The sequence below is a fragment of the Arthrobacter sp. RT-1 genome (assembly GCF_003367205.1).
Taxonomy (GTDB): domain Bacteria; phylum Actinomycetota; class Actinomycetes; order Actinomycetales; family Micrococcaceae; genus Arthrobacter.
Map to the genome: position 1 here is coordinate 1 of NZ_QRGQ01000024.1, position 113,362 is coordinate 113,362.

The window sequence follows — 113,362 nt, forward strand, 5'->3', positions numbered from 1 at the left end:
CCGGTGCTGGCCCTGTACGTCATTGTGGCCAGGGGCGCCGGCGGCTCCTTCGCGCTGTCCGGAGCGGTGAGGGGCTAGTCGATGTCCTCGACCACCACGCCGAAGGGAATGCTGTCGTCGAGGTGTGCCTGGTGGCCGGTGGAGCCGGGGGTGTAAACAACCCGGACTCCGTGAAGCCGGTCTGCCGCGGACTGCTGCAGGACAGGCTTGACGGTGCTGATGAACATCTCGCTTTTGTCGGCGAGAAACTCCTTGTAGCTGGCTGGAAGCTCACTCATGGCAAAAGGATAGACCTGCATTCCCCGGATGGGGAGGGGTCCCCATTGCCGGACCCGGGGGCGGGGACTTGGATAGGATGGCGGGCGGAGTGCAGCCGTCCGGCCGGCACAGCCATCAACAGTTCACCAGGGGGAATGACAGTGCTCCAGACCAGCGCGTCCGCGAGAATCGAACCGGCGGAGCTGGCCCGGGCACAACAGGTGGTGGCCAGCATCTCCAGGAGTTTCGAGGCCAAAGTGGTGGGCCAGGCCCGGCTTCGGGAATCGCTGCTGGTGGGACTGCTGACCGGGGGTCACATCCTGCTGGAAAGCGTTCCGGGCCTGGCCAAAACCACGGCGGCGCAGACCGTGGCTGAAGCGGTCAGCGCGGAGTTCCGCCGGATCCAGTGCACCCCGGACCTGTTGCCGAGCGACATCGTGGGCACCCAAATCTATGACGCTGCCAAGGGAACCTTCGTCACGCAGCTGGGCCCGGTCCACGCCAACATCGTGCTGCTGGACGAGATCAACCGCTCCAGCGCCAAGACCCAGAGCGCCATGCTGGAGGCGATGCAGGAGCGGCAGACGTCCATCGGCGGCCAGGACTACCGGCTCCCCTCACCGTTCCTGGTGCTGGCCACCCAGAACCCCATCGAGCAGGAGGGCACCTACCAGCTCCCGGAAGCCCAGATGGACCGCTTTATGCTCAAGGACGTGCTGGACTACCCGTCGCCGGCCGAGGAAGCAGAAATCATCCGCCGCATCGACGCGGGGGTCTTCACCGCTGAACAGACGCCCCCGGCAGCGGCCTCGCTGGATGCCGTCACCGGGGTCCAGGAACTGGTCCGCCGCATCTACATTGACCCGTCCATCATCAACTACATCGTGGGACTGGTCTTCGTCACCCGCAACGCCCACCAATACATCGATCAACGGCTGGCCGGCTTCATCGAATTCGGTGCCAGCCCGCGCGCCAGCATCGCCTTCAGCCAGGCCGCCCGCGCGGTGGCTCTGCTGAACGGCCGGGACCATGTCCTCCCCGAGGACGTCAAGGCACTGGCCCACCGGGTCCTGCGCCACCGGCTGATCCTCAACTTTGATGCGGTGGCCGAACAGGTGCCGGTGGAATCGGTGATTGACGCCGTCGTCGCCGCCGTCCAGACCCCCTGAGGCCGGCGTGCCCAGCCTCCTCCTGCGTGTGAAGTCGAAGATGACCATCTTCGCGCACCGCAAAGCCCGCGGCATGCTCGACGGTGAGTACGGTTCCGTCTTCCGCGGCCGCAGCCTGGACTTCGACGACCTCCGCGCGTACGTCCCCGGAGATGAAGTGCGGGACATTGACTGGAAGGCCTCGGCACGTCACGGATCCCCGCTGATCAGGCGGTATGTGGCGGTCCGCCGGCAGACGCTGTTCCTCCTCACGGACACCGGGCGGAACATGTCGGCCCTGTCCAGGGCGGGGGAGACCAAGAAGGACATCGCCGTCATGGCACTGGGGGTGATGGGGTACCTGGCCCACCGGCACGGCGACGTTGTGGGACTGGTCAGCGGCGACTCCGCCGGCACCAGGACAATCCCCGCCAAGGCGGGGGAAGCGCATCTGGAACGGCTCCTGCGGCATGTCAGTGAGCATGCCACGCTGAACGCAGCCGCCAGCAGGATCGAGGACCAGCTGGACCATGTGGCACGGACGGTCAAGGGACGCAATCTCCTCTTTGTCGTCGCTGACGAGGTGCAGGCGAGCCCGGCACTGGGCCAGCTGCTTCGCCGGCTCCGGGCGCAGCACGAAATCCTGTGGCTCACCGTCCGCGACGCCGAGCTGGTACCAGGTCCTGGCAGTGCGGGCGGCCACTCCGCTGACTTCTACAGCGTGACCGATTCCGCGGTCCTTCCAGGACACCTGGCACAGTCCGTCCCGATAGCGGCCGCCTACGCGAAGGCTGCTGCTGAACGGGATAACGCGCGCACCTCAATGCTCCGCCAGGCAGGCATCACCCACGGCGAGGTGGACGGCAGCCAGGACGTGGTCACCGCCCTGTTCGCCCTCCTGGAAAGGCACCGCCGTGCCGGCTGATCCAGGTTTTTACGGTCCGCTCCAGTACAGCCCGGTATGGATGTGGGCAGGCGTTGCACTCGTCGCCCTGGTGGCCGGCTGGTACGTCGTCGTCTTTGCTTCCACCCGCCGCCCGCGGATGGCGGAAGGGGTCCGGCGTTCCGCTGCCCTGACTGATCTGTCAGTGCTCAAGGCGGCCTACCTGCAGCGCATTGACGACGTCGAACGGGATGCCGCTGCCGGGAACCTCAGTCTCCGTGCCGCACACCACGAGATCAGCCACCTGCTCCGCAGCTTTGTCCGTGACGCCACGGGTGTGGACGCGCTCCGGATGACCCGCCAGGACCTGGAACGCCACCCGCTTCCTGCACCCGCCGCCGTCGTGAGGATTCTGTACCCGGCACAGTTCGGCATGGAGCCGCTGCCGTCTGTCGCCGTGTCCGCCGCCAGCGCCCGGAACGCGGTGAGCACATGGAGCTGATGTTCTGGTGGGTTGTTCCGCTGGCTCTCCTGGCCGCGGCGGCCTTCGGGTGGGCCGTTGTCCGGTCCGGTCGAAAGGACAAAGCACGACGACGGCCGGCGGCGCACGTTGACCGGCTCACCACCCTGCCGGAATACCAGGCGGCACTGCGGCGGCACCGCCGGTGGCTGGCAGTTGCCGCGCTCGCCTGCGCGTCGCTGCTGGTGTCTACCGCGGTGGCGGCGGCGCGGCCGGTGGAGCTCACCACCACCCGCCCCGAGCAGCATAACCGGGACATCATGCTGTGCCTGGACGCCTCGGGGTCCATGAGCAGTGCCGACGCGTCGGTCGTGGACGTTTTTGCGGGCCTCGCCAAGGGGTTTGATGGCGAACGGATCGGCCTGACCATTTTTGACAGCACGGCCATCCAGGTCTTTCCACTCACGGACGACTACGGCTATGCCCAGGAGCAGCTGAACTTGGCACGGGACGCCTTCGACGGGAAACCCGGCAGTTCCGGATTCCTGGACGGGACCTGGAGCGGCCGCGGCTCATCCCTGATCGGTGACGGCCTGGCCTCCTGCCTGAACAGCTTCGCGCGGGTGCGCACTGAAGCAGGCAGCGCCCCGGACGCGGATGCGGCACAGCGCTCGCGGTCCGTGGTGCTGGCCACCGACAATTTCCTTTCGGGTGAACCCATCATGACCCTTGCCGAGGCGGCGGCCTTGGCGAAGGACAGGGCAGTCCGCGTTTACGCCCTCAACCCGGGCGACTTTGACTACGGCTCCGGTGCCGACCAGCCAGGGGCGCAGCTGAAGGCTGCTGCAGAATTGTCCGGCGGCGCTTACTACGCGCTGGACAACCCGGACGCCATCCCGGGCATCGTTGCGGCGGTGGAGGAAACCGAAACAGCAGCGCTGAAGGGTGCGCCGCGCGCCGTCGTCTCGGACGAACCCCGGCTTCCGTTGACCGCTGCCCTCCTGTCCGGCCTTGCCCTCTGCACGGCGTTGTGGCGGTTGCGGCTATGACCGGGCGCAGGTCTGTACTCCGAATCGCCAAAAGCCCCTGGCTACGCCGTGGCCTGCTGGTGACGCTGCTGTGCGGTGCCATCCTGCGCCCGGGACTGCCGGGAGGCTCGGCGGAGGCGGCCACCGCGGACCTCAACGTCTTCTTCGTCGTGGATACAACCACCAGCATGGTGGCGGAGGACCATGGAAACGGGGCGCCCCGGATGGACGGCGTGCGGCAGGACATCATGGCCATCGCCGAAGGGTTGCCGGGAGCACGGTTTTCCGTGATCACCTTCGACACCAAGGGGCATGTCCGGATGCCGCTGACCACCGACACCCTGGCCCTGGAAACCATCACGTCCGTCCTTGAGCCGCAGGTGACCTCCTACGCCAGAGGAAGCAGCATCACAGCCGCCCGCCAGGTGCTGGGCGAGCGATTGGCAGCAGCGCGGGACAGCCATCCCGAACGTCCGCTCCTTGTTTTCTACCTTGGCGACGGCGAGCAGACCAGCGGCGACGAACCGGAACCGCTGGTGCCGGACAACGGGCCGGTGGCCGGGGGAGCCGTGCTGGGCTACGGCACTGAGGCCGGCGGGCGGATGAAGGAGAACACCGGGAGGGATTACGACGGCGCGGCGCAGGGCGTCCCGTACGTCCAGGACCGCAGCGGCGGGACTACCAGGGACGCCGTGTCCCGCATCGACGAGGGAAGGCTGCGGGAGATCGCAGGGCAGCTGGATGTGCCGTACGTCCACCGGGCGGCCGGTGACCCGCCTGCCGCCATGCTGCAGCAGGCCCGGCCCGGCGCGCTGGAGCACACTCAGGACGCCGAATCCCTTCCGGGCCGAACAGAGCTTTACTGGGTCTTCGCGGCCGGCGCCTTTGTCCTGGGCCTGTTGGAGGCGGGCACCCTCTTTCGGCGGGTCCGTGAACTGCGGCCCCTTCCTGACGCGGTAGTCACCGAACCTCGGATGGCCACTCGTTCTCCGCACCGCTCTCATATGGCGGGGGAGAAAGTTCAATGATGGCCAGACCCGGGTCAACCGAAGACAACGCGAACCGCGATTTAATGGTGCAGCGGCGGCGGCATCTCCTGCTGTGGTCGGCATTACCGGTGCTGCTCCTGCTCTGCGTGGCGGGGAAGCTGCTCAGCCTCAACCTCCTTGCGGGGCAGGCTGCCGGCGCCTTTGCTGCCCGGGACGCAGCGGCGGTTGGAACGGCAGCCCAAGCACTGGGCCTGGCGAACGTCATCGAACCCCACAAGGCGCCGTTCGCGGCAGGCGGTGGCCATGCTTTGGCCGGGGACTTCGCTGCGGCCCGGCGCATGTTTGAGGACGCTTTGGCCAGGGTGCCCCGGGGATCTTCTGACGAGTGCATTGTCCGCGTCAACCTCAGCCTGGCCATTGAACAGATCGGTGACGCCCAACTCCGGGAGGAGGGCCCGGCGTCGGCCGCTGTTTTGTACGGGGAAGCCCTGGCGGTGGCGGAGGCCGCACCTGCGGGATGCTTCGCCGCAGGCGCGGCGGGGGAGCCCGGGGAGCAGCTGGCCGAGGCGGAAGGGCGCCTGAAGGAAAAGCTCGCGGCCGGGCAGGCAGCGGAGTCACCCGAAGGAGCACAGCAGGACGGCCCGGAGGAACAGGAATCCCCCGAGGAAAGCCAGCTGGAGCAACTCGGGGACAGCGCACGGCAGGCCGAGCGCGAACGCAACAGTGCACGCGAACGGGATGAGTACCTGCGCGACAATGACTACGCCCCAGGGCCGGACCGCCCCTGGTAGTGCACGATGTGAGGTGACTACCCGGTTTTCCACATAGGAACTTGGGCTCCCGGCGATTGTCACACCCTGCTGGAAGACTTTGTCTATGGAAGCGGCTGGGGGTTTGGCAGGGTTGAGCGGGGCGGGCATTCTCGGTGTGCGGCCTGTTCCTGCGGCGCCCTCGGTGGCCACCGCCCGGAAAGCTATGGCGGATATCCCGATGGATGTCCACGCCCCGGCGGCCCATGCTGCTGTGCCCCGCGTTGCCGCCGTCCGGGGTGCCCTTGCGGGTGTCCCGTCTGTCGCCGGAGCCTTGGAGGACCATTCGGGTATCCCGTCGATCGCTGATGTCCGGGTTGCCCTGGATGCCGTTCCTTTGTGTGCTGATGGTGCGGGCATGATTGATCAGCTGCGGGAGCTTGAGGATTTGAAATCGGCTGCGGCTGCGAAGCAGGCCGATATTGCTGTTGCTTTCGACCTGTTCCAGCGCCGGGTCCAAGTCGCCGCCGGGGTCCCTGCCGTTGAACTCGGTGCCGGCGTGGGTGCCCAAATTGCGCTGGCGCGGCGGGAATCACCAGCCCGGGGCGGACGGTTGTTGGGCCTGGCCAAGGCCATGCGGGACATGCCCCGCACGTTTGAGGCGTTTCGGTCCGGTCGGCTGAATGAGTGGCGGACCACGCTGCTGGTGAAGGAAACCGTGTGCTTGTCCGTGGACGACCGGTGCGCGGTGGACGAGGAGCTCGCCGCGGACACCGGCACCCTTGACGGGTTCGGGGACCGTGCCATCGTTTCCGCGGTCCGTGCCGCGGCGTACCGGCGGGACCCGAAGTCCGTGGCGCGGCGGGCCAGCCGTGCCGTGACCGAACGCACTGTGAGCCTTCGTCCGGCGCCGGACACCATGACCTACCTGACAGCCCTGCTGCCCGTTGCCGAGGGTGTGGCCGCGTACGCGTCCTTGGCCCGGCACGCTGATGTCGCTCGATCCCGCGGTGATGAACGGTCCCGCGGCCAGGTTATGGCCGATTTCCTGGTCGAACGCGTCACCGGCACCCCGGGCGGGATCACCGGGATCGACATCCAGCTGGTCGTGACCGACCGCACCCTCTTCCAGGGCGACAGCGAACCCGCCCGGCTCACCGGCTACGGCATCGTCCCCGCACAATGGGCACGCGAAACCATCCTGAACAGGACAACCGGCACCGGTTCAGCGGGGATGGCCGCCCCGGACGTTGGTTCTGGCACTGCTGTTGGTTCTGGTTCCGGTTCTCCCGATCAGCATGAATTGTCCGTCTGGGTCCGCCGGCTCTACACAGCCCCCGGCAGCGGCGAGCTGGTCGCGATGGACTCAAAAGCCAGGTTCTTCCCGCCCGGGCTCCGCCGCTTCCTGCAAGTCCGGGACGATACCTGCCGGACTCCCTACTGCGACGCGCCCATTAGGCATGACGACCACGTCATCCCCTGGCACAACGACGGACCAACCAGCAGCACCAACGGCCAGGGGCTCTGCGAAACCTGCAACCACACCAAGGAAAACCCCGGCTGGACCGCCAAACCCATCCCCGGAACCCGCCACACCGTCGAAACCCGGACACCAACAGGCCACACCTACCACTCCACAGCACCCCCACTGCCTGGGACTTCACGGGATATGGCCCCTCTGCCCGAGGCTCGTCAACATCAGGCGCCGCTGCCCCCAGCGTCGCCCGATCGAAAAGCGGTGCCCGGCACACAGGCGAGAGTTGGAACTGAGCCGGCCATCCGCCGTCGTACCGTTCATGACCCAGGCCGGGAACCGGTTCGGCGCCAGGAAGCGATGAAGCCCGCCGTCCAGATACTGGGTCGTGCGGGGCCCGCCGGCTAATGGTCTCGACATCAGCCGGCGGGCTGGACTTCGCGCCGGCGCAGGGCAGGTAGAAAAGAGGTTGAGCCGGCGAAGATAATTCTGTCCCGTTGCGAAATAAGGCGTAAAGCTGCGTCTTAATTCGAAGGCCGACTTGAATGCTCTCCCGGCCGCTCCTAGAGTCGTATACAAGTTACCGCGGTAACGTGTCAGCGATCCTCCTTGTGGAGGGTGTGGGTGCCCCCATGTGGGCCTGACATTTGCTCACGGATAACTCCATATCAGGCGTAACAGTCGCGGCTGCGTTCCTGTGGAGTTTTTTCGTGTTCCCCAAACTCAATTCATTGCCGACCCGCCGTCACATCTGCTGACGGCTGGCCCTCAATGGCCCAAAGCCAAGGACGCAAATGTCACCACCAAGCCTTATTGACGCACACCCGAATCTTACCGACGCCGCTCCCGTGGCGCTTTCCTACGAGCTGTTCCCGCCGCGTTCAGCGGCTGCCGCTGAAACGCTCTGGACCACTATCCGGGAACTGGAGACCACCGCACCGGACTACGTCTCCGTCACGTATGGGGCCAGCGGCTCCAATCGGGACACCGCCGTGGAACTGATCCACCGGCTCCTGCTGGAAACAACCCTCCGCCCGATCGCCCACCTGACCTGCGTGGGCAACACGCCGCAGGAACTGGCGGGGATCATCGGCGAACTGCTGGACATCGGTGCGCGTGGCATCCTTGCCCTTCGCGGTGACCAGCCCAAGGACGGCGGCCAGCCGGCAGAAGGGTCACTCCGTTACGCCCAGGACCTGATCGAGCTTATTCGCCGGGTTGAACAGCGGAGGTCGGCCCTGCTGTGCGCCGGAAAAATCGCCGTGGGCGTAGCAGCCTACCCAACACGGCACCCGGAGTCGCCGAGCGAGGAACACGACATCGAAGTGCTGCTTGCCAAGCAGCGTTCCGGTGCTGACTTCGCCATCACCCAGGTCTTCTTCGACGCTGAGCAGTACGTAAGCCTTCTGACCCGGGCCCGCCGGGCCGGGGTCACCATCCCCATCATCCCGGGCGTTATGCCGTTGACCAGCCTCCGCCGGGTCACCCGGCTGGGCGAACTGGCGGGCGTGGAGCCGTCTCCGGATCTGCTGGAGCGGCTTGCTGCTGCCGATAACGACATCGAACGTCTCCGGATCGGCGTCCGCGCCACTGTCGACCTTGCTAATGCGGCACTGGATGCGGGAGCCCCCGGCATCCACCTCTACACCTTCAATGAGCACCAGAGCGCGCTCGAGGTGCTGGACAAGCTCGCCCTTCCGCGGCACCAGCGGGCAGCCAGCCGCCATAGCGTTGCGGCGCGCCCGCAGCTCGCCAGCTGATCATCCCTCAGCACAGCACAGCCTTCAGACATTACAGCTCCCACCTTTAGGAATCTGCCATGACTTCACAGAACACTCCCTTCCCCTCCGCCTCACTCCTGGGCTACCCCCGGATCGGCCGCCGCCGCGAACTCAAGAAGGCCGTCGAGGCCTACTGGGCCGGCAAGATCGACGCAGCCGCACTGGACGCAGCCGCGAAGGACATCCAGCTGACCATCGCCAAGCGCCTGCAGGAACTCGGCCTGACCGAAGCCGCAGCCGTCCCGGGCACCTTCTCCTACTATGACCAGGTTCTGGACACCACCGCCCACCTCGGCGCCGTGCCGGCCCGCTTCGGCAAGCTCCTCAACGAAGAGGGACAGCTGGACATCGACGGCTACTTCACGCTGGCCCGCGGCAACAAGGAACAGCAGCCGCTGGAGATGACCAAGTGGTTTGACACCAACTACCACTACCTGGTGCCCGAGATCGGCCCGGAAACCAGCTTCACCCTCGCCTCCACTGCCAAGGTTGACGAGTTCGCCTTCGCCCTGGCCAACGGCATCGAAACCCGCCCGTACATCGTGGGCCCGGTCACCTACCTGCTGCTCTCCAAGGCCTCCGACGACGCGCCGGCCGGTTTCGCTCCGCTGTCCCGCCTCGAGGACATCCTGCCCGTCTACGTCCAGCTGCTCGAAAAGCTGGCCGCTGCCGGTGCCAGCTGGGTCCAGCTCGACGAGCCCGCCCTCGTGGTTGACCAGGACACCCCCGCCGCCGAAATCGAAGCAGCCGTCGCCCGTGCCTACGAGGTCCTCACCGCCGCTGCCAACCGCCCGCAGATCCTCGTCTCCACCCCGTACGGCGCCCTCGACGGCCAGCTCGGCACCCTCGCCGCCACCAACATCGACGCCCTGCACATCGATGTCTTCAAGGGCGCGGTTCCGTCCGCGGCCGCCCTGGCTGGCCTGGGCAACAAGACCCTCGTTGCCGGCGTCGTTGACGGCCACAATATCTGGCGGAACGACCTCGCCCTATCAGCTGCGAAGCTGGACGCCCTGAAGGCTGCTGCCGGCAAGCTCACCGTCAGCACCTCCACGTCCACGCAGCACGTCCCGCACGATGCAGCCGAGGAAACCCAGCTCTCAGAGCAGCTCCGCAGCTGGCTGGCCTTCTCCGATCAGAAGGCCGTCGAGGTCAAAACCCTCGCGTCCTACCTGGCTGACCCCGCATCCGCCAAGGCAGCCATCGACGAAGCCTCCGCTGTGATCGCTTCCCGCGCCACCGCCGAGGGTGTCCGCCGCGAGGACGTCCGCGCCCGCACCGAAGCCCTCACCGCCGCCGACTTCAGCCGCTCCGAGTACTCGGTCCGTGAAGCCGCCCAGGAAGAAGCGCTGCACCTGCCGCCGCTGCCCACCACCACCATCGGCTCCTTCCCGCAGACCTCCGAAATCCGTTCTGCCCGTGCCCGCAACAACAAGGGTGACCTGACCGACGAGCAGTACGAAAAGCTCATGAAGGACGAGATCAAGCGCGTCGTCGACCTGCAGGAGGAGCTCGGCTACGACGTCCTGGTCCACGGCGAGCCCGAGCGCAACGACATGGTCCAGTACTTCGCCGAGAACCTGGAAGGCTTCGACGTCACGGTCCACGGCTGGGTCCAGTCCTACGGCTCCCGCTGCACCCGCCCCTCCATCCTGTGGGGCGACGTCACCCGCAGCGCCCCCATCACTGTTGCCTGGGCCGAGTACGCACAGTCGCTGACCAGCAAGCCGATGAAGGGCATGCTCACCGGTCCGGTCACCATCCTGGCCTGGTCCTTTGTCCGCGACGACCAGCCGCTGGGCGAGACCGCCAACCAGGTTGGCCTTGCGCTGCGCGACGAGATTGCCGACCTCGAGGCCGCCGGCATCAAGGTCATCCAGGTGGACGAGCCCGCCCTGCGCGAACTCCTCCCGCTGCGCAAGGCAGACCACGCGGACTACCTGAAGTGGTCCGTGGACTCCTTCCGCCTGGCAACCGCCGGTGCCGCCGACGCCACCCAGATCCACACCCATCTCTGCTACTCCGAGTTCGGCGTGATCATCGACGCCATCGACGGCCTGGACGCCGACGTGACCTCCATCGAAGCTGCACGCTCGCGCATGGAGGTTGTCCACGACCTCGAGTCCCACGGCTTCGGCCGCGGTGTTGGTCCCGGCGTTTACGACATCCACTCGCCGCGTGTTCCGGGCGAAGCCGAGGTCACTGAACTCCTGGCCACCGCCGTCAAGCACGTCCCGTCCCGCCAGCTCTGGGTCAACCCGGACTGTGGCCTGAAGACCCGCGGCTACGTCGAGACCGAAGAGTCCCTGCGAAACCTGGTCAAGGCAACCCAGGCGGTCCGCGCGGAGCTGCTGGAAGCAGCAGCGCAGTAAGACAACAGTAGGGGTTTTGACAAGCTCAACCACCAACGACGGGCGGCCGGTCACTAAGGTGACCGGCCGCCGTCGCCTTGTGCTCGGTGGTTGAGCCTGTCGAAACCCCGTCAGGTTTCGACAGGCTCAACCACCGTTTGCAAATTCAGGATTCCCAGACGATCTCGTCGTCCACCACGCCGTCTTCGTCCGCGGAGGCCACCAGGACTTCATCGGTGAAGTGCTGGCCGAGCGTAAAGTCCATCACGAAGTAACGTTCCGGCTGGCCCGGGTAGATCCCCACGTGTCCCAGCTTTAGTGCCTTGAGGAACACATCCTTGGTGAGCTGGCTGCGGTTCTCCACGCCGAAGACCTTGTGCAGGTGCTCATCCTTGAGGGCGTTGCAATGGAACTGCAGGTATTCCTGTGGGCTGGTGCCTTCCTGGTCCAGCTCCTCGGCGATCATGTCCCGGACCTCGTCCACCAGTTCGGGCAGGAACCGCAGGCGGTAGTCCACCTTGCGCAGTGCGGCTTCGTCAAAGTGGTCGTGGGCCGTGATGTTCAGGTCGAGTTCCAGTGGATGGCCGCGCAGCTCATGTTTGGCGGCGATCAGGTGATCCCTGCCGTGATTGAGCTCAATCTCGCCAAAGTGCTGGCTCGCTACCTTGTTCATATTCTCAACATAGACCCGAACAGCGGTGCATTCCAGCGTTCAGGCCTAATTTACTGAGGTGCGCATTCCCGCGAGCGTCTCTGCCAGCAGGTCGACAAACAGCTGCACCCGTGCGGTTTTCCGGTCATTGATCAGCAGCGCGAAAACGTTCCGGGCCAGCCGGATTTCGGGGACGTCCAGCACCACCACACCCGCCGGCTTGTTCCGCAGTGCCAGTTCGGGAACCAGTGCCGCGCCCAGTCCTGCGGCTGCCATCTCCAGGCTGGCGTGGAAGTCGTCGCTGTGCGCCACCACTCGTGGATGAAGGTTGCAGCCGGCGAAGAGCCGTTCAATGACCATGGCGTCGCTTGTGCCGGGGTGGTGCATGATCCAGGGCATCTCGGAGAGATGGTCTGCCGCCACCTTCGCGTCCGGACGGAAGCCCCAGCCGGCGGGCAGCACCACCCGGAAGTCGTCGTCGCCGATCCATTGCCTGTTGATGGTGGCGGGCCAGGCCACACCGGTCTGGCCCACCTGGAAGACCACGGCGAGGTCCAGTTCACCGCCGGCGCGCAGCCCCTGGATGGTCTGGCCCGGCTCGGCCACGGACACCTTGAGGTCGATGCCCAGGTTCTTCCACGCGGGTTTCTTCAGGATCCGGGGCAGGACGTACGTCGCCAGGCTGGGAAAGATTCCCAGCCGGAGTTCCTGGCTGGCGCTGTCCTGGGTTTTGGCGGCGGCAGCCATCAGCGCCTCGATGTCCGTCAGCACCTTGGCCGCGTGCCGGGTCATTACGACGGCGGCCTCCGTGGGGACCACGCTCCGCGCCGAGCGCTGGAACAGGACGACGCCGGTGTCGCGTTCCAGGGCGGACATCTGTTGGGAGACGGCAGAGGCCGTATAGCCCAACGTTGACGCGGCGGCCGCGAAGGAGCCCAGCCGCGTGACCTCCATCAGGGTCTTCAGGTGTACCGGATTTACCACCAGCCCACAGTACTGCACCCATCCGCGCCATCACCGGCTTCGAATTGCCCTCTGTATATCCAACCATTGGCAAATGTTCAGCAGAGGAGCATGAATTGTCACCAGACCCAGCAGCAGGTGGAGGCGGAAGGCGGCGCGTGGCCGTCATCGGCAGCGGCGTGGCCGGACTGACCGCCGCCTACGTCCTTAACAGGCAGGACGACGTTACGCTCTTCGAAGCGGATTCCCGGCTGGGCGGCCATGCCCACACCCATGACATGCCACAACCTGACGGCACGATCCTCGGCGTGGACACCGGGTTCATCGTGCACAACGAGCGGACCTACCCCACGCTGCTGCGGCTGTTCGCCGAGCTGGGCGTCGAAACCCAGGACTCGGAGATGAGCATGTCCATCCGGTGCGACGGCTGCGGGCTGGAATATGCCGGCGCCCGCGACGGTGCCCGCGGAATTTTCGCCCGCCCGTCGTCCCTGCTGCGGGGCCGGTACCTGCTGATGCTGCTGGAGATCACCCGCTTCTACCGCAAGGCACGCGCGCTGCTGAACACCGCGCCTGCCGCCGCCGTCAGCGGCGAAGCCAACATTCCGGAGCTGACCCTCGGCGAGTTCCTGGCCCGCGAAAACTTCAGCCCGTACTTCATCTCCCACTTCATGACCCCGGTGGTCAGCGCGGTATGGTCCTGCGACCCCACTACGGCGCTGGCCTACCCGGCACGGTATCTCTTCACGTTCCTCCGCCACCACGGAATGCTTGGCGTCAAGGGCTCTCCGCAATGGCGTACCGTCACCGGCGGTTCCGGCCGGTACGTGGAAAAACTGGCCGCCACCCTGACTGACGTCCGGCTCAACACCCCTGTCACCGCCATCCGGCGCCTGCCCGACGGCGTGGAACTCGCAACGGACCGTGGGCTGGAAGACTTCGACGCCGTCGTGGTTGCCACGCACCCGGCCCAGGCACTTGGCTTCCTGGCCGACCCCACGCCTGACGAAAAAGAGGCATTGGGCGGGATGCCCTACTCCGTCAACCACACCGTGTTCCACCAGGATCCTGCTGTGTTGCCCTCCGCCGAAAACGCGAGGGCGTCCTGGAACTACCGGCTCCCGTCCTGCGGGGCCAGGCCGGACAAGGTCCTGGTCACCTACGACCTCACCCGCCTGCAGCGGCTTGAACAGGGGGACGGCCGCCCCTACCTGGTGAGCCTGGGGGAGTCGGAACTGATTGCCGGGGACGCCGTGCTGGAACGCATGGTCTACGAGCACCCGCAGTACACCCCGGAATCACTGCAGGCGCAGCAGGCAATTACGGCGCTCAGTGACAGCCGCATTGCCTATGCCGGCGCATACCTGGGCTGGGGCTTCCACGAGGACGGTGCGCTCTCCGGCGTCCGGGCCGCCGAAAAGCTGGGCCGGCACTGGGTTCCCGTGCTGCCCGCTTCCGTTACGGCCGCCGGGCCTGCAGCGTCGGATGACGGCGGGCGGAAACTTGCTGCAGCGGGCGAACCTGCATGACCACCGGCTCAGCCATCTACCGCACCTCCATCTCCCACGTGCGGCACAGCCCGCTGAAGAATGCGTTCACCTACCGCAGCTACAGCTGGCTGGTTGACGTTGACCTGCTTCCCCGGTTGCCGTTCCTGCTCCGGCCGCTGGCCGTGTTCCGCGCGGGAGACCATCTGGGGGATCCGGACGCCACCATCCGCTCGAACGTGGAGCGGTACCTGCGGACGCAGGGGGTAGAGCCCGACGGCGGCGCCATCCACATGCTGGCCAGCGCCAGGGTGTTCGGCCACGTCTTCAACCCGCTGACCCTGTTCTGGTGCTACCGGTCCAGCGGCGAGCTGGAATGCGTGGTGGCGGAAGTCCACAACACCTACGGCGAACGCCACTGCTACCTGCTGCGGACTGATCCTGCGGGCCGGGCCTCCGTCCCCAAGGTCTTCTACGTCTCACCCTTCAATGACGTGGACGGCCAGTACCGCATGAAGCTGCCCGCTCCGGATGACCGCCTGGCTGTGTCGATTGTGCTTGAGCGGGAAGGCCACCGGCCATTCGTCGCCACCATGGACGGCCGCCGGCACCCGGCCAGCGTTCGCAACATTCTCGCCGCGGCGGTCGCCGTACCGGCCGCGCCGCTTCTCGTATCCGCACTCATCCGGGTGCAGGGCATCAAACTATGGGCACGCCGGCTGCCCGTCGTCGCCCGACCACTTCACCCCTCACAGGAGGCAGTTCAATGACACTGATAGACGATAACGGGACTGCAGCTGCGCTCGGGGACAAACCCGTGCGGCACACTCCCGCAGCGTGGACCGCTGCAGGTGTGCCGGCGTCGCCCGCCACCATCGACGGCGAGGTGTGGCCCGGTGTGGCCCAGCCGCCGTCGGGCGCCAAAGCGGCCGTGGCCGGAAAGGCCGCCGGACTCCTCTTCAAAGGCGCCGTTAAGCGCCTGTCCCTGCGCGTCGCATATCCGGATGGATCCGTCCTGGGCATCGGCGGAGAGGACGCGCCGGTGATGACCATGCGCCGTCCGGAGGCGTTCGAAGCCCGGATCGGCGCCCACGGCCTGATCGGCCTGGGTGAGTCCTTTATGGCAGGGGACTGGGAAGCCGATGACCTGGCGGGTGTCCTGGAGGTGTTCGCCGCTTCCGTTGGCACCCTGATTCCGGCGCCGCTGCAGACGCTGCGGTCCCTCTACCTGCCGCGCACGCCCCGGCAGGAGCGCAACGCGGAGCAGAACACGCGGAGCAACATCTCGCGGCACTACGACCTGTCCAACGATCTGTTCTCCAGCTTCCTGGATGAAACCATGAGCTATTCATCAGCGCTGTTCCCGCTCCAGGCGGGTCCGCTGTCCTCGGTGGGATGGGACGCGCTGGCGGGAGCACAGGCGGCCAAGATTGACAGGCTGCTGGATAAAGCGGGGGTGGGCGCCGGAACGCGGCTGCTGGAAATCGGCACCGGATGGGGTGAGCTGGCCCTGCGGGCAGCGGCCCGCGGGGCCACCGTTTACAGCGTCACCCTGTCCAGCGAGCAACAGGCGCTGGCCCAGGACCGGATTGCGGCCGCCGGTTACTCGGACCGGGTCACGGTTGCGCTGCAGGACTACCGGGCTGTGGAAGGGGAGTTCGACGCTGTCGTCTCGGTGGAAATGATCGAGGCGGTGGGCTACGAATACTGGCCCATCTACTTCCAGACCATCGACCGCGTCCTCGCGCCAGGCGGCAGGGTGGCCATCCAGGCGATCACCATGCCGCACGGCCGGATGCTCGCCACGCGCAACGCCTACACCTGGGTGCACAAATACATCTTCCCGGGCGGATTCCTGCCGTCCGTCCGCGCCATCGAAGGCGTGACGCAGCAGCACACCACGCTGAGGGTCCGGGAGCGGATGGGCATGGGGGACCACTATGCCGCCACCCTCCGGCTGTGGGAGGAACGGTTCCTGGAGGCTTCCCGCGACGTGGGCGAACTGGGCTTCGACGCCGTCTTCCAGCGGATGTGGCTGTTCTATCTCTGCTACTCCAGGGCAGGATTCCAGTCCGGTTACCTGGACGTGCAGCAGATCGTGCTGGACCGCCGGGAGGCGCAGCTCTAACTTCCGTGCGTTTGGTCACCAGGAGGGGTTCCGAAGGTCACTTCGGGGCCCCTTTGTGGTGTGTTTACGCAGGTCACCACCAGGACCGACACGCCGTCTTTTCCACGACACGCTGGGCGTTAAATGTGGCTAAGTACTCCACAGCATGTGGATTCCGTCCGCGAAATCGCCGGGATTCCGGACATTTTGGCGGCCCCTGCCTGTGGATTAAAGGTGCATTAAATGACATACTTGTAATACATCATCTTGGGGTTCCTAAGAGGCGTCTGCACTAGATGTAGTATCTAGATACAGCTTGGGCGGGAACACCGGACGAGCAAGTTTTCCAGAAAAGGGGACAGGAACCATGACCGTAACGGTTTACACGAAGCCTGCTTGTGTTCAGTGCAACGCCACCTATCGCGCGCTCGACAAGAAGGGCATCACCTACCAGAGCGTTGACATCTCCCAGGACGCCGAGGCCCTCGAGCGCCTGAAGTCGCTGGGCTACATGCAGGCGCCCGTTGTGGTCACGGACCAGGACCACTGGTCAGGCTTCCGTCCGGACAAGATCGAAGAACTGGCGCTTTCCGCCGTTTCCTCCGTGGCCTAAGGGGCACGTTTTTCCTGCCGGCAACCAGCAACCAGCTGAGGTGACTCCCATGGCAGCACCAACAGCACAGCAGAACCACACGGCTCGACAAATTCACGCGGCTCAGCGCGTGGAGGTGTCCCCGCCGGCACCGCAGCAAGATGCCGCAGGACAAGTCACCACCGGCAGCCAGCTCATCTACTTTTCCTCGGCATCCGAGAATACCAGCCGCTTCGTGTCGAAGCTTGGCCGCGATTCTGCCCGGATTCCGTTGTACTCCAAGGATGCACCCCTCCTCGCCACCCGGCCTTTTGTGCTGGTGGTGCCCACCTACGGCGGCACCGGGGGAGAGGGCTCCGTTCCCAAGCAGGTCATCCGGTTCCTGAACAACCCGCAGAACAGGCAACTGCTCCGCGGGGTCATCGGCGCCGGCAACACAAACTTCGGGGACAACTACTGCCTGGCGGGGGACATCATTGCCGCCAAGTGCGGAGTGCCGCACCTCTACCGCTTCGAATTAATGGGCACGCCAGACGACGTGTCCCGTGTAAACAATGGATTGGACACGTTTTGGACACGACTGTCGCAGACACGGAAGTAACCAGGGCCCAAAAGCCTGAGATGCCGGCCGCCTACAAGGGCCTGGGCTATCACGAGCTGAACGCAATGCTGAACCTGTACGGCCCCAACGGCGAGATCCAGTTTGAGGCTGACCGCGAGGCTGCGCACCAGTACTTCCTGCAGCACGTTAACAACAACACCGTGTTCTTCCATGACCTGGAAGAGAAGCTCGAGTACCTGGTCAAGAACGACTACTACGAGCGCGAAACGCTGGACCAGTACACGATGAACTTCATCCGTGACCTGTTCAACCGTGCGTACAAGAAGAAGTTCCGCTTCGAGACCTTCCTGGGCGCGTTCAAGTTCTACACCTCCTACACGCTGAAGACCTTCGACGGCAAGCGTTTCCTGGAGCGCTACGAGGACCGCGTCTGCATGGTTGCCCTGCACCTGGCCCGCGGCAACGAGCAGCTCGCCCTGCAGATGGTGGACGAGATCATCGAGGGCCGTTTCCAGCCGGCCACCCCCACCTTCCTGAACGCGGGCAAGAAGCAGCGCGGTGAGCTGGTCTCCTGCTTCCTGCTGCGCATCGAAGACAACATGGAGTCGATCGGCCGGTCCATCAACTCGGCGCTGCAGCTGTCCAAGCGCGGCGGCGGCGTGGCTTTCGCCCTGACCAACATCCGTGAGGTGGGCGCGCCCATCAAGCAGATCGAGAACCAGTCCTCCGGCGTCATCCCCGTGATGAAGCTCCTCGAAGACAGCTTCTCCTACGCCAACCAGCTCGGTGCCCGCCAGGGTGCCGGCGCGGTGTACCTGCACGCGCACCACCCGGACATCTACCGCTTCCTGGACACCAAGCGCGAGAACGCTGACGAGAAGATCCGCATCAAGACCCTCTCGCTGGGTGTTGTCATCCCGGACATCACGTTCGAGCTGGCCAAGAAGGACGAGGACATGTACCTGTTCTCGCCGTACGACGTTGAACGCGTCTACGGCATGCCCTTCTCGGATGTCTCGGTCACCGAGAAGTACTACGAGATGGTGGACGATTCCCGGATCAAGAAGACCAAGATCAAGGCGCGCGAGTTCTTCCAGACCCTCGCCGAGATCCAGTTCGAATCCGGCTACCCGTACATCATGTTCGAGGACACGGTGAACCGGGCCAACCCGATCGACGGCAAGATCATCATGTCCAACCTGTGCTCCGAGATCCTCCAGGTCTCCCAGCCCACCACGTACAACGATGACCTGTCCTACGACGAGACCGGCAAGGACATCTCCTGCAACCTGGGCTCGCTGAACATTGCGAAGACCATGGATTCGCCGGACTTCGGCCTGACCATCGAGACGGCCATCCGTTCCCTCTCGGCGGTGTCGGACATGTCCAACATCACCTCGGTGCCGTCCATCGCCAAGGGCAACGACCAGAGCCACGCCATCGGCCTGGGCCAGATGAACCTGCACGGCTACCTTGCCCGCGAGCGGGTCCACTACGGCTCCGAAGAGGGCCTGGACTTCACCAACATCTACTTCTACTCGGTGGTGTACCACGCCATCCGGGCCTCCAACCTGCTGTCCATCGAGACGGGCCAGACGTTCGGCGGCTTCGAGAAGTCCAAGTACGCCTCGGGTGAGTTCTTCGACAAGTACACGGAGCAGGAGTGGGTGCCGCAGACCGAGAAGGTCCGCGAGCTGTTCAAGAACGTGCACATCCCCACGCAGGAGGACTGGCGCGCGCTGAAGGCTTCCGTCATGGAGCACGGCATCTACAACCAGAACCTGCAGGCCGTACCGCCGACGGGCTCGATCTCCTACATCAACAACTCCACCTCCTCGATCCACCCGGTGGCGTCCAAGATTGAAATCCGCAAGGAAGGCAAGATCGGCCGCGTCTACTACCCGGCGCCCTATCTGACGAACGACAACCTGGAGTACTACCAGGACGCGTACGAGATCGGCTACGAGAAGGTTATCGACACCTACGCGGCTGCCACGCAGCACGTGGACCAGGGCCTGTCCCTGACGCTGTTCTTCAAGGACACCGCCACCACGCGCGACATCAACAAGGCCCAGATCTACGCCTGGAAGAAGGGCATCAAGACCATCTACTACATCCGTCTCCGCCAGCTCGCGCTGGAAGGGACCGAGGTTGAGGGCTGCGTCAGCTGCATGCTTTAGTTGCACCTTCAACTAACTTGTGAAGTACGACGGCGGGCGCCCGCCCGCCGTCGTACGCTTTAACTTAGAGAAACCCACCCAACGTTTAGGGGATGACATGACCGAGAAGGTCAAGCTGCTGAGCCACGTCGAGGCCATTAACTGGAACCGCATCCAGGACGACAAGGACGTAGAGGTCTGGAACCGGCTCGTCAACAACTTCTGGCTGCCGGAGAAGGTGCCGCTGTCCAACGACGTCCAGTCATGGAACACCCTGACGCCCGCTGAGCAGCAGCTCACCATGCGCGTATTCACCGGCCTGACCCTGCTGGACACCATCCAGGGTACCGTCGGCGCAGTTTCGCTCATCCCGGATGCGCTGACCCCGCACGAAGAGGCCGTGTACACGAACATCGCGTTTATGGAGTCGGTGCACGCAAAGAGCTACTCCTCCATCTTCTCCACGCTGGCCTCCACCAAGGAGATCGACGAGGCGTTCCGCTGGTCCACAGAGAACTCGAACCTTCAAAAGAAGGCCCAGATCGTCATGGACTACTACCAGGGCGACGACCCCCTGAAGCGGAAGGTGGCTTCCACGCTGCTGGAAAGCTTCCTGTTCTACTCGGGCTTCTACCTGCCCATGTACTGGTCTTCACGCGCCAAGCTGACGAACACCGCTGACCTGATCCGCCTGATCATCCGCGATGAGGCTGTGCACGGCTACTACATCGGCTACAAGTTCCAGAAGGGCCTGGAAGGGCTCTCCGAGGAACGCAAGCAGGAAATCAAGGACTACACGTTCGAACTGCTCTTCGAGCTGTACGAAAACGAAGTCCAGTACACGCACGATCTTTACGACGGCGTCGGCCTGGCCGAGGACGTCAAGAAGTTCCTGCATTACAACGCCAACAAGGCGCTGATGAACCTCGGCTACGAGGCAATGTTCCCGTCCTCCGTTACTGACGTGAACCCGGCGATCCTGTCGGCGCTTTCCCCGAACGCTGACGAGAACCACGACTTCTTCTCGGGCTCGGGTTCGTCCTACGTCATCGGCAAGGCAGTCAACACCGAGGACGAGGACTGGGACTTCTAAGTCACTGCTCGTCCAGAAATGTCCCGACGGGGTTCCGTCGGGACATTTCCTTTTAACGTCCGCCTGACGGCCTGCGTGTGAGATCGGAAGCTAGTTGGCGATTTGGCGACTAGCTGGCGATTCGGGACCGGAAGACTTGCGAAAACCGGTCTAGTTGGCGATAAGTCATTGGCCAACTTCTGCAGATCCTGACGCAACTGGGCCCGTCGTGTCCGGCCGATCTTCGTATGGAGCGGGCATGCAGAGAGCACTGAGTACCGGCTGATACATGTGGACGGCTTTGCTGCCTCTACCCGTAGCCGTCGTAGGCGAGCCATGGACGGACGATACTCCGACTGCCCGGCGCGCGCCTTGATCGAGCCCATGTTGGGCTGCTAGGCGAGTCGTGCGTTGACCGCACTCGAGGAGAACACTTGATTCACCAACAGCGAGGACATTCCACGGATGCCGGCATCCTCGCCCAAGCTCGCCAGGCGGACGTCCAGGTGCCGGGTGGCTCGAGGGAGAGACATGGGATAGAGCGTTTCCCGGATTCCGCCGATCAGTGATGACGACGCCAGATCGCCGGCGATGAGAAGGACGGCTGGATTAAGCAGGCAAACCACTGTGGCCATTACTTCGCCCAGGCGCCGGCCGGCCTCGTGCGTGAGCCGCATAGTGTCCATGTTTCCGGCGACGAGCTGCTCGCGGACGTCGCGGCCGGAGGAGCTGCTGATGCCTAGCTCGGTGAGTTTCCGGGCGATGGCACCGCCGCTGGCACCGGCAGCGAGGCATCCGAAGGAGCCGCACTGGCATTGTAGGTCAGCGAAGGCGGGGTGGCGGACGTGACCGATGTCGCCGGCTCCGCCGTCCACACCTTGGTAGACCTTCCCGTCAATCACCAGGCCGGTGCCGATGCCAGTAGATACCTTAACCAGGCACAGCGAGCCGATGCCCGCAAACCCCGCACTGTACTCGCCCACGGCCATGGCGTCGGCGTCGTTCTCCACCAGGACGGGCACGGGGAATACTTCCTGGATGAATTCGACGACCGGGTAGGCGTCCCAGCCGGGCATGATGGGCGGCTGGGAGGGCCGGAGCGTCTGTGGGTCGACGGGGCCGGGGATGGAAATGCCGACTCCTGAGACTCTCGCGATGGGGGTCTTCGAGAGCTTCAGTAGCCGTTGCGCCGCTTCGGTGATGGCGCGCAGCACCTTCTCGGGACCATCAGCCACAGCCATATCCAAGTGCTCGTCCACCAGGATTGTGCCCCCAAGGTCCGTGAGGGCCACGCGACTGGAAGTGGTTTCCACCGAGGCGGAGATGGTGCAGGAGTGCTGGAGATTAAAAGCCAAGTCCGTGGGCCGGCGGCCGCCCGAAGGCCTGGCAGTTCCCGCTTCCCGGATGAGATCGGCCTTGAGCAGGCTGTCCACACGCTGGGCAACGGTCATCCGGGACATGCCCGTTTCTTCCTGGATGTCACCGCGCGTCCGGGCCTGCCCGGCCCGGATCAGTTGAAGGACATCCCCGGGTCCCACATACATAAAAGGCTCCTACCGCTCAAAAGGCACTCTTGCAATCCTAGGTGCTCCAGCAGGGCATATGCCAAAGGCTGTTCCGCTCATGTCGATTGGCCCTGCAGCTAATGCTAGACAACTAGGCAACATTTGGATAGCCTTTAGGCACAAGTTCCGGCCTGTGACTGCGCTCACAGGCCGGGCGACGTTTCAGCACCTGCTCCGACGGCGCGGCCGAAGTGGTCCGCCCGGAAGAAAAGGAGCGAGCGCGCGAATCGCGGCACCACATCCGGGGCCGTCATAGACAGGAGCATCTAAGTGATGAAAACCAGAGGCCGGTCCACGATGACCGTACTGACTGCGGCGTCATTGACCATGGCAATGCTGGCAGGCTGCACGCAGAACGAAGGCACGACTGACGGTGAAAGCGCCAACGGTGAGGCCCAGGCCATCACTGTGTGGACGGCCGACACGCTCCCTGACCGGGTAGCCAAAACCGAGGCCATCATCGAAAAGTTCACTGCTGCCACAGGAGTGAAGGTTGACCTGGTAGGTGTCCCTGAAGACCAGTTCAACCAGGTCCTGACCTCCTCGGCCGCGGCCGGGGACCTTCCGGATGTCATTGGCTCCATTTCCCTGGCACAGGTCCGCACACTCGCGGCAAACGACCTTGTGGACGCCGACACCAACAAGGCGATCGTCGAGAGCTTGAACGAAAGCACGTTCTCGCCCCGGGCCCTTGAGCTGACCCGTGATGGCGATCAGCAGCTTTCAGTCCCCGATTCTTCATGGCAGCAGCTGCTCTACTACCGCAAGGACCTCTTCGAGAAGGCCGGCATCGCAGCGCCGAAAACCTACGACGACATCAAGGCAGCGGCGGAGAAGCTGGACACCCCTCAGCTGGCCGGCATCGCGGCGGCGAACAAGCCAGGCGAGGCATTCACCCAGCAGACCTTCGAGCATATTGCCCAGGGAAATGGCTGTGAAATGGTCAATGATCAGGGCGATATCACCTTCGACAGCCCGGAGTGCGTGGGAGCACTGGAGTTCTACCGTGACATGCTCCGCGATTACTCCGTTCCTGGCGCCCAAGACGTAGATACCGTCCGGGCTTCATACTTCGCGGGCCAGGCAGCAATGTCCATCTGGTCCACCTTCCTGTTGGATGAGATGGCCGGCCTGCGCAACGACGCTGCCCCCACGTGCCCTGAGTGCGCGGCAGACCCAGCCTTCCTTGCCAAGAACACCGGCGTTGTCACGGGCATCCAGGGCCCCGACGGTGACCAGCCTGCCCAGTTCGGCGAGGTCGTCTCCTGGACGGTCACCAAAGATTCCGCCTCCGATTCTGCCCGCAAGTTCGTGGAGTACTTTATGACCGAGGGCTACGTTGACTGGCTCTCCATCGCCCCTGAGGGCCGGCTCCCGGTCCGTGCCGGTACCGCAGAGAATCCCACCGAGTACGCAGACAAGTGGAAGACGATGCCTGCAGGCGTGGACAAGAAGGAGCCCTTGGGCAATTTCTACTCGCAGGACGTACTCTCCGCTTTGGAGCAGGGTCCCGATGAGCTGCGGCGCTGGGGCATCACCCAGGGCCAGGGTGACCTGGTAGGGGCAGCGCTGGGCGAATTGCCCATCGCCAAGGCCGTCAGCGATGTCACCTCCGGCGGCGTCGACCCCCAGACCGCTGCCAAACAGGCCGCGGAATCCCTTAAGTCCATCAAGGATTCATTGCAGTGAGTTCCACCAAGAAGGGCGCTTCTGCAGGTCCGGCGGCATCGGCCGCCGGCCTGCGGGGGCTCCGCAAGCTTTCACCGATGGCCCGGGAAGAACAGCGCGCCGGCATCACCCTGCTTTCCCCTACGCTGATCCTGGTTTTGGTCATGGTGGTCCTGCCGATCCTCTGGACCCTGGTCCTCGCCTTCCAGCGGGTCCGGATCCTGAATATCCGGACGGCGGGCATTTTTGGTCCCTACACCTTGGCCAATTTCGACAACGTGTTCTCAAGCAGTTTTTTCACTTCGCTCGGCACCACGCTCGCTTACTCCATTTTTGGCACCGCCGGAGCCATCATCCTCGGCCTCGTCGCGGCACTCGCCCTTCGAAAGCCCTTTAAGGGCAGGACCTTGATCCGCGCCTCCATGCTGATCCCCTATGTTTCGCCCATCGTTGCTGTGACTTTCACCTGGACCACCATGCTTGACCCCCAGTTCGGCCTCATCAACTACTGGGGCAAGCGCCTGTTCGGCTGGGAGGAATCAATTCCGTTCCTCAGCGAACGTGCCAGGGAAGTGTCAATCCTGGGCCTGAACGTAGAGGTCCCCACCGCGCTGATCGCCGTCATTGTGTTCGAGATGTGGCGGTCTTTCCCGTTTGCCTTCCTGTTTCTTACCGCCAGGCTCAACGCCGTACCGGAGAGCCTGGAAGAGGCCGCCCGGGTTGACGGTGCCACTCCCATCCAGCGGTTCTTCCACATCATCCTTCCGCAACTCCTGCCCACGATCGCCATGCTCTCCGTCCTACGCTTCATCTGGACGTTCAACAGCTTCGATGACATCTACCTGCTGACCGGCGGTGGCGCTGGAACCGAAGTAGTGGCAGTGACCGTGTTCAACTTCCTGACAGCCCGCGGCGACATCGGTGCAGCATCCGCCCAGGCCCTCATCCTGGCCCTCATCCTGGGCCTCTTCGTGGGAATCTACATCAAGTTCTTTGCCAAGAAAGAGGAGGTTTCCTGATGGCTGTTCCTGTCGAAACGCGGCGCCCGGCCTCCCCATCAAGGCCGCCCGAGGGCTCCCGATGGACCCGGGACGTCATCGAAACAAGAATCTTCGCTGTGCTCCGCTGGGTTGTGATTATCGGCCTGGTGCTGGTGACCCTGTTCCCGTTCTACTACATGTTCATCCTCTCCATCCGGCCCCTGGACTCGCTGCTCAGGGACCCGGGCTCGCTGGTCATCCCGTTCGGCGAACTCAACTGGAGCTCCTACCAAAATATCCTCACGCCTCAGGAAGACGGCGGGCAGGGCTTCCTGAAGTTCATGGGCAACAGTGCAATGGTGGCGCTGGGCACCGTGCTGATTTCGCTGATAGTCGCCATCCCGGGCTCCTACGCCATCAGCCGGCTCAACTTCTTCGGCCGCCGCCAGGTCAGTGCCCTGTTCCTCGCCGTCTACCTGTTCCCCAGCATCCTGCTGGCCATCCCGCTGTTCACCTTCTTCACCCGGCTCGGACTGCGCGGACAACTGGTAGCGCTTCTGATCGTGTACGTTGCCCAAGTCATCCCTGTGACCATTTACATGCTGCGCAACTACTTCGACACCATTCCCACCAGCCTTGAGGAAGCCGCCGCTCTGGACGGGTGCAGCAGGCTCGGCGTGCTGCGGCGGATCAGCCTGCCGCTGGCCATGCCCGCGATCATCTCCAACGGCCTGTTCGTTTTCATGATCGCCTGGAACGAATTCCTCTTCGCCTTGCTGTTCCTGGTCAACACCAGGCCCAGCTGGACCGTCTCGCTGGGCCTGTCCCAACTCGCGGGAAGCATTGAAGTTCCCACCACCGTGCTGATGGCCGGCTCAGTGATCCTCACCCTGCCCATCATCATCATCTTCTTCGCAGCCGAACGCCTCCTCACCGAGGGCCTCACCGCCGGGGCTGAGAAGGGGTGATGGGCCAGCAGGACAGCAGCGCTGGGCAACACGACGGGACCACGGCGGGACTCGCCGACGACGTGCGCCACCTGATGGAGGCGCACTGGCGCCCGGACCACGGCTACAGCGTGCCCAATCCCGGCACCTACCCGCACCTGTGGCTGTGGGACTCATGCTTCCACGCCATCATTTGGGCGAGGCTGGGCGACAGCCGGGCCTCCCTTGAGCTCGAAGCCGTCCTGGCCGGACAGCTGGCGAACGGGATGGTGCCGCACATGCGCTACGGCGGCGAGGGCCCGGATACCTGGCTTGGTCCGCTGACCGGAACGTCCTCGCTGACCCAGCCGCCGATGTTCGGGCACACACTCAGGGTCTTGGCCGGGACGGGCATCGAACTGCCCCAGGCCCTCCTGATGCAGGCCCGGGAAGGACTGGACTGGCTGTGGCATAACCGGCGCAGCCCGGAGGGGCTCATTTATGTGGTGCACCCTTGGGAGGCAGGCAACGACCATTCGCCGCGCTGGGATGACTGGGGCGCTCCGGGCCGGACCAAGGAGGGCTACAGCCGCCCCGCCCGGACGGCCTGGAACAAGGAGCGCATGCAGGACGTCTCCTTCTCCGACGACGGCGCAGCCACCTGGTCCACCAGCTTCGTGGCGTGCCCGGCAGCGTTCAACGCCTACACCGCCTTCAACTTCCGCGAACTCGCCACAGTCACGGGCGACGCGGAGCTTGAGGACAGGGCGGCGGAACTGGCTGCTGCCATGGATGAACACCTTTGGGACGGGGAGGAACGGCTCTGGTCCGACCTTTCCGTGGTGGGCGGCGGACCGTCAGCCAGGATCCCCATCAGCGACGGCGTCATGGGCGCCCTGGTCACGGCGGACGAAACCAAAGCACGGGCCGCCCTGGACCAACTGTCGGACCCGGCCAGGTTCGGCGCGGCGTTCGGCCCGGCCAACGTGGCCAGGAACCACCCTGCCTATGATCCGGACATGTACTGGCGCGGCCCGGCATGGCCGCCGCTGAACTATCTCTTCCAGCAGGCCTTCAAGCGGTTCGGCATGGAGCAGGAGGCCGCCGCGCTCACGGAGCTCACCGCGAAGGGTGCCACCGCCAGCGGCTGGGCCGAGTACTGGAATCCCGAGAACGGGCGCGGCCTCGGCGCGGTGCCCCAGACCTGGGCCGGCCTCGTCATTGCCATGCAGCAGTAACAGCCACGACGGCGGCGCGGGCCAGACACGCGTGGCCCGCGTCGTTCGGGTGGACCGTGTCCGCATCCAGCATGGAGGCAGCGTCCCAGCCGTCCGGCTCCACGACCACAACGCCCCGATGTGCGGCAGCGATGCGCCTGAGCTCCAGGTTGTAGGTGTCCACCAGTGCGTTGGAGCCGCGGTTGTGGGGCGCGTGCAGGCTGAAGTCCACCAAGTGCGGTTGGGCGAGGGCCACCACCTGGGCCTCGGGGGAGGCCTGCCGGAAAGCGCCCAAAATGGTCCGCAGCGCGTCCGCATACTGCTCGAGGGACGACGGCGAATCCCCGCCCAGACGCAAATCGTTCAAGCCCGTCATCAGCAAGTAGAGAACGGCGGGCGGGGGAGGGGCGGCCAGCGTGAGCGCCGCTGTTCCGGTGCTGCTGCTCCCACCCACGCCCCGGTTGTCCAAGTCCAGCCCGAGCCGGGCTGCCACCAGGGCTGCGAGGCACGAGGTCTTGGTGGAGGCACCGTCCCCGTCCACCCATGAATGACCGTATGAAACCATCTGCCGCACGCGGCACCTGCCCTTCACTGCCAGCGAGTCCAAGGTGGAGCAGCGCCTGCTGGTAACGTTATCAACAACAACCGCCTGATTGGAAGCCGATGAGCCACACTCCTCCCCGCAGCTACGACAAATTCCCCACCGTCACCGTTCCCGGCAACCACCGGGCCTGGTCGGGCAAGGAGGTGTGGAGCGAATTGGCCCAATCCGGCAGCAGTCCTCTCGTGGTGGACACCTACCCCGGTGTGGACCTGGACGAACTCGCGGCGACCCTCACCAAGGCACTTCCGGAACACCGGATCCTCAACGTGGAGGAGCTTGCCGCCCACCCCATCAGCCGCATCGATGAGCTGATCGCCGCCAACCTCACCGATGACAGGGTCTTTGGCGTCATGAGCCACCACACCCTGGTGGACTTTTACGACGCCGGAAGGCTGGCGGATCTCGGACGCCAGGCATCGGCGTCGGACGGTCCCGTTGTACTGGTGGGCTGGGGTGCAGCACTGGTGCCACTGGAGGACCGCACGCTGGTCCTGGCGGACATGGCCCGGTGGGAACTGCAGCAGCGGCAGCGCGCCGGTGCCCCCAATTGGCGCTGCGACAACGTCGGCGAAGACAACCTGCGCAAGTACAAGCGGAGCTTCTTTGTGGAGTGGCGCGTGGCGGACCGGCACAAACGGCAGCTGTTTTCGGCCGTCGACTACGTCCTGGACACCAACCGCGGCGTCGCAGAGGCCAAGCTGATCACCGGTAGTGCCTTCCACCAGGGGATGGCGGCCGCCGCTGCCGCCCCGTTCCGCGTCGTGCCGTTCTTCGACCCCGGGGTGTGGGGCGGGCAATGGATGAAGCAGGTGATCGGCCTGGATAGCGACGCCGAGAACTACGCCTGGTGCTTCGACTGTGTCCCGGAGGAGAACAGCATCCTCCTGGAGGTGGGCGGGGAGATCGTGGAGTTGCCGTCGGTGGACGTGGTGTTTACCCAGCCGGCCGCCCTCCTGGGACCGCAGACGTACGCCCGGTTTGGCGCCGAATTCCCCATCCGCTTCGACTTCCTGGACACTATGGAGGGCGGCAACCTTTCCCTGCAGGTGCACCCGCTTACGGACTACATCCAGGACCGCTTCGGCATGCACTACACGCAGGACGAGAGCTACTACATGCTGGACGCCGGGCCGGACGCCGTGGTGTACCTCGGACTGAAATCGGGCACCGATCCCCAGCAGATGCTCGAGGCTCTAAAGCAGGCGTCCGACGGCGGCACGCAGTTCCCGGCGGAGGATTACGTTAACGCCTTCCCGGCGAAGAAGCACGACCACTTCTCCATCCCGGCCGGCACCGTGCACTGTTCCGGTGCAAACTCGATGGTGCTGGAAATTTCCGCCACCCCATACATTTTCACGTTCAAAATGTGGGACTGGGGCCGGGTCGGCCTGGACGGTCGCCCACGACCCATCCACGTGGACCACGCGAGCCGCAACATCCAGTGGGACCGCGACACCGGGTGGGCGCGCGAACAGCTGCTGAACCAGGTGCAGGAGCTGGGCTCTGGGCCGGGGTGGACGGAGGAGCGCACGGGCCTGCACGAACTGGAGTTCATTGAGGTGCGCCGGCACTGGTTCGCGGACGTCGTGGAGCATGACACGAACGGCACGGTTAACGTGCTGAACCTGGTGGAGGGCCCGGAAGCGGTGGTGGAAAGCCCTTCCGGCAGTTTTGCTCCTTTTGTGGTGAGCTACGCCGAAACGTTCATCATTCCGGCCTCTGTTGGCGCTTACACCATCCGGCCGCATGGCGCTGGCGTCGGGCAGAAGCTCGGAACCGTGAAAGCCTACGTCCGCGGCACGGAGACCGCGCTGCCGGTGAAGGTCTCGGCCCAGTAGGCGGCGCCAATGAGGCCGGCTTCCTCGGAACGCTGCGCCCGGGTGATGGGAAACGTTGCCAGAGCCGGGACCGCCAGTGCCAGGCCTTTGCGGATGGCAGGTTCCACGATGTCCCAGGAACCTGCCATCGAACCGCCGATGATCAGGACTTCGGCGCCGAAGCTCGAAAGGTACGGGCCCACCGCTTCGCCCACAGCCGAGAAGGCCTGCTCCAGCACGGCGGCGGCCACAACGTCTCCTTCGCGGGCGGCAGCTGCGATCTCGTGAACGTCCGGAGTGCCGGCGTCAGGACTTGCTGAGGAGTACGCACGGCGGATCGCCCGGCGGGAAATTGTGTCCTCAAGCGGACGTCCCCGGTACTGCAGCAGGTAGCAGCTACCATCCGGCGGAACGTCGTTTCCGGTCTTGACCGGCACGCCGCCCTGCATGAAGCATGATCCCACGCCCGTTCCCAGCGTGATGCAGGCGGCCCGGTGACTGTTGCCCGCGGCGCCCAGCACGAACTCACCAATACCGAAGGCGTCTGCATCATTGAGGAAGGCCATGCTCTGCTGGGCCGGACCCAGCCGGCGCGCAAGTCCCGCCCCGACATCAACGCCGCGCAGCTGGTCAAACTTTCCCACGTCGGCGTAGCGGGCTATGCCATGGTGGTAGTCGAACGGCCCTGGCAGTGCCACTCCCCAAGCACCACTGTGCTCGTCACCCAGATCCCTGGCCGCCTGGGCGAGCTCGGCCAGCAGAACGTCGGCGGAGGCGCGGGCGTCCAGGTGTCGGCGAACCAGGCTGCCGGGCTGGACCTGCCAGCCACCCTCAGGCCCCCGGACCTTGGCGGCCGTCACATGGGTGCCGCCGATTTCCAGGACCGGCCTGAGCAAACTGTCATCCTTCATGCGCCCTCCCGGCACTTGGTAACGTTGACAGCGCCGGGCAGGAACCTGCCTTGTGGCACCGCCGAAAGAATCTTCTGGGTATGAACATGTCCCGCAGCAAAGCGTCCCCTGCAAAGGTCGGTGCCCCCGTCCGGGGTGCGGTCAAAGGTGCCCCCACCGTCCGGGACGTCGCCGCGCTGGCCGGAGTCAGCCCCATGACGGTCTCCAGGACCATGGCCGGTGGCCTGAACGTCCGGCCCGAGGTCCAGGACCGGGTACGTGACGCGGTGGAAAAGCTTGGCTACCGGCCCAACCAGAGTGCCCGGAATACGCGGCTCAGGAAACCCACAGGCCTGATCGGTATCGCCGTCACCAACCTGGACAACCCCTACTACGGACGCTTCGCCCTGGGTGTCCAAAAGGTCGCGTCCGCCCACGGGCGTCAGATCGTCGTGGGCAGCAGCGGGGAGGATCCGGCGCTGGAAGAGCAGCTGCTCAGGGAGTTCGCCGGCCGCCAGCTGGAAGGCCTCATCCTGGTACCCGCAGGCAACGGGCTGAACCAGGGCGCCGTGCAGCAGTTGGGCAATATTCCACTGGTTTTGGCCACCCGGACAGTGGAAGGCCTGGAGTGTGATGCAGTTTTGGTGGAGGACGTTGCCGGGGCTGCGGCCGGGACCGCGGCCCTTCTCGAGGACGGCCACCGCCGCATCGGCTTCCTGGGGGACGTGGACGGGATCTCCACCGCGCGGCGCCGCTTTGAAGGCTTTCGGCAGGCGCTCGAAAGGGCAGGAGCCGGTTTCGATCCCGCGCACCTGGCCAAGGCCCGCGACTCGGAGACCGCGGCTGAGGCCGTGGGCAGGCTCCTCGCCGGCCCGCATCCGCCCACCGCTTTCTTCTCCGCCAACAACCGCACCACAGTGGGGGCATTGCGGGCTATCTGCGAACGGCGTGACCGTGCTGCGCCGGGCTCCAGGCTGCCCGCGCCGGTTCCCGCACTGGCGAGCTTTGACGACGTCGAACTGGCCGACCTGCTGGGTGTCCCGCTGAGCGTGATGTCCCACGATCCGTGCGAACTGGGTGCCGCCGCTGCGGACCTGCTGTTCGAACGGCTGGCGGGAACGGCCGACGGCGGCCCGCGGCTGGTTCAGCTGCCGGTCACCGTGCGGCGCGTCTAGCGGGGCTGTCGCGGCACGCACCCTAGGCGGTCGTCAGGATCTCGGCCACCCGGACCAGCCGCTGCTCACGGACGGACTGAGCCGCTGCTTCCACCAGAGCCTGGACCCTGAGGGCCCGCTCCGCATCTGCGGTTACGGGCGTGCCCAGCCGGACGGCGTCGGCGAATTCCCGGCGCAGCACTGGCCAGCATTCGGCGTGATCCATGCCCGCGGTGGTGTAATCCAATGTCCCTGCGGCCGAGTAAACGCTGAGCGTGGTCCTCACCTGGGCAAGCTGCACGGACCCCGAGATGGCCGCTTGCCCCGTAGCGCCGCCGTCGTGGTGCGTGGTCAGTGCCATGTAGTCCTTGGTGCCGTCAGCACTGACGGCCTCAACAGTACCGGCGGCCAGGTCCATCAGGTCCAGCAGGTGTGGCCCCAAATCATGCAGCGGGCCGTACTCATCCCGCCAGCCCTGCCGGCCTTGCGCACTCAGGAAGCCCGAATCGAGGAACCCGCCGTGAAGGTAGCTTGCAGACACGCCCAGGATGGAGGCTTTGCTCCGAAGTTCGGCGGCGGCTGCAAGGAAGTCGCGGGTCCGCGGGTGGTAGCGCTTGGTGAGGACGACGGCAGTTGCCACGCCGTTGCGCCGCGCAGCTTCGGCGACAGCGGAGGCTTCGGCCATTGACGCCCCCAGCGGCTTTTCCAGCAGAAGGGCCAGCCCCGCATCGGCCGCCTGTGGTGCGAGTTCGGCCTGAACGGGTGGCGGGACAGCGAAGTCAACGGCTTCGCATGAGGCAAGGAGCTCCTCGAAGGAGGCGAAGGCCGGGACTTCATGCTGTCGTGCCAGCCGCGCGGCGTTGTCGGCGTGGGCAGACCAGACGCCGGTCAGTTCTGTTTCGGCGCCAGCGCTGTGCAGGGGTGCGTGCATGGTGGCCGCCCACTGTCCAGCTCCCACGAGCCCGACTTTGACAGGGGCGTAGTTGGGAGCGGAACGCCCGGAAGCGGAGTCGGAAAGCATGTGATGAAGATACTGCACATTCTGCCTAACGTCTATACACAAGTGGGCTAGCGCTTATGCTAATGTCGGTTACGTCACATCCTTTCAGGACCTCTCCGACCACCTAAGGACCGCTACAAAAGTGTCCCGCTTCCTTCGCATTGCTGCACCGCGCAGCGTCGCTGTCATTGACCAGCCGTCGGCCCCGCTGGAACCCGGCCAGGCACGTATCAGGACCATCTACTCCGGCATCTCGGCAGGCACTGAGCTGACGGCCTACCGGGGCACCAACCCCTACCTCACCTCTGTCTGGGATCCTCAGTCCCGACTGTTCCAGCCCGGGCACGAAGCGCTTGGATACCCGCTGGATGGCTGGGGCTACTCGGAAGTTGGCGAAGTCGTTGAGATTGCCCCGCCCGCACGCCAGGATGCCGGAGCCGCCGAAGCAGAACCTGCAGTGCGGGTGGGCGACGTCGTCTGGGGTATCTGGGGTCACCGCGACGAAGGGATCCTCGCTGCGGAGTCACTGCGCGGCCACGTGCTGCCGGAGGGGATAAGCCCGCTGGCCGGCGCCTTCGTCCGGGTGGGGGCCATCGCATTGAACGCCGTCCTTGCCGCAGACCTTGGCCCCGGTTCCACGGTGGCCATCTTTGGCCAGGGCGTTATCGGGTTGCTGGCAACCCGCTTCGCAGTGCTGAACGGTGCAAGCGTCATTGCAGTGGATGGCATCGAGAACCGCCGCGACCGCGCCCTGGCCTGGGGTGCCGAGGATGCCCTTAGCCCGTCGCCGGAACTGGCTGGCGAGATCCGCCGGATCACGAGCGGCGCCGGTGTGGACGTGGCCATCGAACTTAGCGGCAACTACCGGGCACTCCATGAGGCCACCCGGGCCGTGGGAGCGGACGGCACCGTCATCGCTGCCGGTTTCTACCAGGGCGAGGCTGCCGGTGTCCGCTTCGGTGAGGAGTTCCATCACAACCGCGTCCAGCTTCTGGCTTCCCAGATCGGCTCCGTTCCCAACCGCCTTCGTTCACGCTGGACGGTTCCGCGGCTGCAGCAGACGGTGGCGGACTATCTCGCCAAGGGGTTGCTGGATGCCCCGTCGCTAGTCACCCATACCTTCCCTCTCGCGGATGCCGCGAAGGCCTATGAACTGCTGGACACGGATCCCCAATCCGCGCTTCAGGTTGTATTGGAGTTCTCATGACGTTGATTACCGTGCAGGAACAGCACCTTTCCGGCAGCAGCCTGGAGGAAAAATTCGACCAGGCGTTAGCGTGGGGCTTCGGGGGGATTGAACTGCGGTCTGCAGGGAACCTGCAGTTCCAAGACCGGTTGCCCGAACTGCGGCGCGCCCGTGATGCAGGGGTGGTGATGCCCACCGCCTGTGTTGAGATGTCCCACTTTGTTGGGGCGTTCGATGACGCGCTCCGGAAGGACGCCGTCGCGCAACTGAAATCGCAGCTCAGCGTCATGGCGGAAATCGGCGGACGAGGGGTCATGACGCCGGCGTCCTACGGCATGTTCTCCAAGCGGTTGCCCCCGTTCGTGCCGCCACGGACTGACGAGGAGGATACGGCGGTCCTGGTGGAAGCCTTTACTGCTCTCGGTGAGCACGCGGCGTCAGAAGGAGTGGAGATCTACCTGGAACCACTCAACCGTTACGAGGACCATATGATCAACCGCCTCGCCGATGGCGTGCGGCTGCTAAAGCTCGTTGGCCAGGACGCGGTCCGGCTGGCACCTGACACGTATCACATGAACATCGAGGAAAGTGATCCTGCTGCAGCGCTGCAGGAGGCTGCCGCGTTCATCGGGCACATCCAGGCAAGTGACTCCAACCGATTGGAACCCGGCGCCGGCAACGTGGACTGGGCGCTGTTCGGCGCCACCCTTAAATCCATTGGGTACCAGGGGACCGTGGCCTTGGAATCCCGCCTCTCCGGCCCCGCAGAGGAAGTCCTGCCGCGCGTACCCTCCCTGCTGGGGCGCTACCTGTGAGCGCCGCAGCAGGCCCGGGTAACGGGGGCACCCCGGTGTCCGCCGGGCAAATCGCAGCCCGCTCCACTGCCGTCCTTGAATCCAACTGGCGCAAGACCCACACCGTCCCAGCCGCCGGCCTCTACCCGCACCAGTGGAGCTGGGATTCCTCCTTCATCGCCGTAGGCCTCAGCCGGGTGTCACCCCGCCGCGCCGGCCAGGAGATGGACGCCCTCTTCGCCGGGCAATGGGACGACGGCCGGCTGCCGCAGATCGTCTTCGACCCGCACCGGGACCAGGACTACTCACCCGGTGCATCCTTCTGGCAGTCCCGGCAAATCCCGGGTGCTCCGGAGTGGGTAGAAACGGCGGGTCTGGTCCAGCCGCCCAACCACGCCTGGGCGGTGTGGAAGATCCACCAGGCCGACCCCGCCGAATCCCGCCGCCGGTCCTTCCTGGAACGGAACTACCCGAAGCTGGTCCGGTGGCACGCATACCTTTCCGGCCGCCGCAACAGGGGCGGGTCCGGGCTGGCGTCCATTGTGCACCCCTGGGAATCAGGCACGGACAACTCCCCGCTCTGGGACACCGTGATGACCCGCATCCCGGCGGACTGCAAAACCGAACTCAACCGCCCCGACCTGCAGCACGCGGACCCGGGCGAGCGTCCCAGCCAGAAGGAGTACGGCAAGTACTTCTGGATGGCCGAACGCTACCGGGACCATCACTGTGACGACGCCGATGCGCACTACCCGTTTTTGATGGAGGATCCGCTCTTCAACACCCTCCTGGCCGTTTCCGAACTCGCCCTGGCGGACATCGCGGCGGAACTCGGCCTGCCAGGCACCGCCCACCGGACGCGGGCCAAGCTCATCACCGCCGCCCTGGAGGAGCTCTACGTTCCGGAACTTGGCTGCTACTCAGCCCGCGATATCACCGATGGAAGCGTTGTCCACAAAGCCACCATCAACGGCCTGATCCCTTTGCTGCTGAGCGGCCACACCCACACCGATGACCTGCTCGCCACACTGAACGGGCCACGCTTTATGGCCGGTAAAGCGCTGCTCGTACCCAGCTATGACGCCACCGCCGATGACCACAACCCAGCCCTCTACTGGCGAGGACCAGCCTGGTTCAATATGTCCTGGATGGTGGCCGAGGCGCTGGAACGGGTGGGCCGCAGGGAGCAGTCGAACTACCTCCGCGGCAACATCGGCAGGCTTGCCGCCGAGCACGACTTCCCGGAATACGTCGACCCGTGGACCGGAGCCGCCCACGGCACCCGCAGCTTCAGCTGGACTGCCGCACTGGCATTAGAAACTACATACCCCAGGAGCGCTTCATGACCGCCCTCGCCCCTCCTTCCGCAGTCTCGGTTCTGGTGGCACACGGCGCCATGATGCGCGGCGCCGCTGACGGCAGCGTCGGCAATGCCGCCGCCCCTGCGGTGGGGACCGAAGGCCTTTATGTGGCGGACACCCGCCTTTTGTCCCGCTGGATTCTGGAAATCGACGACTCCACCTTCTGGGAGGTGGGAAGCGTTCGCGAACCGGGCCGTCGCCACACTGCCCTAAGCCCAGCGGCTCGGCGGAACCAGACCCACGACCTCGTCGCCTTCCGTACACAGGAACTGAACGCCGGTGGTCTCACGGAGACCCTGTCCATCCGCAACCTCGGCCGGGAGCCCATCACAGCGCGGCTGCAGCTGCGGGCAGGAACGGATTTCGCTGACCAGTTCACTGTGCGCACCGACGGCCGAACCTTCGATCTCAGCGGCGCCACCAGCAGCCTGAAATTGCTCGACGACGGCTCCCTCACATTCGACTACACCCATACATTCGGCGGCCGGACCTTTGAAGCAGGACTGCATCTCACGGCCAGCACGAGACCTTCCGTCTCGCCTGAACCGGAAGCCGGCCGATTCGTGGGCGCCGTCTTGTCGTGGGACCTGCCACTGGCTGGCGGGGAGACGAAGACCCTGACGATAGCCGCCCTGTCCGTTGGGGATTCCCGTCCACCGGCTCCCACCCCGGCAGGAAGTGCTGCCGACGGAAGTGCTGGTGCTGTGGACCCGCTGGCACGGCAAAGCCTGAAGGACCTCGATTCGCTGCTGATGCCCTGCCCGGTGCAGCCCGCCCTGACCATTCCCGCGGCCGGGTTGCCCTGGTTCCTCACCCTGTTCGGCCGGGACTCCCTCCTGACGTCCATGCTCACCCGGGCTGAACGCCCGCAGCTGCTCGGCGATGTCGTGCGTGCCCTCGCCGCCACCCAAGGCACCGTCTACGATCCGCTGCGTGTGGAGCAGCCGGGCAAGATGGTCCACGAGGTGAGGGTCAGCGAGCTGGCACAGCTCGGCGCCGTGCCCTATGGCCGGTACTACGGCACAGTAGATTCCACGCCCCTGTTCCTGATGGCCCTAGGCTGCCTGGACGATCCCGTGCTGCTCCGTGAGCTTGAGCGCCCTGCCCGCGCCGCCGTGGAGTGGATTCTGGGTGACGGCGGCCTGTGGGACACCGGCTTCCTCCGCTACACTCCTGACCCCAACGGGCTGCTGCACCAGGGCTGGAAGGACTCCTTCGACGCTGTTGCCGACGCCGACGGCCGGGAACCGGCCGGCGCCATCGCGCTGGCTGAAGTTCAGGGCTACACCTGGCGCGGCCTGCAGGAATGTGCCCGCCTAGCGGCAGAGCAGTGGGGGGACCAGGCCTGGGCGGACACCCTGCAGCAGGTCGCGAATGAGCTCAAGGCTCGCTTCCGCCAAGAGTTCTGGATGGAACAGCACAACTTCCCCGCTTTGGCAGTGGACGGCGATGGCTGGCAGGTGAACGCACTGGCCTCCAACGCCGGGCACCTTCTCTGGACGGGAATTCTCGACCCGGAGGACGCCCGTGCGGTGACCTCACGGCTACTTCGGGAGGATTTCTTCACCGGCTGGGGTATCCGCACCCTCGCCACCGGACAGCGCTACTATCACCCGATGTCCTACCACAACGGCTCTGTCTGGCCGCACGACACGATGCTGGCAGCCGAAGGAATGGCCGCGTACGGCTTCTTGGCTGACGCAGAAAGAGTCGCGGACGGCATGCGGGAAGCAGCCATGCACTTTGGTAACAGCCTGCCGGAGTTATTCGGAGGGTTCTCCCGCGCCGATTTCCCCGTGCCCGTGCAGTACCACCATGCAGGCTCACCCCAGGCCTGGGCCGCCGCCGCCGGACTGGCTGCCGTCCGCCTGACAGGAGGGGCGAACGCGGCAGTGGGTGGATACAGCGGCGCTCCAGGCACCACAGTCCCCGCGGCCACCCCCGCAAACACCGGACCGGCAGAAACTGTCGGCTCCGCGGGTTGGTGAACGATTTGGAGAAGCAGACCGAGGGGCGCAGTGCCGGAATGGTGGAGGTCAGAGTGCAGGAAGCAGGCCAGGTCCGCGAGGCACTCGCAGGTGCCGTACTCGAGGTGCGGGAGGCAGCCGACAGGTACTCCACAGGCATCATGATCACCGATGTCGGCGAGGGCTGCTACGTGGTGCGGGCGCATCCGGCCGTGCCCCACGGATTGATACGGGAAACAACCTAGGCTTGCGACACGCTCTCAGGACGAGGCAAAGGAACTCACTAACTTATGCCTCTGCCGAACCTCTCCACGTCGGTTTAGGCACGGATACATCAGTCGGGCGGCCTAGGCGGTTTCCAACGATCTCCGCGGCCTCGCCGATTTCCCTCGCATCCGAGTGATTAGAACCCCGAGAGATCCATAACAAAGGGAAGAAGAAGCACATGACCGGTACTTGGTTCGCCGTCGAGAATAACAATGAACAGCTATTCTCGGTCGACGAAGTAAAAGTCTCCTTCAGAAAGGATCCACACATCGCGAGAGTATGGACTATGTCGTATACCCAACTGTCCGATCTCCAGAGCGCCATCGAAGCCCACCGGCCGACGGCCTGAGAACTCATCCTTGGGCGGGCGGAAAGGACTTCTCGTTCCAACGTAAATCAAATCCGGTGTTCCGATGGAGCCTTCGCTGGCCAATGGGGCATCTGCGGGTGCGGGGCCGGCGACGGCTGGGGGAGGCGTTCGTGGTCTCAGGCGAACACCCTCGTCGCCGGCTCCGATCATCACCATATGGCCGCTAACTTCGCGGGGGCTCGAGTGATTGGTAGCGTTTCGTAAGGCCCAAGTACCTGCTTAAGGTTCGGGGGGTGGGACGTGCCGCTCCCAATCAGTCGGCTGGCCCCCATGAGGGGAAATTGACTCTTTGGGGTCCGTCCACGACGACGTTGACTCGCCCGCCGCGGGAGACGGTACAGATCCGGTCGATGCTTGCCTCGACGTCGAAGCAGCCGCTGAGCATCTGGCGACCGTCTGGTGACCACACTCCCTTGAAAAATTTCAGCCGGGTTGTTGCATTCTGAAGGATACGCAGGTCGCTTCCGTCCGGACGGACGGCGAGAATTGAACCAGAACCTGGTGCTGTAGGGCTCTCTGGTGCGATGTTGAAGGTGATCAGTCGGCCGTCGGGGGACCAGTCGGGATGCTCCAAACCGGCCCGTGGCGCTAGCACTTCTCGAAGGCCCGTACCGTCGGAGTTGATCACGTAGATCGCTTCGAGTTGCCCGTCAGGGCTGTCCCCGAAGATGCGGCCGAATGCGATTCTGGTCCCATCGGGAGAGAACACCGGCTCGACATCCAAGGCACCGTCTGTGAGCTGTCGAGGATCAGATCCGTCTGCACCCATGACCCAGATGGATATGGCGAAATTCGCTTCATCAACCGGGAACGGAAATCCGTTATAAGCAATCGATTGACCGTCGGGAGACCACTTGGGACTTTCCTGCACTCCCGCTGCTGACGTAACTGCTGTCCGGTGCTGCCCATCAGGATCGATGGTCGCGATGTGCACGCCGGTGTCGTCGATGAAGTCAAAAGCAATCCGGTTGCCGTCCGGCGCCCAATCTGAGAAATTAGCCTGGTCTTCGGTCAAGCGCCGCTGTCGAGAGCCGTCGGATTCAGCCACCCACAGGCTCAGACCGGCCAACGCCGGATCGAACCGGCCAAAAGCGATGTCTCCATTTTCCGGGCCCCGACGGTCATCGCCCCTGGAGGCTGTGGCAGGAATGGGACCCGTCAAACATAGAGCCGACGCCAGTAAGGCGATGAGGGCTGGCCTGATGCTCATGCACTTCTCCTTCAATCGTCCCGGCACCGCTGTCGGGGCTTGACTACGTTGAAGGAGACCTCTTCGTGTGGGTCACACTCCTCTCAGGAAACGGCGCTGTCAAGACTTCGACGTTTCGGGGAAGTTTGCTATCTCCGCTGCATTCTCGGTCGCCCAAGCCATCCTGGACATAGTGGCCGCCGTAGCTCGTATTAGAGATGTAAAGGACTCAGCGGGCGCTGGCGCCAGTGGAGCGGGCAAGCGCGGCGGCCACGTACGCGGCGTCGCGGCCCACCCCGTAGATGGTCATGGAGCTCAACGCGAACTGAAAGGGGAGGCCCATGAAGCTGAGCCCGGCCCAGTCCTCTGACATTCCGCGTGTGTGCCGTGGCAGCCCATCCTCGTCCACCGGGAGGTCCTGGATCCAGGTGAAGTCGTGCCGGAAGCCCGTGGCCCACAGCACCGAGGAGACCGTGAGGACCCGACCGTCCTCAAGGTCGGGCTGCCCGTCCCTGGTGCCGGCAAGCCGGGCGCCGCGCGCAGCGCCGGCGGCCATGAGGTCCTCCGGGCTGATGCCGATGAGAGGTCCGCCGCCGCCGCGGATGACATCTCGCACGGACCCGCGTCCGATGGGCGTGGCCCGGGTGAAGACGTGGTGGAAGATCGCCAGCAGCAGCCCGAAGGCGTGGTCGGACACGACGCGCGGAACCCTTGGGGTGGGCTTGCCGGCCACTGTGACGTCCCGACCGGAGCGGGCAAGCTCGACGCCGAGCTGGACTCCGGAGGTGCCGCAGCCGACGACGAGGACCGGCCCCTCGGGCAGGTCGGTGGGCCGGTGGTAGGCGGAGCTGTGCAGCTGGGCTATCGACGGATCCAGATCCTGGCCGATTGTCGGGATGCGGGGGTGCGTGGCGAAGCCGGTGGCGACGACGACGCGCCGGGCAAGCCATGCGCCCTCATCCGTCTCGGCCGTGAAGCCGGCGCCTGTCGCAGTGCGTTTGAGGCCGCGAACATGCGTGTGCGGATGCAGCGGGACATTGAATCTCTCGGCATATTCGTCGAGATAGCCGCCGAACTCTGAGCCTCTCGGGAGATAGCGCCGGGGCGCCGGGAAGGGCATCCCGGGGAGCGAGGACAAATGCGCTGGTGTGAAGAGCCTCAGCGTGTCCCAGCGGTCCCGCCACACGTCTCCCGGGGCTGCGCGGCCGTCGACGACGGCATGCTCGACCCCGTGCAGCGCGAGCTCCCGGCTCACCGCTAGGCCGCATTGACCCGCGCCGATCACGAGCGTGTCTGTCTGCCTGTCACCCAGTGCCCATCACCCCTTCAGAAACCCGACCGGCCCGCACGCTCGCCCCTGAACTGACGCAATCGCGCTGCTAAAGGGGAACCTGCTCCTCTACCGTTACTCGTATATTGCGCATTACCCGCCTCGTTAGCTTCCGACCGCTGCCCAAAGTCACGGCGCTCCATGATGAACTTACTACCCATGTCCATGGCACCGGGCGTGACGCAGCGTATGGCCACAACCTCCTTTTCCCACAACGGCTGAGTCTCAAGAATTCTCGTTCCCACAACGTCGAAGACTCCAGAAGGAGGTCGGTTGACATAGATTGAATCCGTATACCGCAGCATGGTGCGCCTTCCTGAGACCGCGATCGAAACAGGGTATATGCCAAGTCAGGCGGATGTCCCGCCACCTGGCTTTCCCAGCTGTTCTCAGTCTCTGCCGCCTGACGGTCTTCCGCCAGTGCCGGATGCGGATGCCCTGAGAGGTGCGTTTTGTAGCGGAAGATATCGCCGCAGCCATGCCGTGCCAACGATCAAGAAAGAGTCGAATTCGAGGCGGCTGTCGCTGAGGCGCTTGCCTCAGTCCAGTTGGTGCTCACTCGGAAGCGAAGCCTGCATTATTTGTCTCCTCGCCGGGAGCAAGGCAAGTTAGGCCTCGGCGCTTAGCGGTCTTTGCAGCGCGAGGTGGAGCATCGGCAGAATATGACAGTAACGCAAGTGGGGAGCAGCAGTGGGTAACCGAAGCAAAGGAATGGCGCAGGACCGGGACTACGCGTCAATGATGGAAGATTCGCTTTATGCTGTCCATGCCGGGAAACATCCACCGGCGGACTTGTGGCCAAGCCGCTGGACTGTAAGGAAGCGATGATGACTCGACCAAAGGGACGTCGGGCCAGGACGGCACCTGCGCCGGTTGACCGGAGCAAATTCGTCCACATCGACCGGCCAAGTAACGCATCGCTCCGCGGTGCGGTCATTGTGGGATGGATCCTATGGATGGGCGCCGGAGCCACCATCGCCTCCTGCTCATTGCTCCCCTTCAGCCCGGATGCGGAGATCTTTATCTAATCGCGGCCATCATCGGTGCTGCCTTGGGCGGAGTCATCTACGTACGGACAAACTTGCGCGACGGCAGGCGCCGGCGGGACGACTTTGTCAGGTCGGGCGGCGACCCGACCGGCATGAGCGACATGATGTTCGGCGTTATGCGCGGAAAACGAACCGAGGAAGGCAAGTGGATAGTCCCCGAGCAAGGTTCCGGGGACTACCAAGGCATCTGACTTCTCAGGTGATGCGTCCGGTCAGTCCCCGGTCAGGCCGGGCTGACGAGCACAATGATGACGTGAAGGGGTCACACTTGACGACTCTCGCCAACCGGGCGACGGCATCCCATCAACTGCTCGTCCACAGGTGTCCCGACGGGGTCTCGTCGGGACACTTCCTTTTAATGTCCGCCTGACGGCCTGCGAAGCCGGCAGCCCTGGTGTCCTTAAAACAGCGGCCAGGGCACCGCGGGCATGTCACCGCTCGGAGCCGGAAACCGCCCCGTCAACCGTAACCGGGTGCAGCGCGCGCCGAGTGAGGCAATTTCTTCGGCGCTGAGCAACTTCGCGAGGTTTCGGCCCAGCTCACCGTGCAGTCCTTCGATGACGCGATCGACGCCGTCGCATTCCTGGTCGGTCAGAGTCTCTCCCAGCCACCCCCACAGCACCGTGCGCAGCTTGTGGTCACGGTGAAAGGTGAGTCCATGGTCCACGCCGTGCCGGTGTCGGTCTGGCATGGCAAGGATGTGATCGCCTTTGCGGTCAGCGTTGTTGACAACCACGTCGAATACCGCCATGCGCCTGAGCTCCGGTGTGTCCTCGTGGACGAGGGCGACCATCCGTCCCGTCTCATCCTGGCCCTTGAGGACATGCTTCCACCCGGTCTCCGGTACGTCGCCGGCAGCAACGAGATCCACCGCGTTCTGGTCGGGGTCGGCGTCCTGCCACAGCTGCACCATTCCCTCGCCCAAAGGACCATCGCGGAGCCAGGTGCGTGGCACGACGTTCCAGCCGAGGACCTCAGAGACCAGGTAGGCGGCGACCTCCCGGTGGGCAAGGAAGCCGTCGGGAAAATCCCACAGCGGTTTCTCCCCGGCTATCGGCTTATAGACAACCGTGGTGTCGCCGATGGTGCCCACAAAGGTGGCATTCGACGCCGTCCTGATCCGCCCCGTGAGCGTCAGCTCGGCAGTCAGCAGGTCGGGCGCGGGCATCAGACCTCGGGCAGGGTGCAGACGTGCCCGTCGGCGTCCACGGGATAACCGCAGAGCGGGCATGCGGGACGCCCGGCGCCCACCACCTCACGGGTCCGCTTAGCGAATGCGCGGGCGGCGCCAACCGGCATCCGCACCAGCAACATTTCGGGCACCTCAGCATCAAGCGGTTCGTCGTCGTCATCTACATCGATGATCGGGTATGCCTCTATGACCACCTGGGCCGTCGTGGGGTCCCAACCCAAGGTCATGGCACCGGTTCGGAACTGCTCCTCGACCGCCTCGAGCTGGTCATTGTCGACGAGTTCGATGGGAGTACCGGTGGGAACGCTGAAGGGGTTGCCCTCGAGGGTGAGGAGCTGATCGAGGATTTCGTCAATCTTCTCTGCAAGCTGGGCCGACTGCTGCTTCTCCAGCGCAATGCTCACAATTTGCTTGCCCGTGCGTACCTGCAGGTAGAACGTGCGTGACCCTGGAACGCCGACGGTACCGATGACGACGCGGTCAGGCCAGGCAAACTCGTGAACAAGTGTGGGCATGTCAGTATTTTAGGCACATAAGGTTACTGGGCCGTCTGTCCGGCACCGCCACCCACCGGCGCATCGCCGGAGTTGACGCCTTTCGACAGCCATGACAGATCCCCCGCGTCGGTGTTTGTCGCATAGACGCTCGGCCGAACAGCACCATAGTGCACGATCGATACGGAGGCCGGGCCCACGTTGATGCGCTGGAACAGGTCGAGGTGCATACCCAACGCGTCGGCAAGGATTGATTTGATGATGTCACCGTGACTCACTGCCACCCACACGGCTCCTGGCCCGTACTCTGACTCGAAGGCTGCATCGTGCCGTCGGATTGCTGCTACCGACCGGGCCTGCATCGCCGCCATGGATTCACCGCCGGGAAACACGACGGCGGACGGCTGCGACTGCACGGCCGCCCACAGGTCTTCGGTGGCGAGATCGGTGAGCATGCGGCCCTGCCACTGGCCATAATCGCACTCGGTGAGATCGGGATCGGTGGGCGCAGAAGGACTACCAGCCTGGCGATCGAGGATGAGCTGGGCGGTTTGCCGGCAACGCTCGAGGGGGCTCGATACCACCCCGGCCAAGGGCACGGCTGCGAGTCTGTCCCCGGTCAAGGCCGCCTGCTCGCGCCCGAACGGGTCCAAACTGACGCCGGCCGCCCTGCCCGCCAGCAGTCCAGCGGCGTTGGCTGTGGTGCGGCCATGCCGCACGAGAATAACTGTCGCCATCCCTACAGCCTAACCAGCGTTCTTCGCTGAAAGTGGCAGAGCACCGCAGAACTCAGTAGCGTCGTTCCCGCAAAGCATTCTCCGGCAGTTAGGTACTCCTTGGGCAAGAACAGTAAAAACCGTCGCTCCGGCAAGGGTTCGGCGGGACAACGCCGCCCGGGGCCGGTCTCCCTCAGTTCCTTCCGTGCCGCCCGCGCCCTGGACGCATTGGCGCCGGCCTATGTCCAATGGTTCGACGACGGCACGCCCGGAGCGGGCGCCGCTGCCCTGCAATACCTGAAGCTGATGGAACCCACCATCAGCCGCTATCTGGAGACCACTGCTGCGCCCGACGTGACAAGCTTCGACCCGGCTGCCCTGGCCAACGCCGTCGCGGAGGAAGTCACCACCGCCGGCCGTGCGCAGGATCCCGAAACCGCTGACCCGGAACAGGCTGCCCTGATCGTTGATTCTGTCCGCAGTTACCTCGAGTTCCTGTCTGAAACCGGCCGGTGGACCGGGCCGGCGGAGCGGTTGGCCGAAGCCCTGGACTTCTTCGACAGCCTCGCCGACGGCGACGACGGACAGGAGTCCATCGAGGTTCCGGACATTCCCCAGGAGCAGGCACTGGCAGCCTTCACCGCCCTGCCTCTGATCCAGAAAGCAACAGCCCTGCTTCGATGGATTGGCGACGGGAAGCCCGTGACCGGAACGGGCGCCCTTCGCCTGAAGGACATCGAGGAGGCCGCCGCCTGCGTCGGCGTGTCGGCCAGGGGCGGCACCAAGCGGGCAGATGAGCCCGGCGATGTCCCCACCGTGCGCAGCATGTACGAGGTGCCCCTGCTTGCCGAAATCTGGGCCACGCTTCAGACCGCCGAGCTAATAAGGGTCAAGCCGACGAAAGTGGTGCCCTTCGAGGATCCCGCGCACTTCCTGGACGGCAGCGCCGCGGAGCAGCTGGACGACTTCACCATGTTCACGTCATGTTTCCTGGAGCAGGCCGTGCTGCGGCTTGATCCCGAGGAGCCCTGGGAGCATCCACTCTCCGCAGTGCAGGTGTCCATCCTGCTGGCGGCAGCCACGGCGGAACCACCGTCAGTGGAACGCATGAAGGCAGCCCCAGATCGTGCGCAGGAAGCCGAGAAGGCTGCCGTCACCGACTTGACCAGGGTGGCCATGGCCCGGTTGGAGGAACTTTCAGAACTCGGGCTGCTGACCATTGACACCCATTTCCGGGTGCCCCCGGTGCTTATCGGCTGCGTCGCAGACACTTTCGACCATCCATCGCTACTGGCAGAGCTTGGTCTGGGAGCGGCTCCGGACGATGAAGCGGAAGCGGGCTGACAGCCGGGTTCAGCCGCCGACGACGTCGAGCGCCAGGAGTTGCGCGCCCTCACCCTCAGCGATGATCGCCAAAGCCGTGCCCGCCTCAGCAGGGAACACGAGGTCCGTGATGGTGGCCAGCCCGTCCTGGGCGAAGACCTCCACTGAGCAACGGTCAAGGTAGGCGCGAAGGCGGAGGCGGCCGTCCTGCAACGGGACGGCCACCGTCTCAATGGAGGCGAAGGTTGCGTGGAAATCCACGTGCCCTGACGCGCTCCGGTCCAGGCGCAGCATTCCTTCCGCCACGTCGTAGGTGAGCAGCGTGGCCTGGGCGCCGCCCGCGCGGAGCATCAGTCCCACCCGCGTCGCGGTGCCCGGCTCGAACTCAACATCGATGCGCGCCACTGTCCCGGTGACCGGAAGTTCCAGCGTCCCCGGCACCAAGCGCTGCGGTCCCAGGTGGAAGGTTCCAGACTCCGATCCCTCGAAGGGATCGACAGCCTCCTGCCGGAGCACCACCTTGCCGTCCACCCGGGTCAGCGTAACTTCCCGCGGCAACGACATTGCACTCCGCCAGCCGCCGGTGGGGATGGAGCCCGCGTAGTCCCAGTTGTTCATCCATCCGATCATGATGCGCCGGCCGTCGGGCACATTGCTGAAGGAGACGGCGGCGTAGTAGTCACGTCCCCAATCCAGCCAGCCGTACTCGCGCATCCGGCTGCCGTCCTTCTGGAGGCCCTCGGTGACGGTCGATTCGGACCTGAACGTCACGCCGTCGAACCCGCCCTGGAAGTACTGCCCGGCTGAGCCGCCGGCAATTCCTCCCGGGTTGATGTTCACGATGAGGACCCACTTCCTGTCCTCCGGGTTCCCGTCCACGGGCAGCTCGAACAGGTCCGGGCATTCCCACACACCGCCGGTGGCGTTCGCAGGCCCGAACGTGCTCAGGTACTCCCAGGCCTTCAGGTCCGCGGACTTGTAGAGCACCACCTGCCGCTCCACCGCCTCGACGGCGGCCATGACCCAGTAACCTCCGGCGGCGCCGTCGTACCAGAAAACCTTGGGGTCCCGGAAATCGGCCGAGGCGCGGTCCAGGACCGGGTTGCCCTGGTGCTTGGTCCAGGTCCTGCCCTCGTCCACGCTGTAGGCGAGGGACTGGGCCTGCCGGCCGGCCAACCGCGAGTCACCACCGTAGGCGCTGGTATAGACAGCCACGAGCGGCGGGTTCCAGGCAGTGCCGAATCCGCTGCTGTTGTTCCGGTCGAATACCACTGAGCCGGAGAAGATGGCCTCCTGCGCGTCGCAGGGAATGGCCACCGGCTGCTCCTCCCAGTGCAGCAGATCCCGGGAGGTGGCGTGGCCCCAGGACATGTTGCCCCAGTCCGTGCCGAAGGGGTTGTGCTGGTAGAAGAGGTGGTAGGTCTCGTTGAGGTAGACCAGCCCGTTGGGATCGTTGAGCCAGTTGCGTTCGGCGGTGTAGTGCCATGCGGGGCGGAACCGGTCCCTCGACGGAACTGTCGGGGCGGCGGCGGACGCGGGAGCCGCCGTCGTCGTCAATGGATTCATTGTGGCCTAGCCCTTCACGCCGCTGGAGGCGATGCTGTTGACGAAGGAACGCTGGAAGGCGATGAACAGCACCACCACGGGAACGGTGATGAGGGATGCGTACGCCATGACCTCGCCCCAGGAGACGTTCAGCTGGAAGAAGTACTGGATGCCGATCATCACCGGGCGCAGTTCCTCGGACTGGACCACCATGAGCGGCCAGAGGTAGGAGTTCCAGGCCGGCAGGAAGGTCAGGATCGCCACGGTGGCGGTGGCTGGGCCGGACAGCGGCATGACCACCTGGCGGTAGATCTTGAACCAGCCGGCGCCGTCGATCCGCGCGGCCTCGTCCAGTTCCTTGGGAATGGACTCGAAGTACTGGTGGAACAGGTAGATCGAGAAGGCGTTGGCGATGAAGGGGATAATCTGGACCTGGTACGTGTCCAGCCAGCCCTTGGAGAATTCGAGGCTGAAGCCGTTCAGCTCGAAGTAGGGGAGCTGGTTGACCCACCACACCAACGGCAGGGCAAGGGTCTGGAAGGGCACGATCAGCGTGGCGAGGATGGCGGTGAACACGATTTTCTTGCCGCGGACCTGCATCCGGGAGAGGGCGAAGGCGCACAGGCTGTTGACGAAGATCCCGAGGATCACGGTGACGGCGGAGACGCCCACCGAGTTCAGCAGGAAGCGGGCGGCCGGGACGCGGTCGAAGACGGCGGTGTAGTTGTCGAAGGAGATGTTGCCCACCGGCAGGAATGCGGCCAGGGAGGACATGTCGCCGAAGATCTGCTGGTCCGGCTTCAGGGAGGACACGAGCATAAAAACGATGGGGAACGCGGCGACGACGGCGAAGAGGATCCGCACCAGCATGGTGCCGGCGTTTTTCAGGAGCAGTTGGTTTTTCATGTCAGTCTTTCTCCCGCGTAAGGTAGCGCTGCACCGCGGAGACGATCAGCACGAGGACGAAGAACACCAGCGAGATGGCGGAGGCGTAGGAAGTTTCCTGCTGCCGGTAGCCGGACTGGACAGCCTCGTAAATGATGGTGGTGGTCGAGTCCATGGGACCGCCCTGGGTCATAACGCTGATCTGGTCGAAGAGCCCAAGGGCCTGGATGGTGATGGTGACAAGGACCAGGCTGCGCGTGTGGAAGAGGCCGGGCCAGGTCACGTAGCGGAACTGCTGCCACCGGCTGGTGCCGTCCAGCTGCGAGGCCTCGTACAGTTCACCGGAGATGCCCTGGAGCCCGGCGAGCCAGATGATCATGTGGAATCCGGCCGCCTGCCAGATGGACAGGATGATGATGGCCGGCATTGCGGTGTTGGGGTCGCCGAGCCAGTCCGGGCCGTCGATCAGGCCGAAGCTGACGGCGGCGAGGATCTCGTTGATCAGGCCGTCCTTGCGGTACATGAACAGCCACAGCAGCGAGACCACCACCATGGAGGTGACCACGGGCAGGAAGTACACGGTGCGGAAGAAGTTCACGCCGCGGAATTTCTTGTTGATCAGCAGCGCCATCACCAGGGCCAGGCCGGACTGCACCGGAACGATGACGACGGTGAAGTAGGCGACGTTGAGCAGGGCACGGTAGAACGTGGGGTCCGAGAAGAGCCGGGCGAAGTTCTCCACGCCCACAAATTCGACCGGACGCGGCGAGATGAGCCGCGCGTTGGTGAAGGCCAGACCGAAGCCAAGGACGGCCGGGATGAAGATGAAGGCGAGCAGCAGCAGTGCCGCCGGGGCGATCATGCCCCAGCCGCTGAGCTGTTCCCGGCGGAAGCCAGGGCGGCTGTGGGTCTTGGGGGCCTTACCTTTCGCGTTCGACGGCGGCAGGGCAGTTTCAGGGGTGGCTGGACTTGGGCGTGTGGGAAGGGAAGCAGTTGCCATGAGGGTCTCCGTAGGTCGGGCTGCCGGATGGCTGCGGGGAGCAGCCATCCGGGGCTCCGGCTAGTTCTTGTAGCCGCCGTTGGACTTGATGTTGGCGTCGATCGCCTTCACGGCGTTATCAAGGGTGGACTTCGCGTCCGCCCCGTTCAGGATGTCCTGCACGGCCTTCCCGTATTCGGTGGCGATGAAGGGGTAGGCGGGCGTCTCGGGCCGCATGACCGCGTATTCGCGGGAGAAGTCCATGAAGATCCGGTTGGCGCCGCCCTGGGCGAAGGCCGGAATCTGGGCCGCCGCCTCTTCGCTGGCAGGAATCGCGCCGGTGGCCTTGGCCACTGCGGCAATGTTTTCCGGCTTCAGGGAGTAGGAGAGGTAGTCCATGGCTGCCTCGGCGTTGCTGCAGCCGCTGGTGACGCCCCACTGCCAGGAGGCGCCGCCGATCTTCGGGCCCTCGCCGAGGTCCACCGGCGGCATGACGACGAGGTCGTCGCCAAGGGCCGCCCTGGCCTTGTCCCCGGCCCACGAGCCCGTGTAGACGATCGCTGACTTGTTGTTCAGGAAGTCCTGGGTGGAGTCCTTGCCGCTCTTCTTGGCCATGAAGCCCTGGTCCGCGAGGCCGCGGAACCACTCGGCCCACTCCACCGCCTTGTCGCCGTTCAGTGCGCCCTCTGCACTTTGGAAGCCGTCCCTGTTCACCAGGTCGCCGCCGAACGACTGCAGGAGGGGGGAGTAGCCGTACGGAAGCCATTCGCCAGTGCCGGCGGTGCCCAGGTCCAGCGGGTGCTCCCACGTGCCCAGAGCCTTGAGCTTGCTGAGGGCATCCTGGAACTCTTCCTTGGTCCACGGCTTCTCCATGGTGGCGGGGCGTACGCCGGCGGCCTTCAGGTCAGAGGCGCGGGCCATCATGGCCAGGGCGACATCATAGTAGCCAACGGCGTAGGGCTTTCCATCCCATTCAGCCACAGTGCTGGGGAGATGCTTGGAAAGGTCCGCATCCAGTTCGAGGGGCTTCAGGTACCCGGCCCAGGCCCAGTTAGGCACGTTGGGGCCGTCAATGTCCACGATGCAGGGCAGGTTGCCCGCGGCTGCTGCCGAGACCACGGAGTCGTTGTAGGAGTCCTGGGGGAAGGCCTGGATCCTGATCTTCACGTTGTCCTGGCTGCCGTTGTAGGAGTCAACGATCTTCTGGACGGCAGCCAGTTCCTCCGGGTTGCCGGCGTTGTGGGTCCAGAGCGCGATCTCACCGGAACCTTCAGTGGAAGACGATGCACTGCCCTTGCCGCAGCCGGCGAGGGTGGCTGTGAGGGCGGCTGCGGCTATGCTGGTCGCCAGGATCTTGGTGAACTTCTTGTTCATGGGTCGGTCTTTCTGCTTGGACAGCGGGGGATTGATGTAGGTCCTGCAGGGAACGCGGCCGCTGCAACGGCTGCGTTCCCGTTTTTAACGGGGGTTTTCTTGCGCCTGGGTGTCAGTTCCGGGGCGGAGCGACGGACTCCCGCTCAATGACGGGGCAGGAAATCTTTTCCTGCCTCCGCGGCGCCCCGGGGTCCTCAAGCTCCTCCAGGAGTTTCAGGACAGCCCACCGGCCCATCTCATAGTGGGGGAGGGCCATGGTGGACAGGCCCGGCCAGAGGCCGTCGGCGATGAGCTCAAGGTTGTCAACGCCCACAATTGAAACGTCAGCCGGAACCTTCAGGCCAAGGTGCCCTGCCGCCTGGTAGGCGCCCATGGCCATCTGGTCATTGAAGCAGAACAGCGCGGTGGGTGGTTCCGCCCGGGACAACAGCTGAAGCGCCGCTTCCCGGCCTCCCGCAGTGCTTGGATGTCCGGCCATCAGGCAGTCCGCGGGTAGTTCCAGTCCATGGCGGACAAGCGCTGCGCGGAACCCTGCGAGCCGCCCGTGGGCGGCCGGAATATCGTCCTCGTTGTTGACCATGGCAATCCGGCGATGACCGGCCGTAACCAGAAGTTCGGCCGCGGACTCGCCGGCGCCGAACTCGTCCGGCACCACAGAGGACAGTGCGGGGTTGTCCGGGGTGGCGTCGAGGACAACAGTTGGGGCTGCACCCAGTTCGCCCGGGACGGACACCTGCTGGTTGAACATGCGGGCGTAGACGATGCCGTCCACCTGGTGCTGCTGCAGGGCCCGGATTTCCTGGCGCTCCAGCTCATTGTCCAAGCCGGAGTTGACCACCATCAGCAAGTACCCGTGCTCCGAGGCGGCGTCCTGGGCGCCCTGGATCATGGCACCGGCAAAGGGCGTGGTGGTGATCTCGTCACTGACAAGGCCGAGGATCTGTGAACGCTGGTTGCGCAGTCCGCTTGCCAGGCGGTTCGGTGCGTAGCCGAGGTCACCGGCTACGGCTTTGATGTGTTCCACAGTCCGGGCGTTGACCCGGGAGCTGTGCGCTTCGCTCAGGGCATGCGACACGGTGGTTACGGAGACGCCGGCAGCTTTCGCCACGTCCCGGATGTTGACCTTTGTCGCCATTGACTTCGTTCCTTTGCAAAACGTTTTGTATGTTGCTTGCATCACTATATGCAAAACGTTTTGCAACCGTCAAGGCCTAGAAGCTGGTCACCAGTTCGCCGAGTACCTCCTCGAGCCTGTTCGGGTCGGTGGCGTCGTAGTAGTGCGCCCCGCTCGCCCTGGCGATTTCAAGCAAAGTGGGGACGTCGGCGTCGGGCCCGTATGCGAGTGTAAAGACGAGCACCGGTGTCGCGTGGTTCTGATGGCTGAGCTGTTCGGTGAGCCCGGGCAGGTCTCCGGGGTGGGTGGAATCATTCTTGCCGTCGCTCAAAAGCACAATGGTGTTGATGAAGCTGTCTTTGTAGTCCTTGGCCTGATCGCCGGCGAAGCGGCCAACCGCTTCAAAAAGCGGCGTAGCGTCCACGGCCTGGAGCCCGTTGAGCTTGGCGATGATGTCTTCTTTATTGGTCTTCAGCGGGGCTACCGGGCTAACGATGCCCGGCTGCAGGGGGCCGTCATCCACATGGGAGAACGCGGCCAGCCCAATCTCGTCCTCACCCACGAAGTGGTCCAGTGCCTTGACAACGGCATCCTTGGCCCGCTGCAACTTGGTCACTCCGGTCTCCTGCACCATGGACTCGGAAACATCCAGCAGGAACAAGGCCCTGGCCCGCTTGCGGACCTCGTGGAAGCTGTCCTGCATGGCAACAAGCGCCTCCGCCTTGGGGAGTGGCAGCGGTTGGAGCGTCTCAGCGTACCGGCCGGTTGCCGCCACGGTGGCGTCCAGCTTTCCCTGGATGCTGCGGTAGCCGGACGCCTTGACGACGTCCTGGCCCTGCTCCGTCACCGCGAACGCGAGGAAGTCCTGCGCGGCCAGACGCTGCTGGCTCTGTACCCATTCGCCGTCAAGGATTACTGCCGGGTTGTCAGCCACGTGCACGCCGTCATTGGGGTAGATGGCCCGGAGGGGCTCCCTGGGCACGGGGCCGGACTGCTTTTTCGTACCGTCCTCGCTGACCACTCCCCGGTTATAGTCCCAGACCGCCTTTTCATCCACGATCACCGCGGAGAGGAACTCCGCGACGTTCCCGGCGTCGTCAGCCTCCCTGGCGTGCCACAGGAAATGCTCGGGAGTGGCCATGTAGTGGCTGGTGCCCAGTTCCACGGCACGCACCTTCTCCACCAGGGACGGTGCATCCAGGTCCATGTCGTCCAAGCCCCCAAGGCTGCCGCCGGCGGCACCGTAGGAAGCGGCAAGGGCCATCAAGCCCGACGTTGAAACGAGCGGACTGGCCTTGCCGAACTTGAATTTCCCCCAGTCGCCATGGCCGAGGCGCTCCCAGACGTCCTGCTCTTCGGACATTTTGAAGACCTCAGACCACGACGGCGGTTTGCTGTCCCAGCCGAGGGCGCGCACCATCGTCTCCGGCATGGCGACAACGATCGCACTCCGGGCGATGCTGGTTCCTTCCTGGCTGGCAGGGCTTCCGATGGCATCTTCCCCTGCGATCCGTAACCACGCGGAGGAATCCGGCAGCCAGATGGAGGGCCTGTCGGCGGCCGGAACGCCTGGGAACTGCGCCCCCACCTTGCCGGCAGCGACTCCCGATTTTTCCTGGGTGACTGCCGGCGTCACGCATTTACCGTCCACGCTGCGGGGTTTCGCGGTGTACGCGGCCGCCAGGGCGCGGACCATCTCGGCGTTCTCGAGCGAAGTGAGGATGTTCAGGGAGATGCAGGGCGAGGCCCCGGCAACGGCGGCAGGATTGTCCTGTGTCAAGGGCTCGGTTGCTGAAGGTGTGTTGCCATTCCCCCCGGACGTGCCCCCGTCCCCTGGATCGGGAAAGAGCATGGTGCGCAGCACGAATGCGCCGCCAACGATGAGAAGGGCCACTGTGGCCGCCGCTGCGATCCAGATCCATCGCGGATAGATCGGGTCAGTTGCTGCGCGTCGACGGCCCATGCTCGTTTCCTTTGAAATCCGCCGGGTCACCCCGGTGTGAATGCAAATTATGAAACTGGCCCGCGGCAGTCACACCGCGGGTGCGCCTAGCCCCCCGCCCTGATGCCCCCGCAACTGGATACGCATTCTGAGGATAACCCCGCCGGGCGCAAAGATTCAGGTTGTTGATGGAATTTTGTGGGTTCCTGAGCCTGGTTTACGTGCTCTGGATCAGGACGGGTGCCAGGTCTACATTGGTAATTGGCTTATGCAGAGGGCCTACCCGCCGCCGATCCAGGAGGGGACCATGAGCCCCACACCAAAACAACCAATCACCGATGACAGCATCCAGGTCCGACAGGTTAACCACTACCAGTTCAGCTGGGTGGCCGGGGACGCCGGAAAGCCGGGCACCTGGACCCTCCAGCTGGTCCTTGACCAAGGGGCGTGGGAGGAGGTCCTTACCCTTGACGCAGAGGACGCCGAGGTACTCCAAGGCCTCCTGAAACGCTCAGCGACCGTGTACTACGACGTCCGCCGACGCACACTGATGTTCGGGACAACGCCGGCAGGGCAGTAACTGCCTGCCCGCACCGTCAGTCAGTCCAGGCCCGCATTAAGGATCCGCAGGGCGTTCTCCTGCGCCTCCAGTGTTTGCTCAGCCACCATCTCGCCGCGAAGGTGGCCTGCGCTGGCAATGATGTTTCGAAGTTCCGTGACACTGCGTGCTGTGCCGGCGTCCCGGTGCGCCATGTCGTGGCAGTTGGCGCACAGGGGCACAAGGTCCGCGACGGGGTCCAGTTGGTATCCGTTGCCCAGCAGGGATGCCGGCACAGTGTGGTGGACGTGGATGAATCCGTCTCCGAGTTCACCGTAACGCGCCTCGAAGGAGAAACCACAGGCAGCGCATGACGTGCCATGGAACGCCAGGCATATTCGCCGCGCGTCCGGGTCGCGTTCATAGCGGTTCACTTCAATACTGCTGACCGCCTCCACCGGGTAGGTTCCTGGAACCAGTTCGTTGACGGTGGCGGCGGCAGGTCCCAGCTCCCGCCACAGCCGGCGAAGCCCAGGCTCCGCCGACAACGGGACCGTCGTCGGTTGGCGGATCGCGTTGCCCCACCGGACGCCGGGCACTGCTGTGGCCAACACGTCCGGCCTTATCTGCTCGCCAAGGGGCAGCAAGGCGTCGAAGACGACGCCGACATACTGCCCGTCTGCCTGCGGATCGTGGAGATGCCCCGCTTGGCAGATCCCGGTGAGCACAGCACCGTGGCCGATCAGGCCGCTGCCTGCGTCACTGCTGCCGTGGAGGAAAAGCCAAACTTCCGTTTCGGGCCCAATGTTCCGGCGTCGATTAATACCCCAGCGGACAAAAAACCGGCCGGCTTCCCTGACCTGCTCGACGGCGTCCCGGTAGTTCCAAGGGTTCCGCCCGTCCGTATTCCATCCCAGAATTACTGCTGCCACTGCTTTAGCCAGGCAGCCGGACTAGATGGGTTCCTTGGCCAGTGCCTTGGTTTTGGCGGGCGTTTCACGTCCGAGACGCTCATCGAGCGTCACCCGTAGCCTGGCCGCTGCAACCTGGACACGGTGCTCGGCAGGAGTGGCCTTCTTCTTCGCCGGTTTGGCGGTGGTACTCCGGGGAGTATGGACAAACCGGTGTTCAGATGACGCAGCGCTCATTGTCCAACCTCCTCAGTCTTGTGCTTACCAGTCATTTCATTGTCGCCCATGTCTCCATCGGAGTCCACGGACGGGACATCCTGGGCGGAGTCGTAGTCCTCCCCGTTCTCATCGCCGGAGACGTTTTTCCAGGCGATATCGAACAACTCGAGTTCCTCCTCGCGCGCCAGTTCGCTCCGCGCCAGAACTTCCAGCGTCGCGAGCCCCAGGGCTTTGGTCCCTTCATCGTCGTCCAATGCGCGGTCCAGCGCCCACTGGGTCCGCCGCCACCATTCGGCGCGGCTGTCAGCTTCGGTCTTCTGCCTCAGCGCCTGGACGTCCGCTTCCCGCTTTTGATCCAGTGCCGTCTTGTCTGCAGCCGTACGCTGTTTGAGCGTGCGCCAGTTGATGTAAAAAGCCAGAAGGGCCGCAATGAGAACGGCCAGGGGTCCCAGGCCGGCAAGTATTACCCACCAGTCGGCCGGCCCTGAATGGACTACGACGTCGAGCGGGCTGGGGGAGGGGGCGGGAGTCACCCGACCAGCATAAGTGGCGGGATGAAACCCTAAGCGTGTTCTTCTTCCGGCAACGAGTACGAGGAGCACGACGGCGTACGTGACAGCAGCCCGAAGTCCACCAGGTAGCGGCGCAGCAGCACTACGTCGTCGGTATAGCTGAGGAGCCGTTCATTGACCTGTCTCTCCGTCAGGGTTTCACCCGGCTTGATGGCCTGACTGACTATCCAGGCCAGGAGCTCCCGCCGCTCTGCCTTATTAGCGGGATACCTCTCGATCCTGCCCAGGCGCATGAACCGGTCCAAACCTGTCTGCGCCTGCCGTCGCGGTTGCTGCCCCAGGAGGTCACGGAATATCGATCCGGGTGCCTCCAAGTCACCGGAAGCATTCCGTTCCACAAGACCGGAATCGAGCAGGGCAGCGACGGCCCGCTTACGCCGTTGATCGTTGGCATCACCAGGGACCTCGGCGCCGAGCACTATGTGCGCGTACGCAGCCCTTGCGTCATCGTTGGCGAGAGCTGCCATCACACGCCGCCAGTGCGGTCCGCTCATCCGCCTGCTTCCAGTCACTCCGTTGTCCTTACTCCACATCCGCCCCGGCCGTATTGCGAGTGAACGAAACGAGGCGGCCCGGAGAGACGGCGCCTCTCCGTTCAGACGGCTGTGTATCCTCCATCTACGAGATAGTAGCCACCGGTCATGAACGATGCGTCCTCGGACAGGAGGAAGGCAACGAGGTGGGCGACTTCCTCGGACCTGCCAAGCCGGCCCAGGGCGTGCTTTCCTTCGAGCACCTGCAGGGCTTCGGCGCTGAGGCTGCTCTCAACGAGCGGCGTCCGGATGTAACCGGGGCCAACCGAGTTGATGCGCAGGCCCTGGGGTCCGTATTCGGCGGCGGCGTTCTTGGTAATCCCCACCACCCCGTGCTTTGCGGCGGTGTAAGCGCCGTTCCCCAGGGCTGCGACACTTCCGTGAATGGAGGCCATATTCACGATGGCGCACTTGTCCGCGCCGGCAGCGAGCATCTGCGGTATCTGGTAACGCATGCCGTACAGCACCCCGTTGAGGTTGATGCCGATGACCTTGTCCCACTCGTCCAGGTCGGTTTCGCCGGCGGGTGCCTGCTTGCCGCCGATGCCCGCATTGTTGACGGCCAAATGGAGGGCCCCGTAGGTGTCAACGGCGTGGCGGACAACCTTCTCGGCGTCCTCCTTGTTCGCCGTGTCCTGGCGGACGGCCGAGGCGGTCGCGCCGTCGCCAACGATTTCCTGGACAACGCGCTCCGCCGCCTCCACGTTGATGTCGCTTACCACCACGCTGGCACCCTTGGCGGCGACTTCCTTACAGATTGCCTCGCCGATGCCGGAGCCGCCGCCGGTGACCAGCGCAACTTTGCCTGTGAACTGTGCCATGCTGTCCTCTCTCTATGGGCTACTGGAAGTCGGCGAGCCAGAGATCCGGCCCGAAGACTTCGTACTGGATGTCTTTCGCCGGAATTCCCGTAGCGATCAGGTCGCTCCGGACGGCTTGGAGGAACGGCAGCGGGCCGCAGAGGTAGTACTCGGCGTCGATCGGAAACTCCACCGCGTTGATATCCATGAACCCCTGGAATGAGGTGCCGCCTGGATCTTCATCCGGATTCAGGAACCAGGTGTACAGGGATCCGTCAGCCAGCAGGCTGAGGTCCTCGGTGACCTGCCGGCGGAGCGGAAACGAGGCCGGAGTGTCATCTGCATGCAGGAACATCACTTGGCGCTGCGAGCCGGCCTTCACCAGGTGGGACAGCATTCCGGCCATCGGAGTGATGCCGATCCCTGCGCTCGCCAGAACCACCGGCCTGTCCGTGTACCCCAGCACCACGTCGCCGAAAGGCGCTGACAGCACCACTTCGTCGCCCACCTTGACGTCGTTGTGCAGCAGGTTGGACATCTCGCCGTCGGGAGTGCCCAGCCCGTGCACCCTTTTGACCGCGAAATGCCGGTGTTTCCCGTCGTCCGCGCGGGTGAGGCTGTATTGGCGCGGCTGATGCACGCCGTCGTTCATCAGCATTTTGATGGTTACGTACTGTACGGGCAGGGACGGCCTGACCTCGCGTTCGTCGGTCCTTTCCACCACGAAGGTGACCACATCCTCGGTCTCCTGGATGCGCTCGGCCACCCGCCACGTCCGCCAGATGGTGCCCGGTGAAAGGTGCACCGCGTTGTAGAGGCCACGTTCCTTGTTGATCAGCATGTTCGCCATCAGCCAGTAGACCTCGTCCCAGGCCTCGGCAACTGGCGGGGTGACAGCGTCGCCCAGCACATCGACGATTGCCCACATCAGGTGGTCATGGACGGTCTGGTACTGGTCCGGGCTCAGGCCGAGCGAGACGTGTTTATGGGCAACGCGTGACAGCAGGTGGTCAGGTAGCTGGTCCGGTTTCTCCACTAAATACTTGGCGAACGCAGCGATTGATCCGGCCAGCGCCTGCTGCTGGCGGCCGTCCGCCTGGTTGCCCCGGTTGAAGAGACCGTCCAGCAGGTCCGGCCGCGCTTCGAACATGTGCTTGTAAAAGCGTTTGGCGATCTCCCCGATATGCTCTCCGACCACGGGCAGGGTCGCCTCGATGACGGGACGTGACGTGTCAGAGAGCATCATCGGTCCTTCCGGAATGTCCTGGCAGCGGCCAGCCTTCAGGGGTGCAAATCTAACAGCATTGGCACCCCGGGAGAAGAGGCAACCGACCGGTCCAGGCAGCCGAAAACCCCTTGTCCTCGGCCTGGAGTTAGGCAACGATGGTGATCTACTCCAGGAGGCGGCCATGGTCCAGCTGGGCAAATTCGAAAAGTACCTGATCGAGGAATTCTTCGACGACTACCGGGCCGGCGACATGACCCACCGGACCTTCACCCGCCGGGTGGCATTCATCACCGGGAGTATGACCGCCGCTTCCGCCGCCATGCTTCTCGTGGGCTGCACGCCCGAGGAGGTCCCGCGCAGTACGGACCCCATGCCCACGCCCAGTCCGTCATCCTCGACGGCGGGCAACGGCACGTCGACGTCGGGCGCCGTTCCCGGAGCCACGAGCCCGCTGTCCGTTCCGGAGGGCACGCAGGGGATAACGACGTCGACCGTCACCTTCCCCTCCGGCGGCACGGACATCAGTGGTTACCTTGCCCGGCAGGAGGCCGCAGCGGCTGGTCCTGCCGTAATGATCTGCCACGAAAACCGCGGACTGACGCCGCACATCCAGGACGTGGCCCGGCGTTTTGCCAAGGCTGGCTACAGCGCCCTGGCGCTTGACCTGCTCAGCAGGGAAGGAGGAACGGCGGGCATGGACCCCGACGCCGTGCCGGGTGCGCTGACCAGGGCCGGTGCACCGCGCCACGTGGGCGACTTCGCCGCGGCCTTCGACTACCTGGCGGCACAGGACTTCGTTGACCCTGCCCGCATCGGCATGAACGGCTACTGCTTCGGCGGCGGCATTACCTGGCAGGCGGCCACAGAACTGAGCGGCCTTAAAGCCACTGCCGCGTTTTACGGACCGGCCCCGGACCTCAACAGGGTTCCCGGCATCAAGGCGGCCGTCTTCGGCGTCTACGCGGAGCGGGACCAGCGCATCACCGGAGCCATGCCGGCACTCCGCGACGCTTTGGCCGCAACGTCGGTAACCCATCAGCTCACCGTCTATCCCGGCGTCGACCATGCCTTTCACAACGACACCGGCGAGCGCTACAACGAAGCGCAAGCAACTGCCGCGTGGAACGACACGATGGCCTGGTTCGGGCAGCACCTTTAGTCCGCGGACGGCTGGTTTCCACCCCTGCCGTTCATCAGTATGCTTACTATTGTTGGGTAAGCCGATCACGAGGAAGGCATCATCATGACTGAACAGAACCTCCCTGACGACGAACTGGAAGTTGTCGAGGAAAACGACGTGCCTCTCGACGAGACTCCCGGCGCCGCCGCATCCTTCGAACTCGACCCCGTCTCCGGCGAACCGGACAACTACCCGGGTGCCGCCGAAAACAATCCGGACCGCTGGCAGGAAGATCCCCTGCTCCAGGACGAGGCCGTGTCCGGCGAAGAAGAGGACTTTCTCAGCGATCAGACACTGCGGGACGAGACGGCCGAGGCCCGGTATGAGGCCGGCGATGAGCAGGTGCCCCCTGATACGCCGACCCTCGGCGAAGCCGTTGCAGACGTTGACTTTGGCGAAAACCCCGGCGGTGCGGAAGCCGAGGGCAGTGACGACACGGAAAACTTCGGCGGTTCCCCGCTGAGCGAGTTCGATCCCGACGATCTGGAACGCTAAAGCCAAGAGCATCTGGCCTTCGGCCCAAAGTGGGCTAAAATACTAAGCAGACTGATGAATATCGGTTGGCAAGATCAAGACTGAAGGAGTTTCACATGAACTTGGGAAGCATGATCAGGAACGCCGCTGGACGATTCGCAGGCAGGGCCGAGACCGGCGGAACAGTGCGCCGGCGCGGCATCGGCGCACCAGGACGCACCCCGCACACAACCGGTGCGGTGGGCGGCAGGCAAAGTGGCATCGCCGGCAAGATTATGGGAATGCTCAGGCGGCACTGACCCCCACACGACACACCACAAGGCAGGTTCCTCCGGAGCCTGCTTTTTGGTTTCCACCTATAACCATGCGTGAACTCATTGTCCTTGGAACTGCATCGCAGGTCCCTACCCGCAGCAGGAACCATAACGGGTACCTGCTGCGCTGGGACCGCGAAGGCCTGCTCTTCGACCCCGGCGAGGGCACCCAGCGCCAGATGATCCATGCCGGTGTATCGGCAAGCCAGATCACCAGGATCTGCCTCACCCACGTCCACGGCGACCACTGTTTCGGCCTGCCCGGCGTGCTGTCCCGCATGGCTTTGGACGGGGTCACGCATCCCGTACACCTCCACTATCCAGCGTCCGGGGAGGATGTGGTCCGGGCCCTCGTTTCCATCAGTTCGCCCGGGATCGACCTGAGGCTCCAGCCCCACCGCACGTCCGGGGCTATTGCTGACGGGCTGGACGTCCGGCCGTTGAAGCACCGCATCGAAACCTACGGCTACCGGCTCACGGAACCGGACGGCCGCACCCTGTTGCCCCACCTGCTCGCGGCAGCGGGCATTGAAGGCCCCGACGTGGGGCGCCTGCAGCGCGAAGGCTCCCTCGCCGGCGTCGGACTGGAAGACGTCAGCGTGCCCCGGCCCGGGCAGCGCTTCGCGTTCGTCATGGACACCGCTCCATGCAGGGGCGCGGAAGAGCTGGCCGACGGCGTGGATCTTTTGGTCGCGGAGTCCACCTTCAGCGACGACGACGCCGGGCTGGCGCACCAGTACCGCCACCTCACCGCCGGGCAGGCAGGAGAGTTGGCGGCAGGCGGCGCTGCCGGCACCCTGGTCCTCACGCATTTCTCGTCCAGGTACGGCGACGACCTCACCATGCTTGCCGGGCAGGCCGCTGCGCGGGCGGGCAGCACTCGTGTCATTGCCGCCCAAGACCTGCAACGGATCGCCTTCCCCCGGCGCGAGCGCTGGCAGGAGGGCGGCGTCCCGGCGGGACCGGCCGTGGGGCGCGGGAGCATTGCCAAAGCGCACAAGGAGGATCACAGTGAAATACGTGGCAGCAGTCCGGAAGCTGGCCACCCGACCCGGCGTGGAGGCCGACAATGAGCGCAACTTCCGAAGAAGTGTTTGACGTTACTCCCGAAGACAAGGAACCCGCCCTCAAACGGGTGCTCGGCCCCAAACTCCTCCTGCTGTTCATCGTGGGGGACATCCTCGGAGCCGGCGTCTATGCCGTGACCGGAACCATGGCAGGGACAGTGGGCGGCATCGTCTGGCTGCCCTTTCTGCTGGCGTTCGTGGTGGCCACGCTGACAGCCTTTTCCTACCTTGAGCTGGTCACCCAGTATCCGCAGGCCGCGGGGGCCGCGCTCTATACGCACAAAGCATTCGGGATCCACTTCGTCACCTTCCTCGTGGCCTTCGCTGTGGTCTGCTCCGGCATTACCAGCGCGTCGACATCGGCGAACGTCCTGGCCCAAAACTTTTTCGGCGGGCTGGAGATCAACGGGGTGATGGGTGATCCGGGGCAGGGCGTGATCACTGCAGTGGCCCTCGCGTTTATGCTCCTGCTGGCGGTTATCAATCTGCGCGGCGTGGGGGAGAGCGTTAAATTCAACGTGGTGCTGACCCTGGTGGAGATGATCGCGCTCTGCATCGTGATCGGCGTCGGCTTCTACGTGATGGCCCAGGGGACAGGCAATCCGGGCGAAATCTTCGTGTTCAACGACTACCAGGACAAGGGACTGTTCCTGGCCGTCACCGCCGCCACCTCCATCGCCTTCTTCGCCATGGTGGGCTTCGAAGACTCGGTGAACATGGTGGAAGAAACCCGGAACCCCGAAAAGATCTTCCCCCGGACCATGCTGACCGGGCTCGGTATTGCCGTGCTCCTCTACATGCTGGTGGCGGTCTCCGTGGTCAGCGTCCTGACCCCCACGGAGCTTGAAGGCATCCGGGAAGCTGAGGGAGCCGCGCTCCTGGAAGTGGTCCACAAAGGGTCACCCGACTTCCCGATCGACAGGGTCTTCCCGTTCCTGGCCGTCTTCGCCGTCGCCAACACAGCCCTGATCAACATGCTGATGGCCAGCCGCCTCATCTACGGCATGGCCCGGCAACACGTCCTGCCGCGGGCCTTGGGGAAGGTGCTGCCCGTTCGCCGCACCCCCTGGGCCGGCATCGCCTTCTCCACCATCCTCGCGCTGGGCCTGATCCTCTATGTGACCAGCGATCCCGAGAGCAACATTGTGGCCAACCTGTCCGGCACCACGGCGTTCCTGCTGCTGTGCGTCTTTACCGTGGTGAACGTGGCCTGCCTGGTGCTGCGGCGGAAGCGGGACCCCGACCGGAAGGTGTTCTTCACCTCGCCCGGCCAACTGCCCCTCGTGGCGGCACTGCTCTGCGCGTTCCTTGCCGGCCCGTGGGTGGGCCGCAACGTGATCCAGTACCAGATTGCCGGCGGACTGATGGTGATCGGGGTTGTCCTGTGGCTGGTTACCTGGCTGGTCAACCGGCGGACAAACGACAGGGATTCCAACGACACGGATAGGGTTAATCCATGACTGCCTCTGCAGAATCAACAGTTACTTTCGACGGCCGCTTCGCCAGGGAACTGGCGGAATTGGCGGTTCCCTGGCAGGCGGAGGAAGCCCCCGACCCGCAGCTCCTGGTCTTCAATGAGGCGCTCGCACATGAGCTGGGACTCGACCCGGACTACCTGCGCACGCCCGAGGGCGTCCGGCTCCTGCTCGGCAACCACCTGCCGGAAGGGGCAACCCCCGTGGCCCAGGCCTACGCCGGACACCAGTTCGGTGGCTACTCGCCCCTGCTCGGCGACGGCCGGGCCCTGCTCCTCGGCGAGATCGTGGACGCCAGCGGCCGCCTGCGGGACATCCATCTCAAGGGTTCTGGCCGCACACCCTTTGCGCGGGCAGGCGACGGACGTGCCGTCGTCGGGCCGATGCTGCGGGAGTACCTGGTGAGCGAGGCGATGCATGCGCTGCGCATCCCCACCACCCGCTCGCTGGCCGTGGTGGGTACCGGACGGCAGGTGCGCCGGGATGACATGCTGCCCGGCGCGGTCCTGGCGCGCGTGGCCAGCAGCCACCTGCGCGTGGGAAGTTTCCAGTACGCGCGGGCTACGGACAATATTGAGCTGCTGCGCCGGCTGGCGGACCACGCCATCGCCAGGCACTACCCGGCCGCTGCCGAAGCAGAAAACCCGTACCTGGCCCTCTTTAAGGGCGTAGTGTCCGCCCAGGCCTCGCTGGTGGCGCAGTGGATGCTGGTGGGGTTTGTCCATGGTGTGATGAATACGGACAACATGACCATCTCCGGTGAAACCATCGACTACGGACCCTGCGCCTTTATGGACGCCTTTAATCCCGCCGCGGTCTACAGCTCCATCGACGTCGGCGGACGCTATGCGTACGCCAACCAGCCCGTCGTGGCCGAATGGAACCTCGCCCGCCTCGCCGAAGCGATGCTGCCGCTTTTCAATGAGGACCAGGAACAGGCCGTTGCCCCCGCCGTGGAAGCCCTGGGCGAATTCCGGAAGCAGTACAGCGATGCCTGGTTCAGCGGCATGAAAACCAAGCTGGGCCTCCCGGAAGCCCCGGCCGGAAGCCCTGGGGACGCCGCAGCATCGGAGCTGGTGGACGGGGTTGTTGCGCTGCTCAAGGACGGCCCCGTCGATTACACCCAGTTCTTCCGGAACCTCGGCCAGGCAGCGCGCGGGAACGTCCGGCCGGCCCGCGGCATGGTCCTGGACCTCGCCGCGTTCGACGCCTGGGCCGGGCAGTGGCTGGCACTGGATCCCGACGCTGACCTGATGGATTCGGTGAACCCGGTGTACATCCCGCGCAACCACCTCGTGGAGGAAGCGCTCGCGGCCGCCACCGGGGGGGACCTTGATCCGCTGCACCGGCTGCTGCAGGCCGTCAGTGCTCCCTACGATGAACGCCCGGGCCTTGAACGCTACACGGAAGGCCCGCCGGAAGACTTCGGCACCTACATGACCTTCTGCGGTACGTAACCCGGAAGGGCCGGGAACGAGACAAGGGCGGCAGCCGGGATATCCCGGCTGCCGCCCTTGTCTGCGCTGCTTCGGTATGCGAGCGAAATTACGCTACGCGGACGAAGGAAGCTCCACTGAGCCAGCTAATGGAGTGGACCTCGGTCTTGAAGCCGTCAACGCCGCCGCTGACAACCTGGCCGTTGCCGGCGAAGACGCCCACGTGGCCGGCAGTGATCACCAGGTCACCCGGGGCGGGGGTGCCCACCACGGAGCCGTACTGGTAGAACTGGCCCGGGGCCAGGTCGCCCACGGACTTGCCAACGGCGCGGAGAGCCTTCTCCACCATGGCGGTGCAATCCTGCTGGACGCCGAGCTGGCCGTAGGCGTTGGCCAGGATGGCTGCGCCGGTGCCCGTTCCGGTGGCAACGGGAGCAGCCGGTGCCGGGGCCGGGGCCGGAGCGGGGGCGGTGGAGGCGTAGGAGATGTTCATGCCGGTGTTCGCGGGAGCTGATGCGGCCTGGACCGGAGCGGCGGCGGGTGCTGCGTATCCGGCGCCCGGGATGGTGATCTGGTCGCCCGGGTAGATGATGGTCGAGATGTCCAGCCCGTTGGCGGCGAGGACATCGTTGAGGCTGACGCCGTTGGCTGCCGAGATGGCGCCCAGGGTGTCACCGGAAACAACGGTGTGGACGTTGGCGGCGGCTGCTGCTGCGGGGGCGGCAACTGCGGCGGCGGGCGCCGAGTAGGCCTGGACGTTAGTGGCTTCGGTGCTGTCCGGGCCGGTCACGCCTGCATGGGCCGGAGCTCCGACGCCGAACGCAATGCCGGATGCAGCGGCAACTGCGAGGGCCGGGCGGCCGAGCGTCCGGGCCTGGGACTTGGCGGAAACAGCCAAACCCTGAAGCACGATCGAGCGGGCTGGAGTCGCGCGGTGACGGGCGGTGATGGAATTTTTTGACACGGTTGATCGCCTCTCCCATGCCTGCGGGGTGAGCTGTCGGGTTCGGGTTGGAGATACCCGGCCGAAAGCAACCCCGAACGGAACGAGGCGCTATCGACTTAACCCCAAGGCTTTGAAAAAGCCGCGGAAACTTGGTTCCCCCGTCCCTGCCAACAGGAAAGCGATTGAATCCCGTATCAGCGGCAGGGCTCGGCATGCTGAGGGGAATGTCCCGCTTGGGAGGGACACGTGAAAGACCATAACCCGCCCTGCAGCCGATTGTCACATTTGGATAACATACGAGGCCCTTCTCTCGGATTAAGCAATCGTCTTGACTGTCGGGCACGCTGCCGGGCTGACCTCGGCTGATAGCTTTTGTTAACCCTGCGCACAGGATCGCGTAACAAAGTCATAAAGTTGCGCACGTAACACCGCTCCTGCGGGAACGCGGATAGCTCCCTGCCGGGCGTCGACAGTGACCTGCAGAGGCAGCACAGTGCCCACCTTGTCCTCCGCAATGGCATGCGGGTCACAGCGGGCGGGGCGGATATGCAAGGGGAACTGACGGGGGACGTCACCCGCCGTGAGGGTGAGGTTTTCCGGCCAGGGATTCCGGGGCGCTTCGGCCAGCAGGGGAGTGCCGCCAATGCTCCGTATGGTCAGGGACCGGGCCGCCTGGTCCGGGTTTTTCCTATCTGCTGCCGGGTGCGGGGCCACCACAAGGTGGACGACGGCGGTGCGCGCGTCCGGCGCCACCTCCAGCTGCGTGCCCAGGCGGATGTCCGCCACGGCGGCTACTGCGGTGGCGAGGCAGAGTTCGCCATTGTTGCGCCGGAGGACCCCGAATGGATCAGAGGCGCTGAAGGTCAGTTGCCGCGGCCGGGACTGTCCGGGTGAGGTCACGAGGACGGTGGCCTTCGCCGTTTCCCCGTCCGGGGAGGGGCGCCCTTCGCATGTTGCAGCGGGAAGCGCCGCCGGCAGGCTTTTCGGCTGGCCGGGCGGCAGTTCGAGGTCATCCCCGGCGGGCATCCAGCTGATCGCTTCTTGAAAGAAGGCAGAGATGACTTCGGCCTGGATCAGCGTCACCGCAGCGTCTGACGTATTGGTGAGCTGCAGCTGGACCTCAGGCTTGCCATATTGGTCCCGCGACTGGTTTAGCTCGACAGCTATGGGTCCTTGCCCTGCTGTGGCAGTCGGTGTCTCCCCGGTAGTCTCCGGCGCCGGGGAGGATGTGCAGGCCGACGCTGCCTGTACCGTCGCCAGTGCTGCCGCCGCGGCCAGGACCCGCAGGCGGCGAGGGTGTGGACGGAGCACTCCAGTTCCTGCCGGTGCGCCATTCCCGCCCATGCCACAAGTCTAGGATCGGCACGCACGGACGGCGGAATCCTGTGCATGGCGACGAACGCTGGCATCAGCGTCGCCATCGCAAGAAAATGTAACGATGTGGCTACTGTGACTGATGGGGTCAGTCGGCCGCCGGTAGGCTTCGGAACTATGTCCCCGTTTGTGACCAAGGCGAAATCCCCCTTGCTGGGAGGCCTGCTGGGCGTTGCCCTCGCCACCTCGGCCGCGCTGCTCCCCGCATCAGCCGTTGAGATGCCGCCCGGCGGGTATCCGTCCTGGGAGGATGTGCAGAAGGCGCAGCAGACGGAGACCGGCAAGGCCGCCGAAATCTCCAGGATCAATGACCTGCTCAACGGCCTGCAGCGCCAGTCCGAGTCGGTGGGGAGCGCCGCAGTGACATCGGCTGCGGACTATGCCGTGGCCGACGCCGCCCTCCAGTCCGCCACCGCCAGGGTGGACGCCTTGGCCGCGCAGGCTGCCCAGGCAAGCGGTGAACTGCTGCAGCACAGGAGGGAGATCGGCGCGCTGGCCGCCCAGTCCTACCGCACCGGCGGGACAGCCATGGGTTTCTTCGTGGCCCTGGACGCCCTGGAGGCCAACAGCGTCCATGGGCTCAACGTTGTTCACATTGTGGGTGGCAAGACCGCAGCCCTCGTCAACAAGGCGTCGACCGCCGGGAAAATCACCTCCTCGCTGGCCGACCAGGAGAAGGCTGCCAGGGCAGAGCGCGAGCGCCTTTCCGAGGAGGCAAAGAGCAAACTGGACGCAGCGCGTTCCGCACAGGATGCTGTGGCGCGACAGATCGCGGAGGAGCAGCGGCGCAGCGGGGAACTGACCGCACAGCTTGCCTCCCTCAAGGGGACGACGGCGGCAGTGGAGGGGGAGTACCGGCAGGGCCAGGCGGCGCTCGCGGCCTATGAGGCAACCCAGGCGGCAAAGCGGGCAGCCGCCGAGGAACAGGCCCGCCGGCCGGCGGCAGCCGGCGCCAGTGTTGCCGGTGCCGGAGCCCGGAATCCGCCGGCCGCGAATCCCGGGCTCCTGAATCCCGGCCCTCCCAATCCGGCCCCTCCCAATCCGGCCCGTCCCAATCCGGCACAGGCGAATCCTGTCCCGGCGGCTCCCGCCGCTCCAGCACCTCCGCCGGTGCCTGCTGTCCCGCCCGGCCCGCCCGCCGTCGTCGTACCTTCCGTGCCCGGCGGCGCCGTCAACGATCCGGCGGGGGCAAAGACCTATGCCTCCGGCCGCCTGGGCGCCTATGGCTGGGGCCAGGACCAGTTCCTGTGCCTCGCCCAGCTCTGGACCAAGGAATCCAACTGGCTGACCACCGCCACCAACCCCTATTCGGGCGCCTATGGAATCCCGCAGGCGCTGCCGCCGGGCAAATACGCCAGCGCCGGCGGCGACTGGCTCACCAGCTACCGCACGCAGATCGACTGGGGCCTTGGCTACATCCGTGAACGGTATGGCTCGCCGTGCGCGGCCTGGAACCACTCCGTGGCTAAAAACTGGTACTGACCCGCACTGGATGCACGGGCGGTTACGCTTTTCACATGCCTGATTTCGAACGGTTCCGGATCATGCTCGAGGAGGAGCGGCAACGGAAGGTGGCCCTGCTCCCCTCCCTCCGCGCGGATATCGCCTCGGCCAACTCGGCCCGCCAGGACTCGAACGTGGATGACGAACACGATCCGGAGGGCGCCACCATCGCCTTCGAACTCTCGCAGGCTTCGGCGCTGCTGAAGCAGAGCAGCGCAGGCCTGGACCAGGTGGAGGCCGCCCTCGCACGCCTTGCAGCCGGGACCTACGGCAGCTGCGCCGTCTGCGGTGAAGCCATAGCCGAAGGGCGGCTGGAGGCCCGGCCCTGGACGCCGTATTGCATCAACCATGCTGCGGCGGGCCGTCAGTGAGCAGCACCGCGGACATCGTCACGGCTGCGGCAGGATTCGTTGACCGCACGCTGCAGAATGAGGGTGCCTGGTACCGGGCGGACGACGTCGGGAGCAGGCTGGGCGGGGCCTTCGCCTCCTACGGTTCCTCGGTGGGCGCAGTCCGGGGAACCGTCCGCGATGCACTCCGGAAGTACAAGGACCTGGACCATGACGGGGTGGTGCTGCTCGCCTCCGCCCTGTGGGGCCAGCCGAAGCCGGGTGCCCGGCCCGTCTTCGAACGGCGGCTGGCGGCCGTGGTGCTGCTCCAGTCCAGGGTGGGTGTCCTCCGGCACTCCGACCTGACCCGGATGGAGGCCTTCCTCCGCTCCGCGCAGACCCGGGAACTCGCCGATCCGCTGGTGGCCGATGTGGTGGTGCCGCTGCTTGCCGGGCTGCCCGACCGGGACCGGCAGCGGGCGGACGTCGTCCTGGCCCGGTGGCGGAAGGACCCGGACACCCGGCTGCGCCAGGCAGCGGCCCTGATTGACCAGCAAGCCAGACCGGAAGCCCCACCACAAGGAGACACCCATGAACGAGCCCTTTGACCTGGAACGCTTCGTCTCGGCGCAGGACAGCGGCGGAACCTACGATCAGGCGCTGGCAGAGCTGCAACTGGGCCGAAAATCCGGCCACTGGATGTGGTTCATCTTTCCGCAGATTGCGGGCCTGGGGCACAGCGCAACGTCCCGGACATACGCCATCAGCTCGCTGGCCGAAGCCCGCGCATACCTTGAGCACGACGTGCTGGGACCGCGCCTGCTCGCATGCGCCCAGGCACTCACCAATCACGCCGGGCGCGCCGCAGAGGACATCCTGGGCGGCATCGACGCCCGCAAACTGCAGTCGTCCATGACGCTTTTCCTCCGCGCCGCGCCCGGCGAAACGGTGTTCAAAACCGTCCTGGCCCAGTTTTTCGACGGCCAGCCGGACGAAGCCACTGACGCCCTGCTGGCTGAACAGGACGGCGCATAGGCGCTACGGCGTGGGGCTGCCGCCGTTGACGTTCAGCGTTTCACCAATGACGAAGCTGGACTCCGGAGAGGCGAGGAACACGTACGCGGGCGCAAGTTCCGCCGGCTGCCCGGCGCGGCCCAGGGGAGTGGACTGCCCGAACTCCGGCAGGTCCTCCTTCGGCTGGCCGCTGCTGACCTGCAGCGGGGTCCAGATGGGCCCCGGCGCAACGGCGTTCACCCGGATGCCCTTGGGCGCCAGCTGCTGCGCCAGGCCCTTGGTGAAATTGTTGATGCTGGCCTTGGTGGTGGCATAGTCCACGAGCGTCGGCGACGGGTTGTAGGCCTGCACGGACGTGGTGTTGATGATGGTGGAGCCGGCAGGCATATGCGGCAGCGCGGCCTTGGTCAGCCAGAACATCGCATACACATTGGTCTTGAGCGTGTGGTCGAACTGCTCGTCGGTGATGTTGGCCAGCTCCTCCTGCGCCACCTGCTTGCCCGCGTTGTTGACCAGGATGTCCACGCCGCCCAGGACAGCCACCGCCGTGTCCACGACCTCGCGGCAGACCACCGGGTCCTTGAGGTCCCCGGGAACCTTGACGGCCTTGCGGCCCGCGGCTTCGATGATGCCGGCAATCCGGGCAGCGTCCTCCTCCTCCTGGGGCAGGTATGACAGGACAACGTCGGCCCCTTCCCGCGCGAAGGCGATGGCCGCCGCCGCGCCGATCCCGGAGTCCGCCCCCGTGACGATCGCCTTCCGGCCCTCCAGCCGGCCGGTACCGCGGTAGGTGTCCTCCCCGAGGTCCGCCTTGGGCGTCAGCTCCGCATCCAGGCCGGGCTCGGGCTGGTGCTGTTCCGGCGGGGAGATCTGCTCGTAGGCGGTGACCGGGTTACGGAAGGTGTACTGGTCTGTCATGGTGGTCCTCCTGGTGGTTGGTGGATTCCAAAAGCTAAGCATGCTTACCGTTCAAGCCTAGGCATCGAGCGGCCACCTGCCAACCCGTGATTACACCCGCTGGACTTCCACCAGGCGCACTTGCGCGAGCTTGCCGCCGTCGACCGTCGCTGTCATGAAAGTGCAGGCGGGCTGCCGGCGGCGGTCCGTGGGGGAGCCCGGGTTCAGCAGCCGCAGGCCTCTTGGGGAGGTTGTGTCCCAGGGGATGTGGCTGTGCCCGAAAACCAGGACATCGGCATCCGGGAAAAGGGCCTCGCACCGCAACTCCCGCCCCTTGGCCTGCCCGGTTTCATGCACCATGGCAAAACGGACGCCTTCCAGGGTGATGTGCGCCGTTTCGGGGAGGCGGCTGCGCAGGTCCGGGCCGTCGTTGTTCCCGTACACGCCCACCAGCGAACGGCTCCGCTGTTCCAACCGGTCCAGCAATGCCGCCTCCACCCAGTCCCCCGCATGGAACACCACGTCGGCGTGCTCGACGGCGGACCACACCTGGGCGGGAAGGTCCCTGGCCCGTTTGGGGACATGGGTATCGGCAATCAGGAGGAGGCTGAGCGGCATAGGGAAATCCTGCCATGCGGGGCCTGTTCCGGCCCGCCGCGTGGACGTAATCTGGGGGCTGGAGGTGATTGCCATGGAGGCAGCGCAGGGTGACCGGATCATCGTCCACGGAAGGACTGTGGGATCCACGGACCGTCACGGGGTGATCGTTGAAGTGCGTGGCCAGGGCGGAACACCGCCCTACCTGGTCCGCTTTGACGACGGACACGAAACCATCATGTATCCCGGCGGCGATTTCGCCGTCGACCGCGGGCACGGCACCTGAGGCCGGGCGGTGTGCTGGGCCCAGGATGAATGAGCTGGCAGACTGGCGTGATGGATCATTCACCGGCCTCCGCAGCATCCTCCACTCCGCCCGTCCGGACCGGTCCCCGGGATCCCGGTGACGCCTGGGTGGAGGGGGAGCGCGGCCGCTACTGGGGCCGGTTCGGGGCTGCGGGAGTGCTTGCCTATGACCCGTCCAAAGGCGTTCTGCTCCAGCATCGGGCTGTCTGGAGCCATAACGGCGGTACCTGGGGGCTGCCGGGCGGGGCCCTCCACGAAAACGAAGAACCCGTTGACGGGGCCCTCCGCGAAGCCTTTGAGGAAGCGGCGGTGCCGCCTGCGGGCGTGGACGTGCTCTTCACCTCGGTGCTGGATCTCGGCTACTGGTCCTACACCACCGTGGTGGTGCTGGTGCGGGAGCCTTTCGATCCGGTGATCAGCGATCCCGAGAGCATTGAACTGCTCTGGGTTCCGCTGGGCGAGGTGGAATCGAAGGAACTGCACCCCGGATTCGCTGCGGCATGGCCTGCCTTGCGGGAGCGGCTGGCGTCCCGGTAAGGCGCGCTGCCTAGTAGTCCGGGCCGTATTCGGCGGTGACCAGGATGGGAAGGTGGTCCGAGTTGCCGCGCGGAAGTGTCTCCACGCTCTGGATGTCCAGGCCCAGGGACGTCGCGAAGTCGAAGTGGCCCTTGAAAACCTTGTACCGGGTGTAGGTGCGGCGGTTGCTCAGGGACAGCGCATAACCCGAATTCTTCATGTGGATATCAAGGTTCTTGGTGAAGAACGGGTAGTTGAAGTCGCCCACCATCAGGGTCATCAGGCCCTTGCCCATGCTCAGCAGCTCGGCATGGGCGGCATGGATCTGCTTGCGGCGAAGCGAATTGGACGCGGTGAGCGGGGCGGCGTGGAACGATCCGATCACCAGTTCATGCTGGGTGTCATTGTCCATCACCCGCGTTCCGATCAGCCTCTCATGGGCCGGTGCCAGCACCCTGTCATGCATCGACTTCTTCAGCGCGAAGGACTGGGTGTCCAGCGCGGTGAAGCGGCTGGTGCGGTAGTAGATGGCCAAACCCAGCCGGTTGCCCTTGGTGGTGTCCGCCAGGTGCAGGGGACCCAGGGTTTCCGGCAGGTCGCTGGAATCCACCTCCTGGAGGCACAGCGCATCGATGTCATGATTCCGGGCCAGGGCGAGGAGCTCGCCGCTGGCCTTGTGCTTGCGGAGGTTGTAGCTGATGACGCGCATGGAACACCTCTTCCGAGGGATGCTGACAGGACCAGTTCCTGAGTCTAGTCCGCTGCCTTCCTCCACGTTCAAACATTTCAATCCGACCCGCTGGCCGGTCCTCCGGCCCCAGCAGATAGAGTTAGTGCCAATTCACTGAGATCCGCCGAAAGGTCACCGTTGACTGAAGAGCTTCCCGAACTGGCGCACGGCAATGCCTACTACCAAAACCTGGGCGGCGGCCGCTTCCGCTCCACCATCCACGCGCAGGGCGCCTGGAACGTCCACGAGCAGCACATGGCACCCGCGTCCGGCCTGATGGCTGATGCCCTGGAACGGCACCAGCCGCGGGCGGACATGCGGATGGCACGCCTGAGCTACGAGATCCTGGGGCTGATCCCCGGCGGCGGGTTCCACATCGAAACCTCCACCCTCCGGCCCGGGCGGACCATCGAGCTGTTGCAGGCCGAACTCGTTGCCGACGGCCGGACCGCCATCCGCGCCACGGCGTGGCGGATGATCACCAGCGATACCGCCGCGGTGGCAGCCATCGAGGACACGGCCATTCCCGGGCCCGACGACTGCAAACCCTATGACGGTTCCGCCGTTTGGCCCGGCGGCTACATCAGGTCCCTGGAGATGCGCGTGGCCGAAGGGCACCGGCCGGGGGCCGGCAAAGTCTGGCTCCGCACCGACCATCCGTTGACGGACCGGAACGACAGCAGCGACCTGGCCCGGCTGATGGGGCTGGTGGACACAGCCAACGGCATCGCCGCCCGGGTTCCGCCCGGCAAGGACAGCTACGCCTTTCCCAACCTGGACCTGCAGATCCACATGTACCGCCGCCCGGAGGGGGAGTGGCTGGGCCTGGACAACGCCGTGTCCTTCGGCCGGGACGGGATTGGACTGACGTCAACGGTCCTGCACGACCGGCAGGGCCCGTTCGGCCGCGCCGAGCAGATCCTGACGCTCCGCAGGACCTGACTCCTCTGACGGCCGCCCCGCCGGGCCTCCCCGGTTGTATCGTTAAGTATCGTTGTATATCGTTCGCGATTCACAGAGGAGACCGTCATGCGTGGCTCGTACCCGACATATGGATTCGGCGGCACCAATATCGACGGCCTGTGGCAGGCTGTGGACGAACTGCGTTCCCGGTTCGAGAAGCGCGCCGGCACCCGCGCCGGCAAGGGCGAAGTGCGGGCGGCGGTGCTGGCCCTGCTGGCAGAGCGCCCCATGCACGGCTACCAGATCATCCGCGAAATTGAGGACCGGAGCGGCGGCAGCTGGAAGCCGAGCGCGGGCTCCGTCTACCCCACGCTTCAACTGCTGGCCGACGAGGGCGTCATCAGTGCCGAGGAATCCAACGGCCGCAAGATCTACAGCCTCACCGAAGCCGGCCGGGAGGAAGTTGCCCGCGACCACCCATCGGCTCCATGGGACGCAGCAGGCCCCCACGGCGGAGCCGAGTTCATGTCCCTGCCCAAGGCAGGCGTTGAGCTCGCCCAGGCAGCGGCGCAGGTGAACCGCACGGGATCACCCGAACAGGTGAGGCAGGCCGTGGCGGTCCTCGAGGAGGCACGCCGCCGGATGTACTCGATTCTCGCCCAGGACTGACGCGGGTGCCGTCCCTCCGCCGGGGCCGGTCCGCTCCGGCACCGGGCGCGGGAAACACCCGTGCCCGCTACCGCCGCATCCTCCGGTTCGCTGCCTGGCACCTGGCAATCACCTGGTGGTTCGAACTGTTCCTCCCCAGGATCGGGCTGGCCAGGGTTGCCGCACGGACGCGTTCGCCGAGGATGCAGCGCTTCGCCCGGCGTTTCCATGTCCTGGCCGTGGACCTGGGCGGCCTGATGATCAAGGTGGGCCAGTTCCTGTCATCCCGGCTTGACGTTTTGCCACCCGAAATCACCGAGGAGCTCGAGGGCCTTCAGGACGAGGTTCCGCCGGTCCCTTTCCCCGCCATCCGCGCCCTTGCCGAGTCCGAGCTGGGATTCCCGCTTGAGCGGGCGTTCGCTATGTTCGAGGAAACTCCGCTCGCCGCCGCATCCCTGGGCCAGGCGCACCGTGCACGGCTCCTTCCTGACGACGCCGACGAGTTCGGGATCAAGGACGTTGTGGTCAAGGTGCAGCGTCCGGGGATTGACGCGATCGTCGACGTCGACCTGGCCGCGCTGCGCAGGGTGGCCGGATGGCTCAGCCACTTCCGGTTTGTGTCCGAGCGTGCCGACATGCCCGCCCTGCTGGAGGAATTCGCGCAGACCAGCTTTGAGGAGATCGACTACCTTCACGAGGCTGCCGGCTCCGAGCGATTCGCCGCCGATTTTGCCGGCGACGTCCGAGTGCAGGTGCCCCTGCCCGTCTGGGAGCGGTGCACCCGCCGCGTCCTCACCCTCGAGGATGTCACGGCCATCAAGATCACCGATGTGGCTGCGCTTCGTGCGGCCGGCATCGACCCCGCGGCGGTGGCTCCCGTCTTCGCCGCGGTCATGTTCGACCAGCTGTTCACCAACGGCTTCTTCCACGCCGACCCCCACCCCGGCAACATCTTCGTCACCCCCGCACCTGCCGGCGCCGGGGAACATCCCTGGAAACTGACGTTCATCGATTTCGGCATGATGGGCGAGGTCACAGCCTCAACCCGCACCGGCCTGCGCAGGCTCCTGATCGCTGCCGCAGCTCGTGACGGCAAGGGACTCGTTGCCGCCATCCGTGAAGTGGGCGTCCTGGTACCGGCGGCCGACACCGTGGAGCTGGAGCGGGCCATGACGCATCTCTTCGCCCGGTTCGGTGGGATGGGTTTCGCGGAACTCCGCGAGGTGGATCCAGGCGAGTTCCGTGACTTCGCGGTGGAATTCGGCGACGTGGTCCGTTCACTGCCATTCCAGCTGCCGGAGAACTTCCTGCTCATCATCCGCGCAGTATCGCTGACCTCGGGGGTGTGCAGCTCCCTGGACGCCCGCTACAACCTCTGGGACTCGGTGGAACCGTATGCGGCCCGGTTGCTGCGCGACGAGCGCGGCAACATCGTGCAGGACGCCGCCCGGCAGGCGATTGACGCCGGGGGACTCGCCTTTCGGCTGCCCGGGCGGCTGGACGGCCTCATCACCCGCGCTGAGGAGGGGAACCTCCCTGTTGCCAACCCGCGCCTTGAGCGGCAGGTTGCCCGGCTGGACCGCACGGCCCGCCGTTCGGCGTCGGCCGTGGTCTTCGCTGCCCTTCTCATTGCGGGGGCCCTGATACGGGCGGACGACTCCGCATTGGGCAACCTGCTGATGGCAGCGTCCGTGGTCCCGCTGCTCCACGGCCTGTGGGTGGGGCGCCGCGGCCTGTGATGCGGGAGGCTGAACCGGTCGAACACGATGCCGCGGTGTAAATGACCTGGAAGGCTACGGCGTAACCTAGGTGGGGCTTGTCCGCCGGCAGCTCCCCGAAATGGCTGCGGTAGAACGGGGCCGAGTTTGAGCCAGACGGCGTCAATCCACGGCGAACGCGGCGGCAACAACAAGGAACAGCAAGACCACAAGGGAGCCTAGCAACATGCATGACGCCGGTCCGGGACCCCGCACACTGACAGTGGTGCGGCAGGAAGCCTCGCTGGGAGCAGGCCGTGACCTGGAATTCGGGCTGGAGCTCCTGGCCAGGGCCAAGTCCGGGGAGATCGGGCCAACCCTGCGGCTCTACCGGCCCGCCCCCACCGTCGCCTTCGGCCAGCGCGACACCCGCCTGCCGGGATTCGAAGCAGCCGCGCAGGCATGCAGGGACAACGGCTTCGAGCCGCTGGTGCGCAGGGCCGGGGGACGCGCCGCCGCCTACCACCAGGGGACCCTGGTGGTGGACCACATCGAGCCGGACCCGGATGCCGTTGCCGGCTCCAAGACCCGGTTCGGGCACTTCGGGGAGTTGTTTGCCCAGGCGTTGCGCAGGGCAGGGGTGCAGGCGGCTGTCGGGGAAATACCCGGTGAATACTGCCCCGGAGAGTTCAGCGTGCACGGCACTGATTCCGCCCGCCCGGCGCACCGCGTGAAACTCGTGGGCACGGCCCAGCGGGTGGTTGCCGGCGGGTGGCTTTTCAGTTCGGTGATCGTGGTGGAAAACTCCGCACCGATACGGAGAGTCCTGACCGACAGCTACGCAGCCTTGGGGCTGGAGTGGGACCCTGCCACGGCCGGGGCGGTGGACGACCTGGTTCCCGGCGTGAATGTGGAGGCCGTGGTGGATGCAGTCCTGCAGACGTATGCGGGCCATGCCACCCTGGAAACTGCTTCCTTCAGCAGCCTGGGGGCATGACCCGCAACGGTTCGAACGGCCGGGCGGCCGCGGTGGTTATGCTGCCAGGCGCGTCTTGACCTCGGCGGCGGAGGGGTTGGTGGCGGCTGTGCCGTCCGGGAACAGGACCGTGGGAACGGTGCGGTTGCCGCCGTTCAGCTGCTCCACGAGTTCGGCCGTGCCCTCCACTTCCTCGATGTTGATCTCGGTGTAGCCGATGCCCTGCGCGTCCAGCTGCTTCTTGAGCCGGTTGCAGTAACCGCACCAGGTGGTGGAAAACATGGTGATGGTGCCGGATTCGGGAGTGAAGTCCACAGAATTCTCCTCTGCGTCGATGTAGGTTTCGTTCCTGTCAACGGTAGCGCGCCGCCCGGTATTCCCCCTGCCCGGAGGTCCCGGTGCCGCCTGGATGACAGTATGTGGCGCCGATGGCATGCTGGAGCCATGTGTGGACGCTATGTGATGGCACGTGCCGTGGGGGACCTCCTGGCAGAGTTCGACGCCGAGCTGGAGGACGAGGTGAGCATCCCGCCCTCGTGGAACGTGGCGCCCACCGATGATGTCCCGATCGTCCTGGAACGGCTGATCGACGACGGCCCGGCCCGTAAGCAGGTACGCCAGCTGCATGTTGCAAAGTGGGGCCTGGTCCCTTCCTGGGCGAAGGATCCCGGCATCGGGTCACGGATGATCAACGCCAGGAGCGAATCGGTGCTGGAGAAGCCGGCCTTCCGCAAGGCCGTGCAGTCCCGGCGCTGCGCCGTACCGGCAGACGGGTACTACGAATGGAAGCAGGGCCCCGGGAAATCGAAGCAGCCCTACTACGTGCATCCCGGAGAGAACCGGGGCCTGGTCTTTGCCGGGCTCTACGAATGGTGGAAGGACCCGTCCGTCCCAGCCGGGGAACCGGGGCAATGGCTGCTGTCCACGTCGATCCTGACGACCGATACGCCGCCTCCGGGCAGTGAATCGACGGTCTTCGGAAAGTTGACCGCACTGCATGACCGGGTTCCCCTGCCCATGGACAAGGCGACCATGCAGGCCTGGCTCGATCCCGACGTGGACGACGCCGCCGGGCTGGTGGACCTGGTGCGGTCGGGGGTCAAGGACGTGGCAGCGGACTGGCGGGTGGAGTCCGTGGGCAAGGAGGTAGGCAACGTGCGCAACAACGGGCCCGAACTGATCCAGCCGGTGGAGGCCCTGTTCTAGCAGGCCGGGCTTCTCCAGCAGGCCATGCGGCGCTGCCGCCGGCCTATACGGTGACCGCGCCGCCGTCGTCCACTGCCCAGGTGGGGTTGTACGCAACTTCCCAGCGGAAACCGTCGGGGTCGGCGAAGTAGCCGCTGTAGCCGCCCCAGGGCTGCGTCACCGGCTCGGCGATGATGGCGGCCCCCGCCGCTGCTGCCTCCGCCATGACCCGGTCCACCTCTTCCGTGCTGGCAAGGTTGTGGCTCAAGGTGATGCACGGCACCGGACCCGGGGCGCTGACGCCCGCCTCGGCCTGCATTTGCCGGGCGTCCCACAGGGAGAGCACAAGGCCGTGGTTTACCTGGATGAAGACGACGTCGCCGGGGACCTCCTGGTGGACCGGCCAGCCGAGGCCCTCAACATAGAAGGCACGGGACGCCGGGACGCTGCTGACACCTAATGAGATGAAGTCGACTCGGGGCTGCATGCTTCGATACTGTCAGACGATGGCAACAATTCAAGGAAACGATAGAGACGCTTTGGCCGACAAGGAACAGCTCGCTGCCGTCCGGGTTGCTGTTGACGAAGTGGATGAGCAGATTGTCACCCTCATCGCCCGCCGCGAACGGCTGATCCGCATCGCCGGAACCCTGAAGGGCGACGACGCTGAAGTCCGCGCCCCGGGGCGGGTGGAACGGATCATCGAGCATGTCCGGTCCGCGGCCGAAAAGAAGGACATCGATCCGGACATCGTCGAATCGACCTACCGCGCCATGATCTCCGGCTTCATCGAGCTCGAGATGCGGGTCCACAAACAAAACAGCTGACCCTTTACAGGTCAGCTCACGCCTTCTTACAGTGCTTCATCCACCGGAACGCCGGACTGGAATTCCCGGCCGTCCGCCTCGCTGAAGCCTGTCATGACGTGTGACTTTCCGAGCCCATTAATGGCCGCGAGGGGAAAATGGCCGGTGATGGAGTTCTCTGAGTGGGTTACGCCCGAGAGGTCGTAGTTCTCTTCCGTGCTTTGCTCGTGGCTGAACGAGTAGAAGGCGATGGGTTCGCCGTTCATGAATTCAATGCCGAGCCGCCGCTGGGAGGAGTAGTCCGGGCTGGCCGCGACAAGCCCCACCACGTAGGCGCCGGAGCCTGGAATAGTACCGTCCAGATCGAAGGTGGCCACCAGGGTTGAGTCCTGGGCTTTGATGCTGACCTGCTTGAGGAGTGCGTCTTTGGTGTCCATGGCACAATCCTGCTCCCTGGCGTACGGTCCGTCCACCCCTGTGCTGAGGAAACGGAGGAAGCCGGCGAGGCTTCCCTGCCCACCTGTGGATGCGTTGGCCGGGAACCGGGCGTAGACTGGATATGTTCGAATACATATTCGAATAGTTTCAGTTTCACCGGGAGGCGCCCATGGGCATGTTCAGCGAATCCGTTGATGTTGCCTGCGCTCCTGACGGCCAACCGGTAAGCCTTACCTGGTCACGACGTTCCTACACTGTCTGTGCTGAACCCGTCCGCTGGTATGAACGCCGGCAATGGTGGGATGAAGTCAGCCGGGCACCGCTTGGAAGCGGGCAGGGAGTGGTTGACCACGAGATCTGGCGTGTCCAGGTACTGCCGGTTGACGGCCGCGAACGCACCGGCCGGGAGCAGGACGAACCGCTCACCCTCGACCTCACCCGGCACATTGGCAGCGGCCGCTGGCGGCTGCTGCGGATCCATGACGGCCTCCGACCCACAACAGCATGAGCTTTACGCATCTTCACGTCTCCACGGCATTCAGTGCCCACTACGGCGTCTCCTGGCCGGAAGAACTTGCCCAAAGCGCGGCAGCTGACGGTGCCACAGCGCTCGCCTGTACTGACCGTGACGGCCTGTACGGGACCATCAAGCACCTCAAGGCATGCATGGCGGCAGGAATCGATCCCATTGTGGGGGTGGACCTTGCAGTCTTTGACGACGACGGCGATCACCGCACCCAGGTGGCGGGCAGGGTGGTGGTGCTTGCACGCGGCCATAACAACGGGGCAGGGTACCGTGCCTTATGCCGGCTGGTCTCTGATGCCCATGCCCGGACCTCCGGGAAGTCCGGGGGAGCCGTACCGGTGGCTGTCACGCGCGCCGAGCTTGCCTCCCGGACCCTTGACCCCCACACACTCAAGCCGGTATTGACCGTCCTGCTCGGGCCGGATTCGGACGTCGGCCTGGCCATGGGAGGGCGGAGATACCTCCGGCCCCGGACACTGTTCAAGCAGTGGCTGGACGTCATGCCCGGCGGGACCGTGGTTGCCGAGATTGTCTCGCAGCTAAGTCCCCCAGGTTCCCCGCTGAGTACCTCCCACGCTGTGCGTATGCTCCGGCTCGCCGAGGAACACCACATTCCGGCGATCCTGACCAACGCCGTCAGGTACTGCGCCGCGGATGGAGCGCCCACTGCCGATGTGCTTGACTCGGCCCGCACCCTGAAGTCCCTGCCGGAACTTGCCAGGGAGCCCCTGCTGCAGCCCACCGGCCAGGGATGGCTGAAAACATCGGCCCAGATGCTCCAGCTTGGCAAGGAGATCATTTCCGCAGCAGGATTTGGCGCCGCAGACCTCAAACAACTGATGACCCAAACCGAGGCGCTCGCCGATCTGTGCCGGATCGATCCCACTGCGGACATGGGGTGGAAACAACCGGTGGTTCCGGAGGCTTCGGTGATCGGGATCAGCCAGGACCCCCATGATGAACTGGTCCAGCGTTGCCACGCCGGAATCGGCAGGAGGTTCCCCGGGATAAGCGGAGCCGGGGAGAGGGCCATGCTTACCCGGCTGGAGCATGAACTGGGCATCATCCGGAATCTTGGCTTCTCCTCCTACTTCCTCACCGTCGCTGAAGTGTCACGGATGATCCAGGAGATGGGCGTCCGTGCTGCTGCCCGGGGGTCGGGGGCTTCCAGCCTGGTGAACTACCTGATTGATGTCAGCCAGGTGAACCCCCTCCAGCATGACCTGATCTTTGAACGCTTCCTTTCCCAGGACCGTGCCACACTTCCGGACATAGACATCGACGTCGAAAGCGCGGAGCGCCACAACGTGTACCGGCGGATTTTCGAGAGGTTCGGTGCCGAACGGGTCACGCTGATGAGCATGCAGAACGGCTACCGCGCCAGGGGTGCCGTGCGCGACGCCGGAATGGCGCTGGGCATGGACGACGGCGAGGTAGGGGAGATCGCCAAGCAGTTGTGGCGTTTTTCGGCCGGCAAATTCCGGGAGGCGCTGCAGGAAAAACCTGAACTGCGGGAGTTTGCCGGAAGGGTTGAGCGACGCGATGCTGCCGGAAACCAGCAATTGGACCTGCTGGTTGACCTGACTGAACGCCTTGACCGGCTGCCCCGCCACATTTCCATGCATCCCTGCGGAGTGATCCTGGGTGATGCCACCCTGCTGGACCGCACCCCGGTCCAGCCCAGCGGTCTCGGGCTGCCCATGAGCCAGTTCGATAAGCACGACATGGATCCCATGGGCATGCTCAAGCTCGATGTCCTGGGTGTCCGGATGCAAAGTGCCATGGCTTTTGCTGTCCGGGAGATCATCCGCATCCATCCCTCGAAGGAGGACGTGGTGGCGGCCGGGAACCATTCTCCCGGGCAGGACGGGTCGGGACCTGACTACATCGCGGACAACGGCCACATCGACCTCAATGCAGTGCCCCTCGATGACGAAGCGACGTTCGAGCTGATCAGGAGCACGCACACCCTTGGCTGCTTCCAGATCGAATCCCCGGGCCAGCGTGAACTGATCGGCAAGATGGCGCCTCGGGAGTTCAACGACCTCATCATCGATATTTCGCTGTTCCGTCCCGGGCCCATGAAATCTGACATGGTTCGGCCCTTCCTGGAACACCGGCACGGATTCGCCCCCGAGGTCTACCCGCACCCGCTCCTGAAGCCTGTTCTTCAGGAAACCCACGGGGTGACGGTTTTCCACGAACAGATCCTCAGGACATTCGACGTGATGACCGGTTGCGGGCTTGCGAAGGCCGATGAGTTCCGCCGGGCCCTCAGCAGCGAGGATGGCGAATCCCAGGTTGAGGAGTATTTCCGCAAGCACGCAAAGGCCAAGGGCTTTTCCCCTGACGTCATCGACAAGGTATGGGAAACCCTGAAGTCCTTTGCCAGCTTTGGGTTCTGCAAAGCGCACGGAGCTGCCTTCGCTGTCCCCACCTACCAGTCCGCATGGTTGAAAGCGCACCATCCCGAGGCATTCCTTGCCGGGTTGTGGGAGCACGACCCCGGGATGTACCCCAAGCGGCTGCTGGTGGCGGAAGCTCGAAGGCTTGGCATCCCGATCCTTCCCCTGGACATTAACCTGAGCAAAGCCGAATACCGGGTGGAACGGGTCAGGTCAGGGCAGGATGCCGGCAAGCTGGGGATCCGGCTGAGCCTTAATGGGATTTACGGGCTCTCTGCAACGGAGTTGAAAAGAATCGTCGCAGGCCAGCCCTACGACTCCCTGGCAGACCTTCGGGCACGGTCAAGAATCAGTAAGCCGAGCATCAAGCGGCTGGCGCAGCTTGGCGCCTTCGATTCCCTGCACCGGGAGGCGGGAGGCACGGCCAACCGGGCTGACCTGGTGCACCATCTGCAGAAGCTCCAGGCAACCAGCAGCAGAAAGGGGGTTGAAGTCCTTGAGGGGCAACTGTCCCTCCCGCTGGGAGATGTTGAACTGCGCAACGTCAGCCCGGGGCTGCCGGCACCCACGCTGGTGGACAATGTCCGTGCGGAACTTGACCTGATGGCCGTTGATGTCAGCTCGCATCTGATGGACAGCCACCGGCCCATGCTGGACAGGCTGGGCGTCATCACTGCAGACAAACTCCTTGGCCTGCGCAACGGCACGGAAGTGCTGGTGGCCGGCGTCCGGGTTGCCACCCAGACGCCTCCCATGAGGGGCGGCAGGAGGGTTGTCTTCATCAGCATCGACGACGGCACCGGATGCATCGATTCGGTGTTTTTCCACGAAGCGCAGGAAAACGCCGGGATGCTCCTGTTTGGCACCCGGCTGCTGTTGATCCGGGGCACCACACGCCGGACGGGCCCGCGTGGGATCAGCCTGAGCGCCAGCATGGCCTGGGACCTGAGCAGGACCGAAACCCTGCCGTTTCCGGACCCCTCCACGCCCGGGCAGGATGTGCCCCACCCCCTGGACGGGATCAGCAGGAGCCTCGCCATCACGGGATTTAACGGCTGAGCATGCCGTGCGCCGCGTTGGTCGGCCCTCAGTTGAACCGATAGCATTGACGATGGCTGGCTGTGGTCCCCGTACGCCACAAGCTATGAAGCCTTAACTTTGAATAGGAGACACCCGTGTCAGATGCCCAGCAGATCACCCTTCTCGTCGATGGCGAAGAGACCAAGGTGACTACCGGGACAACCGGTGCGGAACTCTTCTTTGAGCGCCGCGACGTTGTTGTGGCCCGCGTCAATGGCGAGCTGAAGGACCTGGACCAGGAACTTCCGGAGGGCGCCGACGTCGAAGGCGTCACCATCGATTCCCCCGACGGGCTGAACGTGCTCCGCCACTCCACCGCCCACGTCATGGCCCAGGCCGTCCAGCAGCTGCGCCCGGACGCTAAGCTCGGAATCGGCCCTTACATCACGGACGGCTTCTACTTCGACTTTGACGTCGCGGAGCCCTTCACCCCCGAGGACCTCAAGACCCTCGAAAAGATGATGCAGAAGATCATCAACCAGAACCAGAAGTTCGTCCGCCGCGTGGTCAACGAGGACGAAGCCCGCGAGGCCATGAAGAACGAGCCCTACAAGCTCGAGCTGCTGGGCAAGAAGAACGAGGCCGCCGAAGCCGGCGAAGGCGTCAACGTCGAAGTCGGCGCAGGCGACATCACCATTTACGACAATGTGGAACGCAAGGAAGGCACCACCGTCTGGTGCGACCTCTGCCGCGGCCCCCACCTGCCCAACACCAAGCTCATCTCGAACGCCTTCGCCCTGACCCGTTCATCCTCCGCCTACTGGCTGGGCAACCAGAAGAACCAGCAGCTGCAGCGGATCTACGGCACGGCGTGGCCCACCAAGGATGCCCTCAAGGCCTACCAGGAGCGGATCGCCGAGGCCGAACGCCGCGACCACCGCAAGCTCGGCTCCGAACTGGACCTGTTCTCGTTCCCGGACGAGCTGGGTTCCGGCCTGCCCGTGTTCCACCCCAAGGGCGGCATCATCCGCAAGGAGATGGAGGACTACTCGCGCCAGCGCCACGTCGAAGCCGGCTACGAGTTCGTCTACACCCCCCACATCACCAAGGGCCACCTGTACGAGGTTTCCGGCCACCTTGACTGGTACAAGGAGGGCATGTTCCCCGCGATGCGCGTCGACGAGGAACTCAATGCCGACGGCACCATCCGCAAGCCGGCGCAGGACTACTACCTGAAGCCGATGAACTGCCCCATGCACAACCTGATCTTCAGGTCCCGCGGGCGCTCCTACCGAGAGCTTCCGCTGCGACTGTTCGAGTTCGGGTCCGTCTACCGGTACGAAAAGTCCGGCGTGGTGCACGGCCTCACCCGGGTGCGCGGCATGACACAGGACGACGCCCACATCTACTGCACCCGCGAGCAGATGAAGGACGAGCTCACCAAGACGCTGAACTTCGTCCTGGGCCTGCTCAAGGACTACGGGCTGAACGACTTCTACCTCGAGCTCTCCACCAAGGACCCCGAAAAGTACGTCGGCGACGACGCCACGTGGGAGGAAGCCACCAGGACCCTCGCCGAGGTGGCCCAGGAGTCAGGGCTGGAACTTGTCCCCGATCCGGGCGGAGCAGCTTTCTACGGTCCCAAGATCTCAGTGCAGGCAAAGGACGCGCTCGGCCGCACCTGGCAGATGTCCACCATCCAGCTGGACTTCAACCTGCCGGAACGCTTCGAACTCGAATTCCAGGCGGCCGACGGCACGCGGCAGCGGCCCGTCATGATCCACCGCGCCCTGTTTGGCTCCATCGAGCGGTTCATGGGCGTGCTCACAGAGCACTACGCCGGAGCCTTCCCCGCCTGGCTGGCCCCCGTCCAGGTGGTGGGCATCCCCGTGGCCGAGACGTTCAACGAGTACATGTTCGACGTCGTCGACCAGCTTAAGGCGGTTGGCATCCGCGCTGAGGTGGACACGTCCTCGGACCGCTTCCCGAAGAAGATCCGTACTGCCAGCAAGGACAAAATTCCCTTTGTCCTGATCGCCGGCGGCGACGACGCCGAAGCCGGTGCCGTGTCCTTCCGCTTCCGTGATGGAAGCCAGGACAACGGCGTGCCGGTTGCAGAGGCAGTCAAGCGGATCACGGAAGCCGTCCGTAACCGGACCAGCTAGGGAACGGAACAGCACCGTGCAGGAGAACACAGGCGCCGGGTATCCAGGTGATGCCGGCGTTACCGACGACTTTGACCTCGCCGGTGTCCCGGACGCCTTCCAGCGCCTGTGGACTCCGCACCGCATGGCCTACATCAAGGGCGGGCAGCACCAGTTCAAGAATGAAGATGACTGCCCCTTCTGCGTGGGGCCCGGCCGGACCGATGAGGACGCACTCATCGTTTACCGCGGGAAGACCTGCTACGTGGTGCTGAACCTCTTTCCCTACAACCCCGGGCACCTGCTGGTGTGCCCCTACCGGCACATCCCGGACTACACGGACCTGACGCTGGACGAGACGGCGGAGTTCGCCGAGCTTACGCAAACGGCCATGCGGGTCCTACGGAAGGTGGCGAATCCGGGCGGCTTCAACCTCGGCATGAACCAGGGCGTGGTGGGCGGCGCCGGGATCGCCGCCCACCTGCACCAGCACATCGTTCCGCGCTGGGGCGGGGACGGGAACTTCTTCCCCATCATTGCCCAGACCAAGGCCATCACCCAGACCCTCGACGAGGTCCGCCAGCAGGTGGCCGACGCCTGGCCCGGGGAGACGGATGCTGAATAGGCACGCCCGCGGTTTTTTCACCGCCCTGTTCACTCCGCTTGCCCGCTGGCTCCTGAAGATTGGTGTTTCGCCCGATGCTGTGACCATCATCGGTACCGCCGGCGTGGTGGTCGGGGCCCTGGTGTTCTACCCGCTGGGGCAACTCTGGTGGGGAACACTCTTCATCACGGCTTTTATCTTTTCCGACGTGCTGGACGGCATCATGGCCAGGATGCAGGACGTCAAGAGCCGCTGGGGAAACTTCCTCGACTCCACCCTCGACCGGATTGCCGACGGCGCGCTCTTCGCGGGGCTGGCCGTGTGGTTCTTCACCGGCGGCGCTGATACCCCCATCGCCGTGGCCGCCATGGTCTGCCTTGTCCTGGGCATGGTGGTTTCCTACGCCAGGGCCAAGGCGGAGTCGCTCGGGTTCACGGCCAATGTGGGGATAGCCGAGCGCGCCGAACGCCTGGTTTCGGTCCTGGTGGTGACCGGGTTCACCGGACTGGGCCTTCCATCGGTGGTGCTGCTGGTGACCCTGGTGCTGCTCGCGCTGGCAAGCTTCGTCACCGTGGTGCAGCGCGTGGTTTCCGTCCGCAGGCAGGCCCAGGCGGAACCGTCACCGGCTGATTAAGCATGATTAAGCCGGCCGGCCGCGGGGGGACTAGTATTAGGACTGCCCGGTCAATGGATCCGGCAAATCCGTGTGTGCACAGTCCGGCACTTGCCGCCTGCACGCCCGGCGAAGGTCATCTATCTACCCATAGGGGTTTTTGTGTCTACACCTGATGTAAGCAGCGAAGCCGGTTCGTCCGCGAACAGCGTCACGGGCAGCAGCCGCGTGAAGCGGGGCATGGCTGAGATGCTCAAGGGCGGCGTCATCATGGACGTCGTCAACGTCGAACAGGCCCGCATCGCCGAAGACGCCGGTGCTGTTGCTGTGATGGCGCTGGAACGCGTTCCGGCCGATATCCGCGCCCAGGGCGGCGTGTCCCGCATGTCCGATCCGGACATGATCGACCAGATCATCGATGCGGTCTCCATTCCGGTCATGGCCAAGGCCCGGATCGGCCACTTCGTCGAAGCCCAGATCCTGCAGTCCCTGGGCGTGGACTACATTGACGAGTCCGAGGTCCTGACCCCGGCTGACTACGTCAACCACATCGACAAGTGGAACTTCACCGTTCCCTTCGTCTGCGGAGCGACCAACCTCGGTGAGGCACTGCGCCGCATCAACGAGGGCGCGGCAATGATCCGGTCCAAGGGCGAGGCCGGCACCGGTGACGTGTCCAACGCCACCGGGCACATGCGCCAGATCCGCTCGGAGATCGCCAAGCTCGCTGCGCTGCCCGAGGACGAACTCTACGTCGCGGCCAAGGAACTGCAGGCCCCGTACGAACTGGTCAAGGAAGTCGCCGCCGCCGGCAAGCTGCCCGTGGTGCTGTTCACCGCCGGCGGCATCGCCACCCCGGCCGACGCCGCCATGATGATGCAGCTCGGCGCGGACGGCGTGTTCGTCGGCTCCGGCATCTTCAAGTCCGGCAACCCCGCCCAGCGCGCGGCCGCCGTCGTGAAGGCCACCACCTTCTACGATGACCCGGACGTCATCGCCAAGGCCTCCCGCGGCCTCGGCGAAGCCATGGTAGGCATCAATGTCGACGAGATCCCCCAGCCGCACCGCCTCGCCGAGCGCGGCTGGTAATTTCTCTTCCTTACGGCAACAAACCGCGACGGCGGCGAGTCACCTTTGCTGGTGACTCGCCGCCGTCGTCGTTGGTTGAGCTTGTCGAAACCTGTCGATTGCTCCGTAACTGTCGTTATCAGGCTTGAAAACGACAGTTACGGAGCAATCGATTCGGACTACTCGAGGCCCCGGCGCTTTAGCAGCGGTTCCAGTCTTGCTTCGCGGCCGCGGAGGGTTCGGAAGGACTCCAGCGGGTCGCGGCTGTTGCCTTGGGACAGCAGCTCCCGGCGGAAGCGTTCGCCGTTGACGCGGGTGAGGCCACCGTTCTCGGTGAACCAGTCCACCGTTTCGGCGTCCAGCACTTCGCTCCAGATATAGGAGTAGTAGCCCGCGGCGTAACCGGCGCCGGCAAAGACGTGCTGGAAGTAGCCCGTCCGGTACCGCGGCGGGATCAGGGGATGGGCAATTCCCGCGGCGGCGAGGGCCTTCGCCTCAAACTCCAGCGCGTCCTCCGGCACATTGCCGGGCTCCAGCACATGCCACGCCAGGTCCAGCAATGCGGCGCCCAAGTATTCGGTGGTGGCGAAGCCTTCACCCCACAGCCGGGATTCGTTGAGCCGCTCCACAACATCCCGGGGAAGCGGCTCGCCCGTGGCGTGGTGCCGGGCATAGTTTGAGAGCACTTCCGGCCACATGATCCACATTTCATTCACCTGCGACGGGTACTCCACGAAGTCGCGGGGCACGGACGTGCCGGAAAACCGCGGATACGTGACGTTGGAGAAGAGACCGTGCAGGGCATGCCCAAATTCGTGGAACGCCGTGCGGAGCTCGTCCAGGGTCAGCAGTGTGGGTTCGCCGGCCGGCGGCTTGGAGATGTTCAGGTTGTTGATGACCACGGGCCGGGTCCCGAGCAGGGCTGACTGGTCCACCAGGGAATTCATCCATGCTCCGCCACGCTTGGACTCCCGGCTGTAGTAGTCGCCCAGGAAGAGGCCCAGCCCGCTGCCGTCCTCGTTGCGGACCTCCCAGACCCGGACGTCCGGGTGGTAGCCGGCCAGGTCCGTCCGCTCATGGAACGTAATGCCGTACAGGGACGTCGCGGCAAAGAACACCCCATCGGTCAGGACCCGGTCCAGCTCAAAGTACGGGCGGAGCGCCTGCTCATCGACGTCGTACTTTTCCCGGCGGACCCTGGCCGAATAGTAGGCCCAGTCCCAGGCCTCCAGCGGATGGCCGGCAACGTCTGCCAGCGCAGCGGCCTCGGTGTCCGCGTTACGGACAGCTGCCGGTGCCAGCCGGTTCAGCATCGACTGGACGGACCCGAAGTCCGGTGCGGTCTGGCGGTCCACCACCAGCTCGGCGTAGTTGGCAAAGCCCAGGAGGGAAGCCTTCTCCGCCCGCAGGCCGGCCATGGACCGTGCCAGATCAAGCACGTCAAGGCTTCCCCCGCTGCTGCCGCGGGCCACCGAAGCTTCAAAAAGACGACGGCGGACGTCCCGGTCCTCGAGCGCTGCCAGGGCCGGCTGATTACCGGGCTGGATGAGTGTGAGAAGGAATTTGCCCTCATGGCCCGCCGCCCGGGCCGCTTCGGCTGCGGCGGCAACATCATCCGCCGGCAGGCCCGCGAGTTCCCCGGCGCTGTCCAGGAGCAAAGCCGCGGACTTCATGCCTTCCTTGACCCGCTGGCCGAATTCGGTACCGAGGCGGGCAAGTTCGGCATTGATCGCCATCAGCCGTTCCCGTCCGGGATCGTCGAGCTGGATGCCGGACTGCCGGAACTCCTTCAGATACTCCTCCACCAGGCGGGCGGACTCGGGGTCACACGCGGACGCATCAACCGCCGAAAACCTCTCGAACAGGGCCCGGTTCAGGAAGATCTCGTCCTGGTGCGCCGAGAACCGGGGTGAATATTCGGTCTCGAGGGTGCGGATCTGCTCCGAAGCATCTGCGGACACCAGCGTGAAGAATGCCGCGGCTGCACACTCCAGGAGCCGCCCGGACCGTTCCATCGCCTCCACTGTGTTGTCGAAGTCTGCCGGTGCCGGATCGTCCACGATCGCCCGGATTTCGGCCAGATGTTCGGCAAGCCCGGCCTCGAGGGCTTCCGAGTAATGCGAGGCATCAATCGCGTCAAAAGGCGGAAGCCCGTACGGCAGGGGACTGGGGACCAGAAGGGGGTTCGTCGTCATGGGGTAAACCTTTCACAGCAAGGCACGCTTCTCAATGTGGGGAAATATCACCCCCCGGGGCGCTGACCTCTTTAGAATGGCGGCTATGGGGACCGTAGCCGGCAAGGCGCCGGGGCGCATCAGCGCCCGCGCCTTGGCGATGTCATTGGCCGGAGCACTGTGGCTGGCCGGTGCGCTGGCAGGCTGCGGGCTGCTCGCCGAGCAGGACGGGACTCCGTCCGCACCGGCGGGTTCCCCCTCCGCCGTAACAGCGCCGGTGGCAGGGGCAGCGTCCGGTACCACCCCGCCAGCCACGCCCACGCCCACTCCCACGCCCGGAAAGGGCCCGGACTGCCCGGTCCTCCGCTGTACGTCCGTGCTGGTCACGGGAGACATGCTGGTCCACGCCGAGCTCTGGCAGCAGGCACAGCAGGACGCCGCTGCCGCCGGCAAGCCAGGCCTGGACTTCGTCCCCCTGCTGGAGGGCCAACGCCGCTACATCAACAACAGCGACCTTGCCATCTGCCACCAGGAGACACCCGTGGCGGTCCCGGAGGGGCCCTTCTCCGCCTACCCATCCTTCAACGTCCCGCCCCACATCATCACAGCCACCAAAGCGGTGGGCTACCAGGCGTGTACCACGGCGAGCAACCACACCATCGACCGCGGCACGGACGGGCTGCTGCGGACCCTCGACGCGCTGGACGCCGCGGGCCTCAAGCACACAGGCTCCTACCGTACGGAAACGGAATCCCAGGGGATTTTGATCCTGCAGACACCAGCCGCAAAAGTGGCTGTCATCCAGGCCACCTATGGGCTCAACGGGCTCATTGCCGAGCACCCCTGGCAGGTGGACATGCTGGACGCGCCGGCCATGATTGCCAAGGCCGAAAAAGCCCGGGCACTGGGTGCGGATATCGTTCTGGGAGCCATGCATGCGGGGGACGAGTACGCCAGCCAACCGAACATGCAGCAGCAGGACGTGGCGCACGCCCTGGTGGACAGCGGGCAGTTCAACCTGATCTACGGGCACCACACCCACTCGGTACTGCCGATCGAAAACTACAAGGGCACCTGGATCGTGTACGGGCTGGGCAACGGCGTCACCGAGCTCTCACCCTGGCATGTGGTCAACAATGAGGGCCTGCTGGTCCGCGCCCAGTTCGGCCAGGATGCTTCCGGCAGGTGGGCTGCCACGGACCTCGCCTGGGCGCCCTCAGTGATGGTCCGCGACCCTTACCGGTGGTGCTCGGTGGCCGCGGACGCGCCGCAAGGACCGTGCGCGGGACCGGAAGCCGACGCCGCAACCCGGCAGCGGACGGTGGCCGTAGTGGAGTCGATGGGCGCGCCGGCCGCCGGCGCGCACGAACTCCTCATCACCCGCGGGCCGTAACAGCTCAGCGTGGCCGGCGCGCCGCGTGCTCCCTCGCCAGTTCAGCGAACCGGTCATCCGGCTGGCCGGGCTCAAACGTTCCGAACTTCCGTTCAGCTGCGGTGCGGATCAGGAAATCGGCAATGGCAGGGTTTTTCGGCAGCAGCGAACCGTGCAGGTAACTGGCCACGATGTTGCGGTAGCGGGCTCCTTCGTGACCGTCGTTGCTGTTGTTGCCGGTCCCCTTGGCCACAGTGCCGAGCGGACGGACCCCGCTGCCGAGTGTCGTCTGGCCGCTGTGGTTTTCGTAGCCGAGGACTTCACCGAACTCGAGTGTCGATACCTTGACGTTTCCGATCAGGCGTTCGTCGGTGCCGTGGGTTTCCACGTCAAGGATGCCGATGCCGGGGATCACGGCGCCTGTGCGGGTCTTGAAAAACCGGCCAAACAGCTGGTACAGCCCGCAGATAACCAGCATGGGAGCGCCGTCCTCCGCCAGGTCCTTGAGAGCGCCAGCCCTTGACTGCAGGTCGTCCTGGATGACCAGCTGGCCGCTGTCCTGGCCGCCGCCGCCCACGATGATGTCCACGTCATCGGGAAAAGGATCACCGACGTTGTATTCGAGCAGTTCGGGAGTGTAGCCGTGCCAGCCGATGCGCCGCTGCAGGACCAGGGCGTTGCCCCAGTCGCCGTAGATGTTCATGTCGCGCGGGTAGAGCTGCACCACCCGGAGGGTGCCCTTGCCCTCAGCCGCGGCGGGTGTTCCAGTGCTCAAGAGACAACCTCCACGGTGGTGATTTTGGACAGTTCACGGCGGATGGCCAACATGGCGGTGTAGGTGCAGAAGATGCGCTTGGGCTTGCCCTGGGCCTCCCGGATGAACGCAGCCAGTGCCGGCGCGATCTCCGGCTGCACCGCGCCGGTAGGGACGTCGTCGTATTGCAGCCGGAGCGCCATGTCATAGGCCCGGGATCCGGTCAGCTGGTCCACGCCCTCCTCGCGGAGGGAGTCGAACTCCACGTCCCACAGCCATGACATGTCGCGGCCGTCGGCGTAATTGTCATTGATGGCGATCATCGTGGCGTAGCCGCCGGCGGGGAAGGACTTGAGGCCCAGCCGGAAACCGCTGGGGTTTTTGACCAGCACCAGGTCCAGGGGCTGGCCGTCCACCGTGAGGCTTTCGCCGCGGCCGAAGGCAGGCGCAACCTGGGACAAGGCCTCCAGCAGGGATTCGTGGTCCGCAGTGGCCGCTCCGCTTCCGCAGATGCTCCGCGCCAGGGTCAGGGCAGCGGCCGCGTTAAAGATGTTGTACACCCCCCGGAGCTTCATCCCGGTGGTGACCGTGACGCCGTCGTACTCAAAGTCGGCGCTGTCCGCGCCAACCTTGCGGAGTACGACGTCGGCGGCGGGCTTTTCCGGAAGCCCCGCCGGGGCGGGGCTTCCGGGGGCAGCGCGCATGTCGTCGTCGTTGGGGAACGTCCCCAGCAGCGAATCGTCCAGGCCGAAGTACCTGACTTCCTGCCCGGTGAGGGTCTCGGCGATCCTGGCCACCCGGGGGTCTTCACGGTTGAGAACAACCGTCCCGGTGGTCTTGGCGGCGATGTGCTGGAGCAGCTGCGCCGTCTTATCGATTTCACCAAACCGGTCCAGCTGGTCGCGAAGGACGTTAAGCAGGAGGCAGTAGCGCGGGGGCACGCTGTTGACGAAGTGGACGGCGTGCGCCTCATCCAGTTCCAGGACCGCGATATCGGCTTTAAGCCTGCCCCGCCAGTCCACCTCGCCCAACAGGGCAGCGGCGACGCCGCGCGTGAAGTTGCTGCCGGTGCGGTTGGTGAAGACCTTGAGACCCTGGCTCTCCAGCAGTTCCACCACCATTTTGGTTGTGGTGGTTTTGCCGTTGGTACCGCTGACGACGGCGACACCGTGGGGGAGGGTGCTGAGCGTCCGCCGCATGAAGCCGGGGTCGATTTTTTCGACCACCAGGCCCGGCAGGGCGGAACCGCCGCCCCGGAGCCGGGACGCCCGGCGGACCAGCTTGCCGAGCGGAACACTGAAGGAAAACATGATTCGAATATATCCCAGCAGCGGCATGCAACCGCCGCCGGGGTCCTTCCCCGACGGGCAGAAGTGCGCGGTCCCCGTATGCTGGATGGATGACAAATTCCCTTTCAGCTGCTTCGGCGCGCCTTGGCGCAGGCCTGCGGATCGGCGTGCTGGCGCTCCAGGGCGATTTCCGCGAGCACCTTCGCGCAGCGGAGGCATCCGGCGCCGAGGGCGTCAGCGTCCGCCGTCCCAAGGAACTGGACGGACTGGACGGACTGATCATTCCCGGCGGCGAATCAACGGCGATCGACAAACTGGCCCGTGCCTTCGACCTGGCGGAACCGCTGCGGGAGCGCATTGCCGAGGGACTGCCCGTCTACGGATCCTGTGCAGGCATGATCCTGCTGGCCTCTGACGTCGCCGACCCCGCCACTGACCTCGCCGGCAATCCGCAGCAGACATTCGGCGGCCTGGATATCACTGTCCGGCGCAACGCCTTCGGCCGCCAGCGTGAGTCCTTCGAGGCGGACCTTGAATTCAAGGGCCTGGATTTCAGCGCCACGGATACGGGCGTCGCCCCGGTCCACGCCGTCTTCATCCGCGGGCCCTGGGTGGAACGGGTTGGCCCGGACGTGGAAGTCCTGGCACAGGTGGAACCGGCCGACCCCGAGCACGCGTCCCACGCTGTCCCGCTGCCCGGGACGGCTAGAATTGTTGCAGTGCGTTCCGGCCACCTGCTGGCCACCTCCTTCCACCCGGAAGTGACTGGCGAAAAACGCGTACACGAACTTTTTATCCGCATGATCAGAGGAGAAGCGTAAAGCATGTCAGGCCACTCCAAATGGGCGACGACCAAGCACAAGAAGGCGATCATTGACAGCCGCCGCGCAAAGTCGTTCGCCAAGCTGATCAAGAACATCGAAGTTGCAGCCCGGATGGGCGGCCCGGACCTCGCGGGCAACCCCGGCCTGGAACTGGCGGTCACCAAGGCGAAGAAGACGTCCGTCCCCAATGACAACATCGACCGCGCCATCAAGCGCGGGGCCGGCCTCACCGGCGAAGTGGTGGACTACACCGAGATCATGTACGAAGCCCGCGGCCCGCAGGGCTCTGCCCTGCTGATCGAGTGCCTGACGGACAACAAGAACCGCGCCGCCTCCGAGGTCCGCCTCGCTATCTCGCGCAACGGCGGCACCATCGCCGATCCCGGCTCCGTCAGCTACCTCTTCACCCGCAAGGGCGTGGTGAACCTGCCGAAGAACGGACTCAGCGAGGACGACGTCCTGATGGCGGTCCTGGATGCCGGCGCCGAGGAAGTCAAGGACAACGGCGACACCTTCGAAATCCACTCCGAGCCGGGCGACCTGCCTGCCATCCGAGAGGCGCTGAAGGAAGCCGGCATCGAATACGACACCGACGAGGTGGAGTTCGTGCCGTCCATGCAGGTGGAGCTGGACGTCGACGGTGCCCGCAAGTTCCTCAAGCTCGCCGATGCCCTTGAGGACCTGGACGACGTGCAGAACGTCTACAGCAACGCCGACCTCACTGACGAAGTCCAGGCCGCCCTGGAATCCGAGTGACGTTTGGCCTTGCCTACTGAAGTCCTGCGCCCGTGACGCTGCGCGTACTGGGCGTGGACCCCGGCCTGACCCGCTGCGGAATCGGTGTGGTGGATGTCGAACGCAACAGGCGGGCCACCATGGTTGCGGTCGGTGTGGTGGGAACCTCCCCGGAAGAGACTCTTGACCAGCGCCTCCTCGTGATCGCCCTGGCCATCGATGAGTGGCTGGACCGCTACGAGCCGCAGGTGCTCGCCGTCGAACGCGTTTTTTCCCAACTCAATGTCAGCACCGTAATGGGTGTGGCCCAGGCGTCCGGGGTGGTGATCGCCGCCGCGGCCCGCCGCGGGATTCCCGTTGCCCTGCACACGCCGTCGGAGGTCAAGGCGGCAGTGACGGGCAGCGGTTCGTCCAACAAGGACGCGGTCACCAAGCTGGTCACCAAGATCCTCCGCCTGGACGCCCCGCCACGCCCCGCCGACGCCGCGGACGCCCTCGCCCTTGCCATCACCCACGCCTGGCGTGCTGGCAGTGGCGCATCCGTAGCAACGACGGGTCCCGGGAGTTCATCGCTCACTCCGGCGCAGCGGGCATGGGCAGAGGCTGAAGCCAAGGCGCGGCGCGCACGCTGAATGTCCCTGCCCCTTGCTAGGGTATTCGTAAATATGTTCGGATAGCCGGCTCGTTACCAGAAGCCCGGCAGACACCAGGAGCCCGGCTTGATCAGTTTCCTCCGCGGAACCGTAGCGCACGTAGGCCTGTCCACGGCCGTGATTGACCTCAACGGTGCCGGGATGAGCGTCTACGCCACCCCGCAGACCCTCAGCGGCCTGCGCACCGGTGAGGAAGGAAAGCTGTTCACCTCCCTGATCGTCCGGGAGGATTCCCTCACCCTTTTTGGTTTCGCCTCCGACGATGAACGCGAAGTGTTCGACGTGCTGCTCAGCGTCAGCGGAGTGGGCCCCAGGCTGGCATTGGCTGTCCTGGCAGTCCATGATCCCGAGGCAATCCGGGTTGCAGCCCACACCGGCGACAGCAAGACCTTCACCAAAGTTCCCGGCATCGGTCCCAAGGTGGCAGGCCGGATCGTGCTGGAACTGGCCGGAAAGCTCGTCCCGCACGGCACCGCCGGTTCGGCGGCGGCGCCCACCGCCGCCGAAGCCGCCTGGAAGCCGCAGGTGGTTGCAGCCATGACCAGCCTCGGCTGGTCTGAAAAGGACGCGTCAACCAGCATTGACAAGGCGTTGGCGGAAGATCCCGAGGTCTCCTTCCGCGGCAACGTCCCGGAGATTCTGCGGACCACCCTGCGCTGGCTCGGCCAGGACGGGGCGCGCGCCGGCAACCGTGTAGGCAGCCGTGGCTGAACCGTCGCTGGTGGCGGCGGGGGAGGAGCCGGAGGAACGTGCCATCGAAGCCGCCCTCCGGCCCAAGAACCTGCACGACTTCGTGGGCCAGCACCGGGTGCGGAAACAGCTCTCGCTGGTTCTGCAGGCATCACGCATGCGGGGCCGCAGCGCAGACCATGTGCTGTTCTCCGGGCCGCCCGGCCTGGGCAAGACCACCCTTGCCATGATTGTCGCGTCCGAGATGAACGCCCCCCTGCGCATCAGCAGCGGTCCCGCCATCCAGCACGCCGGTGACCTCGCGGCCATCCTCTCCTCGCTGTCCGAAGGCGAGGTCCTGTTCCTCGACGAAATCCACCGTATGTCCCGCCCGGCCGAAGAGATGCTCTACATGGCCATGGAGGACTTCCGGGTGGACATCGTGGTGGGCAAGGGCGCCGGCGCCACGGCCATCCCGCTGGAACTGCCCCCGTTCACGCTGGTGGGTGCAACAACCCGTGCCGGGCTGCTTCCCGGGCCGCTGCGCGACAGGTTCGGCTTCACCGGACACCTGGAGTTCTACTCCGTGTCCGAACTGGAGCTCGTCCTGCGCCGCTCGGCCGGGCTGCTGGACCTGAAGGTGAACTCCGCCGGCTTCACCGAAATCGCCGGCCGTTCACGCGGAACGCCCCGTATCGCCAACAGGCTGCTGCGCCGCGTCCGGGACTGGGCGCTGGTCCATGGCATCGAACAAATCGACGCAAGGGCAGCCTCCGCTGCCCTGGACATGTACGAGGTGGACAAGAAGGGGCTGGACCGCCTGGACCGTTCGGTGCTTGAGGCGCTCATCACGAAATTCGGCGGGGGACCAGTGGGGCTTTCCACCCTGGCCATCGCCGTCGGCGAAGAAACCGAAACCGTGGAAACGGTGGCCGAGCCCTTCCTGGTCCGTGAAGGGCTTCTTGGCCGCACCCCGCGGGGCCGGATCGCCATGGCCCCGGCCTGGACGCACCTCGGCTATGCCATCCCGTCCGGTGTCTTCGCACAGGAGCAGCTGGACCTGTTCGACCCCGGGACGGGCAGCGACGAAGCGGCAGGGGATTGGGCTCCGGAAAGCCAATAGCAGGCTCCCTTCAGCTTTTCCCTTTAGACTGGTATGACGCCCGGCACGTTCGGGTCTCTGTTTCGTGGGTGGCACCGGCCCCCTGCGTCGCTGGGGAAGGAACCGGTCAGGCCTCTGCCTGCCTGAGGGTCCTGCCCCGGCCGGAGCGAAGCCGCTGTTGCTGGAAATTCAGCTATCTAAAAATAAAAGGACGGAATTCCCCTTGGATCTAATGTCAATTCTCCTGTTCGTCATGCTCGGCGTGTTCATCTTCATGATGTTCCGCCGCAACAAGAAGACGCAGCAGCAGCAGGCGGAGCTCCAGTCGAAGTTCGCCCCGGGCGTCGACGTTATGACCAGCTTCGGCCTCTTTGGCCGGATCGTGAGCATTGACGAGGCCGAGAACAAGGTCACCCTTGAGCTTTCCCCCGGCAACCTGGCCACCGTGCACCGTCAGGCCGTCACCAAGATCGTGGAGCCGGCCGCAGTACCGGTGCCGGAAGCCGAATCGCCCGCCGTGCCCGACGATGCCTCTTCCCTCACCGTCCAGGACAGCGGAAGCACCGCTGTGCCGGCGGAGACGCCGGACGAAACGCTGAAGCGCCTCAACGACGAGGGCAAAAAGGACATCTAGTCCCGCACCGCTTTTCACCTCTACCGCAGCGGATCACCGCCGGTGCACGCAACAGCAGGCACCGGCGGTTCCTCCGTGAATAAGAGAAAGATCGACAATGGCACGAACTGGCCCCAAGAAACCAGGCCTCAGGGTCCTGGTCTGGCTCGGTGTACTCATCGCCGCGCTGACCGCCGTCCTGGCCGGCGGCACCCTGGCCGGGCAGGCAAGCTGGGCGCCCAAGCTGGCTCTGGACCTCGAAGGTGGAACCCAGATGATCCTGGCGCCGAAGGTCGAGGGCGGTTCGGACATCAACGAAGAGCAGCTCAACCAGGCGGTGGCCATCATCCGCCAAAGGGTTGACGGCTCAGGCGTCGCCGAAGCCGAGATCAGCACCCAGTCCGGGCGCAACGTGGTGGTCAGCCTTCCCGGAACCCCCTCCAGCCAGACCCGCGACCTGATCCAGGCGTCCGCTGACATGAACTTCCGCCCCGTGCTCCTCAACGGAGCCGGTGCGCCGGTCCCCGAGGAGTCCCGGGCGCCCGAAGACCAGCTGCCCAAGCCGACGGCCGAGCCCGCCAACAGCAGCGACATCAACTGGATCACGCCCGAGATCTACCGCCAGTTCGAGACCCTGGACTGCGACAATCCGTCGCAGGACGAGCAGGAACGCTCCGACCCGGCCAAGCCGCTGGTCACCTGTGAACCCGCCACTGACACCACGCCTGCCATCAAGTACATCCTGGGTCCGGTTGAGGTCAAGGGCAGCAACATTGTCACCTCGTCCTTCCAGCTGCAGCAGGGCGCACAGGGAGCCGTCACCAACGACTGGGCAGTCAACATCCAGTTCGACGACGAGGGAACGGCCAAGTTCAAGGAAGTCACCGAACGCCTAAACCAGTTCTACGTGGCCGCCGGCGGGGAATCGGGCACCGACCCCAAGGCCCAGTTCGCCATTGTCCTGGACGACCAGGTCATCTCCGCACCCCGTTCGCTGGCTGTCATCACCGACGGCCGTCCGCAGATCACCGGCGGCTTTACGGAGCAGACGGCCAAAGCACTCTCTGACCAGCTCCGGTTCGGCGCCCTTCCGATCAGCTTCGAAATCCAGAGCGAGCAGCAGATTTCCGCCACCCTGGGTGGCGAACAGCTGCGCATGGGCCTTCTGGCCGGCCTGATCGGGCTCCTGCTGGTGGTGGTCTACTCGCTCTTCCAATACCGGGCGCTGGGCTTCGTCACCATCGCCTCCCTGGTGGTGGCCGGTGTCCTCACCTACCTGGCCATCGCCATCCTCGGCTGGACGGAAAACTACCGCCTGTCCCTGGCCGGCGTCGCCGGCATCATCGTTGCCATCGGCCAGACAGCGGACTCCTTCATCGTCTACTTCGAACGCATCCGCGATGAGCTGCGCGAAGGCCGCGGCCTGGTGTCCGCCGTCGAGAACGGCTGGAAGCGGGCCAAGCGCACCGTGCTTGCCTCCAAGGCAGTCAACCTGCTGGCCGCGCTCGTCCTGTACTTCGTAGCAGTGGGCAACGTCCGCGGGTTCGCCTTCACCCTGGGCCTGACCGCCATCGCCGACCTCATCGTGGTGTTCATGTTCACGCACCCCACGCTGCAGCTGCTGGCCCGCACCAGGTTCTTCGGCGAGGGCCACCCGCTGTCCGGCCTTGATCCCAAGCGCCTCGGGGCCGTGCCGCTGTACCGCGGTGCCGGACGCCTGCGCACCCCCGAGGACAAGCCGTCCGTGGTCCGGGCCAAGAACGCCGGCGCGGCGGCGGAAGCTGAACGCAGGATGACCATCGCGGAACGCCGCCTGGCGGAGAAGCAGGAGCAGCTTGCCGGCTCCTCGAAGACCGCAGCGAAGGAGAACAAGTAATGTCCGGCTTCGCCAACTTCGGTAACGAGCTCTACACCGGAAAGCGTTCCTACAACTTTGTGGGTTCCAAGAAAATCTGGTTCATCATCGCCGCCGTCGCGGTGGCCCTGTCCATCATCATCCCGGTGGCCAAGGGCGGCTTCAACCTCGGCATTGAATTCCGGGGCGGATCCGAGTTCACGGTCTCCAACGTGAAGACCACGGACGCAGCCCTGGGCGAGAAAGCCGTCACGGACGTGGTGGAGGGCAGCGTTCCCCGCGTGGCCAACGTGGCCGGAACCACCATGCGGATCCAGACGGACAAGCTCACGGATGATGAGACACTCCGGATCAAGGAGGGCCTGACCACGGCGTACGGCGTCACCGACAACGAGGTGACCTCGACCTTCGTGGGACCCACCTGGGGCGCCGACGTCACCAAGCAGGCACTGATCGGCCTGGTGATCTTCGTGCTGCTGGCCGCCGTGCTGATGGCACTTTACTTCCGGACCTGGAAGATGTCGCTTTCGGCGATCGCGGGCATGGCGGTGACCATGTTCATCACGGCCGGCGTCTATGCCCTCAGTGACTTCGAAGTGACGCCGTCGGCCATCATCGGCTTCCTCACCGTCCTGAGCTACTCGCTCTACGACACCGTGGTGGTGTTCGATAAGATCCGCGAAAATACGGCAGAACTGGACGCTTCAACGCGCCGCACGTTCGCGGAGGAAGTCAACCTCGCCGTGAACCAGACCCTGGTCCGCTCGATCAACACCATGATGGTGGCCATCCTCCCGGTGGGTGCCATCCTGTTCATCGGTGCAGGCTTGCTGGGTGCGGGTACTCTCCGCGACCTTTCGCTGGCGCTGTTTGTCGGTATCCTCATCGGCACGGCCGCCACGATCTTCGTCGCTGCCCCGATGTACGCCTGGCTGCGGCAGAACGAACCGGACCTTGTCAGGCAGGCCAAGCGCGTGGAGCACCGCCGGGCCAGCACCACGGAGCGGCCCGCTTCGGCTGAACCTGCCCAGGCCTGAACAGGCGCAATCCCACGAACGGGCGCAACACCCCAGGCTGATTGCCTGAAAGCCGGCAAGGGCCGGACACCACAGGTGTCCGGCCCTTGCCTGTTCCTTCGGCACATTTAGGGGCCGGTTATAAAAGTCGCCGCCGCGGGGAATAGACTGAGGTAATTAAGACGGTGGTGAGGGGTGCTTCATTGGAAGAACGTTCGGCGTCGGCGCCAACGGCACAGGGAGACAAGAATCCTGCCGGTGTACAAACCGGGGTTGCGGCATCAGCGCGCCCAGGCTCATTGGTGCCCGTTGACAACTCGGGGTCCCGCCCCACATTCCCCGGACGCAGGGAGCGCACCCGCTCCAGGCTGGCCCGCCTGACCGGGCGCGGCACCGCTACCTATTCGCCCATCCTCGAGCCGCTGCTGAGGACCGTACGGGCCAACAACCCCAAAGAGGACTTCGACCTCATCCAGCGCGCGTTCGACGTCGCGGAGCAGAGCCACCGGGGCCAGAAACGGAAAAGCGGCGATCCGTACATTACCCACCCCGTGGCAGTGGCCACCATCCTCGCCGAGCTGGGGCTCAGCGGAACCACCCTGGCAGCTGCCCTCCTGCACGACACCGTAGAGGACACCCCCTACACCCTCGCTGACCTGAAGCGGGACTTCGGCCCCGAAGTGGCCATGCTGGTTGACGGCGTCACCAAGCTGGACAAGGTCAGCTTCGGCGAGGCCGCCCAGTCCGAAACGGTCCGCAAGATGGTTGTTGCGATGGCCAAGGACATCCGTGTCCTGATGATCAAACTGGCCGACCGGCTGCACAACGCCCGCACCTGGCGCTTCGTCTCGGCCGAATCGTCGGCACGCAAGGCCCGGGAAACCCTGGAGATCTTCGCTCCGCTGGCGCACCGCCTGGGAATGAACACCATCAAGTGGGAGCTGGAGGACCTCTCCTTCGCCGCACTGTACCCCAAGGTGTACGAAGAGATCGTGCGGATGGTGGGGGACAGGACGCCCGAGCGCGAGAAGAGCCTGAGCGTCATCCGCGACCAGATCACCGAGGACCTGCGCACCGCCCGAATCAAGGCCACCATCACGGGACGGCCCAAGCACTACTACTCGATCTACCAAAAGATGATCGTCCGCGACAAGGACTTCGACGACATCAACGACCTCATGGGCGTCCGCGTCCTGGTGGACTCCGTCCGGGACTGCTATGCAGCCCTGGGCACGATGCATTCGCGCTGGAACCCGCTGCCCGGCAGGTTCAAGGACTACATTGCGATGCCCAAGTTCAACATGTACCAGTCGCTGCACACCACGGTAATCGGCCCCGGCGGCAAGCCCGTGGAAATCCAGATCCGGACCCACGAAATGCACCGCCGGGCGGAATACGGTGTGGCAGCACACTGGAAGTACAAGGACCAGCCCAACCGCACCGCCGTGGGCCCCGGCAGCCCCCGTGACGGCGACATGGGCTGGCTTCGCTCCCTGGTGGACTGGCAGCAGGAGACCTCGGATCCGGGCGAGTTCCTGGACTCCCTGCGCTTCGAGATCAACGCCCGCGAGGTGTTCGTCTTCACCCCCAAGGGTGAGGTCATGGCACTTCCGGCCGGCTCCACCCCTGTCGATTTCGCCTATGCGGTCCATACGGAAGTTGGACACCGCACCATCGGCGCCCGCGTCAACGGGAAGCTCGTTCCGCTCAACAGCGAACTGAACCACGGCGACTGGGTGGAAATTTTCACATCCAAGGCCGAAGGCGCCGGGCCCAGCCAGGACTGGCAGCACTTCGTCAAGAGCGCACGTGCCCGGAACAAGATCCGGCAGTGGTTCAGCAAGGAACGCCGCGAAGAGGCGATCGACCGCGGCAAGGAACTCCTGACCCGGGCCATGCGGAAGCAGAACCTTCCGCTGCAGCGCCTGATGACGCACGAGGCCCTGGCAGCGGTTGCCGAAGAATTCAAGTACGTGGACATTTCCGGCCTTTACGCCGGCGTGGGTGACGGCCACACCTCCGCCCAGTCGGTGATGGAGAAGCTCGTCGAAAGCCTCGGCGGCAACGAGAGCGCCGACGACGACATCTCCGAAGTCAGCATCCCCACCCAGGTCACCAAGGCGCGGTTCTCGGATTCCGGTGTGGTGGTCCGTGGCGTCGGCGACGTCTGGGTCAAACTGGCGCGTTGCTGCACCCCTGTCCCGCCCGACCCCATCCTGGGATTCGTGACCCGCGGTTCGGGCGTATCCGTGCACCGGACGGACTGCACCAACATTTCGGACCTGAAGGACCAGCCGGACCGGATTGTTGATGTGGACTGGGCACCCACCCAGTCAAGCGTGTTCCTCGTTGAGATCCAGGTGGAAGCCCTGGACCGCAAGTCTCTGCTGTCCGACGTGACCCGGGTGCTTTCGGAAAACCACGTGAACATCCTTGCCGCCAGCGTCCACACATCGACCGACCGTGTGGCCATCTCAAAGTTCGCCTTCGAGATGGGCGACCCCAAGTATCTGAGCCACGTCCTCAGCGCCGTCCGCCGGATCGACGGTGTCTTTGATGTCTACCGCACCACTGGAAACAAGCGCCGGAGTTAGCCGGGCCAGCTTCTCCAGTGCCGCCCTTTTGTGCGGCACGCGCGGCGACGCCTCGATTGCGAGGACCAGCAGCCGCAGCCGCACGTCCTTCTGCGGACGCGCCAGTAAACGCTCAAGCGTGGGCACGGCGCGCTCGGCATCGACGTGCAGCGCGACGTCCAGCGCCGTCCGCAACGGGCTGGACACCATCAGGCCGCCCAGGCTGACGACGTCGAACGGCCCCAGCTTGACCTCGTGGAGGGTGCAGCCCCTGGTATTGCGCAGGCTCGAGACCCGCCGCTTGGCATCCACCAGCAGTGCAAGACGGTCCGGCTCGGCTGCGCAGCCGTAGATCCAGGCCGCCGTCATGCGGCCCGCCACCACCCGTTGCCTCACTGATGCAGGAACGGCGGACGCGGCAGCCCTTGCCCGCAGCTGCGGGGAGGCCGGCACTTCCGGCAGGGTGTAGCCATGCTGATGGAAGCGGGCAAGCAGTCCGTCCGACGCAAGCGACTGCAGTTCCGGCAAGGCAAAGGGCATGCCCGGCGCATACAGCTCGGGAAAGCGGGGTGCCGCTGTGGAACCGCCCGGCGGCGGGTCAATGCCTGCTGCGGCAGTGGAAGGAACCGATGGTGTCGCCATCCGTCCATCCTGCCGCGAACCCCGTTAACGGGAACAGGCCCGGTTCCGGTTTTGTGGAAAACCGGAACCGGGCCTGTCCCCTAAAGGAACAGCCGGAAGGTCAGGAGAGCTCGCTGGCCGAACGCTGGATCTGGTCAAGCCACCCCTGGCGGGCCTCGAGGGCTTCCTGCGCAGCCTTGATCTTGCGCTGGTCACCGCTCTTTTCCGCCTTGGCCAGGTCATCCTGCAGGCTGGCGATGGCGGACTCGAGCTGGGACAGGGCGCTGTTGGTGCGTGCCTTACGCTCCGGGTTGGACCGCTGCCACTGCTCTTCCTCGGCGTGGCGCACGGCGTCCTCAACCTTGCGGAGCCCGGCCTCGATGCGGCCCATATCGGCGCGCGGCACCTTGCCGGCTTCTTCCCACCGGTCGCGGACGGACTGCAGTGCCTTCTTGGCGGCTGCAAGGTCCGTGACCGGAAGGATGGCGTTGGCTTCCGTCAGGAGGGCTTCCTTGACGGTGAGGTTGGCGGCATACTCCTGGTCGATCTCGTCGTTGGCGGCCTGCCGGTTCGTGAAGAATACATCCTGCGCAGCGCGGAAGCGGGCCCACAGGGCGTCGTCGTCCTTGCGGCTTGCCCTAGGGGACGCCTTCCACTGGTCCATCAGGCGGCGGTACTCACCGGCGGCGAATCCCCAGTCCGTGGACGTGGATAGCGCCTCAGCTTCGGCGATCAGCTTTTCCTTCGCAGCCTTGGCCGAGGAGTTGTTGCTGTCCAGCTGGGAGAAGTAGGCCCTGCGGTGGCGGTCGAAAACGGTGCGGGCGGCGCGGAACCGCTTCCACAGGGCGTCTTCGTTGCTGCGGCCCAGGCGGACGCCGCTCTTCTGCGCAGCTTTCCAGCTCTCAAACAGCTCGTTCATGCGCGCGCTGGATGTCTTCCACTGTGTCTGTGCCGGGTCCTGGCCGGAGATCTGCTCTGCTTCAGCCACGATGGCTTCGCGGGCAGCAAGCTCGGACGCCCGGACGGCGTCGTGCTCGGCCTTCTCCGCCTTTTCGAGTTCGGAGATCTGCGTGGAAAGGCTGTCCAGCCGCGCCTCGGCAGCGCGCAGGTCACCCACCATATTGCGTTCGGCGAGCTGCTCCCGCAGGTGCGTCACCGTTTTTTGCATGTCGGTGCTGGGGGCCTTGGAGCTGACGCGCTGTTCAAGCAGCACAATCTGGGCCACCACGTCGTCGTATTTCCGCGCAAAGTACGCCAGGGCCTCGTCGTCGCTCACGCCGGGGTACTGGCCTACGGGGTGCTCGCCGCCGTCGATGGTCAGGAAGACGTGCCCGTCGCCTTCCACGCGACCCCACTTCGAGGCCTCTGCCAGCGACGTGGCCGGCGGTGCCTGGACCGGAGCCACGGCCGGCGCTGCTGCTGCCGGCTTGGGACGGGAGGCGAAGGCTGCGGGGGACGGGGCGGACGGCCGGGGGCCGGGGGCCGGTGCAGGTGCGGGCGCGGCGGCGGTTTCGGGAACCTCGGCGGAGGGGCTTTCCTCGGCCGGGGCCTCCTGGGCCGGGGCCTCCTGGGCCGGGGCCTCCTGGGCCGGGGCCTCATCGGCCGGCGCTTCGACGGCCTCCGCGGCGGGGGTACCGTCTTCTGCAGGGACCTCGGCGCGTACTTCCGTTTCCGGTGTGCTGGCTGCTTCAGTTCCTGCGAGGTCCGTGGCGTTGGCCGCCGCTTCGGTCAGGTCTGTTGCTGTTTCGTCGGATTTCTGACTGTCTGTCACCGCTAAAAGTCTTTCGCTTGGAGGGAAATACTCACGTTCTGCACCGCAGCCACGTTGGCCCGGCTTCCTACTTCAGAGAAAACGAGTCTATCGTGACTGGTTCAACAGGCGCGCCGTCTGTGTCGCTGCTGCCCGGCGTGATCCCTGCGGCAGCAATATTCGACACCACGTCCAGTCCCGACGTCACCCTTCCGACCACCGTGTAGCCCCCTGCCGAGTCGGCCGGGATGGCAGTGTCCTTGTAGACGATGAAGAACTGGGTGCCATTGCCGTAGGCGTTGTTGCCTGTCCTTGCCACGGCGATGGTGCCCGCAGGATAGGTATTGTCAGCCGGTGTGTTTTCCAACGGTCCCCAGGTGTAATTGGGATCGCCCTGCCCGTCGCCCGTGGGCGAACCGCACTGCAGGACGCCGAACGCATCCGCGGTGGTGAGCCGGTGACAGGTCTTTCCGTTGTAGAAGCCCTCATCGCTGAGGGACTTGAAGACCGCCGCAGCCTGCGGGGCGCTGGTGCCGTCCAGCTCCACACCCAGCGGGCGTCCGTTCAGGACCAGGTCACCGGTGAAGGTCTTGCCGGCGGCGGTATCGGCGGCCGGGATGTTGGGGCCATTGGTGGGTGGGGCTGACGTGCTGGCAGAGGGGTCAGCCGAGGCTGACGGATCGGTCAGGCCGGCCTCGGCTGCAGCGAATTCGTCCTCCGTCGGGTTGCCGGCGAAGGCAGTGAGCTGGAGGACGACGGCGAGCACCACGGCGGCGGTTCCGGCACCGGCGGCCACGAGGTTGTCGCGCTTGCGCCGCTTCTCCTGGTCCCGCCTCAGCTCGCGCTTGGCTTCCATCTGCTGGATACGCCGTTTGGCTTCGCGGGCACTGCGTGAACTGGCCGCCAAGGGTCCTCCTCATTGTCGGGCTGCTGCGCCATCTGGTTGTCGGGCTGCTGCGCAGGGGCATGTTGGCCGCAGGCACAGTTTTCTGACGGCCGAGCCCTGCCGGTCCGGCGCATTAGAGATGCACACGGATGACGCATAAACTGACTGCCGCACATAGTTTATGCATGACTGGCTGGACTGCCGCGGTTCCGCGCCCACAGCGGGCGAAATGCGGCTGCATCCGGCGCACCAAGAGGAGAACTTCCATGGCACGCACCGCCTCCCTGTCCGGATTCCCCGAGTGGCTTCCCGAGGAGCGGCTGGTGGAACTCCATGTCCTGGACACCCTGCGCCGGGTCTTCGAACTGCACGGGTTCGGCTCCATCGAGACCCGCGCCGTGGAGACGGTGGGCCAGCTGCTGCGCAAGGGTGAAATCGACAAGGAAGTGTACGGGCTCAGCCGGCTCCAGGAGGATGAAGGCGCCAACCCCGTCAAGGGAGGCAAAGCCGATCCGCACGCGCTTGCACTGCACTTCGACCTGACCGTCCCCTTCGCCCGGTACGTTGTGGAGAATGCCGGCTACCTGGCGTTCCCGTTCCGCCGCTACCAGATCCAGAAGGTATGGCGGGGTGAGCGTCCGCAGGAAGGCCGTGCCCGCGAGTTCACGCAGGCGGACATCGATGTGGTGGGCGACGGTGAACTGCCCTTCCGCTATGACGTTGAGATCGCGCTGGTGATCGCGGAGGCGCTCAGCGCGCTGCCCATCCCGGACTTCAGGCTGCGGATCAACAACCGCAAACTTGCCGAAGGTTTCTACCGGGGCATCGGCCTTGAGGACACCGCCGGCGTGCTGCGCAGCATCGACAAGCTCGAAAAGGTGGGCCCGGCCAAGGTGGCGGAACTGCTGAAGGAAGAACTGGGTGCCACCGATGAGCAGGCACAGAAGGCGCTGCAGCTGGCCGGTATCCGCACTGAGGACACCTCTTTCGTGGCCCAGGTCCGGGCGCTGGGCGTCAGCAACGACCTGTTGGACGAAGGCCTGAACGAGCTGGAACAGGTGATTGACGCCGCTGTCCAGCGGGCTCCCGGCAAGGTGGTGGCAGACCTCAGCATCGCCCGCGGCCTTGACTACTACACGGGAACAGTGGTGGAAACCGTCCTGGTGGGCCACGAGCAGCTGGGCTCCATCTGCTCCGGCGGCCGTTACGACGCCCTGGCATCCAAAGGCAACCGGAAGTTCCCGGGCGTCGGGTTGTCCATCGGCGTTACCCGGCTGGTCTCCCGCATCCTGAGCCAGGACCTGGCCAAGGCTTCCCGTTCGGTGCCTACCGCGGTGCTGGTGGCTTTGGCGAGCGATGACAGCTGGGACGCAGCCCAGGACGTGGCAGCGCAGTTGCGCAGCCGCGGCATCCCCACCGAGGTGGCCGCCAAGGCGGAGAAGTTCGGCAAGCAGATCAAGTTCGCTGACCGGCGCGGCATCCCGTTCGTCTGGTTCACGGACGACGACGGCACCCACCAGGTCAAGGACATCCGGTCGGGGGAGCAGGTGGCAGCCGCGCCCGAAACCTGGGCGCCGCCGTCGGAGGACCTCACCGTCCAGGTGGCCACGGCAGCCCAAGTGGCAACCGCGGTCTGAGACGGTTCGTCCGCCCCGGGTCCGCCGTGCGGTGACAGCCGCCGTCCAGCGGGTAAACTCGGACGGGACCGTTCCTGGAGTGGTTCCTTTTAAATTCCCACTGCTTTCCTTCTGTTCTCTCTAGAAAGGTGTGCTGTGCTGCGCACACATGACCTCGGATCCCTTCGTTCCGAGCACATTGGACAAACCGTAACCCTGGCCGGCTGGGTGGGCCGCCGCCGTGATCACGGTGGTGTGGCATTCGTTGACCTGCGCGATGCTTCGGGCGTGGCCCAGGTTGTGGTCCGCGAGGAAGAGGTCTTCCACGGCCTGCGCAACGAGTACGTCCTGCAGATCAAGGGCACCGTTTCCAAGCGGCCGGAAGGCAATGAGAACCCGGCGCTTGCCACCGGTGAGATCGAGGTCATCGCCGAGGACGTTACGGTACTGAACACCTCGGACCCACTGCCGTTCCAGATCGACGAGCACGTGGAAGTGGGCGAGGAAGCCCGCCTCAAGCACCGCTACCTGGACCTCCGCCGCCCCGGCCCCAGCCGCAACCTGCGGCTGCGCTCGGAAGCCAACCGGGTGGCCCGCGAACTGCTCCACCGGGACGGCTTCGTGGAGATTGAGACCCCTACGCTGACGCGTTCGACGCCGGAAGGCGCCCGTGACTTCCTGGTTCCGGCACGCCTGGCCCCGGGCTCGTGGTACGCGCTTCCGCAGTCGCCGCAGCTTTTCAAGCAGCTCCTGCAGGTTGGCGGCTTCGAGAAGTACTACCAGATCGCCCGCTGCTACCGGGACGAGGACTTCCGCGCGGACCGCCAGCCGGAGTTCACCCAGCTGGACATCGAGGCCAGCTTCGTGGACCAGGACGACATCATCACGCTGGGCGAAAACATCGTCCAGGCAGTGTGGAAGCTCATCGATGTGGAGATCCCCACGCCCATCCAGCGGATCACCTATGCCGATGCGATGGCCCGCTTCGGTTCGGACAAGCCGGACCTTCGCTTCGGCCAGGAGCTGACCGAGCTCACCGAATTCTTCAAGGACACCAACTTCGGCGTCTTCAAGGCCCCGTACGTGGGTGCCGTCGTCATGCCCGGCGGGGCGTCCCAGGCACGCCGTGCCCTGGATGCCTGGCAGGAATGGGCCAAGCAGCGCGGAGCCAAGGGCCTGGCCTACGTCCTGTACAAGGAGGACGGCGAGCTGGCCGGCCCGGTGGCCAAGAACCTCACCGACACCGAGCGGGCCGGCCTGGCAGACGCCGTCGGCGCCAAGCCGGGCGACTGCATTTTCTTCGCTGCCGGCGAGAAGACGCCGTCGCGTGCACTCCTGGGTGCCGCCCGCGTGGAAATCGGACACCGCACCGGTTTGATCGACCCCAGCGCCTGGGCGTTCTGCTGGGTAGTGGACGCGCCCATGTTCGAACCTGCTGCCGCAGCCGTGGCCTCCGGCGACGTGGCGGTGGGTGCCGGCCAGTGGACTGCCGTCCACCACGCCTTCACCTCGCCCAAGCCCGAGTTCCTGGACACCTTCGACAAGGACCCCGAGTCCGCGCTGTCCTACGCCTACGACATCGTCTGCAACGGCAACGAAATCGGCGGCGGCTCCATCCGTATCCACCAGCGCGACGTGCAGGAGCGCGTCTTTGAGCTGATGGGCCTGGACAAGGAGGACGCCCAGACCAAGTTCGGCTTCCTGCTTGAAGGGTTCAAGTACGGCGCACCCCCGCACGGCGGCATCGCCTTCGGCTGGGACCGCGTGGTTTCCCTGCTGGCGGGAGTGGACTCCATCCGCGACGTCATCGCCTTCCCGAAGTCCGGCGGCGGCCACGACCCCCTGACGGACGCTCCGGCCCCCATCACGCCGCAGCAGCGCAAGGAAGCCGGCGTCGACTTCAAGCCTGAGGCCACCAGGCCCGTCGAGGTGAAGAAGGCAGAAGCGGTCGCCAAGTAACGGCTGACGGCCATACGGCAGGAGACTCCCCGGCACGTCCGGGGAGTCTTCTGCCATTTATGAAGGAGATGAAGGTGCCGGGCATCCACACAACACGTTTTGCGGTCGAGACGGCCATGGATGCTGCCTGGCCTGCTGTGGACCGGCACGAATCGGGCGGCTGGGTTTTCCGGGCCGCGGATGGAGTAACGCAGCGCGCCAACTCCATTTGGCCGCGCCGGATTCCCGACGGCGGTTCCCCTCACTTTCCGGCTCTGCTCCGGGACGCCAGGTCCTGGTACCGCAGCCGGCGGCTGCCGGTGATCTTCCAGGTTTTTGACGATGCCCGCACGGCACCCCTCAACACTTTCCTGGATGCGGAGGGGTTTACGCGGCAGTCGGAGACGCTGATCATGACAAGCCGGCCTTTGGCGGCTGCGGCGGCGCCTGACCGCACCGTCGAACTCTCAGCGCAGCCATCGGATGAATGGCTGCGGGTGTGGTGGGACGTGGACGGCCGCGGTGGCGCGGAGGCACTGGCAACCGCCCGCGGAATCCTGGAAGGCTGCCCAGCCCTGTACGCCCTCGTGCGGGACGACGGCGGCCGGCCCGCCGCCGTCGGACGCCTTGCCCTTCCGGACAAGACGCAGGGGTGGGGTGGGATCTACTGCATGGCCACGCATCCGGACGCCCGCCGCCGCCGCCACGGCACGCGCATCCTCGACGCGTTGCTGCAGGCCGCGGCCGAACGGGGGCTGGAAGGCTGCTGGCTGCTGGTCACCGCCGCGAACCGGGCCGCCCAGGAGCTCTATGCAAAGGCGGGGTTCCAGGAAACGGGACGTTACCTCTACCGGCAGGAACGGCCCAGGCGGCACCTTACCGGCTGCTGACTATCCGGGCTGCGCGTCGGTCACCTGCACCCGGACGGAACAGGCATCTGCCGCCGCTTTTTTCACGACCGCTGCCTTGGGCTCGGCTACGTCGAGGTAGGCCAGCCGCGGCAGGCGGGCGTACTCCTGCAGAGCCGGGTGCGCCAGGACCTGGTCCGCCAGCGCCCGGTCGCCGCCGGGAAGCAGATATTCGAAGGATCCCCGGCCAAACACTTCAGCGGCCTGCACCGCCACCGCCTCCACCAGCGCATCGGCCTGGTTGGACCGGCGCCGGGCGAAGCGCTGCTGGGACTGGCCGCCGGCCGCCGTCCGGGACTGGACGTACCGTGTGCCCGCCTTTGAAGCCAGCAGCTGCCCTTCGGCGGCGATACCCAGGCCATAACCGCCACGGCGAACCAGCAAGAGACCAAGCCGGCGGGGCTGCGATGCGAGCGACGCCAGGCGTTCCACGGCATCCGACCCGCGTCCTGGCCTCCCATCCACGGGCCACGGCGCCTGCAGGAGCGCTTCGGCGCCGTCGGCAGCCACAAGCCGCAGCCCGTCGTCGTCATCGTGCAGCACGCAGCCGCCATGCGCGGCGCCGAACCGCTCCACCCAGCCGGCCAGCCGGCTGCCGGGAACGAAAGCGGTCCGGACGGAAGGCGGGCGGTTTCCGGCGGCAGCTCGGGCGGGCATGGCGGGATCCTTTGGTAGGCAGCTGGGTGCCGGCAGGAAAGCCGAACGACTGGAAGTAGCCTATCTATGTGGATGATCTCTTCGGGCACGGGCCCGGTAATGACGACGACGGCGACGACAATGCGCCTGCCGCCGCCCGGACTGCCGGGGGAGGGGGTAACACTTCCCCCCGCGGTCCGCTCGCCGTCCGGATGCGTCCCCGCACCCTCGACGAGGTAGTTGGCCAGCAGCACCTCCTCGGCCAGGGCTCGCCCCTGCGCCAGCTTGCTGCAGGGGCGGGAGCAGACACCTCGGGCCCCGCCGGCCCCACCTCGCTCATTCTCTGGGGCCCGCCGGGAACCGGCAAAACAACCTTGGCGCACGTGATTGCCCGCGGACCGGGCCGGAAGTTCGTGGAGCTCTCCGCGATTACTGCCGGAGTCAAGGACGTGCGGCGCGTCATGGACGACGCACTCACCGCCCGGGACCTCTACAAAACCACTACGGTCCTGTTCCTGGACGAGATCCACCGTTTCAACAAGGCCCAGCAGGATGCCCTGCTTCCGGGGGTGGAAAACCGCTGGGTGGTGCTGGTGGCCGCCACCACGGAAAACCCGTCGTTCTCCGTGGTCTCACCGCTGCTGTCCCGTTCCCTGCTGCTGACGCTCCGCCCGCTGACGGACGGGGATATCGAAGGGCTGATCCAGCGCGCCGTCGCCGATCCGCGCGGACTGAACGGAAAGGTGGACCTCACCGGGGAAGCACTGGACCATTTGGTCAGGCTCTCAGGTGGTGATGCCCGGCGTGCCCTGACGGCCCTGGAAGCTGCGGCAGGTGTGGCCTTCGGTGACGCGGACGATGCGGGGGAGGGGCCGGTCGCCGTCGACCTGAAGCACACGGAACGCGCTCTGGACGTCGCCGCGGTAAGGTACGACCGTGCGGGCGACCAGCACTATGACGTCATCAGTGCTTTCATCAAGTCCATCCGCGGCTCCGACGTTGACGCAGCCCTGCACTACCTCGCGCGCATGCTCGAAGCCGGCGAGGACCCCCGCTTCATTGCGCGCCGGATCGTGATTTCGGCCTCCGAGGATGTGGGTATGGCTGATCCCACTGCACTGCAGACTGCGGTGGCGGCGGCGCAGGCCGTCCAGCTGATCGGCATGCCCGAGGGCAGGATCATCCTCGCCGAGGCCGTGGTCCACCTGGCCACGGCACCCAAGTCCAATGCCGCCTACATGGGGATCAACCAGGCCGTCGCCGACGTCCGCGCAGGCCTTGGCAATGGAATTCCCGCGCACCTGCGCGACGCGCACTATCCCGGTTCGAAGCAGCTGGGCCATGGCGTGGGTTACAAGTACGCCCACGACGCCCCGCATTCCGTGGCCACCCAGCAATACCCGCCGGACGACCTGGTGGGAAGGGACTACTACAAGCCCACCGGGAACGGCGCCGAACGGGACATCGCCGTCCGGCTGGAGCGCCTGCGGAAGATTGTCCGGGGGAAGTAACCGCCGTGGTAGGATAGATGTTTGTCTGGCAAGGCACGGACGCACAATCCCCCCGAATTTCTTCGAGTTGGTTATGCCCTGTGCCCAGTAGCAAAAGGCAGCGGTTGGCCGATGCTCTCCATCGTGGAGGCCAGTAACACTGACACACCGCAGATATTGGAAGGACACAAGTGGCTAACAACACTCGTGCTCGCCGTCAGGCCCGCCTCTCGCGGTCCCTCGGCATCGCTCTGACCCCCAAGGCCGCCAAGTACATGGAGCG

General features: G+C 65.3%; 108 protein-coding genes and 1 riboswitch (1 of these 109 cut by a window edge). Of the genes, 69 read left to right on the plus strand and 39 right to left on the minus strand.

Going from position 1 to position 113,362, the window contains the following annotated elements:
• Positions 1-74 precede the first annotated feature (74 nt).
• Positions 75-278 carry a hypothetical protein gene (locus DXK94_RS15655; protein ID WP_115525834.1) on the minus strand — a complete coding sequence of 68 codons (204 nt, stop codon included), beginning with the start codon at positions 276-278 and terminating at the stop codon, positions 75-77.
• 141 nt (positions 279-419) lie between these two features.
• Here DXK94_RS15655 and DXK94_RS15660 point away from each other — a divergent pair, with 141 nt between their 5' ends.
• From DXK94_RS15660 to metE, 9 genes are all read left to right on the plus strand, one after another.
• A complete protein-coding gene (locus DXK94_RS15660) occupies positions 420-1,427 on the plus strand; it encodes a MoxR family ATPase (RefSeq protein WP_115525835.1) in 1,008 nt (335 codons plus the stop codon).
• A gap of 7 nt (positions 1,428-1,434) precedes the next feature.
• Positions 1,435-2,331, plus strand: a complete 897-nt coding sequence (locus tag DXK94_RS15665) for a DUF58 domain-containing protein (protein WP_079596310.1) — start codon at positions 1,435-1,437, stop codon at positions 2,329-2,331.
• Positions 2,321-2,791, plus strand: coding sequence for a hypothetical protein (locus DXK94_RS15670; RefSeq protein ID WP_115525681.1), 471 nt, complete (start codon positions 2,321-2,323; stop codon positions 2,789-2,791). Before DXK94_RS15665 ends, DXK94_RS15670 begins: the two co-directional genes overlap by 11 nt.
• Positions 2,782-3,798, plus strand: a complete 1,017-nt coding sequence (locus DXK94_RS15675) for a VWA domain-containing protein (RefSeq protein WP_115525682.1) — start codon at positions 2,782-2,784, stop codon at positions 3,796-3,798. The genes DXK94_RS15670 and DXK94_RS15675 overlap by 10 nt, the downstream gene beginning before the upstream one ends.
• Complete coding sequence (locus DXK94_RS15680) at positions 3,795-4,805, plus strand: vWA domain-containing protein (protein WP_115525683.1); 1,011 nt, start codon at positions 3,795-3,797, stop codon at positions 4,803-4,805. The genes DXK94_RS15675 and DXK94_RS15680 overlap by 4 nt, the downstream gene beginning before the upstream one ends.
• The gene (locus tag DXK94_RS15685) at positions 4,802-5,557 is read left to right on the plus strand and encodes a hypothetical protein (protein ID WP_258868571.1); all 756 of its coding nucleotides are present in this window, start codon (positions 4,802-4,804) and stop codon (positions 5,555-5,557) included. The genes DXK94_RS15680 and DXK94_RS15685 overlap by 4 nt, the downstream gene beginning before the upstream one ends.
• A 376-nt stretch (positions 5,558-5,933) precedes the next feature.
• Complete coding sequence (locus tag DXK94_RS15690) at positions 5,934-7,397, plus strand: HNH endonuclease signature motif containing protein (RefSeq protein WP_115525837.1); 1,464 nt, start codon at positions 5,934-5,936, stop codon at positions 7,395-7,397.
• Positions 7,398-7,783: 386 nt separating this feature from the next.
• On the plus strand, positions 7,784-8,749 hold the full coding sequence (locus tag DXK94_RS15695) for a methylenetetrahydrofolate reductase (RefSeq protein ID WP_115525684.1): 966 nt from the start codon (positions 7,784-7,786) through the stop codon (positions 8,747-8,749).
• A 59-nt stretch (positions 8,750-8,808) separates the two neighbouring features.
• Positions 8,809-11,142, plus strand: a complete 2,334-nt coding sequence (gene metE / locus DXK94_RS15700) for a 5-methyltetrahydropteroyltriglutamate--homocysteine S-methyltransferase (protein ID WP_115525685.1) — start codon at positions 8,809-8,811, stop codon at positions 11,140-11,142.
• A 145-nt stretch (positions 11,143-11,287) separates the two neighbouring features.
• On the opposite strand, the gene DXK94_RS15705 is transcribed toward metE, so the two are convergent.
• The gene (locus tag DXK94_RS15705) at positions 11,288-11,794 is read right to left on the minus strand and encodes a DUF2004 domain-containing protein (protein ID WP_079596305.1); all 507 of its coding nucleotides are present in this window, start codon (positions 11,792-11,794) and stop codon (positions 11,288-11,290) included.
• Positions 11,795-11,839: 45 nt separating this feature from the next.
• Positions 11,840-12,757, minus strand: a complete 918-nt coding sequence (locus tag DXK94_RS15710; RefSeq protein ID WP_079596422.1) for a LysR family transcriptional regulator — start codon at positions 12,755-12,757, stop codon at positions 11,840-11,842.
• Between the two features lie 95 nt (positions 12,758-12,852).
• Here DXK94_RS15710 and DXK94_RS15715 point away from each other — a divergent pair, with 95 nt between their 5' ends.
• From DXK94_RS15715 to nrdF, 7 genes are all read left to right on the plus strand, one after another.
• On the plus strand, positions 12,853-14,265 hold the full coding sequence (locus tag DXK94_RS15715) for an NAD(P)/FAD-dependent oxidoreductase (RefSeq protein WP_115525686.1): 1,413 nt from the start codon (positions 12,853-12,855) through the stop codon (positions 14,263-14,265).
• Positions 14,262-14,993: a DUF1365 domain-containing protein gene (locus tag DXK94_RS15720; RefSeq protein WP_115525687.1), complete on the plus strand. Its 732-nt coding sequence runs from the start codon at positions 14,262-14,264 to the stop codon at positions 14,991-14,993. The genes DXK94_RS15715 and DXK94_RS15720 overlap by 4 nt, the downstream gene beginning before the upstream one ends.
• Positions 14,990-16,351, plus strand: coding sequence for a class I SAM-dependent methyltransferase (locus DXK94_RS15725; protein ID WP_115525688.1), 1,362 nt, complete (start codon positions 14,990-14,992; stop codon positions 16,349-16,351). The genes DXK94_RS15720 and DXK94_RS15725 overlap by 4 nt, the downstream gene beginning before the upstream one ends.
• Positions 16,352-16,697: 346 nt before the next feature.
• Complete coding sequence (nrdH, locus tag DXK94_RS15730) at positions 16,698-16,943, plus strand: glutaredoxin-like protein NrdH (RefSeq protein WP_066276552.1); 246 nt, start codon at positions 16,698-16,700, stop codon at positions 16,941-16,943.
• Between the two features lie 109 nt (positions 16,944-17,052).
• A complete protein-coding gene (gene nrdI / locus DXK94_RS15735) occupies positions 17,053-17,523 on the plus strand; it encodes a class Ib ribonucleoside-diphosphate reductase assembly flavoprotein NrdI (RefSeq protein WP_115525689.1) in 471 nt (156 codons plus the stop codon).
• A gap of 20 nt (positions 17,524-17,543) precedes the next feature.
• Positions 17,544-19,664: a class 1b ribonucleoside-diphosphate reductase subunit alpha gene (gene nrdE / locus DXK94_RS15740; protein WP_115525690.1), complete on the plus strand. Its 2,121-nt coding sequence runs from the start codon at positions 17,544-17,546 to the stop codon at positions 19,662-19,664.
• Between the two features lie 97 nt (positions 19,665-19,761).
• Entirely contained in the window at positions 19,762-20,736 is a 975-nt protein-coding gene (gene nrdF, locus DXK94_RS15745) for a class 1b ribonucleoside-diphosphate reductase subunit beta (protein WP_050054849.1), read from the plus strand.
• A 374-nt stretch (positions 20,737-21,110) separates the two neighbouring features.
• Here nrdF and DXK94_RS15750 read toward each other — a convergent pair whose 3' ends face one another.
• Entirely contained in the window at positions 21,111-22,259 is a 1,149-nt protein-coding gene (locus DXK94_RS15750) for an ROK family transcriptional regulator (protein WP_115525691.1), read from the minus strand.
• Positions 22,260-22,553: 294 nt separating this feature from the next.
• Here DXK94_RS15750 and DXK94_RS15755 point away from each other — a divergent pair, with 294 nt between their 5' ends.
• Genes DXK94_RS15755 through DXK94_RS15770 form a run of 4 tightly spaced genes read left to right on the plus strand, consistent with a single transcriptional unit; the run spans position 22,554 to position 27,092 of the window.
• Positions 22,554-23,969, plus strand: coding sequence for an ABC transporter substrate-binding protein (locus DXK94_RS15755; protein WP_115525692.1), 1,416 nt, complete (start codon positions 22,554-22,556; stop codon positions 23,967-23,969).
• Positions 23,966-24,967, plus strand: a complete 1,002-nt coding sequence (locus DXK94_RS15760; RefSeq protein WP_115525693.1) for a carbohydrate ABC transporter permease — start codon at positions 23,966-23,968, stop codon at positions 24,965-24,967. The genes DXK94_RS15755 and DXK94_RS15760 overlap by 4 nt, the downstream gene beginning before the upstream one ends.
• Complete coding sequence (locus DXK94_RS15765; protein WP_115525694.1) at positions 24,967-25,896, plus strand: carbohydrate ABC transporter permease; 930 nt, start codon at positions 24,967-24,969, stop codon at positions 25,894-25,896. Before DXK94_RS15760 ends, DXK94_RS15765 begins: the two co-directional genes overlap by 1 nt.
• A complete protein-coding gene (locus tag DXK94_RS15770) occupies positions 25,896-27,092 on the plus strand; it encodes an MGH1-like glycoside hydrolase domain-containing protein (RefSeq protein WP_115525695.1) in 1,197 nt (398 codons plus the stop codon). Before DXK94_RS15765 ends, DXK94_RS15770 begins: the two co-directional genes overlap by 1 nt.
• Here DXK94_RS15770 and DXK94_RS15775 read toward each other — a convergent pair.
• Positions 27,073-27,636, minus strand: a complete 564-nt coding sequence (locus DXK94_RS15775; RefSeq protein WP_181884852.1) for an SGNH/GDSL hydrolase family protein — start codon at positions 27,634-27,636, stop codon at positions 27,073-27,075. The two genes, DXK94_RS15770 and DXK94_RS15775, sit on opposite strands and share 20 nt — an antisense overlap.
• 98 nt (positions 27,637-27,734) lie before the next feature.
• On the opposite strand from DXK94_RS15775, the gene DXK94_RS15780 reads away from it, so the two are divergent.
• Positions 27,735-29,513 (plus strand): class I mannose-6-phosphate isomerase, encoded by a 1,779-nt coding sequence (locus DXK94_RS15780; RefSeq protein WP_115525697.1) that lies wholly within the window; start codon positions 27,735-27,737, stop codon positions 29,511-29,513.
• Here DXK94_RS15780 and DXK94_RS15785 read toward each other — a convergent pair.
• Positions 29,462-30,403 carry an ROK family protein gene (locus tag DXK94_RS15785; protein WP_115525698.1) on the minus strand — a complete coding sequence of 314 codons (942 nt, stop codon included), beginning with the start codon at positions 30,401-30,403 and terminating at the stop codon, positions 29,462-29,464. The two genes, DXK94_RS15780 and DXK94_RS15785, sit on opposite strands and share 52 nt — an antisense overlap.
• A gap of 80 nt (positions 30,404-30,483) precedes the next feature.
• On the opposite strand from DXK94_RS15785, the gene DXK94_RS15790 reads away from it, so the two are divergent.
• A complete protein-coding gene (locus DXK94_RS15790; protein ID WP_115525699.1) occupies positions 30,484-31,557 on the plus strand; it encodes a LacI family DNA-binding transcriptional regulator in 1,074 nt (357 codons plus the stop codon).
• Positions 31,558-31,579: 22 nt separating this feature from the next.
• Here the strand turns inward: DXK94_RS15790 and DXK94_RS15795 are convergent, their stop codons facing one another.
• Positions 31,580-32,557, minus strand: a complete 978-nt coding sequence (locus tag DXK94_RS15795) for a Gfo/Idh/MocA family protein (RefSeq protein WP_115525700.1) — start codon at positions 32,555-32,557, stop codon at positions 31,580-31,582.
• A 121-nt stretch (positions 32,558-32,678) separates the two neighbouring features.
• On the opposite strand from DXK94_RS15795, the gene DXK94_RS15800 reads away from it, so the two are divergent.
• The 5 genes from DXK94_RS15800 to DXK94_RS15820 are packed head-to-tail and all read left to right on the plus strand — an operon-like array spanning position 32,679 to position 38,089.
• Complete coding sequence (locus DXK94_RS15800) at positions 32,679-33,743, plus strand: zinc-binding alcohol dehydrogenase (protein ID WP_115525701.1); 1,065 nt, start codon at positions 32,679-32,681, stop codon at positions 33,741-33,743.
• The gene (locus DXK94_RS15805) at positions 33,740-34,537 is read left to right on the plus strand and encodes a sugar phosphate isomerase/epimerase (protein ID WP_115525702.1); all 798 of its coding nucleotides are present in this window, start codon (positions 33,740-33,742) and stop codon (positions 34,535-34,537) included. The genes DXK94_RS15800 and DXK94_RS15805 overlap by 4 nt, the downstream gene beginning before the upstream one ends.
• Positions 34,534-35,862: an MGH1-like glycoside hydrolase domain-containing protein gene (locus tag DXK94_RS15810; RefSeq protein WP_115525703.1), complete on the plus strand. Its 1,329-nt coding sequence runs from the start codon at positions 34,534-34,536 to the stop codon at positions 35,860-35,862. Before DXK94_RS15805 ends, DXK94_RS15810 begins: the two co-directional genes overlap by 4 nt.
• Entirely contained in the window at positions 35,859-37,865 is a 2,007-nt protein-coding gene (locus DXK94_RS15815; protein ID WP_115525704.1) for a glycogen debranching N-terminal domain-containing protein, read from the plus strand. Before DXK94_RS15810 ends, DXK94_RS15815 begins: the two co-directional genes overlap by 4 nt.
• Before the next feature lie 5 nt (positions 37,866-37,870).
• Positions 37,871-38,089, plus strand: a complete 219-nt coding sequence (locus DXK94_RS15820) for a hypothetical protein (protein ID WP_395929589.1) — start codon at positions 37,871-37,873, stop codon at positions 38,087-38,089.
• Positions 38,090-38,734: 645 nt separating this feature from the next.
• Here DXK94_RS15820 and DXK94_RS15825 read toward each other — a convergent pair.
• Together DXK94_RS15825 and DXK94_RS15830 are read right to left on the minus strand one after the other, a co-directional pair.
• Entirely contained in the window at positions 38,735-39,691 is a 957-nt protein-coding gene (locus DXK94_RS15825; protein WP_115525706.1) for a PD40 domain-containing protein, read from the minus strand.
• Positions 39,692-39,899: 208 nt separating this feature from the next.
• Positions 39,900-40,955, minus strand: coding sequence for an NAD(P)/FAD-dependent oxidoreductase (locus DXK94_RS15830; protein ID WP_258868573.1), 1,056 nt, complete (start codon positions 40,953-40,955; stop codon positions 39,900-39,902).
• A gap of 869 nt (positions 40,956-41,824) precedes the next feature.
• On the opposite strand from DXK94_RS15830, the gene DXK94_RS21280 reads away from it, so the two are divergent.
• Positions 41,825-42,028: a hypothetical protein gene (locus tag DXK94_RS21280; protein WP_147294391.1), complete on the plus strand. Its 204-nt coding sequence runs from the start codon at positions 41,825-41,827 to the stop codon at positions 42,026-42,028.
• Positions 42,029-42,449: 421 nt separating this feature from the next.
• Here DXK94_RS21280 and DXK94_RS15840 read toward each other — a convergent pair whose 3' ends face one another.
• The 3 genes from DXK94_RS15840 to DXK94_RS15850 are packed head-to-tail and all read right to left on the minus strand — an operon-like array spanning position 42,450 to position 44,472.
• The gene (locus tag DXK94_RS15840; protein ID WP_079596278.1) at positions 42,450-43,217 is read right to left on the minus strand and encodes an SCO1664 family protein; all 768 of its coding nucleotides are present in this window, start codon (positions 43,215-43,217) and stop codon (positions 42,450-42,452) included.
• Positions 43,217-43,756 carry a DUF3090 domain-containing protein gene (locus tag DXK94_RS15845; RefSeq protein WP_079596277.1) on the minus strand — a complete coding sequence of 180 codons (540 nt, stop codon included), beginning with the start codon at positions 43,754-43,756 and terminating at the stop codon, positions 43,217-43,219. The genes DXK94_RS15840 and DXK94_RS15845 overlap by 1 nt, the downstream gene beginning before the upstream one ends.
• 23 nt (positions 43,757-43,779) lie before the next feature.
• The gene (locus DXK94_RS15850; RefSeq protein ID WP_079596276.1) at positions 43,780-44,472 is read right to left on the minus strand and encodes an MSMEG_4193 family putative phosphomutase; all 693 of its coding nucleotides are present in this window, start codon (positions 44,470-44,472) and stop codon (positions 43,780-43,782) included.
• Between the two features lie 99 nt (positions 44,473-44,571).
• Here DXK94_RS15850 and DXK94_RS15855 point away from each other — a divergent pair, with 99 nt between their 5' ends.
• A complete protein-coding gene (locus tag DXK94_RS15855) occupies positions 44,572-45,795 on the plus strand; it encodes a hypothetical protein (protein ID WP_079596275.1) in 1,224 nt (407 codons plus the stop codon).
• 9 nt (positions 45,796-45,804) lie between these two features.
• On the opposite strand, the gene DXK94_RS15860 is transcribed toward DXK94_RS15855, so the two are convergent.
• From DXK94_RS15860 to DXK94_RS15885, 6 genes are all read right to left on the minus strand, one after another.
• On the minus strand, positions 45,805-47,340 hold the full coding sequence (locus DXK94_RS15860; RefSeq protein WP_079596274.1) for a glycoside hydrolase family 32 protein: 1,536 nt from the start codon (positions 47,338-47,340) through the stop codon (positions 45,805-45,807).
• Between the two features lie 6 nt (positions 47,341-47,346).
• Positions 47,347-48,225, minus strand: a complete 879-nt coding sequence (locus DXK94_RS15865) for a carbohydrate ABC transporter permease (protein WP_079596273.1) — start codon at positions 48,223-48,225, stop codon at positions 47,347-47,349.
• A 1-nt stretch (position 48,226) separates the two neighbouring features.
• On the minus strand, positions 48,227-49,204 hold the full coding sequence (locus DXK94_RS15870) for a carbohydrate ABC transporter permease (protein ID WP_176156800.1): 978 nt from the start codon (positions 49,202-49,204) through the stop codon (positions 48,227-48,229).
• 60 nt (positions 49,205-49,264) lie between these two features.
• Complete coding sequence (locus DXK94_RS15875; RefSeq protein ID WP_079596272.1) at positions 49,265-50,557, minus strand: sugar ABC transporter substrate-binding protein; 1,293 nt, start codon at positions 50,555-50,557, stop codon at positions 49,265-49,267.
• A 112-nt stretch (positions 50,558-50,669) separates the two neighbouring features.
• Positions 50,670-51,692 (minus strand): LacI family DNA-binding transcriptional regulator, encoded by a 1,023-nt coding sequence (locus DXK94_RS15880; RefSeq protein ID WP_079596271.1) that lies wholly within the window; start codon positions 51,690-51,692, stop codon positions 50,670-50,672.
• Between the two features lie 76 nt (positions 51,693-51,768).
• A complete protein-coding gene (locus tag DXK94_RS15885) occupies positions 51,769-53,634 on the minus strand; it encodes a substrate-binding domain-containing protein (protein WP_079596270.1) in 1,866 nt (621 codons plus the stop codon).
• 286 nt (positions 53,635-53,920) lie between these two features.
• On the opposite strand from DXK94_RS15885, the gene DXK94_RS15890 reads away from it, so the two are divergent.
• A complete protein-coding gene (locus tag DXK94_RS15890; protein ID WP_079596269.1) occupies positions 53,921-54,193 on the plus strand; it encodes a hypothetical protein in 273 nt (90 codons plus the stop codon).
• 20 nt (positions 54,194-54,213) lie between these two features.
• Here the strand turns inward: DXK94_RS15890 and DXK94_RS15895 are convergent, their stop codons facing one another.
• The 6 genes from DXK94_RS15895 to DXK94_RS15920 form a co-directional block, all read right to left on the minus strand.
• Positions 54,214-55,083 (minus strand): HNH endonuclease, encoded by an 870-nt coding sequence (locus DXK94_RS15895; protein WP_115525710.1) that lies wholly within the window; start codon positions 55,081-55,083, stop codon positions 54,214-54,216.
• Between the two features lie 21 nt (positions 55,084-55,104).
• Positions 55,105-55,299, minus strand: a complete 195-nt coding sequence (locus tag DXK94_RS15900; protein ID WP_115525711.1) for a hypothetical protein — start codon at positions 55,297-55,299, stop codon at positions 55,105-55,107.
• The gene (locus tag DXK94_RS15905) at positions 55,296-55,814 is read right to left on the minus strand and encodes a hypothetical protein (RefSeq protein ID WP_079596266.1); all 519 of its coding nucleotides are present in this window, start codon (positions 55,812-55,814) and stop codon (positions 55,296-55,298) included. The genes DXK94_RS15900 and DXK94_RS15905 overlap by 4 nt, the downstream gene beginning before the upstream one ends.
• 29 nt (positions 55,815-55,843) lie before the next feature.
• The gene (locus DXK94_RS15910) at positions 55,844-56,365 is read right to left on the minus strand and encodes a DUF2087 domain-containing protein (protein ID WP_258868574.1); all 522 of its coding nucleotides are present in this window, start codon (positions 56,363-56,365) and stop codon (positions 55,844-55,846) included.
• 83 nt (positions 56,366-56,448) lie between these two features.
• A complete protein-coding gene (locus tag DXK94_RS15915) occupies positions 56,449-57,207 on the minus strand; it encodes an SDR family NAD(P)-dependent oxidoreductase (protein ID WP_115525712.1) in 759 nt (252 codons plus the stop codon).
• A 19-nt stretch (positions 57,208-57,226) separates the two neighbouring features.
• Complete coding sequence (locus DXK94_RS15920; protein WP_115525839.1) at positions 57,227-58,429, minus strand: globin domain-containing protein; 1,203 nt, start codon at positions 58,427-58,429, stop codon at positions 57,227-57,229.
• A 166-nt stretch (positions 58,430-58,595) separates the two neighbouring features.
• Here DXK94_RS15920 and DXK94_RS15925 point away from each other — a divergent pair, with 166 nt between their 5' ends.
• From DXK94_RS15925 to DXK94_RS15950, 6 genes are all read left to right on the plus strand, one after another.
• Complete coding sequence (locus DXK94_RS15925; RefSeq protein WP_115525713.1) at positions 58,596-59,573, plus strand: dienelactone hydrolase family protein; 978 nt, start codon at positions 58,596-58,598, stop codon at positions 59,571-59,573.
• 84 nt (positions 59,574-59,657) lie between these two features.
• Positions 59,658-60,089 (plus strand): hypothetical protein, encoded by a 432-nt coding sequence (locus tag DXK94_RS15930; protein ID WP_115525714.1) that lies wholly within the window; start codon positions 59,658-59,660, stop codon positions 60,087-60,089.
• A gap of 95 nt (positions 60,090-60,184) precedes the next feature.
• Positions 60,185-60,367, plus strand: coding sequence for a hypothetical protein (locus DXK94_RS15935; RefSeq protein ID WP_115525715.1), 183 nt, complete (start codon positions 60,185-60,187; stop codon positions 60,365-60,367).
• 65 nt (positions 60,368-60,432) lie between these two features.
• Positions 60,433-61,455, plus strand: a complete 1,023-nt coding sequence (locus DXK94_RS15940; RefSeq protein WP_115525716.1) for a ribonuclease Z — start codon at positions 60,433-60,435, stop codon at positions 61,453-61,455.
• Positions 61,452-62,909: an APC family permease gene (locus DXK94_RS15945; RefSeq protein ID WP_115525717.1), complete on the plus strand. Its 1,458-nt coding sequence runs from the start codon at positions 61,452-61,454 to the stop codon at positions 62,907-62,909. The genes DXK94_RS15940 and DXK94_RS15945 overlap by 4 nt, the downstream gene beginning before the upstream one ends.
• Positions 62,906-64,381 (plus strand): YdiU family protein, encoded by a 1,476-nt coding sequence (locus DXK94_RS15950; protein ID WP_115525718.1) that lies wholly within the window; start codon positions 62,906-62,908, stop codon positions 64,379-64,381. The genes DXK94_RS15945 and DXK94_RS15950 overlap by 4 nt, the downstream gene beginning before the upstream one ends.
• Positions 64,382-64,469: 88 nt before the next feature.
• Here DXK94_RS15950 and DXK94_RS15955 read toward each other — a convergent pair whose 3' ends face one another.
• Complete coding sequence (locus DXK94_RS15955) at positions 64,470-65,324, minus strand: LysM domain-containing protein (RefSeq protein WP_115525719.1); 855 nt, start codon at positions 65,322-65,324, stop codon at positions 64,470-64,472.
• A 3-nt stretch (positions 65,325-65,327) separates the two neighbouring features.
• Positions 65,328-65,497, minus strand: a riboswitch (cyclic di-AMP (ydaO/yuaA leader).
• A 184-nt stretch (positions 65,498-65,681) separates the two neighbouring features.
• The gene (locus tag DXK94_RS15960; protein WP_258868575.1) at positions 65,682-66,650 is read right to left on the minus strand and encodes a hypothetical protein; all 969 of its coding nucleotides are present in this window, start codon (positions 66,648-66,650) and stop codon (positions 65,682-65,684) included.
• A gap of 147 nt (positions 66,651-66,797) precedes the next feature.
• On the opposite strand from DXK94_RS15960, the gene DXK94_RS15965 reads away from it, so the two are divergent.
• Genes DXK94_RS15965 through DXK94_RS15980 form a run of 4 tightly spaced genes read left to right on the plus strand, consistent with a single transcriptional unit; the run spans position 66,798 to position 69,547 of the window.
• Positions 66,798-68,162 carry a lytic transglycosylase domain-containing protein gene (locus tag DXK94_RS15965; protein ID WP_115525720.1) on the plus strand — a complete coding sequence of 455 codons (1,365 nt, stop codon included), beginning with the start codon at positions 66,798-66,800 and terminating at the stop codon, positions 68,160-68,162.
• 35 nt (positions 68,163-68,197) lie between these two features.
• Positions 68,198-68,554 (plus strand): TraR/DksA C4-type zinc finger protein, encoded by a 357-nt coding sequence (locus DXK94_RS15970; RefSeq protein WP_079596256.1) that lies wholly within the window; start codon positions 68,198-68,200, stop codon positions 68,552-68,554.
• Positions 68,551-69,120 (plus strand): DNA alkylation repair protein, encoded by a 570-nt coding sequence (locus DXK94_RS15975; protein ID WP_115525721.1) that lies wholly within the window; start codon positions 68,551-68,553, stop codon positions 69,118-69,120. Before DXK94_RS15970 ends, DXK94_RS15975 begins: the two co-directional genes overlap by 4 nt.
• Positions 69,104-69,547, plus strand: a complete 444-nt coding sequence (locus tag DXK94_RS15980) for a DUF1810 domain-containing protein (protein ID WP_115525722.1) — start codon at positions 69,104-69,106, stop codon at positions 69,545-69,547. The genes DXK94_RS15975 and DXK94_RS15980 overlap by 17 nt, the downstream gene beginning before the upstream one ends.
• Positions 69,548-69,550: 3 nt before the next feature.
• On the opposite strand, the gene DXK94_RS15985 is transcribed toward DXK94_RS15980, so the two are convergent.
• Together DXK94_RS15985 and DXK94_RS15990 are read right to left on the minus strand one after the other, a co-directional pair.
• Positions 69,551-70,444, minus strand: a complete 894-nt coding sequence (locus DXK94_RS15985; protein ID WP_079596253.1) for a glucose 1-dehydrogenase — start codon at positions 70,442-70,444, stop codon at positions 69,551-69,553.
• A gap of 90 nt (positions 70,445-70,534) precedes the next feature.
• Positions 70,535-71,041 (minus strand): metallophosphoesterase, encoded by a 507-nt coding sequence (locus DXK94_RS15990; RefSeq protein WP_079596252.1) that lies wholly within the window; start codon positions 71,039-71,041, stop codon positions 70,535-70,537.
• A gap of 73 nt (positions 71,042-71,114) precedes the next feature.
• Between DXK94_RS15990 and DXK94_RS15995 the strand changes: the two genes are divergently transcribed.
• Together DXK94_RS15995 and DXK94_RS16000 are read left to right on the plus strand one after the other, a co-directional pair.
• Positions 71,115-71,306, plus strand: a complete 192-nt coding sequence (locus DXK94_RS15995; protein WP_079596414.1) for a DUF1918 domain-containing protein — start codon at positions 71,115-71,117, stop codon at positions 71,304-71,306.
• A gap of 50 nt (positions 71,307-71,356) precedes the next feature.
• Entirely contained in the window at positions 71,357-71,863 is a 507-nt protein-coding gene (locus tag DXK94_RS16000) for an NUDIX domain-containing protein (protein WP_079596413.1), read from the plus strand.
• A 10-nt stretch (positions 71,864-71,873) separates the two neighbouring features.
• Here DXK94_RS16000 and DXK94_RS16005 read toward each other — a convergent pair whose 3' ends face one another.
• The gene (locus DXK94_RS16005; RefSeq protein WP_079596251.1) at positions 71,874-72,551 is read right to left on the minus strand and encodes an endonuclease/exonuclease/phosphatase family protein; all 678 of its coding nucleotides are present in this window, start codon (positions 72,549-72,551) and stop codon (positions 71,874-71,876) included.
• Positions 72,552-72,710: 159 nt separating this feature from the next.
• On the opposite strand from DXK94_RS16005, the gene DXK94_RS16010 reads away from it, so the two are divergent.
• The 4 genes from DXK94_RS16010 to DXK94_RS16030 all read left to right on the plus strand — a co-directional run bounded on the left by DXK94_RS16010 (position 72,711) and on the right by DXK94_RS16030 (position 76,817).
• Positions 72,711-73,514 (plus strand): thioesterase family protein, encoded by an 804-nt coding sequence (locus DXK94_RS16010; protein WP_079596250.1) that lies wholly within the window; start codon positions 72,711-72,713, stop codon positions 73,512-73,514.
• Positions 73,515-73,601: 87 nt separating this feature from the next.
• Entirely contained in the window at positions 73,602-74,144 is a 543-nt protein-coding gene (locus DXK94_RS16015) for a PadR family transcriptional regulator (RefSeq protein ID WP_115525723.1), read from the plus strand.
• Positions 74,145-74,149: 5 nt separating this feature from the next.
• A complete protein-coding gene (locus tag DXK94_RS16020; protein WP_115525724.1) occupies positions 74,150-75,862 on the plus strand; it encodes an AarF/ABC1/UbiB kinase family protein in 1,713 nt (570 codons plus the stop codon).
• 205 nt (positions 75,863-76,067) lie between these two features.
• Entirely contained in the window at positions 76,068-76,817 is a 750-nt protein-coding gene (locus DXK94_RS16030; RefSeq protein ID WP_115525725.1) for a lipoyl protein ligase domain-containing protein, read from the plus strand.
• Between the two features lie 36 nt (positions 76,818-76,853).
• Here the strand turns inward: DXK94_RS16030 and DXK94_RS16035 are convergent, their stop codons facing one another.
• Complete coding sequence (locus DXK94_RS16035) at positions 76,854-77,111, minus strand: mycoredoxin (protein WP_079596246.1); 258 nt, start codon at positions 77,109-77,111, stop codon at positions 76,854-76,856.
• 147 nt (positions 77,112-77,258) lie between these two features.
• On the opposite strand from DXK94_RS16035, the gene DXK94_RS16040 reads away from it, so the two are divergent.
• On the plus strand, positions 77,259-78,002 hold the full coding sequence (locus DXK94_RS16040; RefSeq protein WP_395929743.1) for an SOS response-associated peptidase: 744 nt from the start codon (positions 77,259-77,261) through the stop codon (positions 78,000-78,002).
• A gap of 43 nt (positions 78,003-78,045) precedes the next feature.
• Here DXK94_RS16040 and DXK94_RS16045 read toward each other — a convergent pair whose 3' ends face one another.
• Positions 78,046-78,468, minus strand: a complete 423-nt coding sequence (locus tag DXK94_RS16045; protein ID WP_115525727.1) for a VOC family protein — start codon at positions 78,466-78,468, stop codon at positions 78,046-78,048.
• 19 nt (positions 78,469-78,487) lie between these two features.
• Between DXK94_RS16045 and DXK94_RS16050 the strand changes: the two genes are divergently transcribed.
• Positions 78,488-78,808: a chorismate mutase gene (locus tag DXK94_RS16050; RefSeq protein WP_079596243.1), complete on the plus strand. Its 321-nt coding sequence runs from the start codon at positions 78,488-78,490 to the stop codon at positions 78,806-78,808.
• Positions 78,809-78,834: 26 nt separating this feature from the next.
• Here DXK94_RS16050 and DXK94_RS16055 read toward each other — a convergent pair whose 3' ends face one another.
• Positions 78,835-79,224, minus strand: coding sequence for a hypothetical protein (locus tag DXK94_RS16055; RefSeq protein WP_079596242.1), 390 nt, complete (start codon positions 79,222-79,224; stop codon positions 78,835-78,837).
• Between the two features lie 170 nt (positions 79,225-79,394).
• On the opposite strand from DXK94_RS16055, the gene DXK94_RS16060 reads away from it, so the two are divergent.
• The 6 genes from DXK94_RS16060 to pdxS all read left to right on the plus strand — a co-directional run bounded on the left by DXK94_RS16060 (position 79,395) and on the right by pdxS (position 87,626).
• On the plus strand, positions 79,395-79,733 hold the full coding sequence (locus tag DXK94_RS16060; protein WP_115525728.1) for a hypothetical protein: 339 nt from the start codon (positions 79,395-79,397) through the stop codon (positions 79,731-79,733).
• Complete coding sequence (locus tag DXK94_RS16065; RefSeq protein ID WP_115525729.1) at positions 79,730-83,215, plus strand: DNA polymerase III subunit alpha; 3,486 nt, start codon at positions 79,730-79,732, stop codon at positions 83,213-83,215. Before DXK94_RS16060 ends, DXK94_RS16065 begins: the two co-directional genes overlap by 4 nt.
• Positions 83,216-83,331: 116 nt before the next feature.
• Entirely contained in the window at positions 83,332-85,341 is a 2,010-nt protein-coding gene (gene thrS, locus DXK94_RS16070; RefSeq protein ID WP_079596239.1) for a threonine--tRNA ligase, read from the plus strand.
• 16 nt (positions 85,342-85,357) lie between these two features.
• Complete coding sequence (locus DXK94_RS16075) at positions 85,358-85,945, plus strand: HIT domain-containing protein (protein ID WP_115525841.1); 588 nt, start codon at positions 85,358-85,360, stop codon at positions 85,943-85,945.
• Positions 85,935-86,558, plus strand: coding sequence for a phosphatidylinositol phosphate synthase (gene pgsA, locus DXK94_RS16080; RefSeq protein ID WP_079596237.1), 624 nt, complete (start codon positions 85,935-85,937; stop codon positions 86,556-86,558). Before DXK94_RS16075 ends, pgsA begins: the two co-directional genes overlap by 11 nt.
• Positions 86,559-86,699: 141 nt before the next feature.
• On the plus strand, positions 86,700-87,626 hold the full coding sequence (gene pdxS / locus DXK94_RS16085) for a pyridoxal 5'-phosphate synthase lyase subunit PdxS (protein ID WP_115525730.1): 927 nt from the start codon (positions 86,700-86,702) through the stop codon (positions 87,624-87,626).
• 158 nt (positions 87,627-87,784) lie between these two features.
• Here pdxS and DXK94_RS16090 read toward each other — a convergent pair whose 3' ends face one another.
• Entirely contained in the window at positions 87,785-89,800 is a 2,016-nt protein-coding gene (locus DXK94_RS16090; RefSeq protein WP_115525731.1) for a M3 family metallopeptidase, read from the minus strand.
• A gap of 85 nt (positions 89,801-89,885) precedes the next feature.
• Between DXK94_RS16090 and DXK94_RS16095 the strand changes: the two genes are divergently transcribed.
• Positions 89,886-91,172 (plus strand): CapA family protein, encoded by a 1,287-nt coding sequence (locus DXK94_RS16095; RefSeq protein ID WP_258868576.1) that lies wholly within the window; start codon positions 89,886-89,888, stop codon positions 91,170-91,172.
• Positions 91,173-91,176: 4 nt separating this feature from the next.
• On the opposite strand, the gene DXK94_RS16100 is transcribed toward DXK94_RS16095, so the two are convergent.
• Positions 91,177-91,926: a type 1 glutamine amidotransferase gene (locus DXK94_RS16100; RefSeq protein WP_115525732.1), complete on the minus strand. Its 750-nt coding sequence runs from the start codon at positions 91,924-91,926 to the stop codon at positions 91,177-91,179.
• Entirely contained in the window at positions 91,923-93,215 is a 1,293-nt protein-coding gene (locus tag DXK94_RS16105) for a Mur ligase family protein (RefSeq protein WP_181884854.1), read from the minus strand. Before DXK94_RS16105 ends, DXK94_RS16100 begins: the two co-directional genes overlap by 4 nt.
• Positions 93,216-93,304: 89 nt before the next feature.
• Between DXK94_RS16105 and pdxT the strand changes: the two genes are divergently transcribed.
• The 9 genes from pdxT to DXK94_RS16150 all read left to right on the plus strand — a co-directional run bounded on the left by pdxT (position 93,305) and on the right by DXK94_RS16150 (position 103,255).
• Positions 93,305-94,015, plus strand: a complete 711-nt coding sequence (pdxT, locus tag DXK94_RS16110; RefSeq protein ID WP_115525734.1) for a pyridoxal 5'-phosphate synthase glutaminase subunit PdxT — start codon at positions 93,305-93,307, stop codon at positions 94,013-94,015.
• Between the two features lie 3 nt (positions 94,016-94,018).
• On the plus strand, positions 94,019-94,774 hold the full coding sequence (locus tag DXK94_RS16115) for a YebC/PmpR family DNA-binding transcriptional regulator (RefSeq protein WP_079596230.1): 756 nt from the start codon (positions 94,019-94,021) through the stop codon (positions 94,772-94,774).
• A gap of 32 nt (positions 94,775-94,806) precedes the next feature.
• Positions 94,807-95,385, plus strand: coding sequence for a crossover junction endodeoxyribonuclease RuvC (gene ruvC / locus DXK94_RS16120; RefSeq protein WP_079596229.1), 579 nt, complete (start codon positions 94,807-94,809; stop codon positions 95,383-95,385).
• A gap of 87 nt (positions 95,386-95,472) precedes the next feature.
• Entirely contained in the window at positions 95,473-96,117 is a 645-nt protein-coding gene (ruvA, locus tag DXK94_RS16125; RefSeq protein ID WP_115525735.1) for a Holliday junction branch migration protein RuvA, read from the plus strand.
• Positions 96,110-97,198, plus strand: coding sequence for a Holliday junction branch migration DNA helicase RuvB (gene ruvB, locus DXK94_RS16130; protein ID WP_079596227.1), 1,089 nt, complete (start codon positions 96,110-96,112; stop codon positions 97,196-97,198). Before ruvA ends, ruvB begins: the two co-directional genes overlap by 8 nt.
• A gap of 211 nt (positions 97,199-97,409) precedes the next feature.
• Positions 97,410-97,811 carry a preprotein translocase subunit YajC gene (yajC, locus tag DXK94_RS16135; RefSeq protein WP_079596226.1) on the plus strand — a complete coding sequence of 134 codons (402 nt, stop codon included), beginning with the start codon at positions 97,410-97,412 and terminating at the stop codon, positions 97,809-97,811.
• A gap of 97 nt (positions 97,812-97,908) precedes the next feature.
• Complete coding sequence (gene secD, locus DXK94_RS16140) at positions 97,909-99,666, plus strand: protein translocase subunit SecD (protein WP_115525736.1); 1,758 nt, start codon at positions 97,909-97,911, stop codon at positions 99,664-99,666.
• Positions 99,666-100,682: a protein translocase subunit SecF gene (gene secF, locus DXK94_RS16145; RefSeq protein ID WP_115525737.1), complete on the plus strand. Its 1,017-nt coding sequence runs from the start codon at positions 99,666-99,668 to the stop codon at positions 100,680-100,682. Before secD ends, secF begins: the two co-directional genes overlap by 1 nt.
• A gap of 182 nt (positions 100,683-100,864) precedes the next feature.
• Positions 100,865-103,255 (plus strand): bifunctional (p)ppGpp synthetase/guanosine-3',5'-bis(diphosphate) 3'-pyrophosphohydrolase, encoded by a 2,391-nt coding sequence (locus DXK94_RS16150; RefSeq protein WP_079596223.1) that lies wholly within the window; start codon positions 100,865-100,867, stop codon positions 103,253-103,255.
• Here the strand turns inward: DXK94_RS16150 and DXK94_RS16155 are convergent.
• The 3 genes from DXK94_RS16155 to DXK94_RS16165 all read right to left on the minus strand — a co-directional run bounded on the left by DXK94_RS16155 (position 103,136) and on the right by DXK94_RS16165 (position 106,512).
• Positions 103,136-103,876 carry a type IV toxin-antitoxin system AbiEi family antitoxin gene (locus DXK94_RS16155; RefSeq protein WP_147294392.1) on the minus strand — a complete coding sequence of 247 codons (741 nt, stop codon included), beginning with the start codon at positions 103,874-103,876 and terminating at the stop codon, positions 103,136-103,138. The two genes, DXK94_RS16150 and DXK94_RS16155, sit on opposite strands and share 120 nt — an antisense overlap.
• A 100-nt stretch (positions 103,877-103,976) precedes the next feature.
• On the minus strand, positions 103,977-105,626 hold the full coding sequence (locus tag DXK94_RS16160) for a DUF349 domain-containing protein (protein WP_115525738.1): 1,650 nt from the start codon (positions 105,624-105,626) through the stop codon (positions 103,977-103,979).
• 67 nt (positions 105,627-105,693) lie between these two features.
• Positions 105,694-106,512, minus strand: a complete 819-nt coding sequence (locus DXK94_RS16165; protein WP_115525739.1) for a peptidylprolyl isomerase — start codon at positions 106,510-106,512, stop codon at positions 105,694-105,696.
• A 245-nt stretch (positions 106,513-106,757) separates the two neighbouring features.
• On the opposite strand from DXK94_RS16165, the gene hisS reads away from it, so the two are divergent.
• From hisS to DXK94_RS16180, 3 genes are all read left to right on the plus strand, one after another.
• On the plus strand, positions 106,758-108,128 hold the full coding sequence (hisS, locus tag DXK94_RS16170) for a histidine--tRNA ligase (RefSeq protein ID WP_115525740.1): 1,371 nt from the start codon (positions 106,758-106,760) through the stop codon (positions 108,126-108,128).
• A gap of 135 nt (positions 108,129-108,263) precedes the next feature.
• Positions 108,264-110,066 carry an aspartate--tRNA ligase gene (gene aspS, locus DXK94_RS16175; protein ID WP_079596219.1) on the plus strand — a complete coding sequence of 601 codons (1,803 nt, stop codon included), beginning with the start codon at positions 108,264-108,266 and terminating at the stop codon, positions 110,064-110,066.
• A gap of 116 nt (positions 110,067-110,182) precedes the next feature.
• Positions 110,183-110,935: a GNAT family N-acetyltransferase gene (locus tag DXK94_RS16180; RefSeq protein ID WP_258868584.1), complete on the plus strand. Its 753-nt coding sequence runs from the start codon at positions 110,183-110,185 to the stop codon at positions 110,933-110,935.
• Here DXK94_RS16180 and DXK94_RS16185 read toward each other — a convergent pair whose 3' ends face one another.
• Positions 110,936-111,610: an acVLRF1 family peptidyl-tRNA hydrolase gene (locus tag DXK94_RS16185; protein ID WP_115525742.1), complete on the minus strand. Its 675-nt coding sequence runs from the start codon at positions 111,608-111,610 to the stop codon at positions 110,936-110,938. It lies immediately after the preceding gene.
• A 68-nt stretch (positions 111,611-111,678) separates the two neighbouring features.
• On the opposite strand from DXK94_RS16185, the gene DXK94_RS16190 reads away from it, so the two are divergent.
• Entirely contained in the window at positions 111,679-113,100 is a 1,422-nt protein-coding gene (locus DXK94_RS16190) for a replication-associated recombination protein A (RefSeq protein WP_115525743.1), read from the plus strand.
• A gap of 170 nt (positions 113,101-113,270) precedes the next feature.
• Positions 113,271-113,362, plus strand: the beginning of a protein-coding gene (rpsD, locus tag DXK94_RS16195; RefSeq protein ID WP_043454433.1) for a 30S ribosomal protein S4. Its footprint extends 535 nt past the window's final position; 92 of the gene's 627 nt are visible here — the first part of the coding sequence; its start codon is at positions 113,271-113,273; the stop codon falls past the right edge of the window.

What these genes read in the sequence shown, in the direction of transcription:
- DXK94_RS15655 (WP_115525834.1), bottom strand. Translation starts at nt 278, where the DNA reads ATGAGTGAGCTTCCAGCCAGCTACAAGGAGTTTCTCGCCGACAAAAGC.
- DXK94_RS15675 (WP_115525682.1), top strand. Translation starts at nt 2,782, where the DNA reads ATGGAGCTGATGTTCTGGTGGGTTGTTCCGCTGGCTCTCCTGGCCGCG.
- DXK94_RS15680 (WP_115525683.1), top strand. Translation starts at nt 3,795, where the DNA reads ATGACCGGGCGCAGGTCTGTACTCCGAATCGCCAAAAGCCCCTGGCTA.
- DXK94_RS15685 (WP_258868571.1), top strand. Translation starts at nt 4,802, where the DNA reads ATGATGGCCAGACCCGGGTCAACCGAAGACAACGCGAACCGCGATTTA.
- DXK94_RS15690 (WP_115525837.1), top strand. Translation starts at nt 5,934, where the DNA reads ATGATTGATCAGCTGCGGGAGCTTGAGGATTTGAAATCGGCTGCGGCT.
- DXK94_RS15695 (WP_115525684.1), top strand. Translation starts at nt 7,784, where the DNA reads ATGTCACCACCAAGCCTTATTGACGCACACCCGAATCTTACCGACGCC.
- metE (WP_115525685.1), top strand. Translation starts at nt 8,809, where the DNA reads ATGACTTCACAGAACACTCCCTTCCCCTCCGCCTCACTCCTGGGCTAC.
- DXK94_RS15705 (WP_079596305.1), bottom strand. Translation starts at nt 11,794, where the DNA reads ATGAACAAGGTAGCGAGCCAGCACTTTGGCGAGATTGAGCTCAATCAC.
- DXK94_RS15720 (WP_115525687.1), top strand. Translation starts at nt 14,262, where the DNA reads ATGACCACCGGCTCAGCCATCTACCGCACCTCCATCTCCCACGTGCGG.
- DXK94_RS15725 (WP_115525688.1), top strand. Translation starts at nt 14,990, where the DNA reads ATGACACTGATAGACGATAACGGGACTGCAGCTGCGCTCGGGGACAAA.
- nrdH (WP_066276552.1), top strand. Translation starts at nt 16,698, where the DNA reads ATGACCGTAACGGTTTACACGAAGCCTGCTTGTGTTCAGTGCAACGCC.
- nrdE (WP_115525690.1), top strand. Translation starts at nt 17,544, where the DNA reads ATGCCGGCCGCCTACAAGGGCCTGGGCTATCACGAGCTGAACGCAATG.
- nrdF (WP_050054849.1), top strand. Translation starts at nt 19,762, where the DNA reads ATGACCGAGAAGGTCAAGCTGCTGAGCCACGTCGAGGCCATTAACTGG.
- DXK94_RS15750 (WP_115525691.1), bottom strand. Translation starts at nt 22,259, where the DNA reads ATGTATGTGGGACCCGGGGATGTCCTTCAACTGATCCGGGCCGGGCAG.
- DXK94_RS15755 (WP_115525692.1), top strand. Translation starts at nt 22,554, where the DNA reads ATGAAAACCAGAGGCCGGTCCACGATGACCGTACTGACTGCGGCGTCA.
- DXK94_RS15765 (WP_115525694.1), top strand. Translation starts at nt 24,967, where the DNA reads ATGGCTGTTCCTGTCGAAACGCGGCGCCCGGCCTCCCCATCAAGGCCG.
- DXK94_RS15770 (WP_115525695.1), top strand. Translation starts at nt 25,896, where the DNA reads ATGGGCCAGCAGGACAGCAGCGCTGGGCAACACGACGGGACCACGGCG.
- DXK94_RS15775 (WP_181884852.1), bottom strand. Translation starts at nt 27,636, where the DNA reads ATGGTTTCATACGGTCATTCATGGGTGGACGGGGACGGTGCCTCCACC.
- DXK94_RS15780 (WP_115525697.1), top strand. Translation starts at nt 27,735, where the DNA reads ATGAGCCACACTCCTCCCCGCAGCTACGACAAATTCCCCACCGTCACC.
- DXK94_RS15785 (WP_115525698.1), bottom strand. Translation starts at nt 30,403, where the DNA reads ATGAAGGATGACAGTTTGCTCAGGCCGGTCCTGGAAATCGGCGGCACC.
- DXK94_RS15790 (WP_115525699.1), top strand. Translation starts at nt 30,484, where the DNA reads ATGAACATGTCCCGCAGCAAAGCGTCCCCTGCAAAGGTCGGTGCCCCC.
- DXK94_RS15795 (WP_115525700.1), bottom strand. Translation starts at nt 32,557, where the DNA reads ATGCTTTCCGACTCCGCTTCCGGGCGTTCCGCTCCCAACTACGCCCCT.
- DXK94_RS15805 (WP_115525702.1), top strand. Translation starts at nt 33,740, where the DNA reads ATGACGTTGATTACCGTGCAGGAACAGCACCTTTCCGGCAGCAGCCTG.
- DXK94_RS15815 (WP_115525704.1), top strand. Translation starts at nt 35,859, where the DNA reads ATGACCGCCCTCGCCCCTCCTTCCGCAGTCTCGGTTCTGGTGGCACAC.
- DXK94_RS15825 (WP_115525706.1), bottom strand. Translation starts at nt 39,691, where the DNA reads ATGAGCATCAGGCCAGCCCTCATCGCCTTACTGGCGTCGGCTCTATGT.
- DXK94_RS21280 (WP_147294391.1), top strand. Translation starts at nt 41,825, where the DNA reads ATGATGACTCGACCAAAGGGACGTCGGGCCAGGACGGCACCTGCGCCG.
- DXK94_RS15840 (WP_079596278.1), bottom strand. Translation starts at nt 43,217, where the DNA reads ATGCCCGCGCCCGACCTGCTGACTGCCGAGCTGACGCTCACGGGGCGG.
- DXK94_RS15845 (WP_079596277.1), bottom strand. Translation starts at nt 43,756, where the DNA reads ATGCCCACACTTGTTCACGAGTTTGCCTGGCCTGACCGCGTCGTCATC.
- DXK94_RS15850 (WP_079596276.1), bottom strand. Translation starts at nt 44,472, where the DNA reads ATGGCGACAGTTATTCTCGTGCGGCATGGCCGCACCACAGCCAACGCC.
- DXK94_RS15860 (WP_079596274.1), bottom strand. Translation starts at nt 47,340, where the DNA reads ATGAATCCATTGACGACGACGGCGGCTCCCGCGTCCGCCGCCGCCCCG.
- DXK94_RS15865 (WP_079596273.1), bottom strand. Translation starts at nt 48,225, where the DNA reads ATGAAAAACCAACTGCTCCTGAAAAACGCCGGCACCATGCTGGTGCGG.
- DXK94_RS15870 (WP_176156800.1), bottom strand. Translation starts at nt 49,204, where the DNA reads ATGGCAACTGCTTCCCTTCCCACACGCCCAAGTCCAGCCACCCCTGAA.
- DXK94_RS15875 (WP_079596272.1), bottom strand. Translation starts at nt 50,557, where the DNA reads ATGAACAAGAAGTTCACCAAGATCCTGGCGACCAGCATAGCCGCAGCC.
- DXK94_RS15880 (WP_079596271.1), bottom strand. Translation starts at nt 51,692, where the DNA reads ATGGCGACAAAGGTCAACATCCGGGACGTGGCGAAAGCTGCCGGCGTC.
- DXK94_RS15885 (WP_079596270.1), bottom strand. Translation starts at nt 53,634, where the DNA reads ATGGGCCGTCGACGCGCAGCAACTGACCCGATCTATCCGCGATGGATC.
- DXK94_RS15890 (WP_079596269.1), top strand. Translation starts at nt 53,921, where the DNA reads ATGAGCCCCACACCAAAACAACCAATCACCGATGACAGCATCCAGGTC.
- DXK94_RS15900 (WP_115525711.1), bottom strand. Translation starts at nt 55,299, where the DNA reads ATGAGCGCTGCGTCATCTGAACACCGGTTTGTCCATACTCCCCGGAGT.
- DXK94_RS15915 (WP_115525712.1), bottom strand. Translation starts at nt 57,207, where the DNA reads ATGGCACAGTTCACAGGCAAAGTTGCGCTGGTCACCGGCGGCGGCTCC.
- DXK94_RS15920 (WP_115525839.1), bottom strand. Translation starts at nt 58,429, where the DNA reads ATGCTCTCTGACACGTCACGTCCCGTCATCGAGGCGACCCTGCCCGTG.
- DXK94_RS15925 (WP_115525713.1), top strand. Translation starts at nt 58,596, where the DNA reads ATGGTCCAGCTGGGCAAATTCGAAAAGTACCTGATCGAGGAATTCTTC.
- DXK94_RS15930 (WP_115525714.1), top strand. Translation starts at nt 59,658, where the DNA reads ATGACTGAACAGAACCTCCCTGACGACGAACTGGAAGTTGTCGAGGAA.
- DXK94_RS15935 (WP_115525715.1), top strand. Translation starts at nt 60,185, where the DNA reads ATGAACTTGGGAAGCATGATCAGGAACGCCGCTGGACGATTCGCAGGC.
- DXK94_RS15940 (WP_115525716.1), top strand. Translation starts at nt 60,433, where the DNA reads ATGCGTGAACTCATTGTCCTTGGAACTGCATCGCAGGTCCCTACCCGC.
- DXK94_RS15945 (WP_115525717.1), top strand. Translation starts at nt 61,452, where the DNA reads ATGAGCGCAACTTCCGAAGAAGTGTTTGACGTTACTCCCGAAGACAAG.
- DXK94_RS15950 (WP_115525718.1), top strand. Translation starts at nt 62,906, where the DNA reads ATGACTGCCTCTGCAGAATCAACAGTTACTTTCGACGGCCGCTTCGCC.
- DXK94_RS15960 (WP_258868575.1), bottom strand. Translation starts at nt 66,650, where the DNA reads ATGGGCGGGAATGGCGCACCGGCAGGAACTGGAGTGCTCCGTCCACAC.
- DXK94_RS15965 (WP_115525720.1), top strand. Translation starts at nt 66,798, where the DNA reads ATGTCCCCGTTTGTGACCAAGGCGAAATCCCCCTTGCTGGGAGGCCTG.
- DXK94_RS15970 (WP_079596256.1), top strand. Translation starts at nt 68,198, where the DNA reads ATGCCTGATTTCGAACGGTTCCGGATCATGCTCGAGGAGGAGCGGCAA.
- DXK94_RS15980 (WP_115525722.1), top strand. Translation starts at nt 69,104, where the DNA reads ATGAACGAGCCCTTTGACCTGGAACGCTTCGTCTCGGCGCAGGACAGC.
- DXK94_RS15985 (WP_079596253.1), bottom strand. Translation starts at nt 70,444, where the DNA reads ATGACAGACCAGTACACCTTCCGTAACCCGGTCACCGCCTACGAGCAG.
- DXK94_RS15990 (WP_079596252.1), bottom strand. Translation starts at nt 71,041, where the DNA reads ATGCCGCTCAGCCTCCTCCTGATTGCCGATACCCATGTCCCCAAACGG.
- DXK94_RS15995 (WP_079596414.1), top strand. Translation starts at nt 71,115, where the DNA reads ATGGAGGCAGCGCAGGGTGACCGGATCATCGTCCACGGAAGGACTGTG.
- DXK94_RS16000 (WP_079596413.1), top strand. Translation starts at nt 71,357, where the DNA reads ATGGATCATTCACCGGCCTCCGCAGCATCCTCCACTCCGCCCGTCCGG.
- DXK94_RS16005 (WP_079596251.1), bottom strand. Translation starts at nt 72,551, where the DNA reads ATGCGCGTCATCAGCTACAACCTCCGCAAGCACAAGGCCAGCGGCGAG.
- DXK94_RS16015 (WP_115525723.1), top strand. Translation starts at nt 73,602, where the DNA reads ATGCGTGGCTCGTACCCGACATATGGATTCGGCGGCACCAATATCGAC.
- DXK94_RS16030 (WP_115525725.1), top strand. Translation starts at nt 76,068, where the DNA reads ATGCATGACGCCGGTCCGGGACCCCGCACACTGACAGTGGTGCGGCAG.
- DXK94_RS16040 (WP_395929743.1), top strand. Translation starts at nt 77,259, where the DNA reads ATGGCACGTGCCGTGGGGGACCTCCTGGCAGAGTTCGACGCCGAGCTG.
- DXK94_RS16045 (WP_115525727.1), bottom strand. Translation starts at nt 78,468, where the DNA reads ATGCAGCCCCGAGTCGACTTCATCTCATTAGGTGTCAGCAGCGTCCCG.
- DXK94_RS16050 (WP_079596243.1), top strand. Translation starts at nt 78,488, where the DNA reads ATGGCAACAATTCAAGGAAACGATAGAGACGCTTTGGCCGACAAGGAA.
- DXK94_RS16055 (WP_079596242.1), bottom strand. Translation starts at nt 79,224, where the DNA reads ATGGACACCAAAGACGCACTCCTCAAGCAGGTCAGCATCAAAGCCCAG.
- DXK94_RS16060 (WP_115525728.1), top strand. Translation starts at nt 79,395, where the DNA reads ATGGGCATGTTCAGCGAATCCGTTGATGTTGCCTGCGCTCCTGACGGC.
- DXK94_RS16065 (WP_115525729.1), top strand. Translation starts at nt 79,730, where the DNA reads ATGAGCTTTACGCATCTTCACGTCTCCACGGCATTCAGTGCCCACTAC.
- pgsA (WP_079596237.1), top strand. Translation starts at nt 85,935, where the DNA reads ATGCTGAATAGGCACGCCCGCGGTTTTTTCACCGCCCTGTTCACTCCG.
- DXK94_RS16090 (WP_115525731.1), bottom strand. Translation starts at nt 89,800, where the DNA reads ATGACGACGAACCCCCTTCTGGTCCCCAGTCCCCTGCCGTACGGGCTT.
- DXK94_RS16095 (WP_258868576.1), top strand. Translation starts at nt 89,886, where the DNA reads ATGGGGACCGTAGCCGGCAAGGCGCCGGGGCGCATCAGCGCCCGCGCC.
- DXK94_RS16105 (WP_181884854.1), bottom strand. Translation starts at nt 93,215, where the DNA reads ATGTTTTCCTTCAGTGTTCCGCTCGGCAAGCTGGTCCGCCGGGCGTCC.
- pdxT (WP_115525734.1), top strand. Translation starts at nt 93,305, where the DNA reads ATGACAAATTCCCTTTCAGCTGCTTCGGCGCGCCTTGGCGCAGGCCTG.
- DXK94_RS16115 (WP_079596230.1), top strand. Translation starts at nt 94,019, where the DNA reads ATGTCAGGCCACTCCAAATGGGCGACGACCAAGCACAAGAAGGCGATC.
- yajC (WP_079596226.1), top strand. Translation starts at nt 97,410, where the DNA reads ATGTCAATTCTCCTGTTCGTCATGCTCGGCGTGTTCATCTTCATGATG.
- secD (WP_115525736.1), top strand. Translation starts at nt 97,909, where the DNA reads ATGGCACGAACTGGCCCCAAGAAACCAGGCCTCAGGGTCCTGGTCTGG.
- secF (WP_115525737.1), top strand. Translation starts at nt 99,666, where the DNA reads ATGTCCGGCTTCGCCAACTTCGGTAACGAGCTCTACACCGGAAAGCGT.
- DXK94_RS16155 (WP_147294392.1), bottom strand. Translation starts at nt 103,876, where the DNA reads ATGGCGACACCATCGGTTCCTTCCACTGCCGCAGCAGGCATTGACCCG.
- hisS (WP_115525740.1), top strand. Translation starts at nt 106,758, where the DNA reads ATGGCACGCACCGCCTCCCTGTCCGGATTCCCCGAGTGGCTTCCCGAG.
- DXK94_RS16180 (WP_258868584.1), top strand. Translation starts at nt 110,183, where the DNA reads ATGGATGCTGCCTGGCCTGCTGTGGACCGGCACGAATCGGGCGGCTGG.
- DXK94_RS16185 (WP_115525742.1), bottom strand. Translation starts at nt 111,610, where the DNA reads ATGCCCGCCCGAGCTGCCGCCGGAAACCGCCCGCCTTCCGTCCGGACC.